The following is an 80,990-nucleotide window of genomic DNA, read 5'->3' as shown; positions in this document are numbered from 1 at the left end:
TAGGCGCCGCAAAACTCAAGACATGCACCCACAACCCACACCAATCATCAAAAATTCTGACAACAATCGTCTTCCATCATCAGCCAAAACGGGCATAAATTCCCTACCGTCAACCCCAGCACCAACGGTAGAGCCCAATGCCCAGCCACCACCAAACGCCCGCCTCCCCTGCCCTGGACATCCTGATCCAGCGCTCCGCCCTGCCCAGCCCTGCGCTCAGCGAGGCCCAGGCACACGCCTTGCTGAAGGCACACTACGGCCTGGCGGGCAGCCTGTCATCGCTGGGCAGCCAGCAAGACTTGAACTTCCGCGTGGATGCCGCCCAGGGCCGTTTCGTGCTCAAGGCCTGCCACGGCAGCTATGCCCAGGTCGAACTGGAGGCGCAGCATGCCGCGCTGGCGTACCTGCGCGAACAGGGCTTGCCGGTACCCGCAGTGCGCCCGGCGCAAAACGGGCAGGCATTGCTGGCCCTGGACATCGACGGGCAACCGCTGCGGGTGCGCCTGCTCGACTACATCGACGGCCAACCGCTGACCCGCCTCAAGCACATGGCGCCGCGCCTGATTGCCGAGCTGGGCGGGCTGTGCGCGAAAGTGGATCAAGCCTTGGCCGAGTTTGACCACCCCGGCTTGAACCGCACCCTGCAATGGGACCCGCAGCACGCGCAGGCGTTGATCCAGCACCTGCTGCCGGTGCTGCAGGACGCCGGGCAACGCGCCCGTGTCGAGCAAACCACTCAACTGGCCGCCGAGCGCCTGGCGCCGCTGGTGGAGCAGCTGCCAAGCCAAGCCGTGCACCTGGACATCACTGATGACAACGCCGTGTGGGCCCGCGATGACGAGCGCCAGTGGCAGGTGCAGGGCGTCATCGACTTCGGCGACCTGCTGCGCACCTGGCGCATTGCCGACCTCTCGGTGACCTGTGCGGCACTGCTGCACCATGCCGAAGGCGACCCACTGCGCATTCTGCCGGCGGTGCGAGCCTACCAGGCCCTCAACCCGCTGAGCGAAACCGAGCTGCGTGCCCTGTGGCCGCTGGTGCTCAACCGCGCTGCGGTGCTGGTGCTAAGCAGCGAGCAACAGCTGGCTGTAGACCCGGGCAATCAGTACATCCGCAACAACATCGCCCACGAATGGGAAATTTTCGACACGGCTACTGCCGTGCCATTCGCGCTGATGGAGGCGGCTATTCTGCTGGCGGCCGGTATTCAACCCAGCCGGCCCGACCTGGCCAGTTGCGCGCTACTGCTGCCTGAACGGGTCGGCCAGCCAGTGGCTCGCCTCGACCTGGGCGTGCTCAGCCCGCACTGCGAAGCAGGCAACTGGGAACAGCCAGGCTTCGACCAGCACCTGCTGGCTGCACAACCGGCCCCGGCGTGCACGCTGCATGGCCAATATCGCCTGTCACAAACCCATATCGACCGCGCTGAAGAACCTGCCACCTGCGCGCTGGGTGTCGAATTGCATGTGCCCAACGCCAGCACCGTGCAGGCGCCGCAGGCCGGTACCTGGCGGCGCCATGGCGATGGCCACGGCTGCCTGCGCACACCCCACTGGAGCTTGTGGCTAGGTGGCCTGGAGGATGCTCCGGCAGAGGGGCAGGCCCTGGCAAAAGGTCAAAAATTGGGCAGCAGCGGTGGCTTGCTCAGCATTCAGCTGTGCCTGGATAACGACGCCCGCCCGCCGTTTTTCGCCACCCCCTCCCAGACCGCTGCCTGGCTGGCGCTGTGCCCGTCGCCTGCCACGCTGCTGGGCTTTGATTGCGACGCCGAACCGCTGCCCGATGCACAGGCGCTGCTGGCACGTCGTGATGCCAGCTTCGCCCGTTCGCAAAAGCACTACTACGCGCAACCGCCCCATATCGAACGCGGCTGGCGCAATTACTTGATCGACATGCAGGGCCGGTCTTACCTGGACATGCTCAACAACGTGGCCGTGCTTGGCCACGGGCACCCACGCATGGTGGCGGAATCGGCGCGGCAATGGTCGCTGCTGAACACCAACTCGCGCTTCCACTACGCGGCCATCGCCGAGTTCTCCGAACGCCTGCTGAAGCTGGCGCCAGCAGGCTTCGACCGGGTGTTCCTGGTCAATAGCGGCACCGAGGCCAACGACCTGGCCATTCGCCTGGCCTGGGCCTACAGCGGCGGGCGCGACCTGCTCAGCGTGCTGGAGGCCTACCACGGCTGGTCGGTGGCTACAGACGCCATTTCCACCTCTATCGCCGACAACCCGCAAGCCCTGGAGACCCGGCCAGACTGGGTGCACCCGGTCGAGGCACCGAACACCTTCCGTGGGCGCTTCCGTGGTGCCGACAGCGCCGCCGACTACCTGCGCGACGTCGACGCCAAGCTGGCCGACCTCGATGCCCGTGGCCGCCAACTGGCCGGCTTCATCTGCGAGCCGGTGTACGGCAACGCCGGGGGCATCTCGCTGCCAGCGGGTTACCTGCAGGACGCCTACGCCAAGGTGCGCGCCCGCGGTGGCGTGTGCATCGCCGACGAGGTGCAGGTGGGTTATGGCCGACTGGGCGAGTACTTCTGGGGCTTCGAGGAGCAAGGGGTGGTGCCCGACATCATCACCATGGCCAAGGGCATGGGCAACGGCCAGCCGCTGGGGGTAGTGATCACCCGCCGCGAAATCGCCGAGGCGCTGGAGGCGCAGGGCTACTTCTTCTCATCGGCGGGGGGCAGCCCGGTCAGTTGCCGCATCGGCATGGCGGTGCTGGACGTGATGCAAGAGGAAGGGCTGTGGGACAACGCCCGCGACACCGGCCGCTACTTCAAGGCGCGCTTGCAGGCGCTGGTCGACAAGCACCCGCTCGCAGGTGCGGCGCATGGCTCGGGCTTCTACCTGGGGCTTGAGTTGGTGCGCGACCGGCAGACGCTGGAGCCGGCGACCGAGGAGACCTTGCTGCTGTGCGACCGCTTGCGTGACCTGGGCATCTTCATGCAGCCGACCGGCGACTACCTGAACATCCTCAAGATCAAACCACCGATGTGCACCACACGGGCGAGCGTGGACTACTTTGTCGACAGCGTGGACCGTATCCTGTCGGAAGATCTGTAACCTGCCCGAGAGGGATTGTTATAGGCTGTGAGGCCAGTGCCTTCGCACTATCCCGATCCCCTGTAGGAGCAGCCTTGTGCTGCGAAGAGGCCATAGGACCGCACAGTGAATCTTGCTGCTGTCACCGGCCTCTTCGCAGCACAAGGCTGCTCCTACACGCTACGCGGCTCAACCGATCAATCAGGTTTTCTGACAATGGCCTTCACCAGCGACTCACTTGCAGTTTTTCTGGCCGTACTGGAGGCAGGGTCGTTTTCCGCAGCAGCGCGCAAGCTGGGCCGCGTGCCTTCGGCCGTGAGCATGGCCATCGCCCAGCTGGAAGCCGAGCTGGACCTGGCCCTGTTCGACCGGGCCACGCGCAAAGCCTTGCCAACCAGCGCCGCCTTGGCCCTCGAACCCCAGGCCCGGCAGGTGATCTGCCAGCTCAACCTGCTCGACGCCCAGGCCCTGCAGCTGCACAAGGGGCTTGAAAAGCGCTTGACCATCGCCATGGCCCCCGAGCTGCAAACCGGCCGCTGGAGCCAGCCGCTGGAAACCCTCGCGCAAGAATTCCCAAGCCTTGAGATCGAAGTGCGTTCGGCCACGCAAGCCGAAGCGATTCGTTTGCTGCATGACGGCAGCGTGCAGCTGGCGCTGGTTTTCGAACGGCCCGGCATCGATGAACGTGAGTCGTTTCTTGAAGCCGGCAGCCAGTTGCTGGTCGCCGTCGCGTCCCCCCGCCATCCCGCCGGGCGCAACAGCGGCACGCCACTGCCCGAAGAAGCCTTCGCCGAGCAACGGCAAATCATCGTGGCCTCCGGCAAAGCCACCGGCTCCGACCCGCGCATGGTGTTGTCGCGGCGCATCTGGCTGACCGACAGTTATCTGGCTACGCTGGATCTGGTGCAATCCGGCCTGGGGTGGGCCTACCTGCCGCAGCCGCTGGTCGAACCGTTGATTGCCTCGGGCGCCTTGGCCGAGGTGCGCTTCGACAACATGGCCAGCCGCTTACGGCTGTGGGTCGACATCATCTGGGTCAAACCGCGGCCCCTGGGCCTGGGCGCGCGGCGCTACCTGGAAGTCGTACGGCAACTGTTCGAAAAGGAGCCGCCAAGGGCCTGACCACGCGCAATGGCCGTCCGGCCGACAACCCGCGGGCACGCCCGCAAGCGAGGCAAACATGCGTCCTTTGATTAGAGCGTTCTACCTGCTGTCGCTGTTCACCTTCGCCAGCCTCGCCCAGGCGGCCGAAACCCCCAGGCAGATCGTCGACGCCTACATGGCAGCCTGGAACGCCCATGACGCCGAAAAGGCCGCCAGCTACCTGGCCAAGGACGCCGAGTACTTCGACGTCACCGTCGGCACCCCGCAAAAGGGCCGCGAAGCCGCACGCGACAACGTGATCAAGGTGTTCGTGGGCGCCGTGCCAGACCTCAAATGGAAGATCAACGGCACGCCGATCGTCGACAAAGACGGCATCGCCTTCCAGTGGACCTTCAGCGGCACCAACACTGGCGCCTGGGACGCGCAAACGCCCGCCACCCACAAAGCGCTGTCGTTCGATGGGGTGAGCTATGTGAAGGTCAAAGACGGCAAGATCATCTACCAAGGGGACTACTACGACGCCCTGGGCTTGCACAAGCAGTTGGGGTGGTAACAGCGGCCGGCATCATCAGGCGGGCGCGACCAACCGGTAGCCGACGCCCGCCTCGGTGATGATGAAACGCGGCGCCATGGGGTCATCCCCGAGTTTTTGCCGCAGGTGCCCGACCACGATCCGCAGGTAGTGGGTATCGTCCACATGGGTCGGCCCCCAAATGTCCTTGAGCAACTGCTGCTGGGTAATCACCCGGCCCGGGTGCCCGGCCAGCTGGGCCAGCAACGCATACTCCTTGCGGGTCAGCGCCACCTCGACGCCCTCCAGGGTCACACGGCGGAAGGCAAAGTCCACGGTCAACGGCCCGAAACTGGCCGCCACCTCGCCCCCGCCGGCCTGCGGCACCTGGCGCAGCAAGGCGCGCACCCGCGCCAGAAACTCCTGAATACCAAACGGCTTGGTCACGTAGTCATTCGCGCCGCCGTCCAGCGCATCGACCTTCTGCACCTCACTGGCCCGCACCGACAGCACCAGCACCGGCACTGCGCTCCACTCACGCAGTTCGCGCAGCACTTGCTGGCCGTCCATGTCCGGCAGGCCGAGGTCGAGCACCACCAGGTCGGGCTTCCCCAAGGCAGCCTGCGCCAGGCCCTCGCTACCGGTGGCGGCCTCGATCACCTTGTAGCCCTGGGACGTCAGGCTGATGCGCAAAAACTTGCGGATCTGCGGTTCGTCGTCGATGACCAGGAGGGTGGCGGACTGGCTCATGGGGCTTCGCTTTCGGCTTCAGGTTGAGGGGGCAGCGGCAAGCATAAAGTGATGCCGGTGCCCTGGCCATCGATCCCTTCACCCACCAGGATCTGCCCGCCATGGGCGCCGATCATGCCCTGGCAGATCGCCAGGCCCAGCCCAGTGCCCTGCCCGCCCCGGTCACCGCGGGCGGCGGTGTAGAACATGTCGAAAATCTTCTCCCGCTCGGCCACAGGAATGCCTGGGCCCTGGTCGCTGACGGCAATGCGCAGTTGTTCGCCCTGCACCGACACCTGCAGTTCCAGCCGACCCTGGGCCGGCGAAAAGCGTGCAGCGTTCTCCAGCACGTTGACCAGGGCCTGCTCGATCAGCGCCGCATGCACGAACAGCAACGGCAGCTCGGCCGGCACATCGGTGTGCACGCGCAGGGGCGCAAGCACCACCCGCAGGCGGTTCAGCGCACTGCCGACGATGTCTGCGGGGGCCACCCAGTCGCGGGCCAGCTTGAGGCCGCCATGGCCCAACCGGGTCATGTCGAGCAGGTTCTGGATGTAGCGGTCCAGGCGCTCGGCCTCGTTGCGGGTGCCTTCCAGCAGCTCGCGGCGGTCGTCCTCGGGGATCGCCTCGCCCAGCGCCAGCAAGCTGTCAATGCTGCCGCGCATGGCGGTCAAGGGCGTGCGCAGGTCGTGGGAGACCGAGGCTAACAAGGCGCTGCGCAGTTGCTCGGTTTCGCCATGCAGGCGCGCCGCTTCCAATTGTTCGGCCAGGCGGGCGCGGGCCAGGGCTTGGGCCAGGGGTTGGCCGAGGGCCATGAGCAGGCGCCGGCGCTGGGCGCTGAGCGGGTCGCCAGAGCGCGGGCGCACGCCGAGCAAGGCCAGCGGGTGGTCATCGACCGCCAGCGGCCACCACCACCAGCGGCCATTGGGCAAGGTGTCGCTGCCATGGCCCGCCGCCTGCCCGTGCTGCCAGGCCCACTCGGCGGCGGCGCGCTCGTTGTCGCTGAGGCCGTGGGCCTCGCCGCTGGCCAGGTGCAGCTGGCCTTCGGGGTTACGTTCGAGCAGGCAGACTTGCACATCCTGCCAGCCGTCAAGGTGTTGGCCGGCGGCGTTGAACACCGCTTGGCGGTCGGCGGCAACGGTCAGGCGGCGGGATAAATCAAGCAACTGGTTGGTCTGCGCCTGCGTCTCGCGCAGCGCCTGCAACTGGCGGCGCTGGCGGGCCGCAAGGTTGCCGGTGAGGGCCGCCATCAGCAGGAAGAACACCAAGGTCAGCACGTCTTCCTCGCGCTGGATGCTGAACGAGAAATTGGGCGGGATGAACAGGAAGTCGTAGGTCAGAAACGACAGCGCGGCGCAGGCCAAGGCCGGCCCCAGGCTGCTGCGCACCGCAACCAATAGCACGGCGGCAAGGAACACCAGGGAGATATTGGGCAGCGCCAGCACGCTGGACACGGCCCACGACAAACCGGCCGCCAGCAGCGTGGCAAGCAGGGCCAGCAGGTAGTGCCGCCACACCCATACCCGTTGCACCGCCGCACTGGCCGGGGCCGGCTGGGCATCGCGGTCGAGCACGTTGATCTCCAGGCCGTGGCTTTCGCGCAGCAGCCGCGCCGCTACACCGGCGCCGAAGAAGCGACGGCGCAGGCGATCACGCGACTGCCCCACCAGCACCAGGCTGGCACGCCGCTCGCCGGCATGCTGGATCAGCGTGCGCGCCACTTCACCAGCGCGCAGCAGCACCACTTCGCCGCCCAGGCGCTCAGCCAGTTGCTGCGCGGCCTGCAGGCGTTGGCGTGCGGCTTCGTCGCGCAGCTTACCGTTGTCGACATGCACCAGGCTCCAGGGCAGGTGCCGGCGTTGTGCTACGCGGCTGGCGTGGCGCACCAGGCGTTCGGCCTGGTCGTCGCCATCGATGCCCACCAGCAGGCGCCCGCGCAGGGCCGGAGCTTCCTGCCCGCGCTGGCGGTAGCCGTGGGCCAGGTCGGCGTCGACCTGGGCGGCGGCGGTCTGCATGGCCAGCTCGCGCAATGCGGTGAGGTTGGTCTGGGAGAAATAGGCATCGATCGCAGCCCGCGCCTGCTCGGGCACGTACACCTTGCCTTCGCGCAAGCGCTCCAGCAATTCGCGCGGTGGCAGGTCGATCAAGACCAATTCGAACGCTTCCTGCAGCACCCAGTCCGGCAGGGTTTCGCGCACCTGCACGCCGGTGATGTCGCGGACCTTGTCGTTGAGGCTTTCCAGGTGCTGGACGTTGACCGTGGTGTACACGTCGATGCCGGCGGCGAGCAGTTCCTGAACGTCCTGCCAGCGCTTGGCGTGGCGGCTGCCGGGGGCGTTGGTGTGGGCCAGTTCGTCGACCAGGGCCAACGCAGGTGCGGCCTTGAGCAGGCCGTCGAGGTCCATTTCCTCAAGGGTGACGCCACGGTACTCGCTGCGCAGCAGGGGCTGCTGGGGCAAGCCGCCAAGCAGCGACTCGGTTTCGGCGCGGCCATGGGTTTCGACGACCCCGGCCAGCAGCTGTACGCCCTGGCGTTGCTGGCTGTGGGCGGCTTGCAGCATGGCGTAGGTCTTGCCCACCCCCGGTGCGGCGCCGAGGAATACCTTGAGGCTGCCGCGGCCTTCGCGCGGGAGGTTGGCCAACAGCGCGTCTGCGCGGGCGGAATCACTCATGTTTCATCCTTCGATTGTGCGGCGATCGGTGAATCTGGGCCTGCTCTGCAGGCCTTCGCGGGCAAGCCCGCTCCTACAGGGACCTCACCGCCCTTGCGAGCGGTGCGATACCTGTGGGAGCCGGCTTGCCGGCGATTGGGCCGCAAAGCGGCCCCAAGCTCACTCTCCCAACCTCTCCAGGGCCTGGTTCAGCGCCAGGACATTGACCACAGGCGGCCCGATCAATGGGTGGAGGGTGGCCTCTTCCACCAGGGCTTGCAAGCGCTCAACGGGCACCTTGCGGGCCGCTGCCACACGCGCTACCTGATAAGCCACCGCCTCCGGCGGCAAATGCGGGTCCAGGCCACTGCCTGAGGTGGTCAGCAAGGCTTGCGGCACAGGCCCTTGCTCAGCCCGGTACAGCCTCGCGGCCTCGCTGCCTACCCGCTCGGCCAGCGCCGGGTTGCTCGGCGACAGGTTGCTGGCACTGCTGGCAACCGTGGCATAAGCCCCTGCCGAGGGCCGCGAATGGAACCAGCCATCGCCTTGGAAATCCTGGGCGATCAGTGCCGAGCCGCGCACCTCGCCGCGCGCGTCACGCACCAGGCTGCCATTGGCCTGTTCAGGGAAGGCGACCTGGGCAATACCGGTCACCGCCAGCGGGTACAACGCGCCGGTGACCAGCGTCATCAACAAGGCCAGGCTCAAGGCCGGGCGTACATAAGTGTTCATGGCGGCCTCCTCAGACCAGGTGCAAGGCATTGAGCAGCATGTCGATCAGCTTGATCCCGGCGAACGGCACGATGATCCCGCCCAGCCCGTAGATCAGCAGGTTGCGCCGCAGCAGGTGGGCCGCGCTCGCCGCGTGCACCCGCACACCGCGCAGCGCCAGCGGGATCAACACGATGATGATCAGCGCGTTGAACACGATCGCCGACAAGATCGCGCTCTGCGGGCTGGCCAGGTGCATCAGGTTGAGCACGCCCAGCTGCGGGTAGATGGCCGCGAACAACGCCGGCAGGATGGCGAAGTACTTGGCCACGTCGTTGGCAATCGAGAAGGTGGTCAAGGCGCCACGGGTCACCAGCAGTTCCTTGCCCACCTGGACCACGTCCAGCAGCTTGGTCGGGTCGCTGTCCAGGTCGACCATGTTGGCCGCCTCACGGGCTGCCTGGGTGCCGTCGTTCATGGCCATGCCCACATCAGCCTGGGCCAGCGCCGGGGCGTCGTTGGCGCCGTCGCCGCACATGGCGACCAGGCGGCCGTCGTTTTGCTCCTGACGGATGCGCGCCAGCTTCTTCTCTGGGGTGGCCTCGGCCAGCACGTCATCGACCCCGGCCTCGGCGGCAATGGCAGCGGCCGTCAGCGGGTTGTCACCGGTTACCATCACGGTGCGGATACCCAGCTTGCGCAGCTCGGCAAAGCGCTCGCGAATACCCGGCTTGACCACGTCCTTGAGGTGGATCACCCCAAGCAAGCGCTGGTCGACACACACCAACAGCGGCGTGCCGCCACTCTGGGCAATGCGCTCGACCTCGCGGGCCAATGCCGGCGGCATTTCCAGCCGTTGCAGGCCAACGAATGCCAGCACCGCATCGACAGCACCCTTGCGGTAGCGGTGCTGCTGGAAGTCGACACCCGACAACCGTGTCTCGGCGCTGAAGGCGATCGGTTCGAGCTGCTGCCCGGAGGGTTCGACGAAATCGTGCAACTGGCGCAGGTACTCGACGATCGATTTGCCCTCGGCTGTGTCATCGGCCAGCGAGGCGAACAAGGCACCCTCCCCCAGCTCCTTGGCGGTGACGCCCGGCGCGGCATGCAGCGCGCTGCAGCGGCGGTTGCCGAAAGTGATGGTGCCGGTCTTGTCGAGCATCAGGGTGTGCACGTCGCCCGCAGCTTCCACCGCGCGGCCGGAGCGGGCAATGACGTTGAGCCGGACCAGGCGGTCCATGCCGGCAATACCAATGGCCGACAGCAAGCCGCCGATGGTGGTGGGGATCAACGTCACCAGCAGTGCGGCCAGGAAGATCAACGGCAGGCTACCGCCGGCAAAGTGGGCGAACGGCTGTAGGGTCACGACCACGATCAGGAAGATCAGGGTCAGGCCAATCAGCAGGATATCCAGGGCAATCTCGTTGGGCGTCTTCTGCCGTTTGGCCCCTTCGACCAAGGCGATCATGCGGTCCAGGGTCGACTCGCCAGGGTTGCTGGTGATGCGGATCAGCAACCAGTCAGACACCAGCCGCGTGTTGCCGGTGACCGCAGAACGGTCGCCGCCGGACTCGCGGATCACCGGGGCCGACTCACCGGTGATGGCCGCCTCGTTGACCGCCGCGATGCCTTCGATTACCTCACCGTCACCCGGGATCAGTTCACCCGCGATCACCTTGACCACATCGCCCTTGCGCAGCGCGGTCGCGGCAACCATTTCGAAAGCGCCAGCGCTGTCGCGACGCTGGGCACTCAACCCCTGGCTCCCAGCCTTGAGGCTGTCGGCGCGGGCCTTGCCACGGCCTTCGGCGAGGGCTTCGGCGAAGTTGGCGAACAGCACGGTAAACCACAGCCACAGGGCAATTTGCACCGCCACTGTTGTGCTCACGCCACTGCCGGGGGCAAAACACAACACAGTGGTCAGCGCGGCAGTCAGCGCCACCACCAGCATCACCGGCGAGCGCTTGAGCTGCCGAGGGTCCAGTTTAACGAAGGCCTGGATCAGGGCCGGGCGCCAGAGCGCGGCGAAGCGGGTCTGGTCCTTGGCGCTGTGGGGGGCTTTTACTTCAGGAATGGGCATGTTCATGGTGGTTCCTCAGAAGCCCAGGCTCAGGTGTTCGGCAATTGGCCCGAGGGCCAAGGTCGGCAGGAAGGTCAGGCCACCCACCAACAGGATGGTCACTAGCAACAGGCCGGTGAACAGCGGGCCGTGGGTGGGGAAGCTGTTCAGCCCCTGGGGTGCGCTCTTTTTCGCCGCCAGGCTGCCGGCCAGGGCCAATATCGGCAGGATGTAGCCGAAGCGGCCGACCAGCATGGCCAGGCCGATCATCAGGTTGTGGTACACCGTGTTGGCGCCAAAACCAGCAAAGGCCGAACCGTTGTTGGCGGTGCCGGAGGTGTAGGCGTACAGCAGTTGGCTAAAGCCATGGGCACCGGGGTTGCTCACCGCCGCCGCCGGGCCCGGCAGGCTGGCGGCGATAGCGCCCAGCACCAGCACGCCGACCGGCATCACCAGCAAGGTCGCCACCAGCAGTTGCACCTCACGCGCCTGCAGCTTCTTGCCCAGATATTCCGGGGTACGGCCAATCATCAGGCCGGCCAGGAACACGGCGATCAGCACGAATAACAGCATGCCGTAGAGCCCCGCACCGACGCCGCCGAAGATCACCTCGCCGACCATCATGTTGACCATCGCAACCATGCCGGTCAGCGGGTTGAGGCTGTCGTGCATGGCATTGACCGAGCCATTGGAGGCTGCCGTAGTGGTCACTGTCCACAGCACCGATCCGGTGGTGCCGAAGCGGCTTTCCTTGCCTTCCAGCGGCGCGCTTTGCTGCACCTGCGCGCTCTGCAAGGCCGGGTTGGGCTGGTATTCGGACCACAGCGCTGTAGCCCCACCGATAAGGAACAGGCTCAGCATGCAGGCAAGAATCGCCCGGCTCTGGCGCAGGTCTTTCACGTAATGGCCGAAGGTGAACACCAGCGCCGCCGGGATGAGAATGATCGACGCCACCTCGAACAGGTTGCTCCACGCCGTGGGGTTTTCGAACGGGTGTGCGGCGTTGACGCCGAAGAAGCCGCCGCCGTTGGTGCCCAGCTGCTTGATGGCGATCTGGCTGGCGGCCGGACCGAGCGGGATGGTCTGGTCAGTGCCTTGCAGGGTCAGTGCGTGCGCATAGTCGGCAAAGGTCTGCGGCACACCCTGCCACACCAGCAGCAGCGCCAGCACCAGGCACAGGGGCAACAACCCATAGAGCGTGGCCCGAGTCATGTCGACCCAGAAGTTGCCCAGGGTGGCGGCCGAACGGCGGGCAATGCCGCGGCACAGGGCCACAAGTACTGCCAGGCCAGTGGCAGCACTGACGAAGTTCTGCACCGTCAGGCCCAGCATCTGGCTCAGGTAGCTGACCGATGACTCGCCGCTGTAAGCCTGCCAGTTGGTGTTGGTGACGAAGCTTACGGCGGTGTTGAACGCCAGCGACCATTCCTGCCCGGGCAGTTGCTGTGGGTTGAGCGGCAAGTAGCCCTGCAACAACAGCACGGCAAACAACAACAGGAACCCGGCCAGGTTGAAGGCCAGCAACGCCAGAGTGTATTGCTTCCAGTTCTGCTCCTGGTCGGCGCGTACGCCTGCCAGTCGATAACAGGCCTGCTCAACCGGGCCCACCACCGGTGATAGCCAGGTGCGCTGGCCTTCCATCACCTTGTAGTAGAACCGCCCAAGCCAAGGTGCCGGTAGCAGCACGATGGCGAAAAACGCCAGTAACAAGGCAAAGTCGTAACTGTGCATGGCCACTCCCTAGCTGCGATCGGCGCGCAGCAGCGCCATCAGCAGGTAAATCGCCAATGCCACTGCCAGCAGCAGTGACAGCCCGTCGAGCATGTTCATGTGTGGAGCTCCCCGTGGTGCGGCGCTTGGGCCGCTTTGGGGATATTGTCCGAGGGGGGGGGCGTAAAGGGGCGAGATCGAGGGATGGATCAACGCATAAAGAATGCGTAAAAATGCGCCCCGTTCAAAGACGCTACGGTGTTTGCTGCCCGGCGTTGCGGCTCCAGTCCAGCAGCAGGCTATACCCCACCGCCAGCAAAGTCGGCCCGATGAACAGGCCAATGAAGCCAAAGGCGATCAACCCGCCGAACACACCCAGCAGCACGATGACCAGCGGCAGGTTGCCGCCACGGCTGATCAGGTAGGGCTTGAGCACGTTGTCCACGCCACTGATGACGAAGGTGCCCCAGATACCCAGGAACACCGCCATGCCGTACTCCCCTTTCCACGCCAACCAGGCCGTCGCGGGGATCCACGCCAGGGGTGGCCCCATGGGGATCAGGCTGAGCATGAAGGTCACCAGGCCCAGCACGATGGCCCCGGGGACGCCGGCAATCAGGAAGCCGATCAGCGCAAGCAAGGCCTGGGCCGCTGCCGTGCCGATGACGCCGTTGACCACGCGTTGCACGGTGCCCGCCACCAGGTCCAGGTAGTACTCGGCGCGATCGCCGGTCAAGCGCTGCAACAGGCGCAGCACGAACGCTGACAGGCGCGGGCCGTCACGGTAGAAGAAGAACACGAAGACCAGGCTCAAGCTCAGTTCGAGCATGCCGCTGCCAATCTGCGCACTGCGCGCCAGCAACCAGTTGCCCACCTGGCCCAGGTAAGGCTTGATCGAAGCGATCAAGGCCGCACCTTGCTGGTCGAGCGATTGCCACCAATTGACCATGCGCTCACCCACCAGGGGAATGCTGCCCAGCCAGGCCGGCGCCTCGGGCAGGCCATCCACCTGCACATCACGGACAAACGCCGTGGCATCACGAATGTGATCCGCCAGGTTGAAACCCAGCCATACCAGCGGCAACGCCACGATAAGGATCCAGGCCGCCGTCAGCAGGCTGGCGGCCAACGTTTCGCGCCCGCCCAGCGCACGCGTCAGCAAGCGCATCAGCGGCCAGCTGGCAAAGGCCAAAATGGCGCCCCACAGCAGCGCCGAAATGAATGGTGCCATGACCCACAACGCAGCGCCGAGCAGCGTCAACAGGACGATCTGGATCAGCAGGCGGTCATTATTGGCCATGGCGGTGCTCGTTCAACGGATCAGTTCCAGGTGCAGGCCATCGGTGGGGGCGTTGCCGACCTCGAGCCGGTTGCTGCGCACGCCCGCCTTGACCAGTTGCTCACGCCACGCTTCGGCCTCTTTGCCGCTGAGGCTGGCGCGCAAGGTGCTGTCCAGGTTGAGGCTACGCCCCAACAACGCCACCCAGGCAGGTTGCGGCGTGCTCAGGTCAGGGTAGTCGAGCTTGCCGGTGTCGCGCATTTCGCGCAGCACCGTGGCGGCCGTGGGCAGCAGCTCACCCAGCGGGCTGGCAGCGACGAACTCTTCCACGTGCAGGTAGGCGCGGCGGTTGCCGCGGGTGACGCTGTACAACGCCACCAGTGTGTCGGCCTCTTCTGCAGAACGGCGCAGGAGGATGAACGCCTGCTGCTCGTCACCACCATTGAGCCGTGCACTGCCGAATACATCATTGGCCCAAAGGCTGGCTTCGCCGCAGTCGCGGCCCTGGCACCAGAACAACGGGTAACCCCCGTCGTGTTGCAGTGCTTCGCGGGCGCTGGTGAACGCTTCGCGGGCCGTGCGCTCCACCGGCAGTTCATAGGTGACCGAGCTGACCTGGCCACGGCTCTCGACCTTGTCGTCGACCCGCAGGCGGCCGCTGATCTTGCGCAAAGGCCCCATGGGGTACACGCGCTCCTGCTCCACTGCAGGGCGTTGGTCGACCACTTTGGCATCCACGGGAACGGGCAGGCTACCTGCCCACAGCAAGGGGCTGGCGAGCACGAAGCAGGCAGCGAGGGTAGTACGGAGGGTTACGGGCGCGCTCATCGGCAGCCCAGTCGGCGCGGAGCGCCGAAGCTAAGGTCCAGCGTGTCTGGCATGTGCATGGTTGTCTCCCTGTTCAACCCGCCAAGCCTCGGCACTTGTCCGGTGCAAGTCAAGCAAAGCCAAAGAAGCGATTGAAACAGTCTGCGACAAGGGCCGCGCCCTGCTCATCGTTCAGGTGCAGGTGATGCCCCCCAGGCAGCGTCACCTGCTCAAAGCGTAGCTGCTCCAGCAACTCAGTGTGGCGCGCCAGCATGCCGTCGGCGGCCACCACCAGGCAGGCCGGGCAACTCACCCGCCTGACAAAGGCCATGGCTTGCGCGTGGCTCAGGCGAACAGGGGACGGCAAGGTCAGGCGGCTGTCGCTGCGCCAGCTGTACCCTCCCGCTACCGGCATCAGCCCACGCTGGGCCAACAGTTCGGCTGCCTCGCGGCTGACGGCGACCATACCCTTCATGCGCGCCTGCACGCCCTGCTCCAACGCCGGGTAGACGGATTTACGTTTGCCATCCAGGCGCAGCTGCGCCTGCAATGCCATGCCCAGGCGTTCACCGGCGTCCTGTTCGGCCCCGGTGGGCGGAATGACGCCATCGATCAGCGCCAGGTGGCTGACCCGCTCCGGCAAGGCGCCCGCCAGTTGCACCGAGATGATCGCCCCCAGTGAATGGCCCAGCAAGGCAAAGCGCTGCCAACCCAACTGCTCGGCCACCCGCAACACATCGTGGGCGTAGTCGGCCAGGGCATAACTGGCGCCAGGCGGGCGATGCTCCGAGTAACCATGGCCCGCCAGGTCCAGGGCGACGATGCGCAGGCCCTGCAGCCGCGGCGCCAGCAGGGCGAAGCTGTTGGCGTTGTCCAGCCAGCCGTGCAGGGCAATCACCGGCAGCCCATCCTCAGGGCCGAACAGGTGCGCAGCCAGCTCGATATGGCCCAGGCTCAGGCGGATTTCCTCCATGTGCGCGCTCATTCGTGGCTCCAACGGTCGAACAGGCCCTTGATCAGGCTGGCGGTGTCGGTCGGGCGTTCCAGGGGGAACATGTGCCCGCCCGGCACGCTGTGGTACTCGCCTTTGGCCATGCCGCGCACGGCCAGCGTGTGGTGCCGGCGGATCACGTTGCTGCGCTCGCCGCGCACCATCGCCAGTGGTACCTGCAGTTGCCGGGCAGGCGCTGGGCTGGCATGGGGGATGCTGCGGTAGATACTGATCTCGGTAGCCGGGTCGAAACGCAGGCGCAGCCCTTCTTGCGCGGGCTCCAAGCCATGCTCCAGGTAGGCTTCCAGGCAGTCGGGGTCAAAGTGGCGGAACAAGCGTTTGCTGGCGAAATAGTCCCGTGCGCTGTCGCGGTCGGCAAACGCCTCGCGCCGGCCCAAAGTGCGGCCGGCCGGGGTGATGCGGTCGATAAAGCCAAAACGCTTGGCAGTGCGCAGCAGCCATTGATCGGCGCGGGTCAGCACCGGCGAGTCCAGCATCACCACCCCGCGGTAATACTCGGGGCAACGCAAGGCGGCATGCAAGTGCAATACCCCGCCCAACGAATGGCCAACCCCCCAGACCGGCGCGTCCTGCTGCGCCAGGTGGTGCAGCAATTCATCGACCAGGTTCTGCCAGTTTTCATTCACCGGGAAGCGCGGGTCGTGGGCATGCTGGGGCAGGTGGTGAACGTGATAGTCCGGCGCCAGGGCAGCGAACAGCTTGCCGTAGGTGGCAGACGGGAAACCATTGGCGTGGGCAAAGAAGATGTGCTGCGACATGGCGCCTGGTCCGGACGGTGGGAGGATGGCCCATTGTCGGCATCGCGGGGCCGCTCGGCAATGTCCGGAAAGGTCATCGGCGAGGGCTATCAGGTCATCGGGTACGCACAAAACTGGCCAGCGAACGCTGCAGGCAGGCCTGCATATAGGCCAACTGGCTCGCGAGCACTTCACGCGCCAGGCACTGGTCCTCATAGTCGAGCTGCAATCGGCGCAGCGCCAGGCAACTGGTCTGCAGCAAGCGGGACACCCGCAGGCAGGCTTCCTGCAGCTCGCCCAGGTCGTCTTTAGCATCGCCCACCTTGCCCATCAGGTGGTAAAGCTTGGCGTCGGCCGAGTCGCGCAACACGCTGTACTGGGCAAAGTCCAGCACCACGCCTTCCTGCACTTTGTCTACTGTGGGTTGCAAGTCCAGTGAACGTAACAGCGCTTGCATATCACCCTTCATCAACTGCTCCCTGCCTGGCCACTCATTCGATGTGGCGCCACGCTAGCAAGCGGTCGAGTGAAGCGGCAACTGGCAGAAATGCCAGTTGCCAAGCGGCATCAGGCTGGCGAACTGATTGCGCGCAAGGTCATCAGGCCTGCCAACGGCCACTCCCCTTCCAACTCCGCCAGGCTGGCGGTGCTCATGGGCGCCGGTTGCTGTACATGGCCATGCTCCAGGGCACAGACCAAGGCCCCCACCAGTGGTTGGTGGCTAACCAACAGCACGTGCTCCAGGCCGAGCTTTTCGATTTCACCGATCACCTGCTGCACATTGCTGTCCGGCGTCAGCCAGGCCACGGTGCGCACTGGCTCGGGGAAATCCAAGGTGTCATGCACCAGCGCTGCCGTTTGCTGGGCACGGACATAAGGGCTGGCGATGATGGCCTGCAACGGCTGCCCAAGCAGGCGCGCGGCACTGTGCAGCACCTGCTCGCGGCCATGGCTGGTCAGGCGGCGTTCGGCGTCGCTGTTGGCCCGAGGCTCTGCCTCACCGTGGCGCAGCACCCACAGCTTCACAGCTTGGGCTCTTCGTCACGCACCGGGTGCGGCGCGGGTGCCACAGCATGGGGCGCCTCACCTTCCGGAGCGCGCGGGGCTGGCCAGTCGGCGAATGGCCAAGGCTTCTGGTCGCTGTGAAAGCTGCCGAAGCGGCCGATCTGCGCCAGGTACTGGCTGAGGCTATCGCCGAAGTTCATCAGGCTGGCGCTGGGGGCGCCGTAGATCAGGCGGTAGATCAGCTGTACCAGCACCAGGCCGCCCAACAGCAGCTCGGCCAATTGCCAGACCACCAGGAACACCAACATCCACAGCACCCGCAGGATGATCGACTCGCGCTGGGCGCGTTCGGGCGTATCGTTCATGTGTCGCTCCTTGTTCCGGTCGAAGCCGCTGACGGCTTAATTAAAACCACTGATGGAAATGAAATCGACGTCGGTCTTGGGTTCGGCGCGCATCAGGTGCTCGATCACCTGGTTCAAGGTACGGCCCTCGAACAGGATGGCGTGCAGGCCCGCCACCAGCGGCATGTACACCTGAACTTCCTGCGCCTTGGCCTTGAGCACCTTGAGGGTGTTCACCCCTTCGGCCACTTCGCCCAGCCGATTGACGGCCTGCTCCAGGCTCAGGCCTTGGCCCAAGGCGTGGCCGACTTGATAGTTGCGGCTCTTGGGCGAGGAACACGTAACGATCAGGTCACCGACACCGGCCAGGCCCAGGAAGGTCATGGGGTTGGCACCCTGGCTCACGGCGAAGCGGGTCATCTCGGCCAGGGCACGGGTAATCAGCATGCTCTTGGTGTTCTCGCCCATGCCCAGGGCCACGGCCATGCCGGCAATAATGGCGTAGACGTTTTTCAGTGCCCCGCCCAGCTCGACCCCGAAGCGGTCGGCACTTGCGTAGACGCGGAAGGTACGCCCGTGCAATACGGCCTGCACCTGTTGGCAGAGTTGTTCATCTTCGCTGGCGACCACGGTGGCGGTCAGCGCATGTTCGGCAATTTCGCGGGCCAGGTTTGGCCCCGACAGGACGCCGATACGGGCTTGAGGTGCGATTTCTTCGATGATCTGGCTCATCAGCTTGAAGCTCTGCGCCTCGATACCCTTGGTCAGGCTGACCAGGCCCTTGCCGCGCAACAACTCGGCATGGGGCGCCAGCACGCTGCGCAAGGCGCTCGACGGCAAAGCGACGAACACCAGGTCGCAGGCCTGCAAGGTGCCCAGCAGGTCGTTGACCGGCTCTACGCCGTCGTGCAGGCGAATGCCTTTGAGGTAGCGTGGGTTCTCGCGGTTGACACGCATGGCCTCGGCCTGCTCGGGGTCGCGCATCCATTGGCGCACCGGCACACCGTTTTCCGCCAGCAGGTTCGCCACGGCGGTGCCGAAGCTGCCGCCTCCCAGAACTGCAACAGGCTGCTGTTCAGTCATATCTAATCCGTTAAAGCCAAAAGTTAAGTGGCGACGCTGCATTATACGGTGCGTATTCGACAGGGCCAGTGCCAGCGCCTACGAAAGGGCTGGCAAGGAAGCCCTGATCACTGGCAAAAGCCCTGCGGTCGGTTAACATGCCTGTTTCATCCCTGAAACAAGGTCGTACCGTGTTCCCAGGCACGCCTCCTTACCCGCGTCTTCTGCTTCTGACTGCCCTGCTCGGCGGCCCGGCCATGGCCGACGATCTGTTCATCGACAACACCGACCTGCCGCAGGTTCTGACCGCCACCCGGCTCAAACAATCCCCGGCGGCGGTCCCTGGCAGCATGACCGTGCTCGACAGTGAGCTGATCCGCGCCAGCGGCGCCCGCGATATCCCCGAACTGCTGCGCCTGGTGCCGGGCATGATGATCGGCTACGGCGCCGGCAACCAGCCGACGGTCAACTACCATGGCAGCAACGTCAACGACGCGCGGCGCATGCAGGTGCTGATCGATGGCCGCTCGGTGTACCGCGCGGGCCTGGCGACGGTGGACTGGAGCGACATCCCCCTGGCCATGGAAGACATCGAGCGCATCGAGGTGTTCCGCGGCCCCAACACGGTCAGCTATGGCGCCAACGCCTTGATGGCCGTGGTCAACATCCTCACCCGCAACCCGGCCGACAGCCATGGCACGCGCCTCAAGGTCACCCGCGGCGAGGATGGCATCAACGACTTTTACGCCAGCCATGGTTTTGGCTGGGACGGCGGCGACATGCGCCTGTCGGTGTCCGGCCAGCAAGACGATGGCTTCGATCAGGACCAGTACGGCCAGGACTACCGTGACAGCCGCCGCCTCACCCGCTTCAACCTCAGCGCCAGCCACACCCTGGCCCCCGACCAGACCCTGGAATGGCAACTGGCGGCCAAGGAAGGCAGCAACCAGCGCCCCTATACCTACCAGCCGGTGTTCCCCTACGTCACCGAGCGCGGCGACAACACCGACGCCAACGCCAAGGATTACGCGGGTTCGGTACGCTGGAACATCGACTTCAACCCCGAGCACAGCCTGTACGTCCAGGGTTCGGCCCAGCACTTCGACCGCCAGCAAGTCTGGCGCGCCTGCGATGCGGCGCTGTCGTTCAGCCCAGAGCTGACCCGCCTGTGGCAGTTGAACCCGAACTTTGCCGAGCTGGTGGCGCGCGGCGCAAACGCTCCACCGCGCAGCAGCAACCCCGAAGAACAGGCGCTGGTCGATGCCATCAAGGACCAGTGGAACAACCAAGGTGGCCGCGATGTGGTCTGCGGCGATGTCGACCAGAGCACCCGCGAAACCCGCTACGACCTGGAAATCCAGGACACCCTGAGCCTGACCGACAGCCTGCGCCTGCTCAGCGGCATGAACTACCGCTATGATCGTGCCGACTCGCAAACGTACTTCAATGGCAGCCTCGTCGACCAGACCTGGCGCCTATTCGGCCAGCTGGAATGGCGGGCCGACGAACACTGGATCATCCAGGGCGGGGCGATGTTCGAAGACGCGCGCCTGTCTGGCAGTTCGCTGACCCCACGGGTGGCGGTCAACTACCTGATCACCCCGCGCCATGGCCTGCGTGCTGTCTATTCCGAAGCGGTTCGCTCCCCCGACATGTTCGAGAACAACGTCAACTGGAGCTACACGGTCAAAAACCTCAACCCCAGTGCGTTTGGCCAGCCGCACGGTGAGTATTTCGTCAAGACCCGCGGCCCGGGCGACCTCGAGCAAGAGCGCATGCGCTCGCGCGAGCTGGGCTACAACGGCTATTTCAGCGACATCGACCTGAGCATGGATGTGAAGCTGTTCTACGACGAGATCACCGGAATGATCAGCGAGCCTTTGAAGAACAACCAGTACATCGCCAGCAACAGCAACAAGGCGCGCTTCACCGGCAGCGAGGCGCAACTGGACTGGCGCCCCACCCTGCGTGACCGCCTGCGCGTGACCTACGCCTACGTCGACGCCTGGGCCAGCAACCCCGACGACCGCCGCCTCAGCGCCCGCAACAGCGGCTCGGCGGGCTGGATGCGCGAGTGGGGCGACGGCTGGTCGAGTGCGCTGTTCTATTACGGTGACGATGCCCTCAACCAGTACCGCTACGAGCGCCTGGACCTGCGCCTGGCCAAGCGCTTCCGGGTACAGGGCAGCAACCTTGAGCTGGCGGCGCTGTGGCAACAACGCCTGGACGATGAGCCCACGACTGCGCTGCAAAACCGCTACGACAGCCGCCACCGCCTGAGTGTCAGCGCGGAGCTGGAGTTCTGATGGCCCGCCTGCTGCGCGTGCTGCTGCTTTGCCTGTGGCCCCTGGGGCCGCTGTCCGCCGGTGAAATCTTGCTGGTCGGTGGCGAGGATCAGCCCGGCATTCGCAGCTTCGTCGCCGCATTCGAAAGCCATCGCCCGCATGACCGGGTGCGTTTCCAAACCACTGCCGACTTGCCCCGCCCAAGCCAGCTCAAGGGCGATCAACGCCTGGTGCTGCTTGACAGCGCCGCGCTGGATTGGCGCCTGAGTGAAAACGCCGGGCCACCAGCATTGGCCATGCGGGTCAGCCGAGTACAGGCTGAACAGCGCCTGGGAAAGTCGCGCCCCCCCTTCCTTACACTGCTGTGGAGCGACCCGCCCCTGGCCCGGCAACTGCGCCTGGCGCGCTACCTGCTGCCACAGGCGCAACGCATCGGGGTGCTTTACGGTAGGCAAAGTGCCTTTTTGCTGGATGAACTGCGCCATGCCGCCCGCCCGCTGGGCCTTGAGATCATTGCCCAGGACTGGCCCGACCAACGTGACAGCCGGCCCCTGCAACAGCTGTTAGGCAACAGCGATGTACTGCTGGGCCTCGACGACCCCGCCCTGTACAACCCCAAGACGGCGAAAAACCTGCTGCTCAGCAGCTACGGCCGGCAAATGGCGTTGATTGGCCCAAATGCCGGCTTCGTTCGCGCAGGCGCCCTGGCCAGCACCTACAGCGACCAGGACGACTGGCTGGCCGTGCTCGACCATTTGCTCGACCAGCCACCCGCGCGCTGGCCGCGAAGCCTTTACCCGGCGCGCTACGGCGTCAGTGGCAACCAGCAGGTGGCACGCGCCCTGGGCCTTGAACCGATCGACCCGAACGCCGCTGCCAAGGCCCTGGCCGAAGGAGAATCCACCCCATGAGCAGACGCCTGAGCTGGGACATCCACACCCGCACCCAGATCATCAGCCTTGGCCCGGCCCTGCTGCTGACCTTGCTGCTGATCAGCTTCTTTACCTTCGTGCGTATCCAGGACTTGCGCCAGGAACTCAACCACACCGGCCAACTGATCGCCAACCAGCTGGCGCCCGCCTCCGAATACGGGGTTATCTCGGGCAACAACGAGGTGCTCGAAGGGCTGATGCGCGCCACCCTGAGCATTCCGCACGTGCGCTTTCTCGAGGTGCAGGACAGCCGCAACCACATCCTGGTCTACGTCGAGCAGTCCGACGAAAGCGCCAACCGGGCGCAGCAAGTGGAAGTGTTCCAAGCGCCGATCCGCCTTCAGCAAATCCGCCTGGACACCGACTTCCTGCAGCCCGGCAACACCTCCACGCCGGCCATTGGCGACGACTACCTGGGGCGGGTGATCGTCGGCATGTCCGATGACGCCTTCAGCCAGCGCCAGCAGGAAATCGTCATCAAGGCGGGCATCCTGGCCCTGTTCGCCCTGCTGTTCACCTTCCTGCTGGCCCGCCGCCTGGCCATGAGCCTGGCCAAGCCGATCAGCGACATGGGCCACGCGGTCAAGGCCATTCAGCAAGGCGAGTACAACACGCCCCTGCCCGTGGTGGATGACAGTGAACTGGGCCATCTGGCGCACCACATCAACAACCTGGCCAACGCCCTGGAGCAAGCCAGTGACGAGCAGAAGCGCGCCATCGCCCAGTTGACCCAGGCGCGCGAGGAAGCCGAACAGGCCAACCGGGCCAAGTCGGACTTCCTGGCGATGATGAGCCATGAGCTGCGCACCCCCATGAATGGTGTACTCGGCATGCTGCAATTGCTCGAAACCACGCCCCTGACCAGCGAGCAGGCCGAGTACACCGCCGTTGCCAGCGAGTCCACCGGGCACCTGCTCAAGGTCATCAACGACATTCTCGATTTCTCGCGCATCGAACGCACCGCACTGGAGCTGGAGCGCATCGACTTCAACCTCGGCGAGCTGATCGCCAGCAGTGTCCAGTCGTTCCAGCACAGTGCCCAGCAACGTGGCCTTGGCTTGCACCTGAACATGCCGACGGGCATCGAGCACCTGAACGTGAACGGCGACCCGACGCGTATTCGGCAGATTCTGCTGAACCTTGTCGGCAATGCCCTGAAATTCACCGAGCAGGGCCAGGTGCAGGTCGAAGCGCGCTGCCAGGTGCTGGACCGCCAACTGCTGTGGTTTACCTGCAGCGTGCGCGACACAGGTATCGGCATCGACAGCGACCGCCTGGAAATGATGTTCGTCGCCTTCCAGCAGGCCGACAGCTCGATTTCCCGGCGCTATGGCGGCACTGGCCTGGGCCTGTCGATCGCACGTACGCTGGCCGAACGCATGGGCGGCAAGCTGCGCGGTGAGAGCCGCGAAGGCCTGGGCTCGACCTTTACCCTGGAAATGCCCTTGGCCCTGGCCGCACCGGCCCAGGCGCCACTGCCCGGGGCGGTGCGTGAACAGCGCCCACTTACCGGAAGCGAGCGGGTGCTGCTGGTAGAGGACAACCCGGTCAACCAGAACGTCATCGAAGCCATGCTGCGCAGCCTGGGGCTTGAGGTGAGCGTGGCGGCAGACGGTATCCAGGCGGTCGAACAGGTCAGCCAGCAACCGTTCGCCGCCATTCTGATGGACTGCCGGTTGCCGAACCTGGATGGCTATGAAGCCACCCAGCGCATCCGCCTGCTGCCAAACGGCATCCACGTGCCGATCATCGCCTTGACCGCTAACGCCTTGCAGGGCGACCGTGAGCGTTGCATGGCCGCGGGCATGGACGACTACCTGAGCAAACCCTTGCGCCGCACCGAGCTGCAGCGGGCGCTGCAACGCTGGTTACCCGGTCAGACAACCGCGACTGGCGATAAATGCTAAAGTGCGGCAGTCTTAAGGACTGGACAGGACGTTCTTCGGACCTGAAAATAGACGTTTCAGTGAACACCTGTACTTCTTTCGCCAGGTGCACTGTGACTTTCACCACAACGCAATAGTCTACCTGTAGGCTGCCGCCCCGGAGTCATCGCTTTTCGGGCCGGCCGGGAAGATTCATCCCCTGCCGCAGGGGGTTATTGAGGAGCTCGCATGACCAAACAACACGCCTTTACTCGGGAAGACCTGCTGCGCTGCAGTCGCGGTGAGCTGTTCGGCCCAGGTAATGCGCAACTGCCCGCGCCGAACATGCTGATGGTCGATCGCATCACCCATATCAGCGAAGAAGGCGGCAAGTACGGCAAAGGTGAATTGGTCGCCGAGCTGGATATCAATCCGGACCTGTGGTTCTTCGCCTGCCACTTCGAAGGCGACCCGGTGATGCCGGGCTGCCTGGGCCTTGACGCCATGTGGCAGCTGGTCGGTTTCTTCCTCGGCTGGCAAGGCCTGCCGGGCCGCGGCCGTGCGCTGGGTTCGGGTGAAGTGAAGTTCTTCGGCCAGGTATTGCCTACCGCCAAGAAAGTCACTTACAACATTCATATCAAGCGCGTCCTGAAGGGCAAGCTGAACATGGCCATCGCCGATGGCTCGGTCAGCGTCGACGGCCGCGAGATCTACACCGCCGAAGCCCTGCGGGTCGGCGTGTTCACCTCCACTGACAATTTCTAAGGGTTATTCGCATGCGCCGCGTCGTTATCACTGGTCTGGGCATCGTATCGTGCCTGGGCAATGACAAAGAGACCGTCACCGAAAACCTGCGTAACAGCCGTCCGGGTATCCGTTTCAACCCGGAATACAAGGAAATGGGGCTGCGCAGCCAGGTTTCCGGGTCGATCGACCTCAACCTCGAAGAACTGATCGACCGCAAGGTCTACCGCTTCGTCGGCCACGCCGCGGCCTACGCCTACCTGGCGATGCAGGACGCGATCAAGGACGCCGGCCTGACTGAAGAGCAGGTTTCCAACCCGCGTACCGGCCTGGTTGCCGGCTCCGGCGGCGCCTCGACCCTGAACCAGATGGAAGCGCTGGACACCCTGCGCGAGAAAGGCGTCAAGCGCGTCGGCCCATACCGTGTTACCCGCACCATGGGTAGCACCGTTTCGGCTTGCCTGGCCACGCCGTTCAAGATCAAGGGCCTGAACTACTCGATCTCCTCCGCCTGCGCCACCAGTGCACACTGCATCGGCACCGCGCTGGAGCAAATCCAGTGGGGCAAACAAGACATCGTCTTCGCCGGCGGTGGTGAAGAAGAGCATTGGAGCCAGTCGTTCCTGTTCGATGCCATGGGCGCCCTGTCGACCAAGCGCAACGAAACCCCGGAACTGGCCTCGCGCGCCTACGACAACGACCGTGATGGCTTCGTCATCGCAGGCGGTGGCGGCATGGTGGTGGTCGAGGAGCTGGAGCATGCTCTGGCCCGTGGCGCCAAGATCTACGCCGAAATCGTCGGCTACGGCGCGACCTCCGACGGCTACGACATGGTTGCCCCAAGCGGCGAAGGCGCCATCCGCTGCATGCAGCAGGCGCTGTCCACCGTCGACACCCCGATCGACTACCTGAACACCCACGGCACCTCGACCCCGGTCGGTGACGTTGCCGAGATCAAAGGTGTTCGCGCCGTGTTCGGCGACAAGGCACCGAAGATCAGCTCGACCAAGAGCCTGTCGGGCCACTCGCTGGGCGCCGCTGGCGTGCACGAGGCGATCTACTGCCTGCTGATGATGGAAAACAACTTCATCGCCGGCTCCGCCAACATTGACGAGCTGGACCCGGAAGTCGCCGACCTGCCGATCCTGCGTCAAACCGAAGAAAACGCCAAGATCGATACGGTCATGAGCAACAGCTTCGGCTTCGGCGGCACCAACGCTACCCTGGTGCTCAAGCGCTGGGAAGGCAAGTAAGGCCTTGAAGCAGTAATGAAAACGCCCCGACTGGTTCGGGGCGTTTTCTTTTGTGTTACCTAGCCTTGGGCAACACAGCCAGAAAATTATCCTTGGCCACCTTGTGCGCCACCGCCTCCGGCAACGCATCCAGAAACGGCTTGAACCCGTGCATCTGCTCGCCAAGGCTCCCAAACTTGCCCACCACATCCGACCCGAGCATGAACCGCTCCGGGTAACGTTCTACCAACGCCACCCAAGCCTTGCGGGGCACACCTTTGTCATCCAGCAGATAAGGCTCGAGCACGCTCCACGACAGGTCGACATACAGGTTCGGGTAATCCTCCAGCAAGCGCGTCAGCACCGGCAGCAGAAAGTCCATCTGCGTCTGATGCCGATGAATTTCCATGCTGCTGCCAGCATGCGCCCAGATGAAACGCGTGTGCGGGTGATTGCGCAGCGGCTCTTCGATTTCGGCCAGGTACAGTGGGTTGCGCTCACGCTTGGAGGTGATGTTGGAGTGCAGCAGCACTGGCAAGTCCCGCTCGGCCGCCAGGTGATAGATGCGGGTCATGGCCTCGTTGTTGGCGCGCGGGGTGTCACCGCTGGTCAACGCCGTCAGGTCGTCGTGGCGGGTGAACACCTCGCCAATGCCCTGCCAGAGCCCTGGGTAGAGATCGAGCATGCGCTCGATATGGCTGACCGCGTTCTTGTCCACCGGGTTAAAGCCGGTCAGAAACGGATGAAAGCGCTTGCGCTGCGCTGCGGGCAGTTCTTGCACCGCTGCCGCCACGTAGGTATCGGTCGCGCTGTACCAATAGGCATCGGCGTCGTCCCCGGCGTAGTAGCGCGGGCGCTTGGGTTCGTCCTCGTGCCATTTCTTGGCCACCGGAATACCAGAAATCATCGACTGCTCGATGCCGGCTTCATCCATGGCCTTGATCAAGGCCGGCATGCCCTCCGTCTCCTGGAAAAAGTCGACGTAGTGCAGGTGGGCGTCACTGTAGCGGTAATCACGCGCCTGCGCCGACAGGCACAACCCTGCGCACAACAACGCGCCAGCCAGCATTCTGGCGATCATGGGCAGCTTCCTTCTCCTGGTTCGAACAGGGTAGACCGACCGCCAAGCGCAGCAGTTCAGCCCTGCCCGGCAAACCGCTATGCTTGGAGCACTTGCAACCTGCCTGGAGCCCCTCATGAGCAGCCCCCTGGTCATCCGCCCACGTGCCGAGTCGGTCGAGGGCCAGCCGATTTTTCGCCCGCTGCCCTCGGCCCAATGCCGCAGTGTCGGCCCGTTCGTGTTCTTCGACCATATGCTCGAAACGGACTACGCCCCAGGCCATGGCATGGACATACGCCAGCACCCGCATATCGGCCTGTCGACGCTGACGTACCTGTTCGAAGGCGAGATCCTGCACAAGGACAGCCTTGGCTCCGAACAGCACGTGAAGCCGGGCGATGTCAGCTGGATGACGGCAGGCAGTGGCGTGGCGCATGTCGAGCGCACCCCTGCCGGTGCGCTTGCCCGCGGCTCGCGCCTGCATGGCCTGCAGGTGTGGCTGGCGTCACCCCGCGCACTGGAGCAAGGCACGCCCCATTACAGCCATCACCCGGCGGCTAGCCTGCCGGTGAGCGATAGCCTTGGTGTGCGCATCTGCATGATTGCGGGCAGTGGCTTTTGCCTGGAATCGCCGGTGCCCGTGCTCTCCCCTACCCTTTACGCGCATGTGCAGATGCAGCCCGCCACTGCATTGCGGGTACCTGATGAGCCAGTGCAACGGGCGCTCTACCTGCTGGATGGCGAGTTGATGCTCAATGATGAGGAGGTTGAGCCATGCAGCCTGGTGGTACTGCCCGAGGGTGAGCAGATGACATTGTATGCAGAGGCTGAATGCCAGCTGGTGTTGATCGGCGGCGAGCCACTGGATGGGCCGCGGCGGATGAACTGGAATTTCGTGGCGAGCGATCCGGACTTGATCGAGCAGGCCAGGGTGAGGTGGGCTGCGGGGGATTGGCCTACGGTACCGGGGGAGACCTCGCGGATCGCGTTACCAAGATAAATGGGGGGCCGCTTTGCGCCCCAATCGCTGGCAAGCCAGCTCCCACAGGGTCCTCACAGGGTCTGAGCCTGCGCAGATACCTGTGGGAGCGGGCTTGCCCGCGAAGAGGCCGGGACAAGCACCACAAGACAGTTGCTCCCACAGGTGCGGCGCTAGACTTGGAGGCTACACAGTTCGGGTGGGAGCCGGCTTGCCGGCGAAAGGGCCGCGCAGCGGCCCCCATGCACTGTCAGCGCTGGAACACTTCAGTCAGCAGATTGTGCATCGAGCGGAACGCCCGCTCCGATGTCTTGCGGTCGTACTGCATCTTGCCCGGTACATTGGCATTCGGGTCAGTGAACGAGTGCACCGCACCACCGTAGCTCAGCAGCTGCCAATCGACCTTGGCCGCGTTCATCTCCTCCTCGAACGCCGGCAGTTGCGCCTTCGGCACCAGCGGGTCCGCTGCGCCGTGCAACACCAGCACCGAGCCCTTGATACGCTTGGCATCTTCAGGATTCGGGGTGTCCAGCGTGCCATGGAACGACACCGCCGCCTTCAGGTCGGCGCCCGTACGCGCCAGCTCCAAGGCACAGCAACCGCCGAAGCAGAAGCCGAAGGTGGCCACCTTGCCAGGGTCCAGCAGTGCTTTCGATTGCGCCAGCAACTGCGACAGCGCTTCATTCATGCGCTTGCGCAGCTCGGTGCGGTCGTTCTTCAGTGGCATCATCGCCACACCTGCCTCATCGGCATTGGTCGGCCGCACCGACTGCCCATAGAGATCGGCAATCAGCACCACATAGCCCTTCTCGGCCACTTCCTTGGCAATGCGCTCGGCACCTTCGCCAATCCCCATCCAGTTCGGCGCCATCACCAGGCCAGGCTTAGGTAGCGCACCGGGCTCATGGACCAGACGGCTTTCATACGTTTTGCCGGACAGGTGATAAACCAGCGATTCGACGATTACCTTGCTCATCAAGCACTCCTTAAGGCTTCACCATGAAAAAAGCCCGCCGAAGCGGGCTTTCCTTTGCATCAACTCAAGCAGATAGCTCGACCAGCAGCTTGTTCAGGCGACGAACGTAGGCCGCCGGGTCTTTCAAGCTGTCACCGGCCGCCAGGGCCGCCTGATCGAACAGGATGTGCGACAGCTCGGCGAAGCGGTCTTCGCTCTGCTCGTTATCCAGCTTCTCGATCAGCGGGTGGGTCGGGTTGAACTCGAAGATCGGCTTGGAATCCGGCACCTTCTGCCCGCTGGCTTCGAGGATCTGACGCATCTGCAGGCCCAGGTCCTGTTCGCCGATGGCGAGGATAGCCGGCGAGTCGGTCAGGCGGTGGGAGACACGCACCTCGGCAACGCTTTCACCCAGCGCGCCTTTCAGGCGCTCGACCAGGCCTTCCTTGTCTTTAGCGACTTCTTCCTGAGCCTTCTTGTCTTCCTCGGAGTCCAGCTTGCCCAGGTCCAGGTCGCCGCGGGCAACGTCGACGAAGCTCTTGCCGTCGAACTCGTTGAGGTAGCTCATCAGCCACTCATCGATACGGTCGGTCAGCAGCAGGACCTCGATGCCTTTCTTGCGGAAGACTTCCAGGTGCGGGCTGTTCTTGACCTGCGCGTAGGTCTCGCCGGTGAGGAAGTAGATCTTGTCCTGGCCTTCCTTGGCACGGGCCAGGTAGTCGGCCAGGGCGACGCTCTGCTCACCGCTGTCGTCATGGGTGGAGGCGAAGCGCAGCAGGCCTGCGATCTTCTCTTTGTTGGCGAAGTCCTCGGCCGGGCCTTCCTTCAGCACCTGGCCGAAGTTTTTCCAGAAGCCCTTGTACTGCTCAGGCTCGTTCTTCGCCAGCTTCTCCAGCATGTCCAGCACGCGCTTGGTCAGCGCAGTCTTCATCGAATCGATGATTGGGTCTTTCTGCAGGATCTCGCGCGACACGTTCAGCGACAGGTCGTTGGAGTCGACCACGCCTTTGATGAAGCGCAGGTACAGCGGCAGGAACGACTCAGCCTGGTCCATGATGAAAACGCGCTGCACATACAGCTTCAGGCCACGCGGTGCTTCACGCTGGTACAGGTCGAACGGCGCGCGGGCCGGCACGTACAGCAGCGAGTTGTATTCGAGCTTGCCTTCGACCTTGTTGTGGCTCCAGGCCAGCGGGTTTTCGAAGTCATGGCCGATATGCTTGTAGAACTCCTGGTACTCCTCGTCCTTGATTTCGGTACGCGGACGGGTCCACAGGGCGCTGGCGCGGTTGACGGTTTCCCATTCCTCGGCGGGCTGTTCTTCGCCTTCGGCAGCGGCTTGCTCCTTTGGCAACTGGATCGGCAGGGCAATGTGGTCGGAGTACTTCTTGACCAGGTTGCGCAGGCGCCAGCCATCAGCAAACTCCTGCTCGTCCTTCTTCAGGTGCAGGACGATGCGGGTACCGCGCTCTGGCTTGTCGACGGTTGCGACTTCGAACTCGCCCTCGCCTTTCGACGACCAGTGCACACCCTCGGAGGCTGGCTGGCCAGCACGACGGCTGTAGACGTCGACCTTGTCAGCCACGATGAAGGCCGAATAGAAGCCCACACCAAACTGACCGATCAGGTGGGAGTCCTTCTTCTGGTCACCGGTGAGGTTCTTCATGAAGTCGGCGGTGCCGGACTTGGCGATGGTACCCAGGTGGGTGATGACGTCTTCGCGGCTCATGCCGATGCCGTTGTCGTCGAGCGTGATCGTACCGGCGTCCTTGTCGAAGCTCAGCCGAATGCGCAGATCCGCGCCGCCTTCGAGCAGTTCCGGCTTGGCCAAGGCCTCGAAGCGCAGCTTGTCAGCGGCGTCGGAGGCGTTGGAAACCAGCTCACGCAGGAAGATTTCCTTGTTGGAATACAGCGAGTGAATCATGAGGTGCAGCAGCTGCTTTACCTCGGTCTGGAAGCCCAGGGTTTCCTTTTGTGTTTCCACACTCATGGTCTTCAAAACTCCGATCAGATGACAGTGGGCGCCTGGCAGCCAGTTCGGCCTGCGTTAATGGCGGATGTCATGCAGATGGGGGCTGCCCAGACGATTTCAAGGGCTTTTCCGGTTCGATCTTGAAATGCGCCCGCGCAGTGGCAATTGGCGACTGCCGATCACCCTGCCAGGCAGTGATGGCGACATTGGTCACCCGCCGCCCCTGGCGCCACAGCTGGCACTGGGCATACGTGTCGCGAAAATGCCCGGCGCGCAGGTAGTCGATGGAGAAGTCGATGACCTTGGGAATGCTCGCACTCTCGCTGAAGATCAGCAGATACAGCGCCGCAGAAAGCTCCATGAAGCCTGCGATCACCCCGCCGTGGATCGCGGGCAGTAAAGGGTTACCAATGTTGTCTGCACTGGCGGGCAGGCGAAACAACAGGTCCTCGCCCTCGCGCTCGCATTCGATGCCGATCAAGCCAGCATAGGGAATCAACGCCAGCAGGGGCCGGTAGTCACCGACCGCATGGGCCGCATTGAGCTGTTGACGGACCTCTAGAGGGATCATGCGTCACCTTCCTTGAGCCGGTTGCCAAAGCCCAGGCCGCCCTTGACTTGCGGCCCCAGGCGCATGAACGTGCCTACCACCTGGCAGATCGGCCGGTCGGGGTCGTCCTGGTAGGCGCTGCCACGGGTGAAGATCACATCCCGGGTAACCCGATAACACTGGGCGTGGCCAAAGATGTCCTTGCCGGATTCGGCCGCGTGCATGTAGTCGATGCGCAGGTCCAAGGTCGGGCACACCTCGAATCGCGGCAGTGCACACAGGGTGGCCATGCCGCAGGTGGTGTCCAGCAACGTGGTCAGCGCCCCGCCGTGGACCGCGCCGGTTTGCGGGTTGCCGACGATCGCAGGCGACCACGGCAGGATCAACGTCATGCCGTCGGCGTCGGCATGTGCCACGCGCATGTGCAACAACTGACAATGCTTCAAGGCCGACAGAAAACGTTCGGCCATGGCCATCAAGCTTGAATCGCTCATCGCAAGTTCCCGGGCCGCTGATGCAACGGCATAAAAACGTTAAAAAGTCTATATAGAACGGGGGGTTATATATCTGTAACCTTCGCGGAACTTCTTCCGCGTAGTTGCACTCGAAGGAACAAGTCACTTATTCCACCAAGGAGAAACACCCCCATGCGTAAACCTTTTGCTTTTGCTCTCATGCTGGCTGCTACCATGGGCCTGGCCGCTTGCGATAAAGCGAGCGAAGATAAAGCCCAGGACGCGCAGCAACACGCTGAGCAAGCCCAGGAAAAGATGGGCGAAGCTCAGGATAAGATGAACGAAGCCGCCAAGGAAAACGCCGAAGCCGCCAAAGATCAGGCCGAAGCGCAGCAGAAGGCAGCTGAAGAAGCCGCTCCGTCGACGGAAGCAGCACCTGCTACTCCGGCCGAACCTGCCAAGCAGTAATCGGCGCGTACAAAAAAACCCGACAATGTCGGGTTTTTTTGTATCTGCAGTTTAAAGATTAAACGTTTCAGGCACCGGAAACGGAACTTTCTTTAGCGGTATCAATCGGCGCACTTTCCGTGGGCGTGTACACCATCACATCCAGCACATCGGAATGGAACTCGCGGCGGTACAGAATCAGCACTACGCCGACACTCATGCCCATAAATAACCACGGGCTGATAAACCAGCTCAACATGGCCATGCCAAAGTAATAAGCGCGCAACCCGAAGTTGAACTGGTTGGCCGCCAGCGACAGCACCCTCGCCGCACGTGAGGCAAAAGCCTTGCGCTCCAGTTCATTGACCAGGCGCTCACCAATCATCGGCGCCGAGCCGACCAGCACGGCTGCAAAGTTGTACTGGCGCATGCACCAACTGAAGGTGAAAAAGGCATAGACGAACACGGTCGCCAGGCACAGCAGCTTGATTTCCGACATGCCCTGGGACGCCTGCTGCACCAAGGGCAGGTCAGCCAGCAGCGACAACGCCCGGTCCGAAGCGCCGAGAACAGTCAGAATGCCAGCAAGAATGATCAGGGTGCTGGATGCAAAAAACGAGGCATTGCGCTCCAGGTTGCCGATCACGCTGGCGTCAGCGATGCGGTTGTCGCGCAGCAACATGCGGCGCATCCAGTCTTCACGGTAAAAGTGCAGCACGCTGGCCAGGCAGGCGGTGTCGCGGCCTTTCCAGATGGCATAGCGGGTATAACCGCCCCAGCAGGCGACAAACCAGGCGATTGCCAGCAGGTTGTTGAGATTGCTTTGAATGAAGTTCATGCAGGTTTCCCGAAAGCCAGGTGCACAAGAGTAGAGACCGCATTTCGACGCCCGCAAGCCCGGAAAGACACACCGCTGTCACAAATTGTTTTTGCCTGCCCAGCCCATCGCCGGTGCACACAAACAAAAACCCCGCGCCCTTTCGGACGCGGGGTTTTCAGGCGAGAACCGCTGGCAGGCACCCTACGGCTTGTGGCCGGTGCCGCCCTCAGGCTTCAACCTATCAAGCCAGCGCTTCGCGCGGCTTGCCCAGCATGCGGTCGCAGACCACAGCAGCGGCCAGGGTGACCACCGACGGCACCAGCCAGGCCAGGCCTTGATCGCTCAGCGGCAGGTGTGCAGCGGCGTCCGGCAGGACATGCGCCAGGCTGCTGCCTTTGATCGCGTCGACAATACCGAACACCAGCGACACCAGCATGACCGGCGCAAGAATGCGCGTTGGCGAGTTCCACAGGTCCTTCACGAAGCTCAGGCCCACCACCACGATGCACGGCGGGTAGATTGCCGTAAGCACCGGGATCGAGAACATGATCAGCTTGGTCAGGCCCAGGTTGGAAATCAGCAGCGAGAAGCCCGCCAGGATCACCACCAGTGCGCGGTACGACAGCGGCAGAATCTGGCTGAAGTACTCGGCGCACGCGCAGGTCAGGCCAACCGCGGTCACCAGGCACGCCAGGGCGATCAGCACGGCCAGGAAGCCGCTGCCCAGCGAACCGAAGGTGTGCTGCACGTAGGCATGCAGTACGGCTGCGCCGTTGGTAGCGTCAGCCGCGATTTCGTGGCTTCCAGCACCCAGGCGGAACAGGCTGATGTACACCAGTGCCAGGCCCACACCCGCGATCAGGCCGGCGATGATGGCATAGCGGGTGATCAGCTTCGGCGATTCGACACCGCGCGAGCGGATGGCATTGACGATGACGATACCGAAGACCAGAGCGCCCAGGGTGTCCATGGTCAGGTAACCATCGGAGAAGCCCTTGGAAAACGCCGCGGCGGCATAGGCCGGTTGCGCTTCACCAATGGTGCCGGCAGGCAGCGCGAACGCGGCGATGCCCAGCACGGCCAAGGCGATGATCTTCAGCGGTGCAAGGAAACGCCCCACGGTATCGAGCAGTTTGCCCGGATACATGGACACCGCCAGCACCACGATGAAATACACCAGGCTGTAGATGAACAATGCCAACGGGCTTTCACCGGTCAACGGCGCCACACCGACCTCGAACGACACGGTCGCGGTACGCGGCGTCGCGAACAGCGGGCCAACCGACAGGTAGCACACGGCGGCCAGCAGGCCACCGAAGAACTTGCCGATCGGGCTGCTCAGGGCATCCATGCCGCCACCGACCTTGGCCAGCGCGACCACGGTGATGACGGGTAGGCCCACGGCGGTCACCAGGAAGCCAAGGGCCGCCATCCACACGTGCGGGCCAGACTGCAGACCGACGATAGGCGGAAAGATGATATTGCCGGCGCCCACGAAAAGCGCAAACGTCATAAAGCCAAGCGCCAGGATATCCTGGCCTTTTAGAACTTTCATTTAAGGTAGTACCACACTGCTGAAATCGGGATTCGAGAGGGGATTTCCCTGTGGATGAGGGAAATGCTGCCCGGCTTGGTGAGCCAGACCCGTTTAGCGTGTCGTTCCCTTTTGGGGGACGGGCACAGAGTGAACGCGTAGATTAACTGTTTTAGCAGTTAAACGCACTGGCACAGTGCTGCTTGTCCGATGTGCGTATGTGTTTGTCGTCTGTGCGACCGGGGACGGGGTAATTATCGCAGCGCGGCGGAAAGTGTCTGTGTGAAAATCCCTATCAAACCCATCGAAAAACCCACTTCATGCCTCTCCCCTTGTAGGAGCAGCCTTGTGCTGCGAAGGGGCCAGTGCAGCTATCACTAATCTTTATTGCCCACACCGGCCTCTTCGCAGCACAAGGCTGCTCCTACAGAATCGGCTAGCTGTGGATTGCCGCAACCCGTAAACGACAAAGGCCACCCGAAGGTGGCCTCTGTGCGCGTGGGGGGTGAAGCGTATTACTTCTTGGCTTCCCAGCCAGTCAGCTCGGCCAGGGCCTTGCCGATGTCGGCCAGCGAACGCACGGTTTTAACACCTGCGTCCTGCAGCGCAGCGAACTTCTCGTCCGCAGTGCCTTTACCGCCAGAGATGATGGCGCCAGCGTGGCCCATGCGCTTGCCCGCAGGTGCGGTAACACCCGCGATGTAGGAAACGACAGGCTTGGTGACGTGGGCCTTGATGTAGGCCGCGGCTTCTTCTTCAGCCGAACCGCCGATCTCACCGATCATGACGATCGCTTCGGTCTTCGGGTCTTCCTGGAACAGCTTCAGGATGTCGATGAAGTTGGAGCCTGGGATCGGGTCACCGCCGATGCCGACGCAGGTCGACTGGCCGAAGCCGGCGTCGGTGGTCTGCTTAACGGCTTCATAGGTCAGGGTGCCGGAACGCGAAACGATACCGACCTTGCCTGGCAAGTGAATGTGACCTGGCATGATGCCGATCTTGCACTCGCCTGGGGTGATGACGCCTGGGCAGTTAGGGCCGATCAGGGTAACGCCCAGCTCGTCGCACTTGACCTTGGCATCCAGCATGTCCAGGGTAGGAATGCCTTCGGTGATGCAGACGATCAGCTTGATGCCGCCGAAGGCCGCTTCCAGGATCGAGTCTTTGCAGAACGGAGCCGGAACGTAGATGACCGAAGCATCAGCGCCAGTCGCTTCCACAGCTTCCTTGACGGTGTTGAACACCGGCAGGCCCAGGTGGGTGGTGCCACCCTTGCCTGGGGTAACGCCGCCGACCATCTTGGTGCCGTAGGCGATGGCTTGTTCGGAGTGGAAAGTACCCTGCGAGCCGGTGAAGCCCTGGCAGATGACTTTGGTGTCTTTATTGATCAGGACGCTCATTACTTGCCCTCCGCAGCTTTGACAACTTGTTGAGCAGCGTCGGTCAGGCTGGTTGCCGCAATGATGTTCAAACCGCTTTCTGCCAGTACTTTAGCGCCCAGTTCGGCGTTGTTGCCTTCGAGGCGAACGACGACCGGAACTTTAACGCCGACTTCTTTCACTGCACCGATGATGCCTTCGGCAATCATGTCGCAGCGAACGATGCCGCCGAAGATGTTGACCAGAACGGCCGCGACATTGCTGTCGGACAGAATGATCTTGAAGGCTTCGGTAACGCGCTCTTTGGTAGCACCACCACCTACGTCGAGGAAGTTGGCTGGCTTGCCGCCGTGCAGGTTGACGATGTCCATGGTACCCATGGCCAGGCCGGCACCGTTGACCATGCAGCCGATGTTGCCTTCCAGGGCCACGTAGTTCAGCTCGAAGCTGGCAGCGTGGGCTTCACGAGGATCGTCCTGCGACGGGTCGTGGAAGGTTTTCAGCTTAGGCTGACGGTACATGGCGTTTGCGTCGATGTTGATCTTCGCATCCAGGCAGTGCAGGTCGCCGTCGGCCTTGATGACCAGCGGGTTGACTTCCAGCAGGGCCAGGTCGTGTTCTTTGAACAGCTTGGCCAGGCCTACGAAAATCTTGGCGAACTGTGCAACTTGCTTGCCTTCCAGACCCAGCTGGAATGCCAGTTCACGACCCTGGAACGGCTGAGCGCCGACCAGCGGATCGATAGTAGCCTTGATGATCTTCTCAGGAGTTTCGTGAGCGACTTTCTCGATGTCCACGCCACCTTCGGTGGAGGCCATGAACACGATGCGGCGGCTCGAGCGATCGACTACAGCGCCCAGGTACAGCTCTTTGGCGATGTCAGTGCAGGATTCGACCAGGATCTTGGTCACTGGCTGACCGTTGGCGTCGGTCTGGTAGGTTACCAGGCGCTTGCCCAACCATTGCGCAGCGAACGCCTTGGCGTCTTCCTTGCTGCGAACCAGCTTGACGCCGCCCGCTTTACCGCGACCACCTGCGTGAACCTGGGCTTTAACAACCCACTCGGAACCGCCGATCTTGTCGCAAGCTTCTGCTGCAGCTTCAGGGGTATCGACAGCGAAACCCTTGGAAACTGGCAGGCCGTATTCAGCGAACAGCTGCTTACCCTGATACTCGTGAAGATTCATGCTTTTTACCGTCTTCGTTAGGTACTGCGCTTCGGCGCTGCGCCATTGCTGGCGCCGCACCACCTGTGACCGTTAACCCCGGGTTATCCCGTGTAGTCCGATCCGGCGGACTTTCCGCGGTGAGTCATGCACGCAAGACTCACGACGGGCAGCCCGCCGTGGTTTCTTATAATTAACGCTTCTTACGGTTGGCCACGTGAATGGCGCCGCCATTCACTGCCAGCGCTGCTTCATGCAACGCTTCGGACAGGGTTGGATGGCTGAAGACCATCATGCCCAGATCCTCGGCACTGGTGCCGAATTCCATTGCGATTGCGCCCTGCTGTACCAGTTCGGCAGCCGATGGGCCAATCACGTGCACACCCAGTACGCGGTCGGTCTTGGCGTCAGCGATAACCTTGACGAAACCACCGGTGTCGTTGGCTGCCATCGCACGGCCGCTGGCCGCGAACGGGAAGGTGCCTACGTTAACCTCAACACCCTCGGCCTTCAAGGACTGTTCGGTCTTGCCGACCCACGCGATTTCCGGGTGGGTGTAGATAACCGATGGGATCAGGTCGTAGTTCATCTGGGCCTTGTGGCCTTTGATGCGCTCGACAACCATGATGCCCTCTTCCGAGGCCTTGTGCGCCAGCATCATGCCACGTACCACGTCACCGATGGCGAACACGCCCGGCACGCTGGTAGCGCAGTGATCGTCGACGAAGATGTAGCCACGTTCGTCGATGGTGACGCCGCTGTCGGAAGCCAGCAGATCAGTGGTCACTGGACGACGGCCGACCGCAACGATCAGCTTGTCGAAGGTGATCTTCTGTTCGCCTTCGGCATTGGTGTAAGTCACTTCGACTTCGTTGCCGTTGACTTTCGAGCCGGTGACGCGAGCGCCCAGCTTGATGTCCAGGCCTTGCTTGGTCAGGGTCTTCTGGGCTTCTTTCGACACGGCGGTGTCGGCAGCCATCAGGAAGGTGTCCAGGGCTTCCAGGACGGTGACTTCAGCGCCCAGGCGAGCCCATACAGAGCCCAGCTCCAGGCCGATCACGCCCGCACCGATCACACCCAGACGCTTTGGAACCGACTGGAATTCCAGGGCGCCGGTGGAGTCGACGATGACGTTCTGGTCGACAGGAGCCGGCGGAATGTCGATCGGACGCGAGCCGGAGGCCAGGATCACGTTGTCGGCTTCGATGATTTCGGTGGTGCCGTCAGCTTTGGTGACTTCGACTTTCTTGCCGGCCAGCAGTTTGCCGTGGCCCTGGATCGAAGTAACGCCGTTAGCCTTGAACAGGGTAGCAACGCCACCGGTCAGGTTCTTGACGATGCCAGCCTTGCGGCCAACCATCGCGGCGACGTCCATCTTCACTTCGCCAGTGGAGATACCGTGGACGTTGAAGCTCTCTTTGGCTTCCTTGTACTTCCAGGAGCTGTCCAGCAGCGCCTTGGACGGAATGCAACCTACGTTCAGGCAGGTGCCGCCCAGGGCCAGTTTGCCCTCGGCGTCGGTGTATTTCTCGATACAGGCAGTCTTCAGACCAAGTTGGGCAGCCTTGATGGCAGCCACATAGCCGCCAGGACCTGCACCAATCACCACTACGTCGAATTTCTGGGTCATAAAAGATTCCTTATCAGCTACAAGCTACAAGCCGCGAACCGCGCGGCCCCGCCTCTTTCGAAGCCAGGGGCCGAACGGTACGCAGCCAGAGGGTTAGATGTCCAGCAGCAGGCGAGACGGATCTTCCAGCAGGTTCTTGATGGTGACCAGGAAGGTTACCGCTTCCTTGCCGTCGATCAGGCGGTGATCGTACGACAGCGCCAGGTACATCATCGGGCGGATGACCACTTGACCATTGATGGCCATCGGGCGCTGGATGATGTTGTGCATGCCGAGAATGGCAGCCTGCGGCGGGTTGACGATCGGGGTCGACATCATCGAACCGAAGGTACCACCGTTGGTGATGGTGAAGGTGCCGCCGGTCATTTCTTCGATCGACAGTTTGCCATCACGGGCCTTCTTGCCGAAGGTGGCGATGCCGTTCTCGATTTCAGCCAGGCTCATCGACTCGGCGTTACGCAGCACCGGTACTACCAGGCCACGGTCGCTGGAGACGGCAACGCCGACGTCGGCGAAACCGTGGTAGACGATGTCGTTGCCGTCGATCGAGGCGTTCACAGCCGGGAAGCGCTTCAGGGCTTCGGTGGCAGCCTTGACGAAGAACGACATGAAGCCCAGACGTACGCCGTTGTGGGTCTTCTCGAACAGGTCCTTGTACTTCGAACGCAGGGCCATGACTTCGGTCATGTCGACTTCGTTGAAGGTGGTCAGCATCGCCATGTTGGACTGGGCTTCAACCAGACGTTCGGCGATCTTGGCACGCAGACGGGTCATCGGCACGCGCTTCTCGGTGCGATCGCCAGCGGCGGTCACAACCGGGGCAGCAGCGGCAGCGGCAGGCTTGGCAGCCGGGGCAGCAGCAGGTGCAGACTTCTTGTTGGCGACTGCAGCGACAACGTCTTCCTTGGTGACGCGACCGCCTTTGCCGGTGCCGGCAACGGTAGCCAGGTCGATGCCGTTCTCTTCAGCCAGCTTGCGTGCGGCAGGCGCGGCAACCGGGTCGTCTTCGCCAGCATCGGCGGCAGCGGCAGCCGGGGCAGCAGCGGCCGGAGCAGCAGCAGGCGCAGCGGCAGCGCCACCTTCAACGATCGAACCCAGCAGCTCGTCGGACAGGACGGTATCGCCCTCGCCCTTGACGATGTCACCCAGCACGCCATCGGCGGTGGCCAGGACTTCCAGGACGACTTTGTCAGTCTCGATGTCGACGATCAGCTCGTCGCGCTTGACGGCGTCGCCCGGCTTCTTGTGCCAGGTGGCAACGGTGCCGTCGGCGACCGATTCCGGGAAGGTTGGGGCTTTGATCTCGATAGCCATTATCAGTGTTTCCTTAAATTCGGTTTCAGGTGCGCGAAGGCGTTAAACAGTGAAGGCGTCTTGCAGCAGTTTTTCCTGCTGTTCGGCGTGCTTCGAAGCGTAACCACAGGCTGGCGCGGCAGAGGCGTCGCGGCCGGCGTATTCCAGGACCAGTGCCTTGTTGTGGCGGCCCAGGATACGGCGCATGTGGTGCTGGCTGCTGTACCAGGCGCCCTGGTTCATCGGCTCTTCCTGACACCAGACTGCATGCTTGAGGTTGGTGTACGGCGCCAGGATTTCGACCAGGTCGTCTTCCGGGAACGGGTACAGCTGCTCGATACGCACGATGGCGATGTCTTCGCGGCCTTCGGCACGGCGTTTTTCCAGCAGGTCGTAGTAGACCTTGCCGCCACACAGCACCAGGCGCTCGACCTTGGCCGGATCCTGGGTGTCGATTTCCGGGATCACGGTCTGGAACGAGCCTTCTGCCAGGTCTTCCAAGGTCGAGACGGCCAACTTGTGGCGCAGCAGCGACTTCGGCGTCAGGACGATCAGCGGCTTGCGCAGCGGACGGATGACCTGGCGACGCAGCAGGTGGTAGATCTGAGCTGGGGTGGTCGGTACGCACACCTGAATGTTGTGCTCGGCGCACAGCTGCAGGTAACGCTCCAGACGCGCGGAGGAGTGCTCCGGGCCCTGCCCTTCATAGCCGTGCGGCAGCAGCATGGTCAGACCGCACAGACGGCCCCACTTGTGCTCGCCGCTGGTGATGAACTGGTCGATCACCACTTGCGCGCCGTTGGCGAAGTCGCCGAACTGGGCTTCCCAGATCACCAGCGCGTTCGGCGTGGTGGTCGAGTAGCCGTATTCGAACGCCAGTACCGCTTCTTCCGACAGGAAGGAGTCGTACAGGTCGAAGCGCGGCTGGCCTGGGAACAGGTTCTGCAGCGGCACGTAGGTGCTGGCGTCCTTCTGGTTGTGCAACACCGCGTGGCGGTGCGAGAAGGTGCCACGGCCGATGTCCTGGCCGGTCATGCGGATCGGGTGACCTTCGAACTGCAGGGTGGCGTACGCCATGGTCTCTGCATAACCCCAGTTGATCGGCAAGCCACCGGCCTGCATCTTCTGGCGATCTTCGTAGATCTTCGAGACCTGACGCTGAACCACGAAACCTTCTGGCAGCTCGAGCAGCTTGGCCGACAGATCTTGCAGGGTCTTGAGGTCGAAGCGGGTGTCGTGACGCGCAGTCCAGGCATGGCCCAGGTACGGACGCCAGTCGACGAACAGCTCGCGGTTCGGCTCCTTGACCAGGCTCTTGACCACGTGCAGGCCGTTGTCCAGGGCGTTACGGTACTCGTCGATCTTGGCCTGAGCACGCTCGGCATCGATGCGACCGGCCTGGATCAGCGCTTCGGCATACAGCTCACGGGTGGTGCGCTGCTTGCTGATCTGCTGATACATCAGCGGCTGGGTACCGTTCGGCTCGTCGGCCTCGTTGTGGCCGCGACGGCGGTAGCAAACCAGATCGATGACCACGTCACGCTTGAACTGCATGCGGTAATCGATGGCCAGCTGGGTCACGAACAGCACGGCTTCCGGGTCATCACCGTTGACGTGCAGGATCGGCGCCTGAATCATCTTGGCAACGTCGGTGGCGTACTCGGTGGAACGCGAGTCCAGCGGGTTGCTGATGGTGAAACCAACCTGGTTGTTGATCACGATGTGCACGGTACCGCCGGTCTTGAAACCGCGGGTCTGCGACATCTGGAAGGTTTCCATCACCACGCCCTGGCCTGCGAACGCAGCATCGCCGTGGATCGAGATCGGCAGCACTTTGTCGCCAACGGTGTCGTTGCGGCGGTCCTGACGGGCGCGCACCGAACCCTCGACCACTGGCGAAACGATCTCCAGGTGGGACGGGTTGAACGCCATGGCCAGGTGAACTTCGCCACCGGTGGTCATCACGTTGGAGGAGAAGCCCTGGTGATACTTCACGTCACCGGAGCCCAACTCGTTCATCTTCTTGCCTTCGAACTCGTCGAACAGCTCGCGCGGGTTCTTGCCGAAGGTGTTGACCAGCACGTTCAGACGGCCACGGTGGGCCATGCCGATCACGACTTCCTTGGTACCGTAGGAGCCAGAGCGCTGGATCATCTCGTCCAGCATCGGAATCAGGCTTTCGCCGCCTTCCAGGCCGAAACGCTTGGTGCCTGGGTATTTGGTGCCCAGGTACTTCTCAAGGCCCTCACCGGCCGTGACGCGCTCGAGCAGGTGAGCCTGCACGTCAGCGGAAAATTCCGGACGGCCGCGCACGCTTTCAAGGCGCTGCTGGAACCAGCTGCGCTGCTCGGAATCGACGATGTGGGTGAACTCGGCGCCAATGGTGCGACAATATGTCTTCTGGAGCGCCTCGGAGATCTCGCGTAGGCTCGCTTCCTCTTTGCCGATGAACAGGTCGCCGGCACGGAAGGTCGTATCAAGATCGGCATTGGTCAAGCCGTAGTGATTGATCGACAGGTCTACGGGCGCAGGGCGCTGCCACAACCCCAACGGGTCGAGCTTGGCAGCCTGATGGCCGCGCATACGATAGGCCTGGATCAGTCGCAGAACTTCAACCTGCTTCTTCTCGTGTTCACTGCTCACGCTCCCGGCGGATACCGGTTGGGCGCGGCGCTGGTTCTTTGCCAGCAGTACGAAATGGTCGCGGATTGTCGAGTGCGATACATCGGTAGCGGTGCTGCCGTCGGCTGGCAACTTCTGGAAGTAAGTGCGCCACTCTTCTGGCACAGCGTTAGGGTCGTGCAGGTAAAGCTCGTAGAGCTCTTCCACATATGCAGCGTTACCACCTGAAAGGTGGGCGCTTTCCCACATGCGCTGCATCACGCTTTCTTGCATGCTTGGTCACCCTCGGTTAGGGGACGATCGGCGAGAGCCACAGCAAACCTGGAAAAGTCCGAACACAGCGACTGAACCACGCCACTTGGATCTTGCTGATTTTCCGGGTACCAGCCCGGAAAGCCCCTGCTGGTCTCATATCTTCATAGGTAATGAGCGCGGGCTTTGTGGGCCCTTGCTCGAGTTTTACCTCAGTGCGGGCTCACCACCCGCACCTCGGCTTACTGCAGGTACAACGCTTTGAATCAGGTACCGCTTTGCAGCAGCATGTTACGTACGTGACCGATTGCCTTGGTTGGGTTCAGACCCTTAGGGCAAACGTTTACGCAGTTCATGATCCCACGGCAGCGGAAGACGCTGAACGGGTCATCCAGGGACGCCAGGCGCTCCTGGGTCTTGGTGTCACGGCTGTCGGCCAGGAAGCGATAGGCCTGCAGCAAGGCAGCGGGGCCCAGGAACTTGTCTGGGTTCCACCAGAACGACGGGCAAGAGGTCGAGCAGCAAGCGCACAGGATGCACTCGTACAGACCGTCCAGCTTGTCACGCTCTTCTGGCGACTGCAGACGCTCGATGGCCGGAGCCGGGGTGTCGTTCTGCAGGAACGGCTTCACCTTCTCGTACTGCTTGTAGAAGATGCTCATGTCGACGACCAGGTCACGAATGACCGGCAGGCCCGGCAGCGGGCGCAGCACCAGCTTGTTGCCCTTGACCACGCCCGACAGCGGGGTGATGCAGGCCAGGCCGTTCTTGCCGTTCATGTTCATGCCATCGGAACCGCACACGCCTTCACGGCAGGAGCGACGGTACGAGAAACCCTCGTCCTTTTCCTTGATCAGTGCCAGTACGTCCAGGACCATCAGGTCCTTGCCGCCGGTATCGACGTCGAACGACTCCATCTTGGGCGCCGAGTCGGTGTCGGGGTTGTAACGATAAACTTCGACTTTCAACATAGCAGCCACCCTTAGTAAGTCCGGATTTTAGGCTCGAAGGCCGGCACGGTCTTCGGCGCAAAGTTGACGCCGCGCTTGGCAACGCGCTTCTCACCCGGGTAGTACAGGGTGTGGCACAGCCAGTTTTCGTCGTCACGGTCTTCGAAGTCTTCACGGGCGTGAGCACCGCGCGACTCTTTACGGGCTTCGGCCGCAATGGCGGTAGCTTCGGCAACTTCCAGCAGGTTCTGCAGCTCCAGCGCTTCGATACGCGCGGTGTTGAAGGCCTGGGACTTGTCGTTGATCTTCACGTTGGCGATGCGGTCACGCAGGCCAGCCAGCTGCTCGATACCCTTCTGCATGTATTCGCCAGTACGGAATACACCGAAGTAGTTCTGCATGCAGCTTTGCAGCTCGCGCTTCAGGCTTGCCACGTCTTCGCCAGTGGTGCGCTCGTTGAGCTTGTTCAGGCGGTTCAGGGCAACATCGACGTCGGTGTCGCTGGCATCGCGGTACTCGACGCCTTCGGTCAGCGCCTTCTCCAGGTGCAGGCCGGCAGCACGGCCGAACACGACCAGGTCGAGCAGCGAGTTACCGCCCAGGCGGTTGGCGCCGTGGACCGATACACATGCCACTTCACCTACGGCGAACAGGCCCGGAATGATGTGGTCCTTGCCTTCGGCGTCCATGGTGATGGCCTGGCCATGAATGTTGGTGGCAACACCACCCATCATGTAGTGGCAGGTCGGCACGACCGGCACCGGCGCGACCACTGGGTCGACGTGGGCGAAGGTCTTGGACAGTTCGCAGATACCTGGCAGGCGGCTGTGCAGCACTTCCTCGCCCAGGTGGTCCAGCTTCAGCAGTACGTGGTCCTTGTTCGGGCCCACGCCGTTGCCGGCGATGATTTCCTTGACCATGGAACGGGCAACGACGTCGCGGCCGGCCAGGTCTTTCGCGTTCGGCGCGTAACGCTCCATGAAGCGCTCGCCGTGGGCGTTGATCAGGTAGCCACCCTCACCGCGGCAACCCTCGGTGACCAGTACACCGGCGCCGGCGATGCCGGTTGGGTGGAACTGCCACATTTCGATGTCCTGCACCGGTACACCGGCACGCAGGGCCATGCCGACACCGTCACCGGTGTTGATCAGGGCGTTGGTGGTCGAGGCGTAGATACGGCCCGCACCGCCAGTAGCCAGAACGGTGGCCTTGGACTTGATGTACAGGGTTTCGCCGGTTTCGATGCAGATGGCGATCACACCAACGAACGCACCGTCCTGGTTCTTCACCAGGTCAACGGCGTAGTACTCGTTGAGGAAGGTGGTGCCGGCTTTCAGGTTGCCCTGGTACAGGGTGTGCAGCAGCGCGTGACCGGTACGGTCGGAAGCGGCGCAGGTACGGGCAGCCTGGCCACCCTTGCCGAAGTCCTTGGACTGGCCACCGAACGGACGCTGGTAGATACGGCCGGTTTCGGTACGCGAGAACGGCAGGCCCATGTGGTCCAGCTCGAAGACCGCAGCCGGGCCTTCCTGACACATGTATTCGATAGCGTCCTGGTCACCGATGTAGTCGGAACCTTTGACGGTATCGTACATGTGCCAGCGCCAGTCATCGTTCGGGTCGGCCGAAGCGATGGCGCAGGTGATGCCGCCCTGGGCGGATACAGTGTGCGAACGGGTCGGGAAGACCTTGGTCACTACGGCAGTCTTGTGACCACCTTGAGCCAGCTGCAGCGCTGCGCGCATGCCGGCGCCGCCGCCACCAATAATGATGGCGTCGAAGGAAATAGTTGGAATGCTAGCCATGGATCAGATACCCCAGAGAATCTGCACACCCCAGACGAAGTAAGCGAACATCGCAACGCCGCATACCGCCTGGAACAGGAAACGAATCGCAGTTGCCGACTTGCCGAACGCCATTGGCGTCAGGTAGTCGGTGGCAATGGTCCACATGCCGACCCAGGCGTGAGCGCCCAGGGCAACGAGGGCCAGCAGACTGAAGATCCGCATCGCGTTGTTGGAGAACAGACCGTGCCACTGGGCATAGTCGATACCTGGGTGGGCTACGACGTAACCGATCAGGAAGAGGAAGTAAGCCGCGAGAACGACCGCAGAGACGCGCTGTGCCATCCAGTCATAGAGGCCCGAACGCGACAGGTTCGTGACATTGGTTACCATACCCAAACTCCCACCAGAACGATCACCACCACGGAGATGACAATCACGATTTTCGAGCCCAGTTTGCCGCCTTCCAGCGTCTCACCGATGCCCATGTCCATGATCAGGTGGCGAACACCTGCCACCAGGTGATACAGCAGGGCGGACAGCAGGGCCCAGGTCACCAGTTTGGCCAGCGGACTGGTCAGACACGCCTTCACCTCACCGAAGCCTTCCTCGGAACCCAGGGACTTGCCCAATGCATAAAGCATGATGGCCAGGCCGAGGAACAGGATGACGCCGGAGATACGGTGCAGAATGGACGTGTACGCGGTGATCGGGAGCTTGATGGTCCTTAGGTCTAGGTTTACAGGTCGTTGGCTTTTCACGGCTTTTTTCACACTGAAGAGCCCCTAGCGAACAGGGCAAAGTTGTTGGTAAGTGTACTGGTCAGGTACCCACCACCCAGGGAACGGCGACCCCCAGCAGTTCGGGCTTGCAAGCCCCTGGCGGTCGGGTGCCGAGTATAGACAGTTAGGCTGCTTATGACAACGTGATGGGGTAGCCCAAATAGCGCATTGCCTTTAGCGAGCAAAAGGCGTAAATGGGCGACAATTTCGAGAAAAATCAGGCCTCAGGCCCCGTTTCAACCAGCCTTTAGGCAAATTGACATCTGAATTTATCCCTCTATAGTGGTGCGGGCCCTGCGTGGGGGGTCTGTCTGATGATTTCAAGCATTAATAGGAGGCCACATGGCTGACAAAAAAGCGCAGTTGGTCATCGAGGGCGCTGCCCCCGTCGAGCTGCCCATTTTAACCGGCACCGTTGGTCCTGATGTAATCGACGTCCGCGGGTTGGGGGCCACTGGTCACTTCACCTTCGACCCTGGTTTCATGGCGACTGCCTCGTGCGAGTCGAAGATCACCTACATCGACGGCGACAAGGGTATTCTGCTGCACCGCGGCTACCCGATCGAACAGCTCGCCGAACAATCGGACTACCTCGAAACCTGCTACCTGCTGCTCAACGGCGAACTGCCGAATGCCGAGCAGAAGGCCCAGTTCGTCAGCACCGTGAAAAACCACACCATGGTTCACGAGCAGCTGAAGTCCTTCTTCAACGGTTTCCGCCGCGACGCTCACCCAATGGCGGTGATGTGCGGTGTGGTCGGCGCCCTGTCGGCGTTCTACCACGACTCCCTGGACATCAATAACCCGCAACACCGCGAAATTTCCGCGGTGCGCCTGGTCGCCAAGATGCCGACCCTGGCCGCGATGGTTTACAAGTACTCCATGGGTCAGCCGATGATGTACCCGCGCAACGACCTGTCGTACGCGGAAAACTTCCTGCACATGATGTTCAACACCCCGTGCGAGATCAAACCGATCAGCCCGGTGCTGGCCAAGGCAATGGACCGGATCTTCATCCTCCACGCCGACCACGAGCAGAACGCCTCCACCTCCACCGTACGCCTGGCAGGCTCCTCGGGTGCCAACCCGTTCGCCTGTATCGCCGCCGGTATCGCCGCACTGTGGGGCCCTGCCCACGGCGGTGCGAACGAAGCCGTACTGACCATGCTCGATGAAATCGGCGATGTCTCGAACATCGACACCTTCATCGCCAAGGCCAAGGACAAGAACGATCCGTTCAAGCTCATGGGCTTCGGTCACCGCGTTTATAAAAACCGCGACCCACGCGCCACCGTGATGAAGCAGACCTGCGACGAAGTCCTGCGCGAGCTGGGCATCAAGAACGACCCGCAGCTGGAACTGGCCATGCGCCTGGAAGAGATCGCCCTCACCGATCCTTACTTCATCGAGCGCTCGCTGTACCCGAACGTCGACTTCTACTCGGGGATCATCCTCAAGGCAATCGGCATTCCGACCAGCATGTTCACCGTGATCTTCGCCCTGGCGCGTACCGTCGGCTGGATCTCGCACTGGAAAGAAATGCTCTCCAGCCCGTACAAGATTGGCCGCCCGCGCCAGCTGTACACCGGCGAGCAGAAGCGCGACATCGTCGCCCTGACCGACCGCAAGTAAGCTCCTCGAGCCGAACGCAAAAAGGCTGCCCTCGGGCAGCCTTTTTTATTTCCATCTTGCTCGAACCGATGCGGCGTCGCGGGAGCAATTGTCTTGCCTAAATTTTGAAAGTTTGCGCGATTACTGTGGGAGCGGGCTCGCCCCGCGAACACCGGCAAAGCCGGTGACATGCACCGCGCGGCCCCATTCGCGGGACAAGCCCGCTCCCACAAAGGCCGCAGCCCGCCTGAACTTCAGTTTTTCTCAGCCCGCTCACGCAACCCTTTCAGGGTATTGAACGGCGCATCGACCACGAACTTGTTGGCCACCATCGCCGGTACACTGCCGCCCGGCTCGGTGTGCACCTGGTAGGTCACTTCTGTCGTGTCACCCTTGGGCACCAACTTCCAGAAGCCCTCGACTTTCGCCACCCGTACGAACCCCTTCTCCTCCGGGAGATAGGTCGGCTCTTCCTTCAGGTTACGCGTCAGGCTTCCGTCCGCCTCCTTGACCGTGGTGATGTGCAGCACCGAGTCCCGCGGGGTGACTGGCCATGGCGTGTTGAACTGGGTGTAGGTCCAGCTTTGGTCACCTTCGTGCTTGAGCAGCTTCTGCGACTTGCACTCATGAATCCAGGCACACGCCCCGGCTACGTCCTCTTGCAGCGCCTCGACCTTGGCCAGCGGCGCCTTGATCACGGTAACGCCGCGGTAGGCCTTGTACTTGGAGCCCGCCACTTCACTGGTGGAAACCTTGATCCCCCCCTCGTCCTTGGCCACCTGCCAGTTCTCGGCCCAGGCAGCGGGCGCCAACAACACACCCATGCCACACAGCAGTGCAATACGCTTGAACGATCTCATCATCTTTATCCTTATTGTCGAAGATCCAGCCTGTCACGCCGCCGTCATCTGCTCCCACCAACCGAGAATCCTGATTGCCTCATCGCGATCACTGCCGCACACCTCGATGTCTGCCTTGAACCCACCGCACACCGCCGGCCGCTCGGGTTTGCCGAACAGGTCGCAGAGGTTGTCGACGGTCAGGTGCAGGCAGCGCTCGCCGGCTGGCTTGCCTTGGGGCATGCGCGGCATTGCAGAGCTGATGGACGGGGCGATGCAGCAAGCACCGCAACCCTCACGGCAATTCATGGCTTTTCACCAAAATCAGGTCTCCCTGGAGCAAAACGGGACGAACGTCCCCGGATAGTAACCGCTCAAACATGCGTTTGAAATTGCTGGCCCGATGAAATATGCCGTGACCCAGCAGTCAGTTGCCTGGCTATTGGCGGTACTCAAACTCGATTGCCGCCCCTTCCACATCGCGGCGGCTTTCATTGCGCAGTTGCAGCTGCATTTCGTTGCTGATCAAGCGGCCGTTGAGCTGGAACGGGCTTTCATCGCTCTGTGGCTTTTCAGTGAACATGGCCGGCAGCAAAGGTTTGCGTCGCGTGGCCGAACTGCCCACATTCGGCTCAAGGTCGTTGACCATGTCGACAGGCAAACTCAGGTCCAGCGCGGGCTTGGGCAACGGTGTAGCCACCGCCTTGCTGACCGGTTTGTGCGCCGTAAGCTTTTTGGCAGGCTTGGCAGCTTTGCCAGCCGCCTGTTTCGACACAGGCTTGGCCACCGGCTTTTTCACGGGTTTGGTTTGGGAAGCCTGCGCCTGGCCGGCAGGCTGCGCAGCCTGGGCGACGCCGCTGAAACAGCAGATCGGCACCAGGCAAAAACTCAGAGCGATACAGCGCAACAGTTTCATGGACATCGGCAGTCAGGCTGGAAAATGCATATGCTCCCTGTTCCGCCTGCGCCTGACAAGCCTACAAAAGTGAACCTGTAGTCTCTCTGCACAATTGCTGGGCTAAAAGCCCCAGGGTAATCACCGCCCGCTCGGCCTCTTTGTTCCACGGGATACCGCAGTTAAGCCGGATGCAGTGGTTGAATTGCTCGGTGTTACTGAAGATCAACCCCGGCGCGATACTGATGCCCTGCTCCAGCGCCCGCACATGCAGGTCCTGGGTATTGACCCGCCCCGGCAGGCTCACCCAGAGAATGAACCCGCCGGTAGGCCGGGTCATCTGCGTGCCTTCAGGAAAGTGCTGTTGCACCGCCAACTGGTAAGCACTGAGGTTCTTGCGGTACTCCTGGCGAATGTAGCGCAGGTGCCGGTCATAGCCGCCGTTTTCCAGGTAAGCGGCCACCCCCATCTGCGTCACGCTGCAGGCCGAATGGGTGGTGAAGGTCTGCAGGCGCTGGATTTCGTCCTGGTACCGCCCCGCCACCATCCAGCCGACCCGCACCCCCGGCGACAAGGTCTTGGAAAAGCTCGAGCAATAGATCACCCGGTCCAGCCGGTCGAACGCCTTCAGCGCCTTGGTCTTGCCTTGTTCGAACATCAATTCGCCATAGATGTCGTCTTCGACGATCTGGATATCGAAGTCCGAAGCCAGGCGCAGCAACTGTTTTTGCCGTTCTTCAGGGATGGTGCCGCCCAGCGGGTTGCTCAGGCGCGACGTCAGCACCAACGCCTTGATCGACCACTGGTTGGCGGCCAACTGCAAGGCTTCCAGGCTGATCCCGGTGGACGGGTCGCTTGGAATTTCGATCACTTTCAGGCCCAGCAGGTCAGCCAACTGCAGCAAACCGTAGTAAGTCGGCGACTCGGCGGCGATCAAGTCCCCCGGGCGGGTCAGCACGCGCAGCGACATCTGCAAGGCATCGACGCAGCCATGGGTCACGATGATTTCACGCGGATCGACCAGCACACCGGCATCGCGCATGCGGATGGCGATCTGTCGGCGCAGCGGCTCGAAGCCTGGGCTGAACATGTAACTGAACGCACGTGGGCTATGGAAGCGGGTCACTTTGGCAATCTGCTGATGCAGGGCGCGCACCGGCAGGTAATCCACATGAGGCACTGCAGCACCGAACGGAAACACGCCGTCGCGGCGCGCTTCGGTCAACACCTGCTGAATGATGCTGGCCCGGGTCACCAGGCCAGGGCGCTCTACCCGGGCGATATCCGGTGTTTGCGCGGTCAAGGCTGGGGTCTGGTGAACGTAGTAGCCCGACTGCGGGCGCGCGCGGATCAGCCCCTGGTCTTCAAGATTGGCATAGGCCTGCAGCACCGTGGCGTGGCTGACATTGAGCTGGGCGCTCATCTTGCGCACGGAGGGCACGCGCTCACCCGGCTGGTAGACACCGCGGCGGATGTCCTCGGCCAGTTGCTGGGCGATACGCTGGTAAAGCAGCAGGTTGGTCATGGCGATATCTCGACGCGCGGACGGGCTCGTTATTGTTGTGCGACTCACTGACGGTAGAGAATACCGTAACAGTTGCGAAGTGTACTGGGACAGATTGCAGAATAGCCAACACTACAGTCGCGTGACAGTACCCCAGCGCAGGAACTCACCCACTCACCGATAATCGGTGTAGGAGCAGCCTTGTGCTGCGAAGAGGCCGGTAATAACAGCACAATTCTCTAGGGCTGCTACCGGCCTCTTCGCAGCACAAGGCTGCTCCTACAAGGGTCGGGTATCAACGCGCGGGGGCGAGCTTGCCTTTGTCGTCAGAAAAGACGATTTCTACCCGGCGATTCTGCGCCCTGCCCCGCTCCGAAGCATTGGCTTCGATCGGGTACTGGTCACCATAGCCTTCAACCTGCAGACGCTTTTCGTCGATGCCCAGGTCCACCAGCATGTCAGCCACCGCCTGCGCACGATCACGCGAGAGCTTCAGGTTGTCTTCCGAGGCGCCGGTGCTGTCGGTGTAACCCTCGATACGCACCACACGGCGCGGGTTGAGCTGGAGGAACTGCACCAGTTTGAGCACCGTACGGCTGGCCGAATTCTTCAGGTCGGCACGCCCGGTATCGAACAGCACATCGCCCAACGTCATCACCAGGCCACGGTCCGTCTGCTCCGAAGCCAATGCGGCAATCTGCGACTCGACCCACTTGCCTTGCTGCTGCACGCTGGCAAGCTTCGCTTCACGCAGCGCCAATTGTAGGCGTTGGCGCTCCAGGTCGAGCTTGGCCAGGCGCTCCTGGTTCAATGCAAGCTTGGCATGTTCGCTGGCAATTTCGCTGTAGCGCTGGCTCAGGTAGGCGTAGTGGCGCACATCGGTACCGGTGCCGATATAACTCGACAGGCGCTCGGCCCGCGCCAGCGATTCACCGGCACGAATCACATCGCGCGGCGCACTGCGCAGCACGTCGGAGTCGTCTTTTACCTTCTGGAAGGTGGCACTGGCTTCATCCAGCGCCGCCTCGCTGCGATGGCTGGCGCACCCGTGCAAGCCTGCCGTCAACGCCAGCAACACCAGCGCCGTCATGGGTGTATGGCGCATCATGGCTGCACCTCCAGCTGTTTGCGCAGGCGCGTAACCCGCGATTGCAGCACTTGCAGCTGCTCTTCACTCTTCTGGTTCAGCACCTGGGCCTCGGCCAGGCGTGCATCCAGCTCGGCCTGCTCGGCACGCATGCGCGCATCGCGAAAATCTTCGGTAAGCATGTTGGTCTTGGCCCGGGCCAGCTTGTCTTCGGCCAGCTTCAGCGCCTCGACCTGCTCGGTGGCGCCAACGGCCTTGGCCTGTTCCAGCGCCTGCTCGGAAATGCGCAGTTGCTCGTTCGGCGCCGGGTCGTTGGCGCAACCCGCCAGGCCGAGCATGGCCAGAGCAAGGAATAGTGGTTGGATTCTCACGCAATCTTCCTAATGTTTGGGGGCGTCCAGCGGCACCTGCATCTGCGCCTTCCAGCGCTCGACATTTCGTTGCAGCACAGCCTCGGACGCACCGGAGATCGGCAATTCTGTCAGTTTTTTCGCCAATTGCCCACGTAACCAGCTGTCATTGCACGCCGAGTTGTGCGACACGGCCAGGTACAGCCCTGGGCGATCGACTGGCAGGCCGCGGGCAATCAGGTCGTTGCTCATGCCCAGGCTCTGGGTCATGGCCATGCCGGAATAGCGCCCGGCGAGCACATAGTCCACCTGCCCCAGCACCAGTTTCTGGAATGCCTGGGTCAGGTTTTGCGCAGGCTGCAACTTCAGGTGGGCTTTGGCGAACGCTTCAAAGGCCGGCGTGAGACGCGCGCGCTCAGACAAACTGCCCTGGTACTTGGCCAGGTCTGCCGGGCCATCGAAGGCCAGCTCGGCGTCATGCCGCGTCCAGACCAGGTATTCGTTCAACTGCAACGGCGGGTGGATGTAGTCCAGTGCGGTCAGCTGGCCGACCTGCAGGGGCGTATCGAGCAGCAGGTCCATTCGCCCACTGCGCACTTCCTCCAGCGCCTGATCGCGTCGCCCAGCACTCAGCACGTCCACCTTCACACCCAGCTCACTGGCCACCTGCTGCAACAGGTCGACATTGGCGCCGATCAGGTGCTTGGGGTCTTTCGGGTCCTGCCAGGAATACGGGGGCGCATCGGGGCTGCCGGTCGCGACCAAACGTTCGCACTTGCCTGCCGCCATCGCGCCGGGCGCCAGCAACGCCGCCATGCATGCCAGCACCCCGCCTGCTTTACGCAGCACCATTGCTCACTCCTTGTATTGCTTGGCCCGGCCCATCAGGTACACGCCGCACCTGTAGGAGCAGCCTTGTGCTGCGAAAGGGCCGGCATGACCAACAAATTTTTGTGGCTGTGACTGCCTCTTCGCAGCACAAGGCTGCTCCGACAGGAACCGCGACAAGCACTGCATCGGAAAAGGCCATAAAAAAACCCGGCCCTCAATACGAGGGCCGGGCTTCTTTATAAGTGAAGCAGGCGGATCAGACCAGCTTTTCCAGCTCCGGAACCGCTTCGAACAGGTCAGCGACCAGGCCGTAGTCGGCCACCTGGAAGATCGGCGCTTCTTCGTCCTTGTTGATCGCAACGATCACTTTGGAGTCTTTCATGCCGGCCAGGTGTTGAATCGCGCCGGAGATACCGACGGCGATGTACAGCTGCGGTGCGACGATCTTGCCGGTCTGGCCGACCTGCATGTCGTTCGGCACAAAGCCTGCGTCGACTGCGGCGCGCGAGGCACCGACGGCTGCGCCGAGCTTGTCAGCCAGGCTATACAGGTGCTTGAAGTTGTCACCGTTGCCCATGCCACGGCCGCCGGAAACGACGATCTTGGCAGCGGTCAGCTCTGGGCGGTCGGACTTGGCCAGCTCTTCACCGACGAAGGTGGAGATACCGGCGTTGTGCGCAGCGCCAACAGTTTCGACAGCAGCGGAACCGCCTTCTGCAGCAACGGCGTCAAAACCGGTGGTACGCACGGTGATGACCTTGACCGCAGCGCTCGATTGCACGGTGGCAATGGCGTTACCGGCATAGATCGGGCGCTTGAAGGTGTCGGCCGATTCAACCGAGATGATCTCGGAGATCTGGTCGACGTCCAGCAGTGCGGCGACGCGCGGCAGGATGTTCTTGCCGTTGGTGGTGGCCGGGGCCAGCACGTGGCTGTAACCCTTTGCCAGCTCGACGATCAGCGGCGCGACGTTTTCTGGCAGGACGTGGGCGTAGGCTGCGTTGTCAGCAACCAGTACCTTGGCAACACCCGCGATCTTGGCAGCAGATTCGGCAACGCCGCCGACGTTCTGGCCAGCGACCAGCACGTGCACATCGCCACCGATCTTGGCGGCTGCGGCGACAGTGTTCAGGGTGGACGGGGCTACAGCACCGTTCTCGTATTCAGCGACAACCAGGATAGTCATTTAGATTACCTTCGCTTCGTTCTTCAGCTTCTCGACCAGTTCGGCCACCGACTTGACCTTGATACCTGCGCTGCGTGCAGCCGGCGCTTCGACTTTCAGGGTCTTGTTGGTGGAAGCGAGCGATACGCCCAGCGCGTCTGGCGTAACGGTCTCCAGCGGCTTCTTCTTGGCCTTCATGATGTTCGGCAGCGACGCGTAGCGCGGCTCGTTCAGGCGCAGGTCGGTGGTGACGATCGCTGGCAGGCTCAGCGATACGGTCTGCAAGCCGCCATCGATTTCACGGGTGACGTTCAGCTTGTCGCCAGCGACTTCAACCTTGGAGGCGAAGGTGCCTTGGGCGTAGCCGGTCAGCGCAGCCAGCATCTGGCCGGTCTGGTTGTTGTCGCTGTCGATGGCCTGCTTGCCGAGAATGACCAGCTGTGGCTGCTCTTTGTCGACAACGGCTTTCAGCGCTTTGGCCACGGCCAGCGAATTCAGCTCATCAGCGGCTTCGACCAGAATGGCACGATCGGCACCCAGTGCCAGCGCAGTACGCAGCTGCTCCTGGGCAGTGGTCGGGCCGACGGAAACGACGACGATCTCGGTCGCAACGCCCTTCTCTTTCAGGCGTACGGCTTCCTCAACGGCGATTTCGCAGAAGGGGTTCATGGACATCTTGACGTTTGCAAGGTCGACGCCGGAGTTGTCCGCTTTGACGCGAACCTTGACGTTGTAGTCGACCACTCGTTTGACAGCTACAAGAACCTTCATGGATTCCTCGTTACTCTCCGGTGAATAGAAAGTCGCCTGGGGACATGCCCGGCGATGCGCGTGGGTACAAGGGCACCTCTAAAAACGTACCGGGAGAAGCAAACTTCAAGGTGACCGAGCAGTCTTGTCGCGACGCTTGCGGCAAATACCCGCGGGTCATTTTCTGTGGTGGCGTGTAAACTCCACTACATACCGTGAATTGGCCCGAAAGCCTTACTCCACACCTGGTCTTTAGAGGTGTACCTGCGCCCGGCGGTAAGCCTACGGCGAACGTAAAACCGCTCGTATCTTGACCGCAACACCCAATCCGGTCAATACGGCAAATCGGTCACCCTCCAGCCGTACGCCTGTGATTTTACTGGCCTGCGGCAAATTCAAACAAACGTTTGTATTGGACCCGCCAAGTGGTGTAGATATAATGCGCGGCCAAGACAAAACGGTGTAGTCCATCCTCTGCGCTGCTACAGCTCCGCTCCCGTGAAGCGCGGTGCGCATGATCACCCCACACCCATAAGACAAAGCAACAGCACGAGCCTTGATGAGTAGGAGAGAACCAGTGGAACGCGAATACATGGAATTCGACGTGGTCATCGTCGGCGCCGGCCCGGCGGGGCTGTCCGCCGCCTGCCGCCTGAAGCAGAAGGCCGCCGAAGCCGGTAGCGAGATCAGCGTCTGCGTGGTCGAAAAAGGCTCCGAAGTCGGTGCGCACATCCTCTCCGGCGCGGTGTTCGAGCCGCGCGCACTGAACGAACTGTTCCCTGACTGGAAGGCACTCGGCGCGCCGCTGAACACCGAGGTCAAGCGCGACGATATCTATGTGCTGAAGGATGCAGGCAGCTCGACCAAGGTCCCCGACCTGTTCGTGCCCAAGACCATGCACAACCACGGCAACTACATCATCTCCCTGGGCAACCTGTGCCGCTGGCTGGCCCAGCAGGCCGAAAACCTGGGCGTTGAAATCTACCCAGGCTTCGCTGCCCAGGAAGCGCTGTTCGATGAAAACGGCGTGGTGCGTGGCATCGTCACCGGCGACCTGGGTGTCGACCGCGAAGGCAACCCGAAAGACGGCCTGTACACCCCTGGCATGGAACTGCGCGCCAAGTACACGCTGTTCGCCGAAGGTTGCCGCGGCCATATCGGCAAGCAGCTGATCAAGCGCTTCAACCTCGACAGCGAGTCCGACGTCCAGCACTACGGCATCGGCCTCAAAGAAATTTGGGAAATCGACCCAAGCAAGCACGAGCAGGGCCTGGTGGTGCACACCGCAGGCTGGCCGCTGGACGTGATGAGCGCCGAAAACACCGGTGGTTCGTTCCTCTATCACCTGGAAAACAACCAGGTGGTGGTGGGCCTGATCGTCGACCTGTCCTACAGCAATGCCTACCTGTCGCCGTTCGATGAGTTCCAGCGCCTCAAGCACCACCCGGTGATGAAGCAGTACCTTGAAGGCGGCAAGCGCATCAGCTACGGCGCCCGCGCCTTGGCCAAAGGCGGCATCAACTCACTGCCGAAGATGGTCTTCAACGGCGGTGCGCTGATCGGTTGCGATTTGGGCACCATGAACGTGGCCAAGATCAAGGGCAGCCACACGGCGATGAAGTCCGGCATGCTTGCCGCTGAAGCCGTTGCCGACGCCTTGATCGCCGGTAGCGAGGGCGGCGACCAGCTCAATGGCTACGTCACCGCGTTCAAGGCCAGCTGGCTCCACGAAGAATTGTTCGCCAGCCGTAACTTTGGCCCAGCCATGCACAAGTTCGGCCCACTGCTCGGTGCGGCATTCAACTATGTTGACCAGAACTGGTTCGGCGGCAAGCTGCCCTTCACGCTGCACGACACCAAGCCGGATTATGCCTGCCTCAAGCTCGCAGCCGACTCGAAAAAGATCGACTACCCGAAACCGGACGGCAAGCTCAGCTTCGACAAGCTCAGCTCGGTATTCCTCTCCAGCACCAACCATGAAGAGGAACAACCCTGCCACCTGAAGCTGACCGACCCGAACATCCCGATCGCCAGCAACCTGCCGCTGTACGACGAGCCGGCCCAGCGTTACTGCCCTGCCGGCGTGTACGAAGTGGTCAGCCAGGATGACGGCAGCAAGCGCTTCCAGATCAACGCGCAAAACTGCGTGCACTGCAAGACCTGCGACATCAAGGACCCCGCCCAGAACATCACCTGGGTAACCCCTGAAGGCGCCGGCGGGCCGAACTACCCGAACATGTAAGGCCCCCTGCCCTTGCGGCACTAAAAAGCCCCCGCCTCGTCAGAGCCGGGGGCTTTTTGCTGCCTACCCGCATCAGGCAGTGCGTACTTCTTCGAACAGTTCCGGGTGGCGATCCAGCAGTTTGAACAGCTTGACCAACGCCACGGGTGGCCTGGTTTTACCGTTTTCGTAACGGGAGAACGCATTGACGCCACCCCCGAAAATCTCCCCTGCTTCACGCTGGTCGAGATCGAATTTCTTGCGCACTGAGACGATGAAACCCGGGTCGACCGCCGCAGCGTTGACCTGGCGATTGAACGCCGACATCAGGTCACTGATGCGCAAAGCTTCATCATGGCTCAGCACTGCCTCACCACAGGCAGCACAGTAGTCGCCACTGACATTCGGAATAAGGGTCGCTTCACCCTTGTATCGATAGGGCATGTCCTGAGTGTCGGGCGCAAGCTCCGCACCGCAGCAGATTGGACATCTCATGGTTACATCTCCTTGAAAGACACGATGAGAACGTCGTCCACCACAGACAGTTTGAGGTACACGTACCCCTTGACCGTAAGCGGACGATAAACATCCTGCCAAACGCGATGATCAACGTAGCTGGTCATGCTTTTGTAAAAGTCTCTGCGCTCCAAGCCATTGATGACATCGAGCATATCCGGGTATTCCATCCCCAGTGCCTGGGCGTCTCGCAACGAGGCGGTAGTCGGGCTGATACGTCCAGCACTTACCAATCCCCTTATCCGCTGCAGCGGACAGTGAGGCGTTCTCTTTTCCATGAGAAATTAACCTTCCAGGTTAAATTTGGCTAATAGGTTATTCCAATAGCCCCCACCCGGAAGTCTGCCTCACCACCTGCCAGCCGCTACTGGCTCATTTGTCACCGCACATGATTGGCATGGGCTCCGCCGCAAACGCCAAGGGCTCGCGACGCCCGAAGTACAGGGCAGTGAGCAGCCCCACCATGCCCATGATCAGACAAAATCCGACACACACCCATGGGCTCCACGGCATCAAGGCGATCAGCGCCAGCGGCGTGGTGCTGGCCCACAGGGCATAGGCGACGTTATAGGTGAAGGAAATGCCCGACACCCGAATCTGCGCAGGGAACAGCCCGACCATCACCGACGGCACCACGCCCACCACGCCACAGCACAGCCCTGCCACGGCATAAGCCAGCCACGTTGCGCCCCACTGGCCCACTAGGCTTGCATACAACACACCGATGCCCAGCGGCAGCAGCAGGCTGTAGATCATCAGGGCACGCCAGGCGCCCAGGCGATCGACCAGCAGGCCGGCCAGCACACAACCGATATTAAGGAAGACAATGCCCGCACTGCTGAGGGCAAAGGTGTGCCCGGCAGTCATGCCAAAACGCTGTTGCATCACCGTCGGCGTAATCACCACCAGCACCACCACCGCCGACGTCAGCACACAGGTCAGCAGCGCCGCTGGGATCAGCGCCCGGCGATGCTCGCCCAGCACGCGCCGCAGCGGAAACGCCACCGGCTGCTCCTGGCGCTCGCGCAGGGCCAGGAACACGGGCGTTTCACTGAGCCACCGGCGCAGCCACACGCCTATCACGCCAAACACCCCACCCAGCAGGAAGGGGTAGCGCCAGGCATGGTCGAGAATTTCTTCGGGGGTGAACACCTGCGCCAGCAGCGTGGCCGTCAGTGCGCCCAGCAAGTAACCGAAGGTAAGCCCAGCCTGCAAGAAGCCCAGGGCATAGCCCCGTCGCCCAGGTGGCGCATGCTCGGCGACGAACGTCCAGGCACTGGGCACCTCGCCGCCGACAGCCGCCCCCTGCAGAATGCGCAGCGCCAGCAGGATCAACGGCGCGGCATAGCCGATATCGGCGTACGTCGGCATCACACCGATCAGCAGGCACGGCAGGGCCATCATCAGGATGCTCAGGCTGAACACCCGCTTGCGCCCCAGATGATCGGCGAAATGCGCCATCAGGATACCGCCCAGTGGCCGCGCCAGGTAACCGGTGACGAAGATCCCGAAGCTTTGCAGCAAGCGCAGCCATTCAGGCATTTCTGGCGGGAAAAATAGCTTGCTGAGGGTCAGGGCGAAGAACACGAAGATGATGAAATCGTAGATTTCCAGCGCGCCACCCAGTGCCGCCAGGCCCAAGGTCCGGTGGTCGCCACGGCTGAACCGTGGCGGGCGAGCGGTATCGATGGCAGTCATGGCAGAGTCCGCAGATCGGCAAAGGGCAAGAGGATAGCAAATAGCTGCCCCCTTGCCCCGCCCACATCGGCGCTAGCGGCTGAAGACCGTGTGCGCGAAGTTCACCCGCGGGCGCGGGTGCAGCGCGCTGGCGGGCACGGCAGCTGGCAGGGGCAGCTTGCCGACCAAAAGCGGCGCATCGATGATCGCCATGAACGATTCCAGTGCCTCGTTATCGGGCGCTTGCGGCAGGCTCACGCTCACGGATTGGCGCTCGGTTTGCGGCACCGAAGGCACTTGCAACTGCTGGGAGTGGTAAAGCAGGGCGTGCTGGATTTGCGTACTCACCCGGCAGAAACGCGCCAGGTCGACGCCGACGTGGCTGGCCAGTTCGATGTTGCCAAGCAACAGATGAAAGGGCTGCAAGGCAGATTGCACCAGGCGTTGCAGCTCCTCGAAGCTGTCCACGGGCGCAATCCGGTAGTAGCCCAGGCCATTGAGCAACTTTTCCAGCTGCAAGCGCTGGCTGGGGTGCTCGTCGGCGATGAGGATGCGCAGGGTCTTGTTTGCCATTTTCGGACCTGGGCAGTTAGGTAAAAAGGGACACTCCCTGACCATACTGCGCCAGTAACGGCAATCGCCAAAGCTTTGCCTGGCTGGGGTCTACCTAGATAGTTGTCGGGAAACCTGCATAAATCAAGTCGATGCTTGACGGAATTTTCATTCCTCTTTCACCAGACTTTCAGGATTCCCACTCGCGCATGCGCACACGGCAGTGCTTCATGGCATTGACGATGTGCTTTTCCACCACACTGCGTGACACCCCCAGGTGCTCGGCAATCTGCTGATGCGACAGGCCATCGAGCTTGCGCAACAGGAAGCAGTCGCGGCAGACCTTTCCCAGCTCATCCAGGGCGCGCTGCATCAATGCCAGGCGCTGATCGAGCTGCATGTCATGGGTGGGCGCCGGGCTGTGCCAACGCTCGTCGCTGTCGAGCACCTCCAGTGGCTCGGCCTGGCGAACCTGATGCCGCCGGTGACGGTCGACCACCAGGTTGAGCGCGGTACGGTACAGAAAGGCACGCGGGTGCTCGATCCGTTCCGCATCGGTACGCTCCAGCACCCGCAGATAAGCATCGTGCGCAACGTCTTCGGCCGCCTGACGACTGCCCAGGCGCGCTGAAAGGAAGCCCACCAGTTCGCGATAGTAATGTTCCACGACGTTACCTGAGAGGGCCCTGCTGCTTTTTCTGAAAGCCTTTTCACAAAGCTGTGCAGGACCGAAGTGATGTCAACGTGCGATCTTACAAATTATAATTATTCTCAGCAACACGACATCCCCCTGCCCTGTACGCTAAATCCCGCCCGCTAGCCTTCGTCTATCTGGGACCTCAGTGCGCGCCGCTTTTGCGCTGCGCGTGGCCTTCACTCCTGGCTGGAAGTCTGCATGCGACGTTTACCCCACACCCGCCGTCGGCTACTGCTCAGTGGCTTGGCCCTGCTGAGCCTGGGCAGTTTGCTGGCCTGGAAGACCCTGCCCTTTGGCGCGCAGCCGATCAGCACAGTCGCCGTCACCCGTGCCGACATCGAAAGCAGCGTGACTGCCCTGGGCACCCTGCAGCCGCGGCGCTACGTCGACGTGGGCGCCCAGGCTTCCGGGCAGATCCACAAGCTGCACGTTGAAGCCGGTGACCAGGTACGCAAAGGCCAACTGCTGGTAGAGATCGACCCGTCCACCCAGCAAGCCAGGCTCGATGCCGGGCGTTACTCGATCGACAACCTCAAGGCACAACTGGCCGAGCAACGTGCACAGTTTCAACTGGCCCAGCAGCAGCTCAAGCGCCAGCGTGACCTGGCGGCCGCCGGTGCGACCCGTGACGAAGACGTGCAGACGGCCGATGCCCAGCTCAAGGTGACTCAGGCCCGCATCGACATGTTCCAGGCGCAGATTCGTCAGGCCCAGGCCAACCTGCGCAGCGACGAGGCGGAACTGGGCTACACGCGCATTTATGCCCCCATGGACGGCACCGTGGTAGCGGTCGATGCCCGAGAAGGCCAGACCCTCAATGCCCAACAGCAGACCCCTCTGATCCTGCGCATCGCCAGGCTTTCGCCAATGACCGTCTGGGCCCAGGTGTCGGAAGCCGACATCGGCAAGGTCAAGCCCGGCATGACCGCCTACTTCACCACCTTGGCCGGCGGCAAGCGCCGCTGGACCAGCACGGTCCGGCAGATCCTGCCGATCCCGCCTAAACCGCTGGACCAGAGCAGCCAGGGCGGCGGCAGCCCGACCAGCGCCACCAATGGCACCACCGGCAGCCAGGTGGTGCAGTACACCGTGCTGCTGGATGTCGACAACCCGGATGGCGCCCTGATGGCCGAGATGACCACGCAGGTGTTCTTTGTCGCCGGCCAGGCCAGCCAAGTGCTGACCGTGCCGCTTGCCGCACTGGACGACAACAATGGCTTGCGCCTCGCCCGGGTACTCAACAGCAAAGGCGAAGTGGAACAGCGCCAGGTCCAGACCGGCCTGAGCGACCGGCTGCGGGTGCAGGTACTTGACGGCCTCAGCGAAGGCGAGCGCCTGGTGATCGGCGCCCCCAGCGTCAGCGGAGGTTGAATGACTACGCCCCTGATCGAACTGATCGACATCCGTAAATCCTACGGCGGCGTCGATACCCCCAAGGTCGACATCCTCCAGGGCATCAGCCTGAGCATCCACCCCGGCGAGTTCGTCGCCATCGTCGGCGCCTCCGGCTCCGGCAAATCGACGCTGATGAACATCCTCGGCTGCCTCGACCGGCCAACCGCTGGCAGCTACCACTTTGCGGGCAAGGACGTGGCCGAGCTGGACAGCGACGAACTGGCCTGGTTACGCCGTGAAGCCTTTGGCTTCGTCTTCCAGGGCTACCACCTGATCCCTTCGGGCTCGGCCCAGGAGAACGTCGAGATGCCGGCCATCTATGCCGGTATCGCCGCCAGCGAGCGGCACGCGCGCGCCACCGCCCTGCTCACCCGCCTGGGCCTGGCCAGCCGCACGGGCAACCGCCCGCACCAGTTGTCCGGCGGCCAGCAACAACGCGTATCGATTGCCCGGGCACTGATGAACGGTGGCCACATCATCCTCGCCGACGAACCCACCGGCGCGCTCGACAGCCACAGCGGCACCGAAGTCATGGCGCTGCTCGACGAACTGGCCAGCCAGGGCCATGTGATCATCCTGATTACCCACGACCGCGACGTGGCGGCGCGGGCGCAGCGGGTCATTGAAATCCGCGATGGCCTGATCATCAGCGATTCGGCCGCCGAGCAGCCACCGCCCCCCACACGCCAAGGGCTGCAGGCCGACGACCTGCGCCAGCGCCTGGGCCGCGGCGCCACCCTGCGCGGGGCCTGGAAAGGTGAACTGGTCGAAGCCCTGCAGGCCGCCTGGCGAGTGATGTGGGTCAACCGTTTTCGCACCGCCCTGACCCTGCTCGGCATCGTCATCGGGGTAGCCTCGGTGGTGGTCATGCTGGCCGTCGGCGAAGGCAGCAAGCGCCAGGTCATGGCGCAAATGGCGGCGTTTGGCTCGAACGTGCTCTACCTCAATGGCAAGCCGGCAACGCTGGGTGAACAGGCCGGCACCATCACCCTCGACGACGTCGCGGCCATCGGCGAGCTGCCACAGGTCAAGCACGTCATGCCGGTGATCGGCGACAAACTGATGGTGCGCCACGGCAACAACAGCCAGCAGTTTTATGTCGGCGGCAACAACATCTGGTTCCCGGAGATCTTCAACTGGCCGGCGGTCGAGGGCACCTTTTACACCGAGGCCGACGAAGCCAGTGCCGCGCCTGTGGCGGTGATCGGCCAGAAGGTGCGGGAAAAGATGCTCGACCCTGGGCGCGACCCGCTGGGGCAATACATCCTGATCGGCAATGTGCCGTTCCAAGTCGTCGGCATTCTGGCCGGTAAAGGCGCCAGTTCCGGCGACCAGGACAGCGACGGGCGCATCGCGGTGCCCTACTCCGCCGCGGCTATCCGCCTGTTCGGCCAGCGCGACCCAGACTACATCGCCGTCGCCGCGCACGACTCCACCCGGGTCAACGAAGCCGAAGTGGCCATTGATCACCTGCTGCGCCAGCGTCACCAGGGCCGTCAGGATTTCGAGCTGACCAACGACGCAGCACTGATCCAGGCCGAAGCACGCACGCAGAACAGCTTGTCGCTGATGTTGGGGGCGATTGCCGCGATCTCATTGTTGGTGGGCGGCATCGGAGTCATGAACATCATGCTCATGACCGTGCGCGAGCGTACTCGTGAGATTGGCATCCGCATGGCCACCGGCGCTCGCCAGCGCGACATCCTGCGGCAGTTTCTCAGCGAGGCCATAATGCTCTCGATGGTTGGCGGCGTGGCCGGAGTCGTCCTGGCCCTGGCCATCGGCGGCGCCCTGATGCTGGCCGAGGTTGCGGTGGCATTCGCCCTGCCAGCCATATTCGGCGCGTTCGCCTGCGCTGTCGTCACCGGCATCGTGTTCGGCTTCATGCCGGCCCGCAAAGCCGCCCGACTCGACCCGGTCAAAGCCCTTACCAGCGAATAATCCATGACCTTGCCAAGCCGTATCAGCCTGTTGACCTTGTGCCTGAGCCTTGCCGCCTGCAACACGCCGCCCACGCCTGACAGCGGAATTGCCGCGCCGCACGCCTGGCAAGGCGAGGCCGCGCCGTCATCCACCCAGCTGCCGTCAGCACAGTGGTGGCGCGCGTTTGCCAGCAGCGAGCTGGACCGCCTGGTCGAGCGCGCCCGGCTCAACGCCTATGACCTCGCGGCCGCCACGGCGCGTGTACGCCAGGCCCAGGCCCAGGCCGTCATCGCTGGCGCGCCATTGCTGCCCGAACTGAACCTGGGCCTGGATGGCAGCCGCCAGCGGCTGTTGAAAGGTGAAGGCAACGACCAACTGGACGTCAGCAGCAGCGAACGCACCAGCACCGCGTTCGACCTGAAACTCAGCGCCAGCTACGAGATCGACTTCTGGGGTGGCCTGCGCGCAGCACGGGCCAGTGCCTTGCGCAGCCTCGATGCCAGCCGCTTCGACCGGCAGACGGTCGAGCTGACCTTGGTCAGCGCCGTGGCCGACAGCTACCTGCAAGGCCTGGCCCTGGAAGCGCAACTGAACATCGCTCGGCTCAACCTGCGCAATGCACGTGACGTGCTGGGCCTGGTCGAAGCCCGCCAGCGCACCGGCTCGGCCACACGCCTGGAACTGGCCCAACAGCGCAGCCTGGTGGCTGCCCAGGAGCGGCAAGTGCCGTTGCTCGAACAGCAGTGGCAAGACAGCCGGGTCACCTTGGCGACGCTGCTCGGCGACCCGGTGCAGGCCCTGCCGCCCAGCCGTGAAGCGTTCGATGCGCTGCAGTGGCCGTCCATTGGCAGCGGCGTCCCCAGCGAACTGCTGGCCCGTCGCCCCGACATCGCCGCCGCCGAAGCGCGGCTGGCAGCGGCCAGCGCCAACGTACAGGTGGCCAGGGCAGCGATGCTGCCCAAGCTGACCCTAGGGGCCAACCTGGGCAGTGGCGCCAATACCTTTGCTCATGTGCTCGACAGCTCTTTTTATACCCTCAGCGCCGGGCTGGTCGCGCCGATCTTCAACAACGGCCGGCTGCGCGCTTCTCGCGACCTGGCCGAGGCCGAACAAGCTGAGTTGCTGGAGACGTACCGAGGCAGCATCCTGGCCGGTTTCGCCGATGTCGAGAAAGCGCTCAATGCGATTCACGGCGTGGACCGCCAACGCCGGTGGCAGGACGAGGAGGTACAGGAGGCGCGCCTGGCTTTCGAGCTGGCCCAGCAGCGCTATGGCGCGGGCGCCGAGACCCTGCTCAGCGTGCTTGAAACCCAGCGCACCCTGTACCTGGCCCAGGATCAGCAGGCGCAGCTGCGCTTGGCACGGCTGCAAGGGAGTGTGGCGCTGTACAAGGCGTTGGGGGGTGGGTGGAAGGTTGAGCGCTAGTGTAGGGCGATGGATTTGCTGCGGGTTCGAGATCGAGCGCCGCCCGCGCGGCGCATCGCAGCACAAGGCTGCTCCATCTGTTTTGGGCCAATTAGTCCTGAGCCATTGGCGCTCGGCCCTTGGGCGGCGCTCGATCTAAAACCCACCGAAAATCCCTCGCCCTACACCCCGATCCCATCCCCAATCCCCCTCAAAGCGACCGCTGCGCCACCTTCAGATTGCGCGCATACCAAGGCCGCTGGGGCACCTTCGGTCGCAACTTGCCGAACAGGTCTTCATCGCTGTAGATGATGCGCAAAGCCAGCTTCATCGTCTCCGGGTCCATCTCGACGCTGCGCCCCGGCCGCAAGCCCGGCACCGTCGAGCAACCATGGGTGTCAGGCCCTAGCCAAGGGTCCGACACTTCGACCCAGCGCCCTGGCGCAAACCAAGGCACGCCATTGACTTCCAGGCGCCGCACCTCGCCGGGGTGAACCCGCTCATGGGCGCGGAACCAGTCCTCGATGCGGTCATCGATCCAGCCATGAAAGTGCCAGAACACCGGGTTTACATGGGATGAAAACGGGTCACCCAGAAAGTCGTTTTCGGCCGCAAACCAACGCGCTGCAAAGTCGTCAGGCGTGCGCGCCGTCGGCACCGGCATGCCGTTGGCCGGGTCACGCGGCACCGAAGCCCAGCGCATGTGCAGCCAGTCATGCAGGCCCAGCTCCACCTCTGAACCGAACTGGCCCAGGGTCAGTGTGCTCAGGTAGTCCGGGTCGCTGTAACGCGACTCCCAGACCTGGAAGTTGCCATGGTAGGTATCCGGGTGCTTGATGTCGCGCACCCACTGGGTGTATTCCGCATCACCACTCGCCAACCAGGTGGGCGGCAAGGCGTTGCCGTCATGGTTGTCCCAATAGCGGGCGAACCCGGCACGGTCGCGCTCAAGCTCCGGTTGTGGCTGCGGAAACCGCGTCCATGAAGGCAGGTCCTGCAAGCCGCGGGCACTGCCAAGCATGTGCCGGTGCATGAAAAAGAAATCCTCACCCGAACCGTTGCGATCCTTGTGCCGGCCGCGCGCGTCACGCTCCCGATCACGCGGCCCCGGCTGCCAGCCCAAGCCGCGCAGGGCGGCTTGCTTGTCTTTGTCCAGCTTGTGCCATTTGTCACGCGAGGAATGCCACAACTGGTGGAACAGTCGGTGCTCCGGGGTGATCAACCAGGCCAGCAGTTGCGGGCTTAACGGCGTGCGCTCGCGCGCCTCGGGGAAGGTGTGTTTCAGCGCCAGAAAGTGGTTGTCTTGCACCGGCAACGACAACGCTCGGTCCAGTGGCGCAATGCGCCCGTTGAGGGTCGCGGGCCCGGCATTGCCGAAGCGGCCCCAGACCTCGTCGATGACGATATGGCATTCGTAGCGGGCCTGCACCTCACCTGGCCGGCTCGAGAACAAGCGCCAGCGTAAAGTGCCCGGTTTGTCTGCCAGCAGGTCGCCCACCACACGGTAACGCGGCTGTTCATCGCTGCGTAGGCGCTCAGGGGTATCCAAGTAGCCGCGCAACGCCCGCCCACTGGGCGCAACATCCAGGAACAGCTCCAGCTCGCCCTCAGGCAACCCTTGCAGGCCCGCGTCCTTGCCCTGCAAGGTCCAGCGCCAGATCCCGCGCAAGGTGTCACCCAACTGCTGCAGGTGCGTATCAGCCCGTTCGACGACCGCCTCGCCGGGGGTTTCCGGAAACGCCTCGGCGGCCCGCTGGCGCTGTACATACAACGCACCGGGCACCACCACGCCCGTCAATGCCACACCGGCGATGAACCCGCGTCGAGAAATCGTCATTGCAACTACCTGTGCATTTATTGCGGCCGTGGAGCACAGCCCGTCCAAGGCTAGAACGTTGTCCACACCGCGAAATTTACCGCTGCCGACGCAGGGGCGCCGCCACGGCTGGCTAAATTTCCACGGGGTGGGCTCGTTCACTCCAGGTAGCGGCGGCCTCTGTGCCCATCCCTCGACGGTGAACCTACTGAGACCAAGATGACGACTCCACGCTGGAAAAAAGCCCTGTTTATCAGCCTGGCCGCGGCCGTGACCGCAGGTGCTGGGTTTACCGCCTGGCACTACTTCACCACGCCGGCCGGCTACTCCAGAGAGGTGGTGCGCCAGGCCAACGACCTGCAGGAACGCATCATCTCGTTCGACAGCCATGTCACCCTGCCGCTGACTTTCGGCACTGAAGGCAGCGAGGCCGACAAGGATGGCAATGGCCGCTTCGACCTGGCCAAGGCCGCCCGCGGGCGGCTGTCTGGCGCCGCGCTGACGATCTTCGCCTGGCCCGAATCGTGGACCGGCGACGATGGCCCGCACCGGCCGACCGCAGGCTTCGTCGAAGCCGCACGCCACACCCAGGACGTGCGCTACAACGCCATCGACGCCATGGTCCGCGACTTCCCCGAACAGGTCGGTATCGCCTACACCCCGCAAGACATGCGACGCCTGCACGGCGAAGGCAAGTTCGCGGTGTTCCTCAGCATGCTCAATGCCTATGCCCTGGGCGACGATATCGACCAGCTCGACCGCTGGGCCGCCCGCGGCGTGCGCATGTTCGGCTTCAGCTACGTGGGCAACAACAGCTGGGCAGACTCTTCGCGCCCGTTGCCGTTCTTCAATGACACCGCCGATGCTTTGGACGGCCTTTCGCCGGTTGGCAAACGCGCCGTACAGCGGCTTAACGACCTGGGTGTGATCATCGATGTGTCGCAGATGTCGAGCAAGGCACTGACCCAGGCGGTCAGCCTCAGCCGCGCGCCGGTGGTGGCGTCGCACTCTGCGCCACGCGCCATGGTCGACATTGCCCGCAACCTGTCCGACAAGGAAATGCAACTGATCAAGGACAGCGGCGGCGTGATTCAACTGGTGGCCTTCTCCACCTACCTAAAGCCACTGAGCGCGAAAACCCAGGACAAACTCAACGCCCTGCGCGCCCGCTACGACTTGCCGCCGCTGGCCAACCTCAACTACGCGCTGATGCCGGGTGACCCGGTCATCGCCGGCTGGCCCGAGCAGAAGGTGGGCCAGTACGCCAACGCGTTGTACGGCATCCTCGACGAAGAGCCACCGGCCACGCTCAAAGACTTCGGCGACGCCATCGACTACACGGTGCGCAAGGTCGGCATCGACCATGTGGGGCTGAGCTCGGACTTCAATGAAGGCGGCGGCATCGACGGTTGGCACGACGCAAGCGAAGCGCGCAACGTCACTGCCGAACTGATCACCCGGGGCTATTCCGAGGCCGATATCGCCAAGCTCTGGGGCGGCAACTTCCTGCGGGTGTGGGAGCAGGTGCAGCACGCCGCGCAACCCGCCACCACTTCGTCCCGATAACCCTGCGAGCGCCTTCATGAACGACCGCCGTACCTTCCTCAAGCAGGCAGGCCTGCTGGCCGCTGCCCTGCCCTTGGCCAGCCAGTTGCTGCCGGGCGCTCAGGCCGCGCCATTACCACCCGCTGGCAGCGACGCCTGGGCCGCCTTTCGCGGCCTGTTCGACCTGGACCCCGCCTACGCGCACTTCGCCAACTTTCTGATCACGTCACACCCAAAGCCGGTGCGCGAGGCCATCGAGGCCTTGCGTGCGAGCTTCGACCGCCACCCGGCGCGCAGGGTTGACTGGGACAGCCAGGCGGAGTGGAAGCACGAGGCCGCAGTGCGTGAATGGGCCGGTCGCTACCTTGAGGTAAACCCCCGACAGATCGCCCTGACCGGCAGCACCACGGAAGGCCTGGGCCTGATCTATGGCGGCCTGAAGCTTGCACCTGGGCAGGAAATTCTCACCACCGTGCACGAGCATTCGGCGGCGCGCCAGACGATGAGTTTCCGCACTGCCCGCGATGGCACGCCGGTGCGCCGCTTGCGCCTGTTCGAGAACCCGTCACAGGTCAGCACCGACCAGGTACTCGGCACCCTGGCTGCGGCCATCAGCGCCAAGACGCGGGTACTGGGCATGACCTGGGTCCATTCGGGTAGTGGTGTGAAGCTGCCGGTGGGTGAGATTGGCGCACTGGTACGCGAGGTCAATCGCCAGCGCGATGAGAACGACCACATTATTTACGTGATCGACGGGGTACATGGCTTTGGCGTTGAGGACATGCGCTTTGCCGACCTGAACTGCGACTACTTCATCGCCGGCACCCACAAGTGGATGTTCGGACCACGTGGCACCGGGATCATCTGCGCGGCCTCCACCGAGCTCAAGCAGCTGAACCCGACCATTGCCACGTTTTCCGAGAATGAAGACTTCGCCACCGTCATGACCCCAGGCGGCTACCATGCCTTTGAGCACCGCTGGGCGCTGGGCAAGGCATTCGAGCTGCACCTGCAGCAGGGCAAGGCGAATATCCAGGCGCGTATTCATGGGCTCAATGACTACCTCAAGCAGCGTCTTGAAGCGGTTGAAGCGGTCGAACTGGTGACGCCGCGCAGTGCCCAGTACTCGGCTGGGTTTACCTTTTTCAGGGTCAAGGGCCAGGATGCGGATGACGTGGCCGGGTATCTCAACAGCCAGCGCATTGTCGTCGATGCCGTGTCGCGTGATGCCGGGCCGGTGGTGCGTACCGCGCCTGGGCTGCTGAACACCGAGGCCGAGATCGACCGCTTGGTCGATGTGCTGGGGCGGCGGGTGCGTAGTTCGTGACGAATGCTGGGGGCGCTTTGCGCCCCAGCGATTCCAACGGTAACTCACCCCCCAACCTTCTTCAGCCAGCCCCCCACATCCTGATAAATCTCCCCCACCTGCCCCACGATCCCGGACATGCGCAAGAAGTCATGGGTCAGCCCCTCGACCCGAGCAAACGTCACCTCGGTCCCCCCCGCCACCAGCCAGTCTCGGTAGGCAAGCCCTTCGTCATGCAACGGATCGTACTCGGCCACGAACAGGTACGCCGGCGCCAATGGCTCGCGCACCGTCGACAGCAAGGGCGACACACGCCAGTCCAGACGCTGCTCCGGCTGCGGCGCATAGTGCTGGTAGAACCACTCCAGGGTAGGCGTTTCCAGCAGGTACCCCTCGGCATGCTCGCGGTGAGAGTCGCGCTGACAGGAAATGTCTGTCACCGGGTAGAACAGCAACTGCGCCAGCGGCTTGAACGCCAGCGCTTCGGGCTGCTCGACGGCCGTGATGGCCAGCACGGCGGCCAGGCTGGCACCGACGCTGTCCCCGGCCACCACCACCCGGCGGTTGTCCAAGCCCAACGCCCCAGCCTGCTCGGCCAGCCAGTTGGCGGCATCCAGCACATCGTGCAGCGCTATCGGAAACTGCTGCTCTGGCGCCAATCGGTAGTCCGGCGCCAGCACCGCGAACTCACCCATGGCTGCCAGGCGGCGGCACACCGAATCATGCGAGTCGAGGCTGCCCACCACATAGCCACCACCGTGCAGGTAGAAGATCACCGGCTGCAAGGCATCGCCTGCGTCACCCGTGCGGTACAGCCGCGCTGGCAGGCTGGCGCCATCGCGCGCCGGGACCTGCAGCTCGCTCACCGCCACGCTGCCGGGCGGGCTTGGGTCGAGCACCTGCGAACTGCCCTCGAACTCGGCCCGGGCCTGGGCCACGTCCATCGCGTGCATGGGCAGGCTTCTGCCCGTCAACCGGCCAAATTCGACCAGCTCCAGAAATCCCGCCAGATCAGGGTGCAATGCCATGTCGGATCCTTGCTTGAACAATATGACTGCTGTCCCTACGGGACGTAGAAGGCCCACCGAAAATTAGCTGTAAGCGCCGCTAAATCGATGGCGGACACACTCGTTATCCCTGCACAACGAAATCCCGTCAGAGGCTAACCGTGGACCTTCAGAGCATCCTCAGCAAACTGTTCGCCAACGCCCATGCCGTCGGCATCGAAGGCGTGTTCCAGTTCGTCTTCGGCCCGGACCGTGCCTTCTGGTCGGAAGTGCGCGACACCAGCCGCACCGGCGCAGGCCGGCACAGCACCCCGGATGTCACCATCGAGGTGGCCGAGCGCGACTTCCTCGGCATCATGGGCGGCACGGCTAACGTCGAGGAGCTGTTCGCCAGCGCACGCCTGAAGATCACCGGCAACATGGGCCTGGCCACCTTGCTACCGCAAATCATCAACAACGCCCGCAAAGGCACCGCAGCGACCAAGGTGGCGATGAACCAGCGCTACCCAACGCCGGCACGCCTCAGCGAGCGGGTCTCGGCCGCGCTGGCGGTGCAGCGCGAGGTGCAGCGCATTGCCCGGGCAGACATGCCCCTGCAACGGTTTCAAAGCGACTACCTGGCGCACGGCATACCGGTGGTGCTCAGCGATGCCCTGCAGGACTGGCCACTGTTCACCATGGGCCGCGAAGCGTCACTTGAGCATTTCGCCGAACTGCAAGGCATTACCCGGCACGGTGACTACGTCAAGAAAACCTTCTCTACCGACCGCGACTTCCGCTCGACCTCCATGGCCGACTTCATCGCCTCGCTGGACACCCCGGCCAAGCCTGGCGAAACGCCGGCCTACATGGGCAACAACATCGTCCCGGAAAAACTCCTGACCCTGATCCGCTTTCCGGACTACTTCGAGCGCCAGCGCTTCATCTCGCCACGCATCTGGATCGGCCCAAAGGGCACCCTGACGCCCCTGCACCGCGACGACACCGACAACCTGTTCGCCCAAGTGTGGGGGCAGAAGTCGTTCATCCTGGCTGCGCCCCACCACCGTGCGGCGCTGGGCACCTGGTCGACCAGCCCCAAGGGCGGCCTGGACGGCTGCGATTTCAACCCCGACGCACCGGACTACCAGCGCTTCCCAGCCGCGCGTGACGTGCCGTTCCTGCGCGTGGTGCTGCAGGCCGGTGACCTGTTGTTCCTGCCTGAAGGGTGGTTCCACCAGGTGCAGTCGGTGTCGACGTCGTTGTCGGTGAACTTCTGGGTGAATTCCGGGCGCGGCTGGTAGCCGCACCTGCGGGGTTAATTTGCAGTGGCGTCGGCTCGTTCCTAGAGAAACCGCTTGCAAGAGGACTCCCGCATGGCCAACCCCACCCGCCTGTCCCAGGCGCTGCAGCAAGGCTTGCGCCGGCTGGTCAAGGGCCGCTCGCCGAGCACCAGCGCCTACCGCGTGTTCGACCTGGTGCTGGCCCGGCGCATCAGCCTCAGCCCGTCGCTGACGCGCCTGGTCTTCACCGGCCCCGATGTTGCCCAGATGTGCACCTTGGCCCCTGACCAGCGCGTAAAGCTGTTCTTCCCGGCCCCCGATGGCTCGCTGCCGAGCCTGCCGAACGAGCTGCACTGGAAGGCCGCGCACAGCGCCCTGCCGCCAGCCCAACGCCCACCGATGCGTACCTACACCATTCGAGACTTGCGCCGGGAAGCCCTGGAGGTCGATGTCGATTTCGTGTTGCACGGCGTCAACGGGCCTGCCTCGGCCTGGGCCACCCACGCCCAGGTGGGCGATGGCCTGCAAATGGTTGCCCCCAATCTGGCCTATGCCGGTGACCCGGGCGGTTATGAATGGAAGCCGCCGCAAGGCGTACGCAATGTTTTGCTGATAGGCGATGAAACGGCGCTACCGGCCATCGCCGGCATTCTTGAGCAATTGGCCGACATGCAGCCCGAGCTTGCGGTGCAAGCCTTTATCGAGGTGCCCCTGGAGGCCGACTGCCTGGCGCTGCGCCACAGCGCCGCCGCCCACGTGCACTGGCTGCCCCGCGAGCTGCTGCACTGCGAGCATGGCCAGGCCATGCAGCATGCCGTGCGCGAACTGGCCGGACTGCCGGATGGCAGCGTCGCGCCCCGGCTGAAACTGGAAGAGGTGGACATCGACACGCGCATCTTGTGGGAACAGGCCAGCACACGCCACAGCGCATTCCATGCCTGGGTGGCGGGCGAGTCGGCGACCGTGATGGATATCCGCCGGTACTTGATCAAGGAACGCGGATTGCCGCGAGACTGCCTGACGCTGATGGGGTATTGGCGGGCCGGGCGCACATTCGACTGATGCAGTAATGCTGGGGGCGCTGTGCGCCCCCGGTAATGATCAGACAGCAGCCCTGAGGGCTTCGGCAAACCGCTGCGCCACATCGTCGATCTGCTCGCCACTGATGATCAACGGCGGCAGGAAGCGCACGACCGCGCCATGGCGCCCACCCAGCTCCAGGATCAGGCCACGCTTGAGGCACTCACGCTGCACCTTCGGCGCAAGCTCACGGTTGGCCACCGGGTGGCCCAGGGCATCGCGCTGGCCCTGCGGGTCGACCAGCTCCACCCCAAGCATCAGCCCACGCCCACGGACATCACCCAGTTGCGGGTAATCCCGCTGCAGGTGAAGCAAATGCTGACGCAGGCGCTGGCCCATGGCCTCGGCATGCTCGGCCAGGCGATGTTCGACCAGGTAATTAATCACTGCGGAACCTGCGGCCATGGCCATCAGGTTGCCACGGAAGGTGCCAGCATGGGCGCCCGGCTTCCAAGTGTCCAGCCAGTCCCGATACACCACCACCGCCAGCGGCAGGCTGCCGCCAATTGCCTTGGACAAGGTCACCACGTCCGGCACGATACCGGCATGCTCGAAGGCGAACATCCGCCCGGTGCGGGCGAAGCCGCTCTGGATCTCGTCGACGATCAGCGCCACCCCCGCTTGCTCGGTGATCCGCCGCACGCCCTTGAGCCACTCGATATCGGCCGGGATCACCCCGCCCTCGCCCTGCACCACTTCAAGAATCACTGCCGCCGGCAGCGGCACACCGCTTTCTGGGTCGAGCAGCAGGTTTTCCAGATAATGCAGGTTAGCCTTCACCCCCGCTTCGCCACCCAAGCCGAACGGGCAACGGTAGTCGTACGGGTACGGCATGAACTGCACACCGTTGCCCAACAAGGCGCCCAACGGCTGCTTGGGCCCGTGGCTGCCCATCAGGCTCAGCGCACCTTGGCTCATGCCATGGTAGGCACCTTGGAAGGCCAGCACGGTGCTGCGCCCCGTGGCGCCGCGCACCAGTTTCAGCGCCGCCTCAACGGCATCGGTCCCGGTCGGGCCGCAGAACTGCACCTTGGCTTCCCGGCGCAGCGCCTCGGGCAGCACGCCGAACAGGTCCTGAACAAAGCGGTCCTTGACCGGCGTGGTCAGGTCGAGGGTGTGCAGCGGCAGTTCGTCGGCCAGTACACGCTGGATCGCCTCGATCACCACCGGGTGGTTATGGCCCAGGGCCAAGGTGCCGGCACCGGCCAGGCAGTCGATGAACTGACGGCCTTCGACATCTTCGACATGGATGCCACGGGCGCGCTTGAGCGCCAACGGGATGCGCCGCGGGTAGCTGCGGGCGTTGGATTCCTGTTGCTGCTGGCGTTGCAGCAAGGGCGAATCGGTGAACGCGTACAGGGGTTGCGGCGCACTGGCCGGCAAGACCTGGGCAAAGCTGGAAGCGGTCGACATGGGTAGATCCTCGCAAGCAAGCGAAAGTGCCCCGCCACGCCCCTGTAAGCAGATGTGTGCGGGTAGTTGTCGCTTGGAGAACGCTTCAGCGCAAGGAGGATTTAGCGGTTGTTGTGGGATTTTTACAGCCTGGGCCGGCCAATAGGCCGGCCCAGGCCAGCAGATCAACGCCCCGAACGCGCCGGTACCTGCAACAGCACCCGCAAGCCATCGCCACGGCTGTCGAAGCGCAGGCTGCCGGCACAGCGTTGGACGATTGCCTGGACGATCGCCAAGCCCAACCCACACCCGCCACTCTGGCCGTTGCGCCAGAAACGCTCGGTCAGGTGCTGCAGGTCTGCTTCGGCAATGCCCGGCCCGTGGTCGCGCACCATGAAGCCCACCTGGCCGTCAGTCATCTGCACCTCCAACTCCACCGCGCTTTCGCCACCATGGCGCAGGGCGTTGTCCAGCAGGTTGCGCAAGGCCGCAACTGCCAGCGGCGCGGGCATGCCTAGGTAGATTTGCGTGGCCTCCTCGGGCAGGCGCAATACGATGCGACGGTTATCGCCACCGCCGGCATCCTGCACCGCCTGGCGGGCGACCTGCTCGGCGCTGCACTGCACGCCATCCTCGAACGACAGGCTGCCTTCCACACGCGCCAGCATCAGCAGTTGCTCAAGCGTGCGGTGCATGCGGTCGGTACCTTGCTCGGCATGCTCCAATGCCTGTTCACGCACCGCGCCGTCGGTCATCCGCGCCACCTGCAGGTGAGTCTTGATCGCCGTCAGCGGGCTGCGCAGCTCGTGGGCGGCGTCATCGGTCAGGCGCCGCTCGCGCTCGATGGTCTGGGCGATCCGCAGGAACAACTGGTTCTGCGTGTCCAACAGCGGCTGCAGCTCGCTGGGCAGGCCCGCCACCTGCAGGGGCTCGACGCTGTCGGCGCGCCTTCGACGCAAGGCGTCGCGCATCCGGTTGAGCGGCTCCAGGCCCTTGCCCAAGCCGATCCACAACAGGCCGAGGCTGCCGAGCAAAGCCATCAGCACCGGCGCCGAGGCGGCCAGCAGGATCGATTGGTTGAGGGACTCGCGCTCCATGTGGCGGTCGGCGGTGGTGATGCGCACATCGCCGTGGTTGTAGGTGAACGTACGCCACAACGCGCCGTCGATGGTCTGGTCACGGAAGCCGCTGCGCTGGTCATCCATGGCGCCATCATGCTTGTGGTTGCTGGCCAGGATCTCGCCGCGCAGCGAGCTTACCTGGCACGCCATGCCATCCGGCACGCTGAACTGGTCGGCGGAAAAGTGCGCGTCCTCGCCCTTGGCCGCCAGCGGCTGCGGCAACTGGTCGATCAAGCCGGCCACCATGCGTGCCGAGGCCACCAGGCGCTGGTCGAGGGAGAACATCATCTGCTGGCGCAGGTCGCGCAGCATCCACGCGGCAGCCAGTACCCAGATAATCACGAAGGCGCTGCCCAGGATCAGGCTCAGGCGTACCCGCAGGCTCATGAAGCAGCCTCTTCCGGTGCTTGCGCCGGGCCAAGCCGGTAGCCCAGGCCGCGCACGGTCTCGACGATACCGTTGCCAAGTTTGCGTCGCAGGTGGTGGATATGCACGTTGAGGGCGTTGCTTTCGACCTCATCGCTGAAGCCGTACACGCAGTCCTTCAACTGCTCGCTGGACAGCACCCGCCCAGGGTTCTGCAGCAATGCCTGGAGCAGCGCCTGCTCACGACGGGACAGATCGACCGGCTGCCCGGCCAGGAAGGCTTCGCAGCTGCTAGGGTCGTAACGCAGCGGCCCATGCTCGATGACATTCACCGCGCGCCCGGCCACCCGGCGCAGCAGGGTGTGCAGGCGCGCTGCCAGCTCGCGCAGGTCGAACGGCTTGAGCAGGTAGTCGTCGGCACCGGCTTGCAAGCCATCGACCCGGTCGGTGACCGCATCGCGGGCGGTGAGCACCAGCACAGGCAGGGTCTCGCCCTGCTGACGCAAGCGCCGCAACAGCTTCAGGCCATCTTCGTCGGGCAGGCCGAGGTCGAGGATCATCACATCGAACTGCGCGGCCTGGAGCATCGCCCGCGCACCTGCGGCATTGGCTACCCGGTCCACGGTCAGGCCCTGGGCGGTGAGGCCGGCGCAGATGCCGCTGGCAATCAGGTCATCGTCCTCGCAGAGCAGAACGTGCATGGTGGGGGCTCCGGGGTAAGTGAGGCAGATACTGCACCACGGGTGGATTAAGAGGGGATTATGGACCTTGAGCGTGCGTTTAGGCGGATGTAGGACCGGGTTAACCTTGGGTTAATCGACCCAGGCCAGCATGGCCCACTTCATCGTATAGCCAAGGCGAAGACATGCGCGCCCTCTTTCTGTTCCTGGCCCTCCTGCTGGCCGGCCCCCTGCAAGCCAACCCGTTCGAGGTCAAATCCGACTTCCTGCCGGTCGACCAGGCCTTTGTCCTGAGCCACGACCGCCAACCCGACGGCCAGATGCGCCTGTTCTTTCAGATCAAGCAAGGCTACTACCTGTACCAGAAGCGCCTGAAGTTCGACGGCCTGAGCCCCGAGCAGCAGCCACAGCTGCCCCCCGCGCTCAACCACCATGACGAATTCTTCGGCGACAGCGCGGTGTACCGCGACCAGCTCGAACTGCTGATCCCGGCCAGTGCGCAAGGCCAACTGCGCCTGGGCTGGCAAGGCTGTGCCGACGCCGGCCTGTGCTACCCACCGCAGACCACTGCCATCGACTTGGGCGGCAGCGTGGCCCCCGCCGCCGATCAGGCCAGCGACCAGGCCTTGGCCAGCAACCTGCGACAGGGCAACCTGGCCTGGGGCCTGCTGGCCTTCTTCGGCCTCGGCTTGCTGCTGGCCTTTACCCCCTGCTCGCTGCCGATGCTGCCGATCCTTGCCGGGCTGGTGCTCGGCAATGGTGCCAGCGCCCGGCGCGGCTGGCTGCTGGCCGGGGTCTACGTGCTGAGCATGGCGTTGGTGTACGCCGCCCTGGGGGTAGTTGCCGCGCTGCTCGGCGCCAGCCTGCAGGCCTGGTTGCAGCAACCCTGGCTGCTGGGCAGCCTGGCGGTACTGTTCGTATTGCTGGCGCTGCCGATGTTCGGCGCCTTCGAGCTGCAGTTGCCCGCTGCCCTGCGCGATCGCCTCGACCGCGCCGGCCAAGGCACCCGCGGCGGCAACCTGTACGGCGCAGCATTGCTCGGGGCGCTTTCTGGCTTGCTGCTCGGCCCGTGCATGACCGCACCGCTGGCCGGCGCGCTGTTGTATATCGCCCAGAGCGGCGACGTGCTGCAGGGTGCGCTGGTGCTGTTCAGCCTGGGCCTGGGCATGGGCGTGCCGCTGCTGTTGCTGGTGACCCTGGGCAATCGCTACCTGCCACGCCCTGGCGCATGGATGAATCGGGTCAAGGGCGTGTTCGGCTTCGTGTTCCTGGCCATGGCCCTGTACACCGTGCGCAGCCTGCTGCCAGAAAGCCTGCTGCTGGCCCTGAGCGGCGCCTGGCTGATCGCCTTGGCCTGGGCCGCCTGGCCGGCCCTGCAACGGTTGCCGGCACTGCGCGCGGTGCCGTTGCTGGGCGCGCTCTGGGGTGCCCTGTTGCTGGTCGGCGCGGCCGCCGGGGGGGATGACCTCTGGCAACCCCTGCGCCCGTTCGCCGGGGGTGCCGCGCCTGCGGCCGGGCAGCACGCCGAGGATGCCTTTGTCACCGTCAACCGCCCCGAGGACCTGCAACGCGAACTGGAGGCCGCCAAAGCCCGTGGCCAGTGGGTGATGGTCGACTACTATGCCGACTGGTGCGTGTCGTGCAAGGTCATGGAAAAAAACGTCTTCACCCGCGCCGACGTGCAAGCCAGCCTGGCCGGCGTGCAACTGCTGCGCCTGGACGTGACCGCCGACACCCCGGCGAGCAAGGCATTGTTGCAACGCTACCAGGTACCCGGCCCGCCCAGCATCATCTGGGTCGGCCCGGAAGGCGACGAACGCCGCGCGCGGCGCATCACCGGTGAAGTGGATGCCGCCGCGTTCCTGCAACACTGGACCCAGACCAGGAGCCAAGGCTGATGCTGACCGTAACCCTCGGGCCACTGACCATGGCCCTCAACCACCTGCTGATGCTCACCGCCCTGGTGATCGCCAGCGTGGTCGGCTGGTGGGTCGCCCGACGCGGTGGCGAAAGCCCGGAGTCGGCCCTGTTCAACCTGTTTCTGATCGGTGTGCTGTGCGCGCGCCTGGGCTTCGTCGTGGCCTACTGGCCGATGTACCAGGATGACCTGGTGCAGGTCATCGACATCCGCGACGGCGGCTTCCTGTTCTGGTCTGGCCTTGCCGGCATCGTGCTGGCCGCGCTCTGGCAAGGCTGGCGTCAACCAGGCCTGCGCCGCCCGCTGGGCTGGGCATTGTTCAGCGGCGCGTTGTTCTGGGGCCTGAGCAGCCTGGGCAGCCACCTGTACAGCAAAGGCACCGAGCTGCCTGAGCTGAGCCTGCGCAACGCCGGCGGGCAGACCGTGGCGTTGCACAGTTACCGCGGCAAGCCACTGGTCATCAACATCTGGGCCACCTGGTGCCCGCCGTGCCGGCGTGAGATGCCGGTGCTGCAACAGGCCCAGGGCGACTATCCCCACGTGACTTTCCTGTTCGTCAACCAAGGTGAAACACCCGAGAACGTCAGCACCTTCCTCGCCACCACTGGCTTGAGCCTGACCCACGTGCTGTTCGACGGCGCCGGGCAACTGGCCCAGCGCGTCGGCTCGATGGCCCTGCCCACCACGCTGTTCTACGACAGTGATGGGCGGCTGATCGGCAGCCACCTTGGCGAGCTGTCCCGGGCCAGCCTGCGCCATGCCTTGGAACCTTTCGACCGGGCCACCGCGCCCACCCCTGCCGCACAAGGAAACTAACATGCGATTGACTGCACTACTGCCCCTGTCCCTGGCCCTGCTGGCCGCCCCGCCCTTGCACGCCGAAGACGCACTGCCCAAGGCGATCCAGCAACTACAAGCCAAGGGCGCCGTGATCAAGGGCAGCTTCGACGCCCCCGACGGCCTGCGCGGCTACGCCGCCGAATACCAGAACAACGGCATCGCCCTGTACCTGACGCCTGATGGCAAGCATGTGTTGGTCGGCAGCTTGTTCGACGAACAAGGCCAAGACCTCAGCGCCGCACCGCTGGACAAGCTGGTGTATGGGCCGATGAGCAAGGAAATCTGGGCGAAGATGGAGAAAACCGCCTGGATCGCCGACGGCAAGGCCGACGCCCCGCGCAAGGTGTACCTGTTCAGCGACCCCAACTGCCCGTACTGCAACATGTTCTGGGAACAGGCGCGGCCGTGGGTCGAGTCGGGCAAGGTGCAGCTGCGCCACATCATGGTTGGCATCATTCGCGAGGACAGCCCCGCCAAGTCGGCGGCATTGCTGGCGGCAAAAGACCCGGCCAAAGCATTGGCAGAGCACGAGAAGGCCGGCAAGGCCAGTACGCTCAAGCCGCTGGAGAAGGTGCCAGAGGCCGTGCAGCAGAAGCTGGCGGCGAACATGGCGTTGATGGAAGAAATGGGGCTGCAGGCGACCCCGGCGATTTTCTACCAGGATGAGCAGGGTAACTTGCAGAGCCAACAAGGGGCACCGCGGCCGGAGCTGCTTGGGAAGATTTTGGGTAAGCGCTAGCGCATGTGTTGAGTTTTGCAGTGGGGCAGAAATCGAGCGCCGCCC

Annotated in this window: 71 protein-coding genes; 22 read left to right on the top strand and 49 right to left on the bottom strand. The window is 63.4% G+C overall.

The genetic code is table 11. From position 1 onward, the window contains the following. Window positions 1-137: 137 nt before the first annotated feature. The 3 genes from GIB19_RS23450 to GIB19_RS23440 all read left to right on the top strand — a co-directional run bounded on the left by GIB19_RS23450 (window position 138) and on the right by GIB19_RS23440 (window position 4,704). Window positions 138-3,068 carry an aminotransferase gene (locus GIB19_RS23450; RefSeq protein WP_274888200.1) on the top strand — a complete coding sequence of 977 codons (2,931 nt, stop codon included), beginning with the start codon at window positions 138-140 and terminating at the stop codon, window positions 3,066-3,068. A gap of 195 nt (window positions 3,069-3,263) precedes the next feature. Continuing rightward, window positions 3,264-4,169, top strand: coding sequence for a LysR family transcriptional regulator (locus GIB19_RS23445; protein ID WP_027592843.1), 906 nt, complete (start codon window positions 3,264-3,266; stop codon window positions 4,167-4,169). 58 nt (window positions 4,170-4,227) lie between these two features. Then, window positions 4,228-4,704, top strand: a complete 477-nt coding sequence (locus GIB19_RS23440; protein WP_027592844.1) for an ester cyclase — start codon at window positions 4,228-4,230, stop codon at window positions 4,702-4,704. A gap of 15 nt (window positions 4,705-4,719) precedes the next feature. On the opposite strand, the gene GIB19_RS23435 is transcribed toward GIB19_RS23440, so the two are convergent. The 14 genes from GIB19_RS23435 to GIB19_RS23370 all read right to left on the bottom strand — a co-directional run bounded on the left by GIB19_RS23435 (window position 4,720) and on the right by GIB19_RS23370 (window position 18,789). Then, window positions 4,720-5,412 (bottom strand): response regulator, encoded by a 693-nt coding sequence (locus GIB19_RS23435; RefSeq protein ID WP_027592845.1) that lies wholly within the window; start codon window positions 5,410-5,412, stop codon window positions 4,720-4,722. Continuing rightward, complete coding sequence (locus tag GIB19_RS23430; RefSeq protein ID WP_274888199.1) at window positions 5,409-8,063, bottom strand: sensor histidine kinase; 2,655 nt, start codon at window positions 8,061-8,063, stop codon at window positions 5,409-5,411. The genes GIB19_RS23435 and GIB19_RS23430 overlap by 4 nt, the downstream gene beginning before the upstream one ends. Window positions 8,064-8,222: 159 nt before the next feature. Beyond that, the gene (gene kdpC, locus GIB19_RS23425) at window positions 8,223-8,774 is read right to left on the bottom strand and encodes a potassium-transporting ATPase subunit KdpC (protein ID WP_274888198.1); all 552 of its coding nucleotides are present in this window, start codon (window positions 8,772-8,774) and stop codon (window positions 8,223-8,225) included. Window positions 8,775-8,784: 10 nt separating this feature from the next. Next, window positions 8,785-10,839 (bottom strand): potassium-transporting ATPase subunit KdpB, encoded by a 2,055-nt coding sequence (gene kdpB / locus GIB19_RS23420; protein ID WP_274888196.1) that lies wholly within the window; start codon window positions 10,837-10,839, stop codon window positions 8,785-8,787. 9 nt (window positions 10,840-10,848) lie between these two features. Next, window positions 10,849-12,543 carry a potassium-transporting ATPase subunit KdpA gene (kdpA, locus tag GIB19_RS23415; protein ID WP_085272576.1) on the bottom strand — a complete coding sequence of 565 codons (1,695 nt, stop codon included), beginning with the start codon at window positions 12,541-12,543 and terminating at the stop codon, window positions 10,849-10,851. Window positions 12,544-12,552: 9 nt separating this feature from the next. Then, window positions 12,553-12,642: a K(+)-transporting ATPase subunit F gene (gene kdpF, locus GIB19_RS23410; protein WP_033693985.1), complete on the bottom strand. Its 90-nt coding sequence runs from the start codon at window positions 12,640-12,642 to the stop codon at window positions 12,553-12,555. A gap of 133 nt (window positions 12,643-12,775) precedes the next feature. Next, the gene (locus GIB19_RS23405) at window positions 12,776-13,822 is read right to left on the bottom strand and encodes an AI-2E family transporter (RefSeq protein ID WP_027592850.1); all 1,047 of its coding nucleotides are present in this window, start codon (window positions 13,820-13,822) and stop codon (window positions 12,776-12,778) included. 12 nt (window positions 13,823-13,834) lie between these two features. After that, a complete protein-coding gene (locus tag GIB19_RS23400) occupies window positions 13,835-14,629 on the bottom strand; it encodes a DUF4892 domain-containing protein (RefSeq protein ID WP_265967956.1) in 795 nt (264 codons plus the stop codon). Window positions 14,630-14,738: 109 nt separating this feature from the next. Further along, window positions 14,739-15,593 carry an alpha/beta hydrolase gene (locus tag GIB19_RS23395; protein ID WP_274888193.1) on the bottom strand — a complete coding sequence of 285 codons (855 nt, stop codon included), beginning with the start codon at window positions 15,591-15,593 and terminating at the stop codon, window positions 14,739-14,741. Next, window positions 15,590-16,378: an alpha/beta fold hydrolase gene (locus tag GIB19_RS23390; RefSeq protein WP_027592853.1), complete on the bottom strand. Its 789-nt coding sequence runs from the start codon at window positions 16,376-16,378 to the stop codon at window positions 15,590-15,592. Before GIB19_RS23390 ends, GIB19_RS23395 begins: the two co-directional genes overlap by 4 nt. 94 nt (window positions 16,379-16,472) lie before the next feature. Continuing rightward, complete coding sequence (locus GIB19_RS23385) at window positions 16,473-16,814, bottom strand: hypothetical protein (protein ID WP_446731407.1); 342 nt, start codon at window positions 16,812-16,814, stop codon at window positions 16,473-16,475. 110 nt (window positions 16,815-16,924) lie between these two features. After that, on the bottom strand, window positions 16,925-17,383 hold the full coding sequence (sixA, locus tag GIB19_RS23380) for a phosphohistidine phosphatase SixA (RefSeq protein ID WP_186680727.1): 459 nt from the start codon (window positions 17,381-17,383) through the stop codon (window positions 16,925-16,927). Beyond that, window positions 17,380-17,727, bottom strand: a complete 348-nt coding sequence (locus GIB19_RS23375) for a DUF4389 domain-containing protein (RefSeq protein WP_085272571.1) — start codon at window positions 17,725-17,727, stop codon at window positions 17,380-17,382. Before GIB19_RS23375 ends, sixA begins: the two co-directional genes overlap by 4 nt. A gap of 36 nt (window positions 17,728-17,763) precedes the next feature. Continuing rightward, window positions 17,764-18,789 carry an NAD(P)H-dependent glycerol-3-phosphate dehydrogenase gene (locus GIB19_RS23370; RefSeq protein ID WP_099428728.1) on the bottom strand — a complete coding sequence of 342 codons (1,026 nt, stop codon included), beginning with the start codon at window positions 18,787-18,789 and terminating at the stop codon, window positions 17,764-17,766. A gap of 137 nt (window positions 18,790-18,926) precedes the next feature. Between GIB19_RS23370 and GIB19_RS23365 the strand changes: the two genes are divergently transcribed. The 5 genes from GIB19_RS23365 to fabB all read left to right on the top strand — a co-directional run bounded on the left by GIB19_RS23365 (window position 18,927) and on the right by fabB (window position 25,847). Then, window positions 18,927-21,074 carry a TonB-dependent receptor plug domain-containing protein gene (locus tag GIB19_RS23365; protein WP_172960343.1) on the top strand — a complete coding sequence of 716 codons (2,148 nt, stop codon included), beginning with the start codon at window positions 18,927-18,929 and terminating at the stop codon, window positions 21,072-21,074. Then, window positions 21,074-21,964, top strand: coding sequence for an ABC transporter substrate-binding protein (locus tag GIB19_RS23360; RefSeq protein WP_085272569.1), 891 nt, complete (start codon window positions 21,074-21,076; stop codon window positions 21,962-21,964). The genes GIB19_RS23365 and GIB19_RS23360 overlap by 1 nt, the downstream gene beginning before the upstream one ends. Continuing rightward, on the top strand, window positions 21,961-23,892 hold the full coding sequence (locus GIB19_RS23355) for an ATP-binding protein (RefSeq protein WP_027592860.1): 1,932 nt from the start codon (window positions 21,961-21,963) through the stop codon (window positions 23,890-23,892). The genes GIB19_RS23360 and GIB19_RS23355 overlap by 4 nt, the downstream gene beginning before the upstream one ends. 207 nt (window positions 23,893-24,099) lie before the next feature. Continuing rightward, entirely contained in the window at window positions 24,100-24,615 is a 516-nt protein-coding gene (gene fabA, locus GIB19_RS23350) for a 3-hydroxyacyl-[acyl-carrier-protein] dehydratase FabA (protein WP_027592861.1), read from the top strand. 11 nt (window positions 24,616-24,626) lie between these two features. Continuing rightward, a complete protein-coding gene (fabB, locus tag GIB19_RS23345) occupies window positions 24,627-25,847 on the top strand; it encodes a beta-ketoacyl-ACP synthase I (RefSeq protein ID WP_027592862.1) in 1,221 nt (406 codons plus the stop codon). Between the two features lie 55 nt (window positions 25,848-25,902). On the opposite strand, the gene GIB19_RS23340 is transcribed toward fabB, so the two are convergent. Further along, window positions 25,903-26,907: an amidohydrolase family protein gene (locus tag GIB19_RS23340; RefSeq protein ID WP_274888184.1), complete on the bottom strand. Its 1,005-nt coding sequence runs from the start codon at window positions 26,905-26,907 to the stop codon at window positions 25,903-25,905. A gap of 115 nt (window positions 26,908-27,022) precedes the next feature. On the opposite strand from GIB19_RS23340, the gene GIB19_RS23335 reads away from it, so the two are divergent. Next, entirely contained in the window at window positions 27,023-27,886 is an 864-nt protein-coding gene (locus GIB19_RS23335) for a pirin family protein (RefSeq protein WP_274888182.1), read from the top strand. 229 nt (window positions 27,887-28,115) lie between these two features. Here GIB19_RS23335 and GIB19_RS23330 read toward each other — a convergent pair whose 3' ends face one another. The 4 genes from GIB19_RS23330 to GIB19_RS23315 form a co-directional block, all read right to left on the bottom strand. Beyond that, a complete protein-coding gene (locus GIB19_RS23330; RefSeq protein ID WP_274888181.1) occupies window positions 28,116-28,841 on the bottom strand; it encodes a dienelactone hydrolase family protein in 726 nt (241 codons plus the stop codon). Between the two features lie 64 nt (window positions 28,842-28,905). Further along, a complete protein-coding gene (htpG, locus tag GIB19_RS23325) occupies window positions 28,906-30,810 on the bottom strand; it encodes a molecular chaperone HtpG (protein WP_027592866.1) in 1,905 nt (634 codons plus the stop codon). 70 nt (window positions 30,811-30,880) lie between these two features. Further along, window positions 30,881-31,363, bottom strand: a complete 483-nt coding sequence (locus GIB19_RS23320) for a PaaI family thioesterase (protein ID WP_238215980.1) — start codon at window positions 31,361-31,363, stop codon at window positions 30,881-30,883. Continuing rightward, window positions 31,360-31,836 (bottom strand): PaaI family thioesterase, encoded by a 477-nt coding sequence (locus tag GIB19_RS23315; protein WP_274888178.1) that lies wholly within the window; start codon window positions 31,834-31,836, stop codon window positions 31,360-31,362. The genes GIB19_RS23320 and GIB19_RS23315 overlap by 4 nt, the downstream gene beginning before the upstream one ends. A gap of 153 nt (window positions 31,837-31,989) precedes the next feature. Between GIB19_RS23315 and GIB19_RS23310 the strand changes: the two genes are divergently transcribed. Then, the gene (locus GIB19_RS23310) at window positions 31,990-32,265 is read left to right on the top strand and encodes a hypothetical protein (RefSeq protein WP_027592869.1); all 276 of its coding nucleotides are present in this window, start codon (window positions 31,990-31,992) and stop codon (window positions 32,263-32,265) included. A 67-nt stretch (window positions 32,266-32,332) separates the two neighbouring features. Here the strand turns inward: GIB19_RS23310 and GIB19_RS23305 are convergent, their stop codons facing one another. The 11 genes from GIB19_RS23305 to sdhC all read right to left on the bottom strand — a co-directional run bounded on the left by GIB19_RS23305 (window position 32,333) and on the right by sdhC (window position 46,447). Beyond that, window positions 32,333-33,082 carry a DUF599 domain-containing protein gene (locus tag GIB19_RS23305; protein ID WP_274888176.1) on the bottom strand — a complete coding sequence of 250 codons (750 nt, stop codon included), beginning with the start codon at window positions 33,080-33,082 and terminating at the stop codon, window positions 32,333-32,335. A gap of 223 nt (window positions 33,083-33,305) precedes the next feature. Next, a complete protein-coding gene (brnQ, locus tag GIB19_RS23300) occupies window positions 33,306-34,619 on the bottom strand; it encodes a branched-chain amino acid transport system II carrier protein (RefSeq protein ID WP_027592871.1) in 1,314 nt (437 codons plus the stop codon). Between the two features lie 494 nt (window positions 34,620-35,113). Beyond that, entirely contained in the window at window positions 35,114-35,998 is an 885-nt protein-coding gene (gene sucD / locus GIB19_RS23295; RefSeq protein WP_003254203.1) for a succinate--CoA ligase subunit alpha, read from the bottom strand. Next, window positions 35,998-37,164 carry an ADP-forming succinate--CoA ligase subunit beta gene (gene sucC, locus GIB19_RS23290; RefSeq protein ID WP_008091914.1) on the bottom strand — a complete coding sequence of 389 codons (1,167 nt, stop codon included), beginning with the start codon at window positions 37,162-37,164 and terminating at the stop codon, window positions 35,998-36,000. The genes sucD and sucC overlap by 1 nt, the downstream gene beginning before the upstream one ends. 172 nt (window positions 37,165-37,336) lie before the next feature. After that, complete coding sequence (gene lpdA / locus GIB19_RS23285) at window positions 37,337-38,773, bottom strand: dihydrolipoyl dehydrogenase (protein WP_027592872.1); 1,437 nt, start codon at window positions 38,771-38,773, stop codon at window positions 37,337-37,339. Between the two features lie 93 nt (window positions 38,774-38,866). Then, window positions 38,867-40,087, bottom strand: a complete 1,221-nt coding sequence (gene odhB / locus GIB19_RS23280) for a 2-oxoglutarate dehydrogenase complex dihydrolipoyllysine-residue succinyltransferase (protein ID WP_027592873.1) — start codon at window positions 40,085-40,087, stop codon at window positions 38,867-38,869. 42 nt (window positions 40,088-40,129) lie between these two features. Then, window positions 40,130-42,961 (bottom strand): 2-oxoglutarate dehydrogenase E1 component, encoded by a 2,832-nt coding sequence (locus tag GIB19_RS23275; RefSeq protein ID WP_027592874.1) that lies wholly within the window; start codon window positions 42,959-42,961, stop codon window positions 40,130-40,132. A gap of 245 nt (window positions 42,962-43,206) precedes the next feature. Then, window positions 43,207-43,911 (bottom strand): succinate dehydrogenase iron-sulfur subunit, encoded by a 705-nt coding sequence (locus GIB19_RS23270; RefSeq protein WP_008091906.1) that lies wholly within the window; start codon window positions 43,909-43,911, stop codon window positions 43,207-43,209. 11 nt (window positions 43,912-43,922) lie between these two features. After that, window positions 43,923-45,695 carry a succinate dehydrogenase flavoprotein subunit gene (gene sdhA / locus GIB19_RS23265; RefSeq protein WP_027592875.1) on the bottom strand — a complete coding sequence of 591 codons (1,773 nt, stop codon included), beginning with the start codon at window positions 45,693-45,695 and terminating at the stop codon, window positions 43,923-43,925. Window positions 45,696-45,698: 3 nt separating this feature from the next. After that, window positions 45,699-46,067, bottom strand: coding sequence for a succinate dehydrogenase, hydrophobic membrane anchor protein (gene sdhD, locus GIB19_RS23260; protein ID WP_027592876.1), 369 nt, complete (start codon window positions 46,065-46,067; stop codon window positions 45,699-45,701). Further along, window positions 46,061-46,447, bottom strand: a complete 387-nt coding sequence (sdhC, locus tag GIB19_RS23255; protein WP_077068487.1) for a succinate dehydrogenase, cytochrome b556 subunit — start codon at window positions 46,445-46,447, stop codon at window positions 46,061-46,063. Before sdhC ends, sdhD begins: the two co-directional genes overlap by 7 nt. Before the next feature lie 351 nt (window positions 46,448-46,798). Between sdhC and gltA the strand changes: the two genes are divergently transcribed. Beyond that, window positions 46,799-48,088, top strand: coding sequence for a citrate synthase (gltA, locus tag GIB19_RS23250; protein ID WP_027592878.1), 1,290 nt, complete (start codon window positions 46,799-46,801; stop codon window positions 48,086-48,088). 233 nt (window positions 48,089-48,321) lie between these two features. Here the strand turns inward: gltA and GIB19_RS23245 are convergent, their stop codons facing one another. The 9 genes from GIB19_RS23245 to GIB19_RS23205 form a co-directional block, all read right to left on the bottom strand. Beyond that, window positions 48,322-48,927, bottom strand: coding sequence for an START domain-containing protein (locus tag GIB19_RS23245; protein WP_274888173.1), 606 nt, complete (start codon window positions 48,925-48,927; stop codon window positions 48,322-48,324). Window positions 48,928-48,960: 33 nt separating this feature from the next. Continuing rightward, window positions 48,961-49,215, bottom strand: a complete 255-nt coding sequence (locus GIB19_RS23240) for a YkgJ family cysteine cluster protein (protein WP_027592880.1) — start codon at window positions 49,213-49,215, stop codon at window positions 48,961-48,963. 130 nt (window positions 49,216-49,345) lie between these two features. Beyond that, window positions 49,346-49,822 carry a hypothetical protein gene (locus GIB19_RS23235; protein ID WP_274888201.1) on the bottom strand — a complete coding sequence of 159 codons (477 nt, stop codon included), beginning with the start codon at window positions 49,820-49,822 and terminating at the stop codon, window positions 49,346-49,348. 61 nt (window positions 49,823-49,883) lie between these two features. Beyond that, entirely contained in the window at window positions 49,884-51,326 is a 1,443-nt protein-coding gene (locus GIB19_RS23230) for an aminotransferase-like domain-containing protein (protein WP_027592882.1), read from the bottom strand. Window positions 51,327-51,600: 274 nt separating this feature from the next. After that, a complete protein-coding gene (locus tag GIB19_RS23225; protein WP_099428719.1) occupies window positions 51,601-52,413 on the bottom strand; it encodes an OmpA family protein in 813 nt (270 codons plus the stop codon). Continuing rightward, complete coding sequence (locus GIB19_RS23220) at window positions 52,410-52,763, bottom strand: DUF4398 domain-containing protein (protein WP_027592884.1); 354 nt, start codon at window positions 52,761-52,763, stop codon at window positions 52,410-52,412. The genes GIB19_RS23225 and GIB19_RS23220 overlap by 4 nt, the downstream gene beginning before the upstream one ends. A gap of 9 nt (window positions 52,764-52,772) precedes the next feature. Further along, window positions 52,773-53,594 carry a substrate-binding periplasmic protein gene (locus GIB19_RS23215; RefSeq protein ID WP_099428718.1) on the bottom strand — a complete coding sequence of 274 codons (822 nt, stop codon included), beginning with the start codon at window positions 53,592-53,594 and terminating at the stop codon, window positions 52,773-52,775. A gap of 235 nt (window positions 53,595-53,829) precedes the next feature. After that, window positions 53,830-54,759: an electron transfer flavoprotein subunit alpha/FixB family protein gene (locus GIB19_RS23210; RefSeq protein WP_027592886.1), complete on the bottom strand. Its 930-nt coding sequence runs from the start codon at window positions 54,757-54,759 to the stop codon at window positions 53,830-53,832. Then, window positions 54,760-55,509 (bottom strand): electron transfer flavoprotein subunit beta/FixA family protein, encoded by a 750-nt coding sequence (locus GIB19_RS23205; protein WP_027592887.1) that lies wholly within the window; start codon window positions 55,507-55,509, stop codon window positions 54,760-54,762. A 538-nt stretch (window positions 55,510-56,047) separates the two neighbouring features. Between GIB19_RS23205 and GIB19_RS23200 the strand changes: the two genes are divergently transcribed. After that, window positions 56,048-57,730 (top strand): electron transfer flavoprotein-ubiquinone oxidoreductase, encoded by a 1,683-nt coding sequence (locus tag GIB19_RS23200; RefSeq protein WP_274888165.1) that lies wholly within the window; start codon window positions 56,048-56,050, stop codon window positions 57,728-57,730. 72 nt (window positions 57,731-57,802) lie between these two features. Here GIB19_RS23200 and GIB19_RS23195 read toward each other — a convergent pair whose 3' ends face one another. From GIB19_RS23195 to GIB19_RS23175, 5 genes are all read right to left on the bottom strand, one after another. Further along, complete coding sequence (locus GIB19_RS23195; RefSeq protein ID WP_274888163.1) at window positions 57,803-58,204, bottom strand: type II toxin-antitoxin system MqsA family antitoxin; 402 nt, start codon at window positions 58,202-58,204, stop codon at window positions 57,803-57,805. Window positions 58,205-58,206: 2 nt separating this feature from the next. Next, a complete protein-coding gene (locus GIB19_RS23190) occupies window positions 58,207-58,503 on the bottom strand; it encodes a type II toxin-antitoxin system MqsR family toxin (protein ID WP_274888161.1) in 297 nt (98 codons plus the stop codon). A 94-nt stretch (window positions 58,504-58,597) separates the two neighbouring features. Then, on the bottom strand, window positions 58,598-59,923 hold the full coding sequence (locus tag GIB19_RS23185) for an MFS transporter (protein WP_099454840.1): 1,326 nt from the start codon (window positions 59,921-59,923) through the stop codon (window positions 58,598-58,600). Window positions 59,924-59,995: 72 nt separating this feature from the next. Further along, window positions 59,996-60,475 carry a response regulator gene (locus GIB19_RS23180; RefSeq protein ID WP_027592892.1) on the bottom strand — a complete coding sequence of 160 codons (480 nt, stop codon included), beginning with the start codon at window positions 60,473-60,475 and terminating at the stop codon, window positions 59,996-59,998. Window positions 60,476-60,644: 169 nt separating this feature from the next. Beyond that, window positions 60,645-61,121, bottom strand: coding sequence for a sigma-70 family RNA polymerase sigma factor (locus GIB19_RS23175; RefSeq protein ID WP_027592893.1), 477 nt, complete (start codon window positions 61,119-61,121; stop codon window positions 60,645-60,647). A gap of 228 nt (window positions 61,122-61,349) precedes the next feature. Here GIB19_RS23175 and GIB19_RS23170 point away from each other — a divergent pair, with 228 nt between their 5' ends. From GIB19_RS23170 to GIB19_RS23160, 3 genes are read left to right on the top strand one after another with little or no spacing between them, the layout of a single operon-like run. Further along, window positions 61,350-62,522, top strand: a complete 1,173-nt coding sequence (locus tag GIB19_RS23170) for an efflux RND transporter periplasmic adaptor subunit (protein ID WP_099428715.1) — start codon at window positions 61,350-61,352, stop codon at window positions 62,520-62,522. After that, window positions 62,523-64,487 (top strand): MacB family efflux pump subunit, encoded by a 1,965-nt coding sequence (locus GIB19_RS23165; RefSeq protein ID WP_274888160.1) that lies wholly within the window; start codon window positions 62,523-62,525, stop codon window positions 64,485-64,487. It begins immediately after the preceding gene. A gap of 3 nt (window positions 64,488-64,490) precedes the next feature. Next, complete coding sequence (locus GIB19_RS23160; protein ID WP_274888159.1) at window positions 64,491-65,894, top strand: efflux transporter outer membrane subunit; 1,404 nt, start codon at window positions 64,491-64,493, stop codon at window positions 65,892-65,894. Between the two features lie 190 nt (window positions 65,895-66,084). Here GIB19_RS23160 and pvdP read toward each other — a convergent pair whose 3' ends face one another. After that, window positions 66,085-67,710, bottom strand: coding sequence for a pyoverdine maturation tyrosinase PvdP (gene pvdP, locus GIB19_RS23155; protein ID WP_274888157.1), 1,626 nt, complete (start codon window positions 67,708-67,710; stop codon window positions 66,085-66,087). 198 nt (window positions 67,711-67,908) lie between these two features. Between pvdP and pvdM the strand changes: the two genes are divergently transcribed. Both pvdM and pvdN read left to right on the top strand, forming a co-directional pair. Further along, window positions 67,909-69,255, top strand: coding sequence for a pyoverdine-tailoring dipeptidase-like protein PvdM (gene pvdM / locus GIB19_RS23150; protein ID WP_274888156.1), 1,347 nt, complete (start codon window positions 67,909-67,911; stop codon window positions 69,253-69,255). Between the two features lie 16 nt (window positions 69,256-69,271). After that, window positions 69,272-70,561, top strand: a complete 1,290-nt coding sequence (gene pvdN / locus GIB19_RS23145) for a pyoverdine-tailoring periplasmic protein PvdN (RefSeq protein ID WP_274888155.1) — start codon at window positions 69,272-69,274, stop codon at window positions 70,559-70,561. 44 nt (window positions 70,562-70,605) lie between these two features. Here pvdN and GIB19_RS23140 read toward each other — a convergent pair whose 3' ends face one another. Further along, the gene (locus tag GIB19_RS23140) at window positions 70,606-71,568 is read right to left on the bottom strand and encodes an alpha/beta hydrolase (RefSeq protein WP_274888154.1); all 963 of its coding nucleotides are present in this window, start codon (window positions 71,566-71,568) and stop codon (window positions 70,606-70,608) included. A 140-nt stretch (window positions 71,569-71,708) separates the two neighbouring features. Between GIB19_RS23140 and GIB19_RS23135 the strand changes: the two genes are divergently transcribed. Then, window positions 71,709-72,830 (top strand): cupin-like domain-containing protein, encoded by a 1,122-nt coding sequence (locus tag GIB19_RS23135; RefSeq protein ID WP_099428710.1) that lies wholly within the window; start codon window positions 71,709-71,711, stop codon window positions 72,828-72,830. 72 nt (window positions 72,831-72,902) lie between these two features. Continuing rightward, a complete protein-coding gene (locus GIB19_RS23130; RefSeq protein WP_274888152.1) occupies window positions 72,903-73,871 on the top strand; it encodes a siderophore-interacting protein in 969 nt (322 codons plus the stop codon). A 39-nt stretch (window positions 73,872-73,910) separates the two neighbouring features. Here the strand turns inward: GIB19_RS23130 and GIB19_RS23125 are convergent, their stop codons facing one another. The 3 genes from GIB19_RS23125 to GIB19_RS23115 all read right to left on the bottom strand — a co-directional run bounded on the left by GIB19_RS23125 (window position 73,911) and on the right by GIB19_RS23115 (window position 77,469). Then, window positions 73,911-75,302 carry an aspartate aminotransferase family protein gene (locus tag GIB19_RS23125; RefSeq protein WP_274888151.1) on the bottom strand — a complete coding sequence of 464 codons (1,392 nt, stop codon included), beginning with the start codon at window positions 75,300-75,302 and terminating at the stop codon, window positions 73,911-73,913. A 164-nt stretch (window positions 75,303-75,466) separates the two neighbouring features. Then, window positions 75,467-76,789, bottom strand: coding sequence for an ATP-binding protein (locus GIB19_RS23120; RefSeq protein ID WP_274888149.1), 1,323 nt, complete (start codon window positions 76,787-76,789; stop codon window positions 75,467-75,469). Then, window positions 76,786-77,469, bottom strand: a complete 684-nt coding sequence (locus GIB19_RS23115; protein ID WP_027592904.1) for a response regulator — start codon at window positions 77,467-77,469, stop codon at window positions 76,786-76,788. Before GIB19_RS23115 ends, GIB19_RS23120 begins: the two co-directional genes overlap by 4 nt. Before the next feature lie 164 nt (window positions 77,470-77,633). Here GIB19_RS23115 and dsbD point away from each other — a divergent pair, with 164 nt between their 5' ends. From dsbD to dsbG, 3 genes are read left to right on the top strand one after another with little or no spacing between them, the layout of a single operon-like run. Further along, window positions 77,634-79,346: a protein-disulfide reductase DsbD gene (gene dsbD / locus GIB19_RS23110; RefSeq protein ID WP_099428707.1), complete on the top strand. Its 1,713-nt coding sequence runs from the start codon at window positions 77,634-77,636 to the stop codon at window positions 79,344-79,346. After that, window positions 79,346-80,182: a TlpA family protein disulfide reductase gene (locus tag GIB19_RS23105; protein WP_099428706.1), complete on the top strand. Its 837-nt coding sequence runs from the start codon at window positions 79,346-79,348 to the stop codon at window positions 80,180-80,182. Before dsbD ends, GIB19_RS23105 begins: the two co-directional genes overlap by 1 nt. A 1-nt stretch (window position 80,183) precedes the next feature. Then, window positions 80,184-80,945: a thiol:disulfide interchange protein DsbG gene (gene dsbG, locus GIB19_RS23100; protein WP_099454857.1), complete on the top strand. Its 762-nt coding sequence runs from the start codon at window positions 80,184-80,186 to the stop codon at window positions 80,943-80,945. Window positions 80,946-80,990 lie beyond the last annotated feature (45 nt).

It is taken from the genome of Pseudomonas sp. ITEM 17296 (genome assembly GCF_028895205.1).
GTDB lineage: Bacteria > Pseudomonadota > Gammaproteobacteria > Pseudomonadales > Pseudomonadaceae > Aquipseudomonas > Aquipseudomonas kermanshahensis.
This window is presented reverse-complemented; position numbering and strand designations above follow the sequence as displayed.

Excerpts from the sequence above, each read along its gene's own strand:
- GIB19_RS23370 (WP_099428728.1), bottom strand. The coding sequence starts at position 18,789 with ATGACTGAACAGCAGCCTGTTGCAGTTCTGGGAGGCGGCAGCTTCGGC.
- GIB19_RS23270 (WP_008091906.1), bottom strand. The coding sequence starts at position 43,911 with ATGTTGAAAGTCGAAGTTTATCGTTACAACCCCGACACCGACTCGGCG.
- kdpA (WP_085272576.1), bottom strand. The coding sequence starts at position 12,543 with ATGCACAGTTACGACTTTGCCTTGTTACTGGCGTTTTTCGCCATCGTG.
- GIB19_RS23375 (WP_085272571.1), bottom strand. The coding sequence starts at position 17,727 with ATGAACGATACGCCCGAACGCGCCCAGCGCGAGTCGATCATCCTGCGG.
- GIB19_RS23395 (WP_274888193.1), bottom strand. The coding sequence starts at position 15,593 with ATGAGCGCGCACATGGAGGAAATCCGCCTGAGCCTGGGCCATATCGAG.
- odhB (WP_027592873.1), bottom strand. The coding sequence starts at position 40,087 with ATGGCTATCGAGATCAAAGCCCCAACCTTCCCGGAATCGGTCGCCGAC.
- GIB19_RS23400 (WP_265967956.1), bottom strand. The coding sequence starts at position 14,629 with ATGAGCGCGCCCGTAACCCTCCGTACTACCCTCGCTGCCTGCTTCGTG.
- GIB19_RS23445 (WP_027592843.1), top strand. The coding sequence starts at position 3,264 with ATGGCCTTCACCAGCGACTCACTTGCAGTTTTTCTGGCCGTACTGGAG.
- GIB19_RS23305 (WP_274888176.1), bottom strand. The coding sequence starts at position 33,082 with ATGAACTTCATTCAAAGCAATCTCAACAACCTGCTGGCAATCGCCTGG.
- GIB19_RS23440 (WP_027592844.1), top strand. The coding sequence starts at position 4,228 with ATGCGTCCTTTGATTAGAGCGTTCTACCTGCTGTCGCTGTTCACCTTC.
- fabA (WP_027592861.1), top strand. The coding sequence starts at position 24,100 with ATGACCAAACAACACGCCTTTACTCGGGAAGACCTGCTGCGCTGCAGT.
- GIB19_RS23385 (WP_446731407.1), bottom strand. The coding sequence starts at position 16,814 with ATGCAAGCGCTGTTACGTTCACTGGACTTGCAACCCACAGTAGACAAA.
- lpdA (WP_027592872.1), bottom strand. The coding sequence starts at position 38,773 with ATGACCCAGAAATTCGACGTAGTGGTGATTGGTGCAGGTCCTGGCGGC.
- kdpF (WP_033693985.1), bottom strand. The coding sequence starts at position 12,642 with ATGAACATGCTCGACGGGCTGTCACTGCTGCTGGCAGTGGCATTGGCG.
- GIB19_RS23365 (WP_172960343.1), top strand. The coding sequence starts at position 18,927 with ATGCCTGTTTCATCCCTGAAACAAGGTCGTACCGTGTTCCCAGGCACG.
- GIB19_RS23215 (WP_099428718.1), bottom strand. The coding sequence starts at position 53,594 with ATGGTGCTGCGTAAAGCAGGCGGGGTGCTGGCATGCATGGCGGCGTTG.
- GIB19_RS23330 (WP_274888181.1), bottom strand. The coding sequence starts at position 28,841 with ATGAGCAAGGTAATCGTCGAATCGCTGGTTTATCACCTGTCCGGCAAA.
- kdpB (WP_274888196.1), bottom strand. The coding sequence starts at position 10,839 with ATGAACATGCCCATTCCTGAAGTAAAAGCCCCCCACAGCGCCAAGGAC.
- GIB19_RS23180 (WP_027592892.1), bottom strand. The coding sequence starts at position 60,475 with ATGGCAAACAAGACCCTGCGCATCCTCATCGCCGACGAGCACCCCAGC.
- GIB19_RS23105 (WP_099428706.1), top strand. The coding sequence starts at position 79,346 with ATGCTGACCGTAACCCTCGGGCCACTGACCATGGCCCTCAACCACCTG.
- pvdP (WP_274888157.1), bottom strand. The coding sequence starts at position 67,710 with ATGACGATTTCTCGACGCGGGTTCATCGCCGGTGTGGCATTGACGGGC.
- sucD (WP_003254203.1), bottom strand. The coding sequence starts at position 35,998 with ATGAGCGTCCTGATCAATAAAGACACCAAAGTCATCTGCCAGGGCTTC.
- brnQ (WP_027592871.1), bottom strand. The coding sequence starts at position 34,619 with ATGAAAGTTCTAAAAGGCCAGGATATCCTGGCGCTTGGCTTTATGACG.
- sdhD (WP_027592876.1), bottom strand. The coding sequence starts at position 46,067 with ATGGTAACCAATGTCACGAACCTGTCGCGTTCGGGCCTCTATGACTGG.
- sucC (WP_008091914.1), bottom strand. The coding sequence starts at position 37,164 with ATGAATCTTCACGAGTATCAGGGTAAGCAGCTGTTCGCTGAATACGGC.
- GIB19_RS23125 (WP_274888151.1), bottom strand. The coding sequence starts at position 75,302 with ATGTCGACCGCTTCCAGCTTTGCCCAGGTCTTGCCGGCCAGTGCGCCG.
- GIB19_RS23210 (WP_027592886.1), bottom strand. The coding sequence starts at position 54,759 with ATGACTATCCTGGTTGTCGCTGAATACGAGAACGGTGCTGTAGCCCCG.
- sdhA (WP_027592875.1), bottom strand. The coding sequence starts at position 45,695 with ATGGCTAGCATTCCAACTATTTCCTTCGACGCCATCATTATTGGTGGC.
- GIB19_RS23205 (WP_027592887.1), bottom strand. The coding sequence starts at position 55,509 with ATGAAGGTTCTTGTAGCTGTCAAACGAGTGGTCGACTACAACGTCAAG.
- GIB19_RS23185 (WP_099454840.1), bottom strand. The coding sequence starts at position 59,923 with ATGACTGCCATCGATACCGCTCGCCCGCCACGGTTCAGCCGTGGCGAC.
- GIB19_RS23335 (WP_274888182.1), top strand. The coding sequence starts at position 27,023 with ATGAGCAGCCCCCTGGTCATCCGCCCACGTGCCGAGTCGGTCGAGGGC.
- GIB19_RS23450 (WP_274888200.1), top strand. The coding sequence starts at position 138 with ATGCCCAGCCACCACCAAACGCCCGCCTCCCCTGCCCTGGACATCCTG.
- GIB19_RS23360 (WP_085272569.1), top strand. The coding sequence starts at position 21,074 with ATGGCCCGCCTGCTGCGCGTGCTGCTGCTTTGCCTGTGGCCCCTGGGG.
- GIB19_RS23245 (WP_274888173.1), bottom strand. The coding sequence starts at position 48,927 with ATGAGATCGTTCAAGCGTATTGCACTGCTGTGTGGCATGGGTGTGTTG.
- GIB19_RS23275 (WP_027592874.1), bottom strand. The coding sequence starts at position 42,961 with ATGCAAGAAAGCGTGATGCAGCGCATGTGGGAAAGCGCCCACCTTTCA.
- pvdN (WP_274888155.1), top strand. The coding sequence starts at position 69,272 with ATGAACGACCGCCGTACCTTCCTCAAGCAGGCAGGCCTGCTGGCCGCT.
- dsbG (WP_099454857.1), top strand. The coding sequence starts at position 80,184 with ATGCGATTGACTGCACTACTGCCCCTGTCCCTGGCCCTGCTGGCCGCC.
- GIB19_RS23225 (WP_099428719.1), bottom strand. The coding sequence starts at position 52,413 with ATGATGCGCCATACACCCATGACGGCGCTGGTGTTGCTGGCGTTGACG.
- kdpC (WP_274888198.1), bottom strand. The coding sequence starts at position 8,774 with ATGAACACTTATGTACGCCCGGCCTTGAGCCTGGCCTTGTTGATGACG.
- GIB19_RS23430 (WP_274888199.1), bottom strand. The coding sequence starts at position 8,063 with ATGAGTGATTCCGCCCGCGCAGACGCGCTGTTGGCCAACCTCCCGCGC.
- GIB19_RS23240 (WP_027592880.1), bottom strand. The coding sequence starts at position 49,215 with ATGAATTGCCGTGAGGGTTGCGGTGCTTGCTGCATCGCCCCGTCCATC.
- GIB19_RS23320 (WP_238215980.1), bottom strand. The coding sequence starts at position 31,363 with ATGATCCCTCTAGAGGTCCGTCAACAGCTCAATGCGGCCCATGCGGTC.
- GIB19_RS23165 (WP_274888160.1), top strand. The coding sequence starts at position 62,523 with ATGACTACGCCCCTGATCGAACTGATCGACATCCGTAAATCCTACGGC.
- GIB19_RS23200 (WP_274888165.1), top strand. The coding sequence starts at position 56,048 with ATGAGTAGGAGAGAACCAGTGGAACGCGAATACATGGAATTCGACGTG.
- GIB19_RS23115 (WP_027592904.1), bottom strand. The coding sequence starts at position 77,469 with ATGCACGTTCTGCTCTGCGAGGACGATGACCTGATTGCCAGCGGCATC.
- GIB19_RS23230 (WP_027592882.1), bottom strand. The coding sequence starts at position 51,326 with ATGACCAACCTGCTGCTTTACCAGCGTATCGCCCAGCAACTGGCCGAG.
- GIB19_RS23130 (WP_274888152.1), top strand. The coding sequence starts at position 72,903 with ATGGCCAACCCCACCCGCCTGTCCCAGGCGCTGCAGCAAGGCTTGCGC.
- GIB19_RS23190 (WP_274888161.1), bottom strand. The coding sequence starts at position 58,503 with ATGGAAAAGAGAACGCCTCACTGTCCGCTGCAGCGGATAAGGGGATTG.
- GIB19_RS23405 (WP_027592850.1), bottom strand. The coding sequence starts at position 13,822 with ATGGCCAATAATGACCGCCTGCTGATCCAGATCGTCCTGTTGACGCTG.
- htpG (WP_027592866.1), bottom strand. The coding sequence starts at position 30,810 with ATGAGTGTGGAAACACAAAAGGAAACCCTGGGCTTCCAGACCGAGGTA.
- GIB19_RS23315 (WP_274888178.1), bottom strand. The coding sequence starts at position 31,836 with ATGAGCGATTCAAGCTTGATGGCCATGGCCGAACGTTTTCTGTCGGCC.
- GIB19_RS23435 (WP_027592845.1), bottom strand. The coding sequence starts at position 5,412 with ATGAGCCAGTCCGCCACCCTCCTGGTCATCGACGACGAACCGCAGATC.
- gltA (WP_027592878.1), top strand. The coding sequence starts at position 46,799 with ATGGCTGACAAAAAAGCGCAGTTGGTCATCGAGGGCGCTGCCCCCGTC.
- pvdM (WP_274888156.1), top strand. The coding sequence starts at position 67,909 with ATGACGACTCCACGCTGGAAAAAAGCCCTGTTTATCAGCCTGGCCGCG.
- GIB19_RS23355 (WP_027592860.1), top strand. The coding sequence starts at position 21,961 with ATGAGCAGACGCCTGAGCTGGGACATCCACACCCGCACCCAGATCATC.
- fabB (WP_027592862.1), top strand. The coding sequence starts at position 24,627 with ATGCGCCGCGTCGTTATCACTGGTCTGGGCATCGTATCGTGCCTGGGC.
- dsbD (WP_099428707.1), top strand. The coding sequence starts at position 77,634 with ATGCGCGCCCTCTTTCTGTTCCTGGCCCTCCTGCTGGCCGGCCCCCTG.
- GIB19_RS23160 (WP_274888159.1), top strand. The coding sequence starts at position 64,491 with ATGACCTTGCCAAGCCGTATCAGCCTGTTGACCTTGTGCCTGAGCCTT.
- GIB19_RS23170 (WP_099428715.1), top strand. The coding sequence starts at position 61,350 with ATGCGACGTTTACCCCACACCCGCCGTCGGCTACTGCTCAGTGGCTTG.
- GIB19_RS23340 (WP_274888184.1), bottom strand. The coding sequence starts at position 26,907 with ATGATCGCCAGAATGCTGGCTGGCGCGTTGTTGTGCGCAGGGTTGTGC.
- GIB19_RS23195 (WP_274888163.1), bottom strand. The coding sequence starts at position 58,204 with ATGAGATGTCCAATCTGCTGCGGTGCGGAGCTTGCGCCCGACACTCAG.
- GIB19_RS23390 (WP_027592853.1), bottom strand. The coding sequence starts at position 16,378 with ATGTCGCAGCACATCTTCTTTGCCCACGCCAATGGTTTCCCGTCTGCC.
- GIB19_RS23140 (WP_274888154.1), bottom strand. The coding sequence starts at position 71,568 with ATGGCATTGCACCCTGATCTGGCGGGATTTCTGGAGCTGGTCGAATTT.
- GIB19_RS23120 (WP_274888149.1), bottom strand. The coding sequence starts at position 76,789 with ATGAGCCTGCGGGTACGCCTGAGCCTGATCCTGGGCAGCGCCTTCGTG.
- GIB19_RS23235 (WP_274888201.1), bottom strand. The coding sequence starts at position 49,822 with ATGAAACTGTTGCGCTGTATCGCTCTGAGTTTTTGCCTGGTGCCGATC.
- GIB19_RS23310 (WP_027592869.1), top strand. The coding sequence starts at position 31,990 with ATGCGTAAACCTTTTGCTTTTGCTCTCATGCTGGCTGCTACCATGGGC.